Genomic DNA, 115,343 nt, shown 5'->3' on the forward strand with positions numbered 1-115,343 from the left:
GCAGCCACAGCCGTGAGCGGGCTCCCCGGGAACTCATGATGATGGCGATCATATCACCCCCGGGGGGTATACAACAGACACAACTCGCCATCTTGAGCGAACATTTCTGCGGCGCATTGGATCCAACTGGGCGCTAATCCGACGCGCAAATCAGGCCATCGGGTCGTCACACCCTGAACTCAGCTACCCCACCAGGTGTGCCATACGCTGCGCATCGACCACTCCGATTCGACGTCGGCGGTCGCTAGCTAGGACCGGTTACGCCGGATCGACGTCGATGGGAAGTTTCTCGCCTAACCGTCAGACCGGGCCCACAGAATGGTTTCGCGCAGGGCGATCTTGCTGGCGGGCGGTTTCCGCGGAGCGTCAGCGGTCGGGCTAGTTGCGACAGGGACCACCGGCTCATGGCGGGGTGGCGACGCGGGCTGCGGCTCTGTGAGGTGTGCTTGGCCGCTGGGGGGCGGCGTGGAAATCAAAAGAGCGCTGGTGGCGAGCACTGCGGCCAGCAATCCAGTCTCGACACGTATAATGTTGCCTAGCAACGAGATTCGCATATTTTCACGGTGAATGAGCCGACCCGCCAGAGCCGTCAACGATGCGGCCGCCACGAGGGTCAATTTGATCAGTAACACCCGCCCGTAGGTCGTCGATATCAGCTGAGGTAGTGAGACGACGGCTAACGCCGTGAGGATCCCGGTGGCGACGACAAGTAGATAGGACCACAGGGCTATTCGGACGTAGCACGTCATCACCGAGCGCGCCGCTACCCTTTGGTGTCGCCACGCCAGGACGGCTCGAGTGGTGTGTAGCAGCGCACCCACCCACACCGTGACGGCGGCCAGATGCACGCTTACGAGTACCGCTCCCCAGAGCCCGTGATTAATGGTGGCGTGCGAACGGATGCCCTCCGCCGCAATGACAATAGCTAGCGGCGCAAGAGCCCAGCGGCCAAATTTGGCAAAAGCGGCCGCGGTCACGAGACCTGCTCCTTGCACCAGCAAAACGGCCCCAGCGCGGCCCTGCCATACCGCAGCGAAGGCGCCAGCATCGCTAACGCGCTGTATCAACAGACCGATCACCGCCACCATTGCCAAGGCCACGCCCGCAGGCACCCACGAGGGCAGCCGGGGGAGTGCGGGCTGCTCCTGGCGGACGGCGTCGGTGGCGCGCTGTGCGACCAGGCTGCCCACGGCGATGGCTAACCCGGTGAGCAGCAGCCACCGAAGCAGGCCTGTATCCCAGTCCGGACCGGTGTTCGCGCGCCGGCCCAGACCCGGGGTCCCGGTGACTCCGACCGCGAAACTGAATTCCTCTTCGGTCTCATCTCCGTCGCTGCCGGTCACTCGCCACCGCACGGTATAGACGCCCGGCACAAGAGGCCGCTGGGGCTTTGTCGTCATTGCAGTACCGTCGCGCTCGCTGCGCGCCGCTCCTACCGGCACCTGCCGTCCCGAGCCGTCGAGCAGGGTGATCGCGTCGGGCGCGCAAGTCACGGCCTCGTTGAAAAATAAGGTGATCGACGCGGGCGAGACACTCACAGTGGATTGGCTTGCCGGGTCAGCCGACACCAAAGTTGGGTGCGCCCACGCAACGCCCGCGCCTACGCCGGCCACCGCCAGCGCGGCGGCGACGCCAGCACCGGCTATCAGGCGGCGCAGCCAGGTGGTCACAGCACCGGTCTGGCGCCGCGACACACCCTGTGCAGGTGAATGTTTGACCCAGACATTGAATCGCAACGCTCCAATCTGGCCGATAACTTGCTCGATATACCTGAGCACGTTGCCTAGTCCGCCCACCTCATCAGCACTGCGTGAGCGCGCCGGCTTCGAACGCGGCTCCCCGTGACTGCCGGTCGCCACCATGGCCCGAGCCGCGGCAGCCGCGGGCCGGGGGAGCGGGTATGACGACCGGTTCTGCGGCAAGACCCGAGGTGTCTTTCCGGCCCCGCCGACACACTTTCGCGACCATCGCAGATCGAACATTCGCTTGACTGCAGTCCAGGGGCCTCAGCAGGTTCCCGCGCCGGCATGACCAAAGACACTGGCGCACCGCCTCGTTCATGCATTTCGTAGGATTTAGCGACTGTCCACCGCTACTACTATAGGGGGGTAGGCTATGTAGTGCGAGGAAATACGTGCTGTGTTTACACTAGTCATTCTCGGATCGCGGGTTGACGGCCCGGCGGTGCGGCGACTGCGAGACTGTACGCGTCCAAGTCGCAGTTCGAGGACACTAAAGCGTCAAACGGTTGAAGGTGAAGGATTTAACACCTCGTCGAGAAGGGCGCGGGCGAGCGTACGTATTATTCGGCTGATTGTGGCTTTCGCACGTAGCTCGCATAGCTTGCTCCAGATGACGCGCCCGCGGCTACGACACTACTACCGTGCCGGAGTATTGCCAGTCGACATGAAGGGCGCCCGATCCCCGGCACATCCCGCGTGGTCACAAAATGCTAATCAGCGGAAGTTATCGTTGTCGGCTTCTGCCTCTGGACCCCAACACCGATCAGGAACCAACCTCAGCCTTGGCGCCTATTTGGATAGGACTTAGGTCCCGCAGCTCGCCGGGCGCCCGCCTGCTCACGCCCCACGGTGGGATCGAGGTTGACCCACCCAACGGATCCGGGCCCGACCGGCTCGGTCACCGGACGCCGTCAAGATCGGAGTCCGGCGCCGACCAGCTGTCGGCTTCATCGCGCCAGCCGCGCAGCGAGTCCTCGTCGGCGCTGCTCAGTGCCGTTGCAAAGGCCGCCAGGCGCCGGCTGCGGTCGTGTTCGTCCATCACATGCTCCACGAAGCTCTGCAAGGTTTGGTGTCGCTGCGCAGTCGCGGCGGTAATGCGATCACGCAGTGGCTTGGTGACTTTGATGGTGGTGACATCGGCCGTCCACAGGCGCCGCAGTTAGTAAGAAGCATGAATCTGTAGTGGTGTATCCCGTGATGACCGCAGTACTCGGAGGGGGTTGCGCCGGAACCCTCGAATTGAGGACGGGCCCAGCGGCCAGCCGTGCCGCCACACCTTGACCGCTGAGAACAGCAATAGCAACGCCAGCAACGGAATCAGGACCGCGCTGGGGATCGCTCCGAGCAACAACCCACCCACGATGGTGCCCAGGATCGACCCCACCGACATCACCACCACGAACCGAGCATTGAACCGAAGCACGCTAGAGCTCTGATCCCGGCTGTAGCGGGCGAAAGCCACCACCATCGTCGGTATGGACACGGCCAACGACAAGCTGCCGGCAGGCTTGATGTCTATGGCGTAGAGCAACGCGATCGTCGGGATGAGCAACTCGCCACCAGCCACCCCCATCAGTGACGCGACGACGCCGATCCCATACCCGGCAATCACACCAGCAACAGTGCGGGTTACAGAATCCAGTTGCAGGGATCCGAGATGCCTGAAGTGGTTGACTGACAACACAATTGCGATCAATACCAGCAGTGCCAAAGTTTTGTGCAGCGTTTCCGAACGCATCTTGGTCGCCCAGGTGGCGCCCACCAACGCGCCGATGGCAGCATCTGGGTGCTGTCAGTTTGGCACCGAACCCTCGTGGTCGCCGACCACATCGACAGCCCGCTGCCAAATTGGGCACCGGGGTGTACGTACTGACCGTTACGAATTTCGGGGATACCTGCTACGGGCCGGGAGTACACCGTCTCGGTCTGCGACAGCTACGAGGCTGCGCGTGCGGCCGCCGGCGGGACTGCCGGCCGTGGACGATCTGATGGTTGACACGCGGCATTGGTCTCGGGTGGACGCGGATGTGGTTGCCGCTCGCGGCGTGTTCGTCGACGCTGATGGGGTGGCTCTGTTTGGGTTCCTCACATCACCCGTGAATTCTGATCGCGCGACGCAGCGAGGCCCCCGCGTGCGCGGCGATCGCATCCCCGAGTGAGTCCAGCACGACGGCTCGGACGTGGGACATGCGACCAGCCTGACCGCCGGGTGCTGTGGAGACGCTGAGAACGCCGTCGACAGCTTCGGCGGACTCTGCTGTACTGGGGGTCATCGAAGCGACCGGCCGGGGAGGGGGTGTCGTGCGAGTCTTGCTCGTCGAGGACGAGACCAGACTGGCCGAGACATTGCGTCGCGGTCTGGTCGCCGAGGGATTCGTCGTCGACGTCGAACACGATGGCCACGACGGATTGGCCGCAGCCGCGGCGGGTGAGTTCGATGTTTTGGTGCTCGACATCACGCTTCCCAGTCTCAGCGGCTATCAGGTCCTGCGGGAGCTACGGGCGAGGCAGGTGTGGACACCGGTGCTGATGCTGTCGGCCAAGGATGGCGAATACGATCTGGCCGATGCGTTCGATAGCGGCGCCGACGACTACCTGGCTAAACCGTTCTCCTTCGTGGTCCTGCTGGTGCGACTGCGCGCCCTGCTACGACCCGGCGGACCCGAACGCCCGACCGTGCTGACCGCGGGAACGCTGTCACTGGATCCGGCCCACCGCAGAGTGACCCGCGGCCAGACGGTGCTCACCTTGACTCCACGTGAGTACAGGGTGCTGGAGTTTTTATTGCGCCACAAGGGCGATGTGGTCACCGAGTCCGAAATCCTGCGGTCGGTGTGGGATTCCAACTATGAGGGCGACTACAACGTCGTCGAGATTTACATCGGCTATCTGCGGGACAAGATCGACATACCGTTCGGGGTGACCACCATCGAAACCGTGCGCGGCGCCGGCTACCGACTCGTCTGCGATGCCGAGCCCTGACCTGTGCAGGCCGAACCTTGTTGTTGCGGCGGTCGTGTCAGCAAAAACACCAAGCCACCCCAACCGCGAGGCCCGTCAACGGCAGTCTCGCCTCTTGTCGGCGCCAGCGGCGGCTTCCTCCACATTGTTTGAGGTGTGGAGGCAACCATGAGGACCTCACAAGAGCCGACGGTCTCGCTCGCGCGGTATCAGGCCAACCGCTGGCTACTTCTCGGTAATCGTCCACACGACTGATGATCACGAATGGGCATTTCGGCCCCAGCGCCCTATTGACCGGTCCCGCAGCCGATCTTGTCCGTTGGCTGGCCGGCCCGCGCTGATTTGCCCCGCTCATCGTCGAGGTTGAGGCGGCAGTCGCTGGAGAGCTCCGTGCATCCGTTGGGAAGATCTGACTGTCGCTTCCGGCCCCGCAGTCAGAGCTGTTTGCGCCCTTGTGCAGCGCCCGATGGTTCGTCGGATGCACACCGGGCCGCCTAACTGCATCGCCTCGGGCCGTACCGCCAGGACGACACCGATCGCCGATTCGTCTGATGAATCAACGGGCAGACATCCGGATACTGGCGCGGCCGAGTCGAATATGGTTGCGCGAGTGCGCAAGAGCGACGACCGCCAATTGTCGATATGCAGTGTAAATCTGAAATGCACTGCGGGCCAACGACACTCGTCCCATAATGGAAACGGTATCATCAAGTGATCTATTCGCAGAATATGTGAATACCCAACTTACTACTGATCACCCTCGATATTTGATCTCGTCGCATTCCTCTGTAGGGGCGCAGGTCCTGTTCGGTGTTGGTCGGCTCGGAATTTGTCAACCTGAATGAGGCACCGTTGAGGGGTATTTACTGAGTGGCCTCCTCGGTGTCGTCTGGTTTGTTGATCCACGAACCGTTGGGCAGTTTCGGTGGTTTGGGAGGCTTGCGCACGAACCGTTCTGGGTGTGCGGCGTAGGCGGTGTCGAGCACGCCGGCGCGCTTCTCGCGGACGATGACGGCGGTGCCGTAATGCACGTCGGCGGGAACGTGTAAGCCCAGCCCGGTATGGCGATGTTCATCGTTGTACCAGCCGAAGAAGATCTGGCAGTGCCGACGGGCGGCCTCGATCGAGTCGAACCAATCAGGGAAGTCGGGCCGATACTTCAGTGTCTTGAATTGCGCCTCGCTGAACGGGTTGTCGTCGGAGACGTGCGGGCGTGAGTGCGACTGGGTGACGCCCAGGTCGGCGAGCAGGAACGCCACCGGCTTGGAGGTCATCGACGAGCCACGGTCGGCGTGGATGGTCAACTGGTCGCGGCCGATACCCTGCTTGGCGCATGTCTGGCGGATCAACACCTCGGCCAGCGCCGCAGACTCCCGGTGCGCGACCATCCATCCGACCGCGTAGCGGGAGAAGATGTCCAAGATCACGTAGAGGTAGTAGTACGTCCACTTTGCCGGGCCGCGCAGCTTGGTGATGTCCCATGACCAGACTGAATTTGGCTGGCGTGCAACTAATTCCGGCTTCACCGTCGCGGGGTGGGCGGCTTGGCGGCGCCGCTCCTTGCTTTCACCGGCTTGGCGCAGCAGCCGGTAGAAGGTCGAGATCGAGCCCAGATAGCGGCCTTCGTCGAGCAGTGTGGCCCACACCTCGGTCGGCGAGGTGTCGACGAAGCGCTCGCTGTGCAACTCAGCCAGGATCGCGGCCCGCTCAGTCTCAGACAACGCGCGAGGCTGCGGTCGGTCCTTGTGGCCGATCGGCGCCGGCCGCTGCGGTGGCGGGCTGTGCCGGTGTCGGCGGTAGTAGCTGGCTTGGGCGACACCGACGACATCGCAGGCGTTGCGTACGCCGATCTTGGGCGCCAGCTCAGCGATCGCTGCGTCGCTCACTTCATCGACCCGTTCTCGGGCTCCGCGCTCTCGGAGAGCGTCTCCAAGAGCGCGTGCAGTTTTGCCTGCACATCCACCACGAAGCGGGTCTTGGCCAGCTCCTGCTCCAGTTGGCGCTTCTCGGCCTCCAGCCGGGTGATCCGCTCGGCCTGTGGGTCGCGCCGCTTACGTCCGCGCGGAACGGCCAAGCCAGCCAGCGCGCCAGCGTCGCGGGCCTGCCGCCACTGCACAATGTGGCTGGAATACAAGCCCTCCCGGCGCAACAGCGCACCCTTCTCACCTTCGGGAGCAGCGTCGTAAGCGGCCAGCATCTCCAGCTTGTACTTCGCGGTGAACCTCCGGCGCCGGGCACGCTCGGGCACCTCAGGGTCAGGACGTTCCATCCCAGCGTCATTCATCCGACCAGGATCTTCGATCCCGGTCGCTCGGACCAATGCGGTCACCTTGTTCGTCATCTCGGGGAAGCTCTCCATCCCCGCCCTCGGGTCACTAATTGTCAGGGGGCAGGTGCCTCAACTCAGGTTGGCAGAGAGGGGCTGACGCTGGAGGCGGGCGGTGAGAATCTAGGGACAAGGGAGTGGATGTTAATGCTGGAATGACACCAGCGGTTCGACGTCTATCGGCCTGGCGGCCCCGGGGTCTGCCGCCGGCGCTCGACATCACCCAGACCGTGCACGCCAGCCACGCCACGGCGAACGCCCACCCGCCGAAAACATCAGTGGGCCAATGTATCCCAAGGTAGACCCGGCTTGCCCCCACCGCCGCCGCGTAGCCGATGACGAGCGCGAAGAGCAGCGGCCGCCCAGCACCGCGTCGGCCCAGCCGGGCGGCGACGAGCCATCTGACGATCCCGGCGGCTACGGCAGCGTCAGTCGAGTGCCCGGATAGGAAGGAGAATCCTGACGCGTGATACCCCGGCTCCGGCGCTGCTCCCTTGTTGTGTCCAAAATGCCGCTCGCAGATGTTGGCGGTGTCGCGGTTCGGGGTGGAGATCGACCAGTCTCCCATCTTCTCCCGGACTGCCGCGTGCGGGTTCGGTGACCTCGTTTCGTCACAGTGACGGAACGGGCAGCCGGAAGGGGGGTGGGCTCGTGACCACGGTTATCGGCGGTAGACGTGCGCACGGTGCTCGATGCGTCCGACATAGAGCACGTTATCGTCGGAGAGGATCCGGAAGGTCACCCGATAGTCGCCTCGCCGCGCCACCCGCCAGCCCTCGAACTGGAAGCGAAGTGGTTTGGACATCCGCAGGGGATCGGCGGGCAGTGCGACCGTGATGAATTCGGCAATTGCCGCAGCAACTTTGTGCGGTAGCCGCTCGAGAGCTCGCGCCGCCGCAGGTGAGACTTGAACTGACCACGCGTCGTCGTTTTCGGTCACTGCAGACCGTAGCGACGACGAATGTCGTTGCCGCTGACCGTGTTGCCGGCGGCGTAATCAGCGTCGGCCTGGGCTAGTTCGTCGGCGAGACCGGGGGTTCCAAGCGCATGAAGCGTCTCGTTGAGAGAGTCCAAGTCGTCAGCGGACATGATCACCGCGGCGACGCGACCGTGTCGGGTGATCTGAATGATCTCGTGCGTCGTGTCGGCCTCGTCGACCAGTGCCGACAGTTTGTCCTTGGCCTCTGAAAGAGGTACCTGCTTCATATCGCTATTATAGCCTGTATTATAGCCCGTGGATAGCCAGAGTATTAGCCGATAAGCTATCTTATGTCAGGTAATCGCCGGCGCGGCGACGTTACCCGTTGTGCTGCAACGGTATTCACGATTTGCGGATTTGCCGATAACTCTCAGTCGTTGTCTACGATAGATCGGCGGCCGCCGGCTTGTCCCCCGCGCTGCTAGTCCCTAGTTGTCAGTAGTCGACTGATTGACACAGAGGGTGAGGTGCTCCGACCAGTGCCATTTGACGGCTCCTCCCCCAGCGGGGGACTGGCGCGCATATCGTCAAAGGCAGCAACTTACACCCGGAAGATCTACTCCGGCCATCGAGTCGCCCACACAGCAGATATCGCAATAACCGACGTTGTGTCAGCTACTTGGGTCTTCCGTTGTTCCGCAACGTATTTCAGATTCAAATATTGCTAATAATTTGAGTATGCTCGCGCCATATCCCCGCGCAAGCAGATTCGCCTGGTTTTGCGGGTATCTGGATGCGGCCTGAGGAAATGCCATTCGTTCGTGGAGTTGGCGGTTGTCGCACTGAACCTGGCGGGTGGCGGGTCGCCCGCTGATTCTCGATGAACCTGGCGAGCGGTTCATCTCGTTGTCGGCGATCTTCGGCTCCGAGCCGGCATCCTATCGAGAGCACAATGAACTGCGGAATCGGCTTCTGTAGGACCCTTTGGGATCTGACAGCGACGCGTTCGGGAGCGGCAACTACCGGCTCAACTCTTGCCCTGAACGGACCGTAGGCTCACGTGGCGTGAGCCTCACTCTTGTTGATCTCCGCCGCGGCGGTGTGGACAGACACTCGTGGACACCACCGTTCGACTCGTCGATCACCTATGAGAACGAGCACTGGTGGGACGGCGTCCGCTACTTCGTGGACGACCCATGGTTTGTGCAGCTTCTGGAAGATGGCGTCGAAGTTGCGCGGGTCGAGTTGGACGACCCCGGCGGCATCAACCCAGATTGCGCAGACGTCCCCAATCTCGGCGACGAACGCCTGGAGATCCAGTTCGTCGAGGTGGCATCCGCTGCGCACGCCCGCGGCGTCGGCACCCGGGTAGTGCGGGCGCTCGAGGATCGGCACCCGGGCCGCCGACTATTCGCGTACAGCGAAGATGCCGACCACTTCTGGGTGTCCGTCGGCTGGGAGCCGTTCTACCGTCTCTGCCGCCCGCCTGCGCGCACCCTGTTCGTTCAACCGGCACGGTAGGACGACAACCGCAGGCAGCTCCACTCCCCCGTCGTCTCGGGCCGGCAGGTCCCATCTCACAGGCACCTCGCCGAAGCGTGTTCTCGATGCACTACCTGTTGATGCGGTAGCCAAGCCATGGCCGGGCTCGTTCGACACTGGAGCTGTACCGTGCCGGCACGGTGACGAGTCGATCGTCGATCACCGCAGGTTCAACGAGATGGGCGTCAATCAACGCGTCGACGAAGTTGCGGTCCTTTTCCCGGAATGCGCAGAGCTTCGCGACGCAGAGATCTTCCTTATCAAGGCACCAGCCGATGTACTGAGGTTGGCCGCTGGGATGTGCGGTATTTTCGTTCTGCACCTTGACAAGTCGCGCCCTCCATCCATCAGGTAGTGCCGACGTTGTGAGGTCGACACCGTCGATGCTAAAGCCGTGTGTCTGCTGGAATGGGGACAGCTCACCGGCGATCGACACGATGAGGTCGGCGAGCTCGATGGTGACGTTGTTGTCGTCGGTGATCGGCAGGATATCGATTTCGAGTGAGCGGGTCGCCAGAGTAGGTAGCTCGTACTCGGGGTACGTTCCCAGGATCGCCTGGGAGCCGACCACGATCACCTCTGTGCTGCCGGTGATTTGGCACGCGGCTCGGATAGCGTGCTCGAGTTGATCGCGCCTCACGAGGCTAGCCGTTTCAGCACATCGGTACGTTCTTGTTCCGATAGCAGCCCGCCCATGGGGCTAACTTCCCGCATCTCGATGTGCTCGCGGCCAAGACCGGTGAGGGCGCGACGCAAGCCGCTGACATCCCTGCTCTTGATTAGCTTTGCCCAGCGGTCGATGTTGTCGGTGTGCGGTTGTCCAGTGACCCCGTGGCGCAAGCGCCGGAGGTTTTCTTCGATCGTGTCACTCCACTGCTCGACGGTCAGCCGGGTTAGATGAGTCGCCAACTGGCGGTGCAACATCCACGACCGGCGCTCGGCGCGGGTTAGCTCAACCGCGACCGCTGAGCGTGACACCTCCACGCGATATCCCATGCACGACAGAAGACGGTCAAGTTGGTCATCGCTCAGATCGACTTTGCCCGACAGGAATTGACTGATACTGGGCTGATGGACGCCACTAAAGCGCGCCAACTGAGTCTGCGTCGTACCCGTCTCCAGGATGACTTGCTGTAGTAGCTGGCCGCGATCGCCCACACCCAACTATAGCACTAATTACTATAGGTTCTGAACATGCTCATCTTCTCGCTGTACTCGGAACAATGCGCCGAAACCCGTGAAACGCGTCCGCGACCTCCGGTTCAAAGGAGTGATCCATCGCCAGAAGGCTTTTGACCTTGCCGGGCACTCGTTTTCTTAACCTCACGCTGCTGCAAAAACTCAGGAGGCCCGTTGAGCGCGTATGCGATTTTCACTCGGATAAAGACCACCAACACCGAATCGTTGAAGCAATACGCCGACCGAGTCGGATCCGTTCTCGACGGGCACGCGGTGAAAATCCTTGCCTTGTTTGGAGATTGCGAAGTACCGTGATCCTCGAGTTCCCGACAATGGACGCCGCCAGAGCCTGGTACCACAGCGAGGCCTACGCAGAGATCCTTCCTCTGCGACTCAACGGCGCCGACTATTCCGGGATCCTGGTGGAGGGGATCTGAACGTCGCCGAGGAGCCACGGCTCAGAAAAGCCCCTCCGACCGGCCATCGTGATCGGGTTCCCTCAGCCGGGCTCAGGCTCGACTCTACGGAACTGGTCGGGGGTGCGGACGTGCTCGGGGCGAAAGCCTCGGCCGAAGGCAATGAGTGGGAGGAATTGCAGCGGGCCGCGACCCACGATCGCCGGGATAGACAGCGGGGATAGGTCACCGTCCAAATTCGGCGCGACCGCCCTGTCCTGGGCGAACACTTGACCGCACCGTGCGAGCGGAGTCAGGCGACTAGTTGACGAAAGATCACATGCGGCACGCAACACTGGCCGGTGCGATGTGCTGCCCCGACTATCGTGCAGTTGGCGTGCTAGAGCCAACGTAGTAGATCTTGCTCAGGATCAGTTGAGTCCTGCCTGGCGCTGATATCGGTGGAGGTCATCCCGGACCAGTGCCGCCAGGTCCCGCTGGCCAGATGTGTCGAAATAGTTGATGGCTATTTCAAGGTTTCGGAAGCCTTCGGCATACCGTCCGAGGAGACATTGCGACTGCCCCAGGTTGTTCGCTACTTCTGCCTGACCTGATTGATTACCGCGTGCTCCAAAGATCTTGAATGCCACTTCGAGTAGGGCGCAAGCCTCCTCAAGGAGCACGAAGCGCGTTTGCCCATTTTTAAGAAGCGCTAGCCGCGACAGGGCAGCGCCGAGATTGAGCGACGTGTCCGCGATGCCAGGCTGGTCGTCGAGTCTGCGCCGGATCGTCAGCGACTGACGAAGAGGCGCGACAGCCTCCTCGAACCGCTCGCGCTTCGCGAGGGCCGCACCGATGTTGTTGAGGGTGCCAGCCTCGTTGGAGAGATGAGGAGGCTCCGATTCCCGGGAGATTCGCACGTCCTGCCAATAGACTTCGAACGCATCGTCGACACGTCCTTGGTCGAAGTAAACGTTGGCGATGTTGCATCGGGACAAACTTAGGGCAGCGACGTCTCCACGCGCCTGATTAATTTCGATTGCTTGCTCGTAGACGCGGACCGCGCCATCAAAGTCTCCCAGCATGCGTAATGCGCTGCCATAGTTGTTCAGCGCACACGACGCAATCCACGGGTTTTGCTCTCGCACCTTCGGAGCAAGTGAGGCAGTGAGCGCTGCAACATCGTGGAACTCTTGAACCCAATGTTTTTGCTGCCTGAGCAATTCACCGAGCACAACTCCCATGCCGATCGCGTACGCGCGGAAATCTTCACGCGCAACGATCCTCGTCAGGATCGAAGTCGCCGTTGCACGTTCTGCCTGGAACCACGCGGCCGCATCCTCGGCGGATGGGAAAAGGATTTTCGACTTGTCGGAAACTACCGCGGTGAGCCACTCGGCCGAGCCTGCCAGTGCTACGTAGTACCGGCCGACGAGTCGCTGGAACGCCGTTTCGGCATCGCCGGCCTGGGATGCACACTCCTCGGTGGAATACAGCCGGACCAAGTCGTGCATACTCCATCGGTTGGGAACATGCTGCTCAACTAGGTGGCTGCGGACCAGGGCCATGAGCTGCTGCCGCGCCGCCGGACCCGACGACGCTCGGATCAATATGGCTGCGGCGTCCAAACCAACATCTCCACCGGGAACGACCGACAACAGCCGAAATAGCCGTCGCAGTTCCTCTGGTAACCGGTTGTAGGACAGAGCCAGAGCTGCCCTGACGGACAGATCGCCGCTGTAGTGCAGGCCGCCGAGGCGATCCTCCTCGCGTGCGAGTTCAACCACGAGCTCTTCGATCGGTCGGTCGGGCTCGTCGGCGAGCAGCGCCGCAACTATTTGAAGCGCGAGAGGTAGACGATCACACAGGACGGCTAATCGCTCGACCTGGTCGACGCTATCGAATCGGTGGTCGTCTGGATTGCGGTCCCGAGCAGACGTCGTGATCACCGTGACCGCCTCATCGAGAGGCATCCGTTTGACCTCGACGACTTGCCGGCTAGGTATGTGGCCAAACGTCTCCCTCGTCGTTATCGTCACCTTGTGCACAGGGTTGGCGGGTCGCAAGGAATCAAACTGATCTCGTTCACTGACGTTGTCCAACCACAGCAATACGGACTTGCCTTCAGCGGCAAATTGATTCATCACTTCCTGATACTTTCGTGCCTGGTCGGCCGGATCTTGTGGAATGTCATCGTCATCGAGGCCGAAGCTGCTAAGTAGGGGATGAAACACCGCATCGGCATGCACTCTATTTGCAGGATCTTCTTCATAACCCCGCATGTCGACGAAAAGCACATATTGGAATAAGTCGGCGGCTTGAGCGGCGGCCACCGCTTGCCTGAGCAGTGTGGTCTTCCCGACGCCAGGCGGGCCACTGACAGCAACAAGGCTTCGCCGTGGATCGCCAGCCGCGTTTAGGTTGGCGGCCACGTCTTGCAGTTGGAGCTCACGGCCTACGAAGGGCGGACTATCGGCTACCATCGCGTCGATAGGCAGGACTCGCGCTGACGCCTTGATGTCGCGGGGGCTCTGTCCGACTGCCGTTGCGTTGGCCTCATGCGCTCGTTTCAGCGCCCGCAACCTGGCCACAGTCCAGGCCTCGGCATCGTTATCGATGACCGTATGGTCGGTCCCGCACATTAGAAGCAAGTTGTCGTAGCCGCGACGTTGCTCATTCGTCATATCGGGGTTGAACCGGGCCGACGTGGGCAACGCTCCTTCAATATGTGCGATCTCACCGACCATCACGCCGTCGGCGGTCATCAAGACTTGCGCGCACCCTGGATATGCACACCGGTTCCCGGAAGCCAAATACAGCCGGCGAGTCACGGTTCGAACCGGCTCTAGCCGGCGGGGCGTTTCCACGAATTGACCCTGGCACATTGAGAAGCGCCAGCCCAGTACCGCCGACTAACGCCGCGCCAACGGGCCGAACGCCGACGCCACAGCGACCTAGGTCGAATGTCGCTGCTGCGGCGCGATTTGCAATGATGGAGTAGGCGATATCGCTTCCTCGGGGGGAGGTTCACGTGAGTGCGGTACAGAGCCTGCCGAATGCGCCAGTTCTGCTGTACGACGGTGTGTGCGGGGTCTGCAACAGCGCGGTGCGCACCCTTCTTCGGTTCGACCGTCATGGAACGCTGCGATTCTCCTCTCTGGACAGTGACTTCGCTCGCGACATCAGGTCCCGCCACCATCAGCTGGAGGGCGTGGATTCCGCCGTCTGCGTCCGCAACGCGGGACAGCCTGACGAGACGGTGGATATCCGGTCTGCAGCGCTGCTGCAGGTCGCTGCCTACCTCGCAGGGTGGTGGAAATTGGCGCTGGCGGCATACGTGATTCCGCCGGCGGTGCGCGATTGGCCTTATGAGCGCTTCGCGGCTTTCCGTTACCGCATCGGCGGCCAGCATCACACCTGTCCGATTCCGACAGCCGAGGCGCGCACTCGTTTCTTCGACGCGACTTACCAGCTGGAAGCGCTGATCGGCACTAGCACAGTTCTCTCTGACCATCGTGGCAAGCTCGGTTAGGTATCTCGATGCGCCTGCCCGCCTTGCCCTTACCGCTTTGGGTCGCGCGCGCCGCCCTCGGTGCTCGACGCCGTGTCTTCGATCTCGCTGATGCCGCGGTGCCCGAAGAATTCGCGCTGTTCTTCGACGTGACGATGGGGCTGCACAAACTGAAGATCGCGGGCGTGCTGGTCTCCTCCGGGCTCGCCGATGCCCTCGGCAAGGATTCGCGTGATCCCGTCGACCTCGCACACCAACTGGACCTGGACCCTGGCGTAACGGTCAGAATCATCAACGCCGCGATCGGCTCGCGGCTGATGCAACTGAACCGTCAGGGACGTGTGCGCCTGACGAGTCTCGGCGCCCCGCTGCGCCGAGAACACCCCAAATCGATCGCCTCCTGGGCTACCTACTTCGCGCACCCTGACACCGCAGCCGCATATGCTCACCTCGACGACCAGCTGCGCGAGGGAGCCCAAACCTCTGGATATCAAAAGGCATTCGGCAAGTCGCTGTGGGATTACTTAGACGATCGCCCCGATATGAGAGCCACATTCGCCGACGCAATGCGCCAGCTGTCCGAGTTCGACCTCGCCGGAATAGTGCGGACGTATCCATGGCCAAGACGCGGAACCATCTGCGACATCGGCGGCGGGGTCGGGCACATGCTTGCAGCTATCCTCGATCATCGGCCTGACGCTCGCGGCATCTTGCTCGACTCAGCCGAGGTCATCGAACACGCAGACGCATTCCTGCGCGAGCGAGGATTGACCGACCGGATCGAGCGCCGCGCCGGCGACCTCTTCGGTCAGCTCGACGCCCACGCTGACGTCTACACGATGAAATGGATCCTGCACGACTGGGACGATGATGCCTGTCGCGAAATCCTCAAGCGCGTCCGCGCCACCATGCCGCCAGGTTCGAGGTTGGTCACGATCGATATGCACCACGGATCAGGCCAGCTGAACACCGTGTCAGCGATGAGCGATCTGCTGATGCTTGTTTCCTGCCAAGGCGGACGGGAACGCTCGCCGCAGCAAGTTCACGCCCTGATGCGCGACGTCGGGCTTATACCCGGACGAGTCCGCCACTACGGGCCGACGATGCTGGTCGAAGCCCTCGCTCCATGACGGATAGCGCCGGCCCGGCGCAGCATCAACGCAGTGGCCGCATGATCTTGGTCGTAGTCCTGCCCGCAGCCATCACAGTGCACCGTCGCGGCCTGGTACCGCGCATCAGCGGGGTTCTCGTAGCCGCAGCCGTCCCCGTGGATGCGGGAGAGCCCAAAGCGACCGACCTCCCTGACGGCGCAGCCCTCGCGCAACGCCGCGGTGGTCACGAGCGTACGTAGCCGTCCGGGTGCCACCACGCTTCGCGCGGCCGCGATGCCTTTGTGAGCAGCACGTGGTCGCGGGACGGATGCGGCGGTGAGTTCAGGCAGCAACAAATCATCCAGCACAAGGGTTTTGGCCTGGCTGGCGAGCATGGCGGCGAACCGGCGATAGAGATCGTCGCGGGCAGCGATGGCATGACGCCTCTGGCCGAGGTCCGGGCCGCGCCGCAGTTTGAGATCGCGGCGCTGCCAGCGTAGAAGTAGAGCCGCGATCGACTTGGCATCCGCCGGCGGGGCGATTTCCCAAGCGCGAGCCAATGCGTGGAATTTCGCTACGCCGCGCCAATGTTCGACGGTCGCGGCATCGAGGACACCGCCGGGCGTGCGCGGATCGTCGATCGGCCCGTGTTCGGCCAGCCAGGTCACAAGGGATAGCTGCAGTGCGCGAGTAGCTTGCCCGCGCTGGGCCCGGATTTGATCCGCACGGGCGAACCCATCGATGAGTGTCGCGGGCACGATCAGCCGCCCGGTACGCGTGGTCTCGGCGACTACGACGGCGCAAAATTCCTCTGGAATATTCAGTGCCCGAGTCGATCTCCACGTGGCCGCGATGATCCCGTCGGCGCCGCGGCGCCAACCCAGATGCACTGCCACCGCCGGGCCGGTGCGCCGGGGGTCGGGATCGGGCACAGTGGCTGAGACATTGAGAGTGGCGCGCGGCCCGGCCGGCGTGTGGCGGATGGTCAGTCGCGCACCTGTGATGTCGGCGTCAGCGGGCAGTTGGCGATGCTGCTGGACGGGCAGCTCCACCAGCAGCATCGGCCCGTCCGCGCTGCGGCCGTAACGGAACCGGGCGACGACTCGCCCGGCACGCCGTTGTTGGCTCGCGGACATCTGGTTCCACACCTCGGGATCGATCCACGGAAGCTGAAAGTAGTTGTGGTACTTGCCATCCAAGGCTGCGACTACCGCTGGGGACCGTGGTGGATCGTCGCGGCGGCGAATCAGTTGAACCGCAATCGTTCCCGAGCCGTCAAAGGGGTGGTGGCGTAGTGTGGCGTCGGGGCGGGTGATGCGTTGCTGACGAAGGCGTTTCACCGCACCGGCGTGTTGGGCCACCACATCGTTAAAGGTGCACCAGAACAGCCCCCGCTCTTGGACGTAGGGTCGGTAGAGGGCTCGTTGCGCGGCGTTGAACGCCGCAGTTCGCACCGCGCGCGGGCCTGCGGCTTGGGCGCGAACCTCGGTGATCGCTGCGCGGCGCTGCTGGCGTGCCTCACGAAGTGCCGACATCGCTGAAGTTTCGGCGGGACTGCGCCGGACACCGCGTTCCGACTGCCCCCGTGAGGCTTTCGCGCTTTCCAACGCCGCGGTCCACGCCGCCTGGGCGTGAGCGATGCGCTCTTCGGCCGCGGCCACTGCGGGAAAACTAGACCAGATTGCTTGAAGATCGGCTTCGTAGGCCAACCGAATAACCACCAGCTCTTCGCGCAGCTCATGCGCGAGACGCAATTGCTCGCGAATCGGCTCGGACAGACGCCAGGTGTAGTGCACACTCAAGGTCACACCACTGAACGCCACAAACCGAACTGTAAGCGACGACAACGGTGGTATGGATAACAGTCGACGCAAGTACGACGCCCTCGCGCTGGCGTTGCCAAACTCCGCTCAGTATGGCACAGGCTAGCCGCGCTCAGACCGCCACGACGTCGACCAGTTGGCCCAACCCGCCAAAGTCAGCGGCGTTGCGGGTATAAAGGCGCGCAGCGTGAGCATGAGCGGTGGCCGCGATCAGCAAGTCCATCGACCGGGCCCGCGGCTGGCGCCCCGAATCCACCACAGCCGCAGCGATTTGGCCGTAGCTCGCCGCCACGGCGTCATCCACGGGCAGCGCGTCGAACTTACGCTCAACGACCAGCAACCGCCGCAGCCTCTCGGCCCGCACCTGCTGATCTTTGGCGACCAGGACCCCGAAGTGCAGTTCTGCCAACGTGATTGCGCTAACAGCCAACTCTCCGACCAGGGGTTCGACATCGGACGCGATCACCACGCTGGTGTCGAGGATCGCCCTCATTGCTTGGCCCACGGATCATGTATCTCGTGGTCGATGGCCTCACGGTCGGCGTTCCAGGCGGGATCAGGTGGCCCAGCGAACAGGTCGGCCACGTCCGTCCACCGCCGCCAGGTACGAGGCGCCGCAGGAACGAGCCGGGCCCCCGGGCGACCCGCCACGGTGATCGTGATCTCCTCGCCCTCCTCGGCCCGGCGGACGAGTTCGGACGCGTTCTGCCGCAGCTCACGCAAGCCAACTACTTCCACACAATCTACTGTAGCACATGTGCTACACCGGTGGCATGTCGGAGACGAGGAGCCCGCGGTCAGCACGGCCTACTTCTAAGTTGTGGTCGAGTTCTAGGGCACTAGGTTCAGTAAGCGGTCGATATCGTTGCGGTGCAGCGTTAGTGGAGCATTCAGGTCGATGAACGTGTCGCGCAGTGGGCAGGGTTCTTCCCAGTCGTCGGTGAAGGCGAATTGGTCGTTACCGGAAAGGAGTGTGTTGATGTCGGCGCAGAGCTCTCGGACCGCGATGGCCATGCCTCTCGCGCCCGATCCGTCGTATCCCAGCGGGTAAGGTTCAGCCTTGCCATGGGGCGTGGGCATGATCCACGATGTGCTGTTTTCGTCCGCAACGAAAGCCGGGTAGCTGTCCTTGAATTGACCTGGTGTCACACCGATTTCGATGCTTTTCAGCCGTCCGGTTGCGTGCCGAAGTTGGGAACCAGTAGTCGCATAGATCCTTGTCGGGGTTTCGACGATCCAGGAATCGGGCTGCAGGGGGTCGTGCAAGCACTGGCGAGGGCTGTATCTATCGGGGCCTTGATCGATTGTCGAGTAGATCGAGGTGAAGCCGAGTTCGTCGGTTCGCCGCAGGGCGGTCAGCGGACGGAGGCGCTCATGCCATCGTTGGGCTAGGGGCCCGAGTTGGTTGCGATCGATGGTGGTCACGCAACCCAAGATGGGCTGCCACAGCCCCCAGTACCCCCAGGATCCATCGCCGAGCGATCCGATAAACAGTGCCGATTCTGCGTAGCGAGGGTTGGCGGGCAGATGTAGGAGTTCGGCGCGCTCCTCGTCGGTTAGCGGGTCGGGGGCGACTGGGTCGATATCGGGCACGCCGGCCACCAACAGGCCGGTTTCACTGGTCATGGTGGTCACAGACAGTGGAGTCAGCTGCAGGTTTTGAGCGGTCGCGTAATTGATGATGCGGCACGCGCGGCCGAGGAGCCGCAGCAGAACGGAATCGTCTTTACAGGCATCGACGAGGGCTGCGGAAAAATTCTTGATCTGGTACTGCGTCTGGTAGCGGGGGGCGATTTTTCGGACCTCGCCGGGCCGCCAGGCGGCCATGGCGTCCATGTCGAGGAGCCCGGACGGCCAGTACGGCACGTCGGTGCGCAGAAGGTAGGCGAGATCCGACCACGAGAAGTATTCTCGCCCAACGCTCTCCGGGCCGTCGCCAGATTGTCCGAGGCTGTCCCAGACCCCGATGCCTCGATGGCTCCGTGGGTCGTTTCGGTCGGGGTGTTCGGGGTCGGGTGTGCGGCTTTCGCTGTCGGTGACCACGACGACCGTGGAGACGTCCGTGTGCTGGCCTGCGATTAACGCAGCGAGGTCGCGGGCGACATCGACGCTCCAGGTCTGGTCTGGGTAGGCGACGATGACACGACCACGGTCGTCGGCGGGTTGCCAGAAGTGCAAGACGCCCTGGTTGCACCAGGTACCTTTTCCTACTTCGAAGGGCTCGGCCCCGAGGAACGCGGCCGGCGCGTGACGAAACGATGACGGCAGCGGATAGAGCCGTGGTATCCGTGTCCGAAAGTGAGGACGCGAGGCGTCGATGAAGTCGTAGAGGGTGGCAGGTCGCCAGTAGTTCTTGCGATCAAGTTCCAGATCTGGGGCTGGAAAGCCTTCTGCACCGCCTGCGGCGACGTCTTGCCGAATCGATTGGGGTGTGGCGTCTAGACGATCGCTTACGTAGTCTACCGACAGGCGCATGTTGTACCAGGAGGTCCTCTGCCGCACGCGATCCCACGTCATGGGCCGGACTATATGTGGCGGATATATTTGCGTCTACCACGCAGGGCATATTGGGCGAAGGAAGTCATTCCTGCTGATGGGGCCGTCCAGAGGTGTGCCGCCAGATTGCGTGGTCGAGCCCGTACACATCGCAGCCGATCGCCTCGGCCGCCGCCTTGACGAGGCTTCCTGCCTTGCGGTTGGCCAGCTGGTGTTCGTGCACGCCGATAGCACGTGCGACGAAGCGTTTGACCATCCGATCGGGTTTTACCCCGACAACCACGTCCGAGTAGCGGTCAGCGAGCTCTGCGGACGCGCCGAGGTGCTGATGCGGGCGGGCGAGAATGGAGACGTAACTCCAGAGATACCCGAGCCCTGCCCGGTCACGGCCAGCCAGTCGCGCGCGAGGAGGTCCAGACGATTCTCGACGGCAGCGGCATGTAGATCGGCGACGTGCCACACGCGGTGGTTGGCAAGCACGTGGGCTTCTTGACGGACCGCCTCGGACTTGAGGATGCCGCTTCGTGTTGAAGTGCGCCAATGATTTTCGACCTTATCCGCCCAGCCCTAGGGGCCGTTGGACCACTCAAAGGTTCCCAGTAGTTCGATCACACCATCGGTATCAGCGTCGCCGTTCTGTTCGGCACGGTGGCGTCGATATTGGGTGATGACGTTCGCGACGCCGCCGTAAGTTGCGTTGATGGAGAACACTGCGTCAATGATGCACAGCGCCAAGCTGTTTGGGTATCCTGGCGGTGCGATCCAGTCTGCTGAGGACCCGAGGTCCTGTTTGCACACCGCGACCAGTTGTTCCAACTCTTGTGCGCGGAAGTCAGTGACCACGCATATCTCCTTTGGGGCGATCCGGGGTTTGCGGTCGGTGCCACGTTATCCTCCGGCGCGGCATTTATCGGTGCGGCGGCCGGACGTCGTTGTCATCGCCAACGAGTGGCGCCCAGCCGACCCAGCAACCTCTGCAGCCGATTCGCGTACCGCCAGCTTCATCTGGCCCGCGGCTTATCCTCTAATGATGCTTGGGATTATGGGTGGGAGCCCTGAGTGCCCGCCGGTGGCGGTGCCGTTGGTGAACGTGAATTGACCGCCGCAGCCGTCGGGGATGTAGTACTGCACCGTGGGATTAGCAGCTGATAGTGAGGCGATCTGTGGAAGCGTGATCGGGCGCCACGGACCAATACTCGGTGGAGGGTTAATCCCAGCGAGCCCACCGGTCTTGATGCCGCCGAGTTCTCCCGTAATTTCGTTCGGGCCCTGTGGCGCCCAAATCGATCCGCCAATCGGGATTTGCGTAAACCGTTGAGCCTCATAGGTGTATTGGACCCATTGCTCTTGATGCCCGTCGACCACACGTGTATAGGGCGTGTAGTCCGCACCATTGATACGGACTCGGTACTGCTCCTCGACATGCGCGAACGGTGGTGCATTGTCGTCGGCCCACGTCTTACCGCCGAGCGGGTAGAAACCTGTTGGGCCGCCGGTATCCAACGGGGGCTGCAGCGGACGGTGACCAGTCCATAGCGGTGGCGGATCGTGTCCAACATAGGGTGGCGGGACGACGTTCTGCCGGCATTATGTACGGACGTCAAGTTGTCTCAACGAATCGACCGCAGGAACGCGCAGTGTTTGGTGATACGAGGTCCGGTTGCCACGGCACGCACCCGGCCGCAACCCACGTTCAATATGCTGCCGGATAGGTTCGGTGGCCTTCGGTGACCTGGTCGCTTTTGAAATTCAACACTTGCTGTGGACGGCTTCGTCTTGATTCCGGTCCGTTGATCATTGCCCGGGCGCGTTCTGGTCTTCCACGACGGTCAACTTGATCTGCTGGTCCATCTGGACCTTCGTCCCTGCCGGTGGTGACTGAGTCGCGATCTTCCACCACCCGAACGGGATAGGGGCTTTGATGGTGTCGTTCATGACGTCGTGACCATCAGGCGCAATGGCCGAGATGTTGGTGAAGCACGAGGTAGTCGAGTCCGTCATGGTGTACTCCATTGACCAGCCTGTCAATGCTGGCATCGGGATGGGCCAATTGTACGTAGTCCTGCACGCCTCCTCGGCGGTAATGGCATTCGACACCGGCACACACCAAATCGTCGTAGCCATCATCGCCGCCGCGATAAACTCGATTTTCATTCCCCTCCTTCCCGGCTGCCCTAGTCGTACAACTCATAATTTTATGTCGGCTGTCTGACGGTGAGATAGCCAATTCCTCAGTCGCACTTGATGGTTGAGCATGTAAAGGAACGGACTGGTTGATGCGGGCCGTCTAGCCGAATCTGGTCACCGGAACACCCGCCTGATCAAGTATTTCGTAGAGGTCGGCGATGTTGCGTCGGCCACCGCGTGTATCGCACTGAGTGAAGACCACTCGTTGCGCAGCACGCGATAGCCCTACGAAGAATGTGGCGATGGACGCTTCGAGATCTCGTTGGTGCGCCCACCACTGGTCATCATCTAAACCCAAGAAAAATACAGTGTGGTATTCGAGTCCTTTGCTTCGATGAATTGTTAAGAGTGGAACTGCATCTCGTGCTTCATAAGCGGTCACAGCAGCACGCCAGGAACCAGCGTCGGCACATGCTGTCTTAAGCCGCATGCGAAAAGCATCTTGTCGGACCTGAAAATCGTCCGCTGTGTCGGCGAGGTTGTAAATCCGACCGTCGGTGATGACAGAAATCATTTCTGTTACCAGGTCGACTACCGCGTCCACTGCGTCTTGGTTGCATGCATGGTCGCGCATCCACTGACGCACAATGCGGAGGCGTGCTGCAAGTTCATCATCGGTCCTGACCGAGCCGAAAACGCTCTGGTCGTCGCCACTCCGCAGATTGGCTATCGAGGAGGAGACTCCGGCCCAAGCCTGGGGGCTACCCTCTTCACCGCGCGAAGTCGCGGCGAGCTTGAGAACTCCGAGTAGTAGCTGAGCCAAGTTGTCCTTCAGTAGGTCCTGAAGCTTCATCTTTCCGACTGAGGCGTCATCATTTCGGACCACGATGTCGTACTCGCTTAGAGCGTCACGGAACTCGGGCTCGAAATCAGCCACTCTTTGACGCGCGATGAGTGCGTAGTCTGCGGGTGATCGGCCCGTCGATTCAGTATCGGCGGCAATGTAAGCGGCTATCGTGCGGGCCTCTAACCGTGCAGTACCGAACGACCACATCGTTGCAGCTTCGCCGTCTATGTCCGAGATCGCTTGCGCTGCTGCAGTAGTCGCGTTTGAATCCAGGAGTCGAGCGAACCGGTGCTGAAGATTAACGAGCGCCTCCGTCGAGCGGAAGTTCCACCGCAAGGCGTAGGGAGCGGCCGCAAAGTCACGCTGAAACTCTGAGAAGGCGTCAGTCAGCGCGCCAGCCCAACCCATGATGCGTTGCTTGCGGTCACCCACGGCCGTGACGGTGGCAGTTCGGCGAAATAGTGACCTTAGGAAGGTGTATTGCGCGAAAGTTGTGTCCTGAAATTCGTCCACGAATACATATGGGTATGTGAGGTTAATCGCCCGTTGTAGCTGTGGGCTGGTCCGTATAATCAACTCTGCCAATCGATTCAACATGACAAACTCCACGACGGGGGTTGGCAGCTCCAGATAGCTTCTGCGCCACCACTCTTCGACGGCGTAGTCGACTGCTTTGGGCGGGCTGACCGGCTTAATCGGGAGAGCGTATGTGCCCAGGATCGACGTCATGAAGGTGCCGCGCGGAATGGCGTCGATTGCCGTTTTCAGTCCTGCGGGAGCGTTGGCCGATGCTTCCGTCAACACATCTTCGACTTGCCTATCGCTACTGAACTGGATCTTGTAGTCACCAGCCATTTTCCAGCGTCCGGGCAGCAGGGTGCCGAACCGGTCCACGATGTGCTTTGTAAACGCGTCAAACGTCATCGACGTAAAGCGGTGGGCATGTTCAGGCGCCCTAAGTCCTACTCTACGTTCGAGGTTGGAGGCTGCGTCGCGTTTGAATGATATGGCGAGTATGCGCCGCGGCGCTGGACATAGACCGGTTAGTAACAGGTAACTTGCTCGCTGAGCAAGGAACTCGCTTTTGCCGGCGCCTGGTCCAGCCGTCACGCATGTTGATCTGTCGTCCCTTAGAGCTTGCCACGCCGCGGGCTCAAGATCATCAATCCCGCTGGGGCGCCAGCTATCTGGTGCTACTAAGCTCATCCTAGCCCTACTTCCTTTTCGATTGTGTCGATAAGGTCGGCCAGTACGGTAGGCGGCTGGGCAAGCTTGTCCGTTGGAACTGTGGTCAGAGCTCTGAGATGACTTGCTGGCTTAGACTTGTTGGCAAAGAGGTACCGATACCACGAGAGATACTGCTTGCGCTCCGGCGCTTTCCAGTAGTCGATAACGGGATCGGCACGTCCTAACACCGCGGGCGTAGGATCGGAATCGAAGTCTGGCCCCTTCGCCCCCTCGTCCAAATCTGCCGAGTAATAATCGAAATACGTCTCAAGCAGGGACATATCCAGGTCGAGCGGTTCGGAGAAGAAGACGTTGAAGCGGCGCAGGTGCTCTGTCCACGCGATGAGTTCGTTGTAGTCGAGATCAGCTTCAAGATCTTCGATCTGTGCGTAGCCTTGTATGTCAGCGAAAGGATCCTCGCCTAGCTTGAGGAGCTCTTGGCATACGGTCTTGATCCTTCCGACACCACCGCCATCGCGTCCCCAGTCCAGATCGAGGAGCGTGGCATACGGCACGTTGAGGCTGGACAAGAGCTGCCAAAAGTAGTTGGTATGACGTCCGCCCAGCGGAACGACTGCGACGAACGAACGGTCAATCGGCACGCCCCTGGCTTGCGCAAGGAGCGGGATAACCAGTTCCTCGGAGTCACCCTCGCACAACACAACATAGCGCGAGAAGTAGAGTTCGGGGTGCGCGCGCACCGCCTCGCGGATGTACTTGCTGGCTTCAGTGACGTCGGCAGGCAACTCAATTGGGGTAATGGAACTCGTTGCGGTCACGCGGTCATGACAGATGTGACGCACTTGGTCCGGCTCGACCCGCGCCAACGCGCTCGCCGAATGGCTCGCCAAAATCGATTGAGTCGGCGTCTGTTCCGCAAGCTCGGTCAGCTGGGCAACTACCCGCGACAAGAAAAATGGCGAGAGGTGATTCTCGGGCTCTTCGAGAGCCAAGAGTGTCAAAGCCGGCAAGCTCGATAGCGAGAGCTCGAACTGGTCCGATAGCTTCCCGGCAACAAAGTCGCTCTCGAGATCCAGCGTGGCCGCGGACAGCGCGAGGTGGAGGAGGGAACGTTGACCGTCACTCAATGCTGTGGCAGCCCGCTTCCGCCCGGTCGGTGACGGCTCAAATAGCAGCGCAACGTTGCGAAATAGTTCGCCGACGTTTCTCTGAAGCGGCTCGAACGATGGCCGAGCCTCGGTATCGGCGTGGTGCAATTGTTGCCACCGCTTGCTGAGGGCTTGTGAAATCGCGGTCACCACACTTTCGGACTGAAACTTCTCAAGTAAGTCATCGGCGGCACCTGCGAGGTGCTCGCTGAGGTCGCTTGACCAACGGCTAGCTCGCCACAGGCGTCCGCGCATAAACGCAGCCAACTGGCGAGCGCCGTCGCGCGCTGCGGGAAGGTAGAGCATCTGAATGCGATTTCGGTCGACCTCACGAAACGATGACCAACGATCGCCGTAGTCCTCGTCGAACGTGTGGACGACACGGCGCTCTTCTCCGATATTTCCATCAACTGACCCGTCATCGATCCAGGTCGCCCTAAGCACAAATCGGCACTTAAGGTGGCCATCTTCTGTTGCCGCCATCTGCTGAAAGAACTCTGGCACGCTATCGGCTGCAGCTAGAGATTCCGGGTCGTCTTCGTCGACGTTCTCCAGCTCGGGAAAAGCCAGTATCACTTCCACCTGAAGCGATCGGGCCGAGGGCGGCTCCGTTTCTGCACTGGATACATGAAAATCATCGAGTTGCACGCGGCGCTGCTCTTGAGTGCCGAACATCCGAAGAAGCGCTTCGCATACCGCGGTCTTGCCCGCGCCATTTCCGCCAATGAGAGCAGTCAGTCGCGGATCCAAATTGACCGCTGCACCCGCGGGACCGAAGCAGCGAAAATTACTAAGCTGCAGCCGCTCGATATACATAGGCCCTCCGAGCAGGCAGCCTACCCAGCACGAGGTCACTTGAGGCCACAGTTGACGCACGACTGCGCTCGCCGGCCCGCCTTGTCCGTACGGTCCGATCTCGCCCGCGAGCGATACGAGCGGTGGGAACCGAGGCAACCATCGCGTGGGCAGATCAGAAGCTGGAAACGGTCTTCGAGTCGTTACCGCAACGCGGCCTGGGTGACACGCAGCAGCTGCTTCGCACGATCGGGTCGCGCAGCACGGTAGATGGCCCGTTAGCGCGGCAACGCGATGGTGCCGCGCCCGTTGGATCCCGCCGCTCATCGATTCGCCCGGGAGTACGCCGTGAGGAAGGGGCGTTGCTCGACCTCGATCAGCAAGCTCGAGTCACGTGGGTCTTCCCATCGGGCGGGTTTGGTCTGCTCGGGATTGACGGGCCTGCCAAGGCGGCGCTCGGCGCGATCGGCGGCGTCGAAGACCTGCTGCCGACTGGCGTCGCCGATGACTAAAACGTCGATGTCGTCGGGCGGGGGTCCGGGCTGGCCGGCGTAGCGGGCTGCCCAGGATCCGAAGATGATGACCTGCTCGGCGCCGGGGAGGTCGGCGAATTCGTCGGCGATGATCTCGTGAGGTCCGAAGCTGAGCAATGCGACAGTCAAGATAACGCGAATATGTGTCCATGAAGTGCATACGATTTGGAGGGCCGTTCTGGCCACCCCGGACGGCCAGATTCACCACCTCGGCATCGTCGAGGTCGCACCAGCGCGATCACAACCACCGTCACAGCAGGGAATCTCGTTGAAATTCAAACGCCGCAATACGCTCGATCTGGCCGACCTCATCTGCGGCAACACCGGCGCCGATGTGCCCGGCCCAGACGAGCAGCCCAAGTACTTCCCCTATCGGTCGAGTTACTACATCACCGAATTCTTCGCCGACATGGACACCGAGTGGACTCACGACGGTAAGACCACCCGCAACTGGTGGGTCGCCGATGTCCTCGAGTCGATGCTCAACGAACCCCACGAAGGTCCCCCACATCCACCGGAAGTGTTCTGTCGTCTCATCGATCACCTGATGGACCCGCGCGAGGCCCTCAACGAAGGCGCCGAACGACCGGGCGCCCTTGCCCAACTCAACAGCGTGCTCACCCGCGAAGGGTTCGAGGCGTTCTACGGCGAGGACCGGCACTGCTATTTGCGTCATCTTGGCAGCGACACAGTCACAGTGCTGCAGGTCAACCCGCACCGCCCCCTAACCCCGGCCGAAACCGAGCGGCGTACCAATCTGGCCGCCTACCTCGACACCTGCAGCGAGGACCAACTGATCGAAGAGGTGCTGCTGCCGCTGTTCCGGCAGTTGGGATTTCATCGCATCACTGCCGCCGGCCACAAGGACAAGGCACTCGAATACGGCAAAGACATTTGGATGCGGTACACCTTGCCCACCCAGCACCAGCTCTACTTCGGCATCCAAGCCAAGAAAGGCAAACTCGATGCTTCGGGTGTCACAAAGACCGGCAACGCCAATATCGCCGAGATCCACAACCAGGTGCTGATGATGCTGGCCCACGAGATCTTTGATCCCGAACACAACAAGCGAGTTCTGGTCGACCACGCGTTCATCGTCGCTGGTGGCGAGATCACCAAAGCCGCACGCGCCTGGATCGGTAACGCGCTGGACGCATCCAAACGCAGCCAACTCATGTTCATCGACCGCGACGACATCCTTAACCTCTACGTCGTCGCCAACCTGCCCCTGCCGGCGGCAGCAGTCCCGCCGACAATCAATCCGTGGACGACCACCGATGAGCCACCTTTCTGATGATCGGCAACCAACGACTGTAATCGCTTGCCGCACAGTTGCTTAGACGGCCACAGGTCCTCACTGTTGAGTGCGCGCATCGATCGCGTGGACGGCCTCGATAGCGTCGCGGCCAAGTTCTGGGTCGTGAACGTAGTGGTGGCGCAACAGGTCTGCGGTGGTGGTCGTACCCACCACTCCGAGCATCCGCACGGCGTAACCGCTGGTGCCGCCCATGGGATGCCACTTCTCTCGCCCTCCTGGTAGGTCGTCGCGGTGGGTCAGGGCCCACTGCAGCAGTTCGCGAATCTGGTCGGGATAGGCGGCCACCAGCGCGCGGTGCGGATTGACCGTGGAATTCTGGTCGCCGCTGAGCAGTTCGCTGTTAGCGCGATAGAGGTCGCGGAGGATGGTGACGGTCGAGCCGGGCGTTTCGTGTGAGAGCCGGTGCCAGATACCTGCTGCCTGTTCGACCATGTCGCCACGGAACAGGTGCAGTAACAGTTCATCGACCAGTCTCCATGCGACTGCGACCTCGTCGGCCGATTCGTCTACAGGTGGCAACGTGGCGGAAATCTTGGCCCAGCCGGATAGACCATTGAGGTGTGCAGCCACCGCCTCGGAGTGACTGAAGGTCTCGCGAGGTAGTGGTCCGGCGTAACGAGCCAATGCGCGTACTACGAGGTCGTCGGCGCCGTCGGCGCCCTCGGCGAGTTGTTTTACCGCCCAAGGGGTTCCGAAGCTGCAGTCGGAGGGCATCACCGACATCGCGTACAGGGTCAGCCGCTGGTTGTCGGGCAATGAGTCAATAGCTTCGCTGTAGGGGCCGAGCACGCGTTCGTCTTCGAACATGCTGGCCACGATTCCCTGGGCCAGTGTCTGGTGATCGGGATGGTCGACGTCGCTTAGAGCGTCGGCGATCTCGCGTTGGATTCCTTCCAGCGACGTCACGGGGGTGATCTGGTCGTAGCTGGCGAGTGCGTCGATTAGCGTCGAGCTGGTACCCCAGTCGCCTAGGTCGTTGTCGTAGCCGCTCAGCACGTCGACCATGCGTTGGCGCGTATCGGATTTCAGCACACTACTGCCGTACATGGCAGACTCCAATAACTTCAGCCGAAGGTGATAGCCGCCGACCGCCAGGCCGGTCTTGACGAGGTCAGGCAGATGCTGCGCGTCGATGTCGTGGCGGATCGGATGACTGAGCAGTGCTGCCAAATAGAGCCGGCCGAGGCATCGCGGGTTGGGTGTCCACGTCGGGGTGGCAGTAGGTATGGTCGTGGCCGCGCGGTCGCCGAAATTACGGGCGTCTTGGGCGCCCTGAGTCACCAGTCCGGCCGCGGGGGTGCTCTTCTGACCGAACGGGCCGAACGTACATGCAACGACGGTGCTGATCGCCATCCGGCTGCCCGCCCCGTGAAGGTCGCGCATCGCAGTGCGCATCACGGTGTCGGTCGCGTCCATCAATGCGCCGATCTCGGGCAGAAACATGCCGTGGTAGGCACACCGTCCCGCGGCGAGCAGCAACGACTCCTCGATCGGCGTCCATTGCCGCAGGTGATGCCAGGTGCCATCGAGCGATGCGGCTTGCGGATCTTTGGCCGTGAACGTGGAATGTGGTGCGGCAGCGGCCGCCTGGACGAGCAATTCGGTGATGTCTGCCTGGGCCTGCTTGGCGGTGGGGATTCCGAACGATCCCATTGCGGCGGAGGCGATCAGCGTGGGGTCGGCGAGCTGGCGGATGGTGTCGTAGCGGCGGACGGGGTCGCTCTCCAGCATGAGTGCGTGGTCGCGAAGATCCCGGTGCGCCGGCTGGGTGAGCAGCTGGGCCAGCTCGGCGCCGTCGTGGGCGGTCAACACCAGATGCTCGGCGGTGAGGAAGCGCGCCAGCTTCTCATGGTCAAAGCGCAGCCGAGCTTGGTAGACCCGGATCAGCGGCGAAGCCAGGGTGTCGTCGATTGCCGACGGGGTGGTGGCGAGTGCTTCGCAGCGGCGCAGCGTGGTCATCACCTCCGCGATCGGAAGTGCGGTGCGCACGCCGGCGTTCATGGCCTGGGCAAGGCATCGCAGCCCGGCTCGGACGGCTTCGCTGGGGGTGCGCCGACGGATGTAGTCATCGAGGACCTCGGTGTTGCTGTCCCGGCCAGCGGGCAGATCTGCGATGACTTGTGCCGCCAGGGTGATGTCGTAGCGGGTCCTGTACTCCTCGGATTCGGCCACGCGGTCGGATGTTCCATAGGTGGTGGCGATGCGCCCACGTTCGACGCCGGTCGGCGCCTGCAAATGCACGTTGCATGTGGCGGCGAGTTGGGGCATAGAAGCGTTGGTGGTGGTGACCAAAAGCGCTGCGGGATATTGGTTTTGGAGCGCGTGGAGCTGTTCGAGCAGCTTTTCACGGTGGGGGCATTTCTCCAATGCGTCGATGACGAAGGTGATCCCGGATCCGCCTTCAGCGGCTTTCGCCAGCAGTGAGTGGGCCTCGTGTGTGCTGAACGGGCTGACCGCGCGACGTAACGACTGGATGAGGTGGCCTTTCCTGTAATCGTCGGCATCGATCCAGACCACCATCTGGCCGCGATCGGTCAGAGTCAGCGCGGCGTGTTTGGCCAGATGCGTTTTGCCCTGGCCGCTTTCGGCTGCCAGCTGGATCCGGTGCTGCCGGCCGACAAGGTGATCCGCCATGGTGTCGGCGTTCACAGTGACTGGCGCTGAGTCGATTAGCGCGGCGGCCGCAACGAGCGGTGGAAGGTTCGCTGCGGTGAACTCCCGGAACCTGCGCCGGTAGTCCTCGACAGCTGCAGCGTCGGCGCGGCGACGCAACGCCTCCGTCGTGTCCTCGCCCTCGGGGTAGAGGCCGAGATGGCGGATTACCTCGTCCCAGTGTCGGCGGTCCCAGTGTGGGAGTCCCGGCCCGGGCTGGGCGAGTCGGTCGACGAGGGTATCGAGTCCGACGACGCTGACGTAGGCGTGTCGGTTCAGCGTCGAGCCCGCGGGAATGTGCGGGTCGCAGCACACCACGGTGTCGATGTGCCTGGCGAAACCTTTACCAGTTGGACCGGGGACCACGCCTTTGCGGTTGAGATCAGCCAGGACGTCGGCGACACCGTAGGTTTCCTGGAGAGCCTGCTCGTAGTAGCCGTGATCGGCCACCATGCGCTCTGCGCCCTCAGGGAGGCGCTGGCGCCACGGGCCGTTGGGAGTGGCAATCAGCGGCAAGGTGGGGTCGACGTGCTTGAGTTCGACATTCATGCACCGCTGGTCGGAGACGATCAGCAGATCAATCTGGCGGGCTCCGCGAGCGACCGCGAAGTTGACGAGCAGGGTGGCCGGCATGTTGCGGCGAGCAAGTTCGTTCCGCACCACGTTGATAGCTCGACGCTCATGGGCGTGGGCGGGCTGGTCTCCGTAGAAAACGGTGATCTGTGTGTTGTTGTTTTTATTCACCTGTCGCCACCTTGGTGGGTGGCACTGTCGCTCAGACTACCTGAACGGTGCGACAGACCGACGACAGCCAGCGCATGGCCTCCACCACGGTCACGGTAGCCAATATCGCTGGAACCGGATTGGGTGGATGACCGTCCATACCCATATGGACGACATCGAACGCATCGCATTGCGCGAAGAAGGTCTGGATCCCGACGATCCGGCGGTGATCACCGCCATCGATTTGGTGCGCTGGGAACTTGCTCTTCTCAGCGATGGCCACAGTGACCGGCGCGGCGGAACGCGAGGTCAGCGACGCGACGCGCGGTGGTGATCTGGTCGGAGTGTGTCGAGGCTTCTGAGAGGATAAGAGCGGTTTTCCGTTCGATGCCGACAGCGAGGTCTCGTGACGATCAGCGCACAGGCGCGCAAGCTGCTGTGGGGTCGTGCCCACAACCTGTGCTCGTTCGCGACGTGCTGGCAGTCATTAACGGCCGATGAAGTGGACGCGCGAACCGGTGACGGGTTCGCGGTCGTCGTCGGCGAGGAGGCACATATCCGGTCCGGGAGCTCTGGGGGCCCACGCTATGACCCCGATTATCCCCGCGCTGACATCGATAAGTACGAGAACTTGATGTTGTTGTGTCCGACGCATCACAGCTTGATCGACGCCCACGACGGCGACGCCTACGACGCTGAGACCTTGGTCACGATGAAGCGCCGGCATGAGGAACACCAAGGACGCAAGGACCGCATCACTTCGACCGTTCGACTCTACGTCGGCAACCAGTACGAGATCGACGACCGGGTGCTGTTTGAGCAGGTCGACCTGCACGGTCCCAGTGTTGATGCAATGTTCGTCGACGTTCCGTTCGCCTGTTCACCGGACACGGCCATCGCCGAGGTCATCGAGCGAATCGCCGCTGAGCATCCCGGCGACGCGGAGGCACTAGCGGGGGCCGGCGGGAAGGTTGTGGCCGGAGCTGCTCAGGCGCTGCTGCATCCCGACTGGCGCGGCAACGCGCTGCTGGTCGGCGGGCCTGGCCAAGGAAAGTCCACGTTGCTGCAGTACGTCTGCCAATTCCATCGATCTCGCATGCTGAACAAGAGCTCCTACGCCGGCGATGACCAGCAGCTCGCGCAGGTGACACGCACGCCCCGGGTGGCAATCCGACTGGATCTGCGACGCTACGCCCAATGGGCGATCGCCAAGGCGCCCGTCGCCAAGAACAAGAAAGGCAAACCCGCGGCCAGCCCAGCCTGGCGCAGCATCGAGCAATACATCGTGGCCGAGGTGAAGAAGGGCAGCGGCGGGCACGAGTTCTCCCTGGAGGATCTGGCCACCTTGGTGTCGACCGAGCCCGTGCTGATCGCCCTCGACGGACTCGACGAGGTCGCCAACATCGACCAACGCTTGCACGTCGGCGACCAGATCGTCGAGATGTACGCGCGCCAGAAAGTTGACGCGCGTGATCTGGTCGTCATTGTCGCCACGCGGCCGGGGGCGACCACGTCGCGGCTGTGGTCCTCGCGCGACTTCCCGCGGTTCACTTTGCAGCGGCTCTCCCAGGGTCTGCGTATTCAGTACCTGAGGAAGTGGTCGGCCGTCGCCGGACTGAATGAGGAGGCCACCGACAAACTGCAGGCGACCTTCATGGACAACCAGCATGTACCGCACATCCGCGAATTGGCCTCCTACCCAATGCAACTGGCCATCCTTTTGCACCTTCTGCATCGCCGCCAGTTGCTTCCCCAGCAGCGCACGGAGCTTTACGCGGAGTATCTGAAGACCTTCCTGGATCGCGAGCAGACAGCCGAGAAGGAACCCTTGCTCGCTGATCAGCGCGACACCATCGTCAGTGTCCATGCCTACCTGGGCTGGTATCTGCAGACCAGGGCCGAAGAGGGCACCGGCGCGGGCTCGATCTCACGCAGCGAGCTCCGCACGGTGCTGCGCGAGCATCTTGAAGGCCAAGAGTACGGCCAGCAGTTCGCCGACCGACTGTTCTCGGCCATCTCCACTCGAGTGCTGTGTCTGGTCGAACGAGAAACCGATCGCTTCCAGTTCGAGGTTCAGTCGCTGCGCGAATACTTCACTGCGCTCTACATTTTCCAGAACGCCCCTCCGAAGGGGGTCGGTAATTCGCGCGACGACTGCCTGGATGCGCTGCTGCAACGCCCCTACTGGTCCAACGTCTGCCGGTTTTTCGTGGGGATGTTCTCCAAGGTCGAAGTGCGTGGGATCCGCCAGAACTTGCGCCAGTTAAGCACAGCGACAGGCGATCTCGCGCTGCATCCCATGCTGCGTTCGATGGCCGCGCAGTTCCTCGATGACCGAACCTACGTCGGGCAAGCCGATGAACCGATGCAAGAAGTGGTGAATTTCGTGTTGGAGGGCCCCGGGGTGATCCTGGCCGCAGATGGCCTGCTCGATGCGAACGGCCCGCACCTACAGTTCTCCGAACGAGCCGGACAATCCCAGGCCGTGCGACACCTCAAAGCACGCCTTGGCCAGGAGGCATCGCTGGAGATGAGATCGGCCATCGCCGCGCTGCTGCGCCGACACGGCACCACCGACGACCTTCATCAGTGGTGGTGGGCGCAGACCGCGCCCACGCTTGCGTGGTTACAGACCGCCGCCGAGTTGGGCGTTCTCCGGGAACTGAGCGATCCGGAAAACGACACGCTCGCAGCGACATTGATAGCGCTGAGCCCTGAGACGGTGTGGCTGGCCACGCTGCTACACCAAGGGGGCTACAACGGACGTCACGGCGAGATCATCTCGCTCTGCAAGACCGACATCAACGACGGCGCCGCAGATGCCATCACCCCGAGTCCGCTGACCTCAGTCGCGCCTTTGGTGCAGTGCGCGGCCAAAGCACAACTGCGACCACACACCGACGCCGCACAGCAGCGGGCACGCCGAACACGGATTCGGCAGCGAGGCCACACCGGTGATGCGTTGCTCGGCGAGATTACCGAGTTATCGAACTACCTGTCGGAGAAACCACTCTCCGACGCCACCGCCACCGACTGGTTTAACCGGCTGAAGAGAATCGCGCAGACCTGGGGTGACGGCTGGGTATTGCGACAAGCGATCGCTACCGTTCCCGCCGACCTGGACCTGCAAAGGTTGGCCGATCGCGCAGGAGCCGATGAACCGACGCTGGCGAGCGCGGCCTTATGGGAACATGACGCGCGATCGCACACCAAGGACGCACAGTGGTGGCAGCAGTCGCTCTCGTCGTGCGAGTCCGACCTGGATCGACGGCACTGGGTATTTTCGGTGTTGAGCATCGCACGTCCGCAAGCCGTACTTGATGTGACACCACGTCTCAACGAGGTGGTATCAGCACTCTCGCCTAAACACTATGCCGCAGTGAGATATTCGCTTGGATGGTTCACGAAGTCTTCGGTGGCCCGCGAACTCGTCTTTGCCGAGCCGCTGCGGCTCAAACAAGTCGAGGTGAGCCCGCGGCTGCTCTGGCTGATCCACGTGGTGGGGACCGAAGCGACCATCGAGTGGGCCGATCGGCGGCTGGAAACGGGCTTCGAGTCGTTACTGCAACCCGGATTGGGTGACATGCGGCCATTGCTGCGCACGGTCGGGTCGCGCACCACGGTGAAAGCCAAGCAGCTCAAACACAGTCGCTCACTACTCCCTCTGGGCGGGTGGGCCAGCGATATCAAACTCGGTGCGCTCAGCTTTGAGCTGGCCCGCGAGATCCTTCGCGACCCTGATCAGTGGCCGGGCGATCTCGCACAGCGAGCCGCCGAGAAGATCGGAACCAGGCTCGCATCGAAAGCCTCAACGCTGGCCGCCACCGCGCACGCCGACGCGTGGTTCACCTAAAACAGTCAGCATCGCCGTCACGATCCAGGCTCACCCGCGTGCACTCATGCGGCGGTACTCCTCGGCCGGGGCGAGCACCGCGACTTCGCGCCCGCGCCGGGTGATGACAAAGGTCTGTCCCTGGGCCACTTCACCGATGATCCGGCCGAAATGGCGGCGTAGTTCGGTCATGCTGACCCGCGGCAGCGAGGGATCAATCATCAGCCGCTGCAGCCGGTGGGATCTAAGACCGCACACAACGCGGCCAGTGCGTCGCGGTGGGCCAGCTCAACGACGTTCATGTCGCGCCGAAGAGGCCAGTTGCACAGCGGGTGCTGATCATGCTGTTGATTTCCCGATCTATCTAGTCAGTGCGCGCAATCACTGGAGTGTGCATAGTTCCAGGCAGCCCCGTCAAAATGCGGGTTCACCGATTCCGCCCAGCATGCCGGCGAACTGGTCGTGGTCGCGACAGCTGGAATCGTTGGGGGGCAAACGCTTTAGTGTCTTTGGCTGATTGCTGAACGCCGTGCCATCAGCCTGGCTGACAGGGTGAATAGTAGGACCATCACGATGAGTGTCAGTGCACCGGCCCAGGCCCGGGCCTGCGCGGCTTTGAAACCGGTGATGGCGTTGCCGAAGATCTGCAGTGACAGCGTGGACATACGTTTGTCGGGGTTGAGTTCGGTGAACAGGTCATTGCCTAGCGCGGTGAGCAACAGCGGCGCGGTTTCTCCCATAGCCCGGGCGACGGCGAGCATGATGCCGGTGATGATTCCCGCGCTGGCTGTGGGCAAGACCACCGAGATGACGGTGCGGGCTCGGGTGACCCCGAGTGCAAGTGACGCTTCGCGTAGTTCGTTCGGGACCAGGCGCAGCATTTCTTCGACTGATCGGATGATCAGCGGAAGCATGATGAGCGCCAGGGCGATTCCGCCGGCGATGCCGGAGAATCCGAAGTGCACCACCCAGATTGCGTAAATGAATGCGCCGGTGACGATGGTGGGGATGCCGACCATCACGTCGGTGACGAAGCGGGCAAATCGCGCGAGCCGACCGCCGTATTCGACGAAGTAGATGGCAGCGGCGACGCCCACGGGAATGGACAGGGCGGTGGCGATGCCCACGATGATCAGGCTGCCGATAATGCCGTTGGCGAATCCGCCGCCGGGCTGAGCGGGATTGCCTGGCGGTGTCTGAGTGAGGAATTCGGGGCCCAGAAATTTCAGGCCCTCGGCGGCGACATAGCCCAGCACCCACACCAGTACGGCGATGGTGGCAGCCATGGTGGCCGTCAGGACGCCGGTCATGGCCGAGTTGGTGAGTTTGCGCCGCTGCCTGATGGACGTGGTGTTGATACTGCGTGCTCGTGTCGCAAGCGTCATGCGATGTGTTCCCCTGCGCGGCTGACGACCCGCTTGCCAATGACGTTGACCAGCAATGAAACAACGAGCAGCGCGGCCGCGACGACGAACAGCGCATCGAGATGGTAGGGCTGGTTGGCTTCGGTGAATTCGTTGGCGATGACGCTGGGCATGGTGGCGCCTTGCGAGAAGATGCTTGTGGCGATCGATAAAACGTTGTTACCGATCAACATCGTCACCGCGATGGTCTCACCGAACGCGCGGCCCAGGCCCAGGATGGCGGCGCCGGTGATGCCGGCGCGTGATCTCGGTAGGACTGCGAGTCTCAGCATTTCCCAGCGGGTGGCCCCGAGTGCGAGCGCGGCTTCTTTTTCGGCCGCTGGGGCGGTGGCGAAGACCTCGCGGCAGATGGCGGTCACGATCGGTAGCACCATGATCGCCAGCACCACGCTGGCCGAGAACACCGAGTAGCCGAAAAACGGTCCGCGGAACACGCCGCCGAGCAGCGGGATCACCGATAGCCGCGTCAGAGCGTTACCGAGGGGGGTGATCGCGGGTAGCAACGCGAACACGCCCCAGAAGCCGTAAACGACGCTGGGGATGGCCGCCAGCAGATCAACCAGTGATGACAGTGCTCGGCGCAGTCGCTGTGGCGCCACATCGGTGATGTAGAGGGCTAGTGCCACGGAGATGGGGACGGCGATGAGCAGCGCGATCGCTGAGGTGATCAGCGTTCCGATGATGAACTGCAGGATGCCGTAGGGGTTGGGGTGAGTGGATGCGGCGGTGGCCTCCGAGGGGGCCCACCGGTCTGAGGTGAGAAAACTCCCCAGACCGTAGTGACTCAGCGCCGGCCACGCGCGAAGGAGTAGGTAGAGGGCGGTGCCCGCGAGCGTGAGCACGATAAAGACGGCGGCGCAGGCCGTCAGCGATCGAAACATCGCATCGCCGCGATGTCGAGCAAAGAAATGGAATGGGCGTTTGACCGGAGCGCCCGGCGAGAAGGCCCGGGGCATGGCCACCGCCGCACCGTTGTCGGTGGTGCGCGCTCGCATTACTAGCCTACCGGTGCACCCGCAATGGTGATCTTCTTGAGCTGGCCAGCGGCCTTCTGCTGCAAGTCTTTTCCGAGCGGGGCGTAGTTGACGGCGGCTACTTCATCTTGGCCACTGGATAACACCCAGGCGAAGAAGTTGACCAGTGCTTTGCCTTTGGCGGCATCGGTCTGGTTGGCATAGACCAACCCATAAGTGGTTCCCGTGATCGGGTAGGCGTTCGGGTCGGTGCCGTCAGTAAGACTGACGCGCAGATCGTCGGGGTAGGTGATGCCGTCGGTGCCCTTGGTGATGGTGGCGGTGCAGGCCTGGATGAAGTTGCCGGCCTTGTTTTTCACCTGGCCGTATTTGAGGTTTTGCTGGATGGCGTAGGCCAGCTCGACGTAGCCGAGGCCGCCCTCGGTCTGATTGACCACGCCTGACACGCCTTCGTTGCCCTTACCGCCGATGCCCACGGGCCAGGCGACCTCCTTGCCGAAGCTCTTAGCCGGTCCACCCAAAGTGTCTGCCCACGTGGGGCTTTCCTTGGTCAGGTAGTCAGTCCAGACCGCCGTGGTGCCCGACCCGTCGGAGCGGTGCGCCACCGCGATCGGCTCGTCGGGCAGATTGGTTCCAGGGTTGAGGGTCTTGAGGGCGTCGTCGTTCCATTTGGTGATCTTGCCGGCGTAGATCTTGCCCAGGGTCTCGCCGTCGAACTTCACACCGCTGTCGATGCCCTTGATGTTGTATGCCGGGACGACCGCGCCGAGCACCAGCGGGATGTGCAGGATCGGTCCCCCTTTCGCTAGGGCGAGTTCGCTGTCTTTCATCGGGGTGTCGGATGCGCCGAAATCGACTGTCGCCGCGCTGATCTGCTGTACTCCTCCGCCGGATCCGATGGACTGGTAGGCGACCTGTACGCCGTCGGAGGTGCTGTAGTCCTTTGTCCAAATTGACATCACGGGCGCCACAAAGGTGGATCCGGCGCCCGACAGCGTGTTGGCGCCGCCGTCGAGTTTGTTGATGGGACGGGGGTAGCCGGGCTTGCCCGCGGAGCTTTGACCGCAGATTTGGCCGGCTTGCACGGCCTGGGTGCTGTTTTGCCCGACATTGCTGGTGCTTCCGCAGCCGGCGAGTGCGCCGACGAGCAGCAAGGCGCTTGCGCGAACGAAGGTTTTGGTGATCATCGATCCTCCACTGTGAGGGCATCGCGCTGAATTTGGGCGGCGGGTTGATGTCGGAGCACCCATGTTTGAGCCGCCATTTGGGTGGCGTCCCAGGGTGATCCGAGCGGTGGGGTGTAGGACAGGTCAAGCTCACTGAGATGCTCGACGGTCATGTCGTGAAAGAGCGCGGTGGCGTAGGTGTCGACGCGTTTGGCGATTTCGGCGCTGCGGTGCCCGACCAGCTGGGCGCCGAGAAGCTGCCCGCTGTGGTGGTCGCCGGTGATGCGGATGTGGATGGGGGTGGCGCCCGGATAGTACGCCTTATGGTCGTCGGGACTCGATTGGCTGGTGACGGGAGTCCAGCCCTTGTCGGCGGCCACGGCTTCGTGTTCACGCAGGCCGGTGCGGGCGGCGACGAGGTCGAAGACCTTGACGACCTGGGTGCCCAGGCTGCCCGCGAAGTGGGCGTGTCCGCCGAGCGCGTTTTCGCCGGCCACGCGGCCTTGCTTGTGGGCGGTGGTGCCCAAAGGTATCCAGGTGATCCCAAGCAATCGGTGGTGGGTGTGCACGCAGTCACCGGCGGCGAAGACATCGGGCAGGTTGGTGCGCATCGTATCGTCGACCACGATGGCGCCCTTGACGCCGAGTTCGGCACCGGCATCGGCGGCGAGTTCGGTGTCGGGCCGCACTCCCACGACGACGAGGACGAAATCAACAGTCCGCGAGATGGTTTCGGTGCCGTGGGTGGCGGTGACAGTCAGGGCGCCGGTGTCGGTGCGGGTGATGGCGGAAACGGCGGTGCTGGTGAGGACCTCGACACCGTTGCGTTGGAGTTCGGTATGCACGAGGGCGCCCAACTCGGGGTCGACGGTCGGCAGCACCTCGGGCAGCGCTTCGATCTGGGTGACCTGGATGCCGCGGGTGGTGAGGGCTTCGGCCATTTCCAGGCCGATGTAGCCGGCACCGACGATGATCGCGGTGGCGGGGTCGCGGTGTTGCAGGGAGTTCATGACGGCGAAGGTGTCGCCCATGGAGTGCAGCAGGTGCACCCCGTCGGCCGGGCCGAGTGCGCCGGGGCCGGCAAGACCGGTGATGGGTGGGCGGGTGCTGAGGGCGCCGGTGCCCACGATCAGCGCGTCGTAGGACAGCTGCTGCGGGGTGCCGGTCGAGTCGAGGATGTCGAGGGTGTGTTGTGCGACATTGATGGCGGTGGCGCGGGTGTCGGTGAGCACCCGCATGCCGGTGGCGGCCAGGTCGGCTGCGCTGCGATGGGCGAGGTTGGTCCAGTGGGTGACTTCCCCGGATACGTAATAGGGGATGCCGCAGATGGAGAAGTTGGGGTAGGCGTCGGCCACGACCACGGTGACCTCGGTGGTGGGGTCGAGTTCACGGGCGCGTAGTGCCGCGCTGATGCCGGCATCGCTGCCGCCGATAGCGACGATATGGCGAGCTGTCATGCGGGGGTTGGCTCCTGATGTGGTCTGGGTGTTGCGTTGGTGGTGCGGCGCTGCGCCACTGGATCTGGGGTGAGGGTGGCGGTTTAGCTGATGGCGTTGACGGCGCTGAGCACTTTGGACTGGAACTGGTTGGGCAACGGGAAGTATCCGTAGTCGTCGAGGTCGGCCTGGCCGGGCCCGAGGGTGGACTGCAGGAACGCTCGTACTGCCGGGGCCGTTTGTGGGTCAGCGTATTTCGAGCAGACCAGTTCGTAGGTGGCCAGCATGATCGGGTAGATGCCGGGCTGGGTGGGCTTGTAGACCGCCGACATGTTCAGTACCAGGTCGTTGCCTTGGCCTGTGATGGTGGTGCCGGCGATCGCCTTAGCGACGGTGTCGTTGTTGATGGCGACTGGGTCCGGACCGGCCGAGGTCACGATCCTGGCGCCGAACAGCCGCTGGGCTTGGGCGAACGAATACTCGTTATAGCTGACCGCGCCCTCGGTGTCTTTGACCATGGCTGAGGTGCCCTCGTTGCCCGGGGCGCCCTGGCCCACCCCGCCGTTGAAGACCTTGCCGGTGCCCTTGCCCCAGGCAGCGCCCGCGGCGGCGTCGAGGTAGCGCTGGAAATTGTCGGTGGTGCCCGAGGCGTCGCTGCGGTACACCACGTGGATGGGTTCGGGCGGCATCTCCTCGCCGTTGAGCGCCTTGATCGCCGGGTCGTCCCAGCGGGTGATCTGGCCGTTGAAGATTTTGGCCACGGTCGGGGCGTCCAGCACGAGCCTGTCCACCACGTTGAGGTTGTATGTGATCGCCAAGGGGCCGAACACCACCGGCAGATTCCAGGCATCCGAGCCGCACCGCTGCTTGGCCGTGGCGTACTCGTCTCCGGCCAGCGGGGAGTCAGAACCACCCAGATCGGTTTGGCCGGACAAGAATTCACGCACCCCGGCACCTGAGCCGTTGGAGGTGTAGGCCAGTGTCTGCCCGGGGCAAGCCTTTTCGTAGGCTTTGATGAATCGGGTCATGGCATTGGCCTGGGCGCTCGAGCCACTGGCCTTCAACGTCTGCTTGCCGCCGCATTGCACTTTCACCGCGGTGGCGTAGCTGGGAGCGACCTTATCCTTGGCGCATGCCGAAGACGTCAGCGCCGTGACCGTCAGCACGCTCAGGGCCACCGCAGTCAGCCTGAATGGAGTCCGCATCGTTGGTACCTCCGGTCGTGGGTGCAGGGAGCCGTACGCGAATGAGGTTGGGACAGAGCTGGTGTGGCGTGCGGTTGCTAGTGGGGGTCGTGCAGGGTGGGGGCCAGGTGATCGATGCGTATGGTCAACTCATCGAGGACGCGGTCGAAGTCGCCGGCGCGGCCGCTGCGCACGGGGTCAGGGATCGACCAGTGCAGGCGCTTGCCGTCGGGGGGTAGTTCTTCGTGGGCGTTGTCGCAGACGGCGATGACCACGTCAGTCGGCTTGACCACATCGTCGAGGTGGCGCGGGGCGTCTGGCTTCATGGGCAGCTTGCGGCGCGCTGCTGCGGCCAGGGCTTTCGGGTGTACTGCAGCGGCGGGATGCGTCCCGGCCGAGGTCGCCGGTAGCGCGCTGCGTCGATTCCACACCGCGACCGCCAACTGGCTGCGCGCCGAATTCTGGGTGCACACAAACACCACCCGGGCTGCATCTGCTGCCTTCGAGGGCACCAGCAGATTTAGCGAGGCGGGGATCAACTGCAGATAGCTACGCCGGCGATCTCCTTCGGAACGGACGCGGCGCACGATGCCCGCTCCTTCGAGGACCCCCAGGTGGTGGGCGATCAAACTTGACGACATCGACAGCGCGGCTTGCAGCTCCGACGGCGAGGCATCGGCGAGCATCAACCGGTCGACGATCACCAGCCGACCAGGATCAGCCAGGGCCGCATGGACCTGCACCCGCCGCGCCGCATCCGCAGATAACTCAATATTCATTGACTCAATTAGTACTGAGCTATCTATGCCGGGTCAAGTCCTGACCCGAGAATGGTTGGTCGCGTCGGTTGTCGTTCACCGGCAGGACGGTGGTCGTTCAGCGAGCCACGCGGCTAACCCGGCATTTTCTTGTTAGATGTCGCGCCGCAAGACGAACGGTGCGAAATCAGCTGCAGCAGTTGGGATCGAGCACCGCACACAAGGCGAGCAGGGCATCCCGATGGGGGCGGTGATAGACACTCATGCCTCGGCGATCCGATTCAATCAGTCCCGCCTTGCGAAGTTGACCCAGGTGGTGACTGACGGTCGACTCCGAAAGCCCCAACACCGCAGCGAGCTCGCCGGTGTTCTCCTCGCCGGCAGATGAGTTGAACAACAACGACATGATCTTGACTCGCGCGGGGTCGGCCAGCGCCTTGAGGCGTAGAGCAACCCGCAGGGCGTCGTCATCGCTCATGGGCCCCGCGGCCAGCGGTGGGCAGCATGCCGGCGCGCTGATATCGACCACGGGCAGTGTTCTCGGCACTCAACCATTCTGCCACAGTGGTTTGACATATATCACAAAGGTGGGCATGCTCAGGGTGTCCGACTATTTCGATATATGTCTTACAGGTATGGAGGTCTGTTCTGATGTCCCGTGTCCAACTTGCCCTCAACGTCGACAACCTCGAGGAGGCCATCACGTTCTACTCCACGCTGTTCAACACCGAGCCGGCCAAACGCAAGCCCGGCTACGCCAATTTCGCCGTCGCCGAACCCCCGCTCAAGCTGGTGCTGTTGGAGAATCCCGGCAAGGGCGGCACGCTCAACCACCTGGGGGTGGAAGTTCAGTCAAGCGAGACGGTGCATCAGGAGATTGCCCGCTTGCAGGGCGAGGGCATGTTCACCGACGAGGAGATCGGAACGACGTGCTGCTTTGCCACCCAAGACAAGGTCTGGGTGACCGGACCGGGCGGGGAGAAGTGGGAGGTCTACACGGTGTTGACCGATTCCGACACCTTCGGGACCAGTCCCCAGCATGCGGAAGGCGGCACCGCCGAAGGTGGCGTCTGCTGCGCCGGTGCGGCCTCCGACGCGGCGGACTCGGCCACCACCCGCGCGACATCGTGCTGCTGATCAAATAGATTGCGCGCTCGAACGGTTGCGTATCCATCAGTGCCGATGCGCAACCGTCGAACACCGTCGAATCGACCCGGCGTGGTCAGGCCGTGGCGGCCCCGTCGGCGCACGGCGCTATGGCCAGCCAAAGAGGAGCGCAGTCCATGGGACCGAGTGAACGCGGACTGCGTTGGGCGCTCGTCACACTGTGCCTGACGCAGATAACGAGCTGGGGCGTCTTGTACTACGCCTTTTCGGTGTTGTCGGTGCGGATCGCTGACCAAACTGGATGGTCACGGCCAGCCGTTACCGCCGCTTTTTCCGGCGCGTTAGTCACCTCGGCGCTGGTGGGCATCATGGTGGGCCGGTGGTTGGATCGACACGGCCCGCATGGCGTCATGACGGTCGGCGCGGTGATCGGCCCATTGGCCGTTGGGGGTGTTGCGCTGGCCCCGACGTTTGCGTGGTTTGTGGCCGCGTGGGTTGCAGCGGGATTGGCTATGGGCGCAGTCCTGTATCCGCCCGCATTCGCGGCGCTGACGCGCTGGTTCGGCGCACGCCACATGGGCGCCTTGACCATTCTCACGCTTGCCGCTGGACTGTCGAGCACCGTGTTTGCGCCGCTCACTGCCACCCTGGCCGCGCGGTTCGATTGGCGCACAACCTATCTCGTGCTTGCAGGACTGTTGGCAATCGTCACCATCCCGGCGCACTTCTTTGGCCTGCGCCAGCCATGGCCTCCCCCGTCCGGTGTACACATCACCGACCCGCCTAGCCGAATTGCGCAGAGCCGCTCGTTTTTTGCCCTGGCGGTCGCGCTCACGTTGGGTGCCTGCGCCTCCTATGCGGTCATCGTCAATCTGGTGCCGTTGATGGGTGAGCGTGGCATCGACGCGCGAGGGGCAGCTGCTGCGCTCAGCATGGGTGGCATCGGCCAAGTCCTCGGCCGACTGGGCTACCGGACGCTGGTCGCCCGCGTCGGGGTACGAGCACGCATCGCGGTGATTCTCGCCGGCGTGGCGTCGACAACCGCGCTGCTCGGAGTTTTCCGTTCGGTGGCAGCGCTGATCATCGTGGCGGTTCTCGCTGGCTTCGCCCGCGGCATCATGACACTCCTGCAAGCGACCGCCATCACCGAACGTTGGGGTCCGGCCCATTACGGACACCTCAACGGGCTGCTGTCCGCACCCATCACCGTGGCCACCGCGATCAGCCCGTGGATCGGTTCCGCCCTAGCCAGCGAGCTCGGCGGATACGCCCCGATGTTCCTGGCACTCGGCGCCTTCGGTGCTGCGGCAGTCGTCATCAGCGTGACCAGCGTTCCCGCCCGGCCTCCAGCCAACGACCCGCTGCACCTGTCGACGATTGCACACACCAAGTGAGACGGCGCGCCCGCGACCCCAACAGGTCCGCCGCGCAATGATCCACCGGCCGAGGTTGCATTTGATATCGATATATATCAATATTGATGAGTGTCTAAATCGAGTCAGGCGCTCACGGACGTGTCCCCGTGCGCATACGCACCTGTTGTTGTTGAACCCCTCTCGGCGGAGGCGGCCACCGACATCGCCGCCAAGCTCAAGGCGTTGGCAGATCCGGTCCGACTGCGACTATTCAGCATGGTGGCCAGCCGCGCGGGCGGCGAGGCATGCGTTTGCGACATTTCCGAAGGCTTCGATGTCACCCAACCGACCATCTCGCATCACCTCAAGGTCCTCAAGGACGCGGGCTTATTGACCTCCCAGCGCCGCGCCTCCTGGGTGTACTACTCGGTAGTGCCAGAGGCGTTAGCGACCTTGTCGACAGTACTCAGAGCAGTCGACGCTTCCACCGCGGAGGCATCGGCATGACCGCCACCCAGCCAGACGCCCACCCCGCCGTTGTCGAAAAGCTTTCGCTGCTCGATAGATTCCTGCCCGTCTGGATTGGCATCGCGATGGCCGCGGGCCTGCTGCTAGGCCGGCAAATACCCGGCCTCAATACCGCGCTCGAGCGCGTGCAGGTCGATGGCATCTCCCTGCCCATCGCACTTGGCCTGTTGGTCATGATGTATCCGGTACTGGCCAAAGTCCGCTACGACCGACTGGACTCGGTGACGGGCGATCGGCGGCTACTGCTCAGCTCCCTGGTGTTGAACTGGATACTCGGTCCCGCCGTGATGTTCGCGCTGGCCTGGCTGCTGCTACCCGATCTGCCCGAATACCGGACCGGGCTGATCATCGTCGGTCTAGCGAGATGCATTGCGATGGTTATCATCTGGAACGACCTCGCCTGCGGTGACCGCGAAGCCGCCGCCGTCCTGGTTGCGTTGAACTCGGTATTCCAAGTCGCGATGTTCGCGGTGCTGGGTTGGTTCTATCTGTCAGTGCTGCCGGGTTGGCTGGGCCTGCCACAGAGTGCAATCAGCACCTCGCCGTGGCAGATCGCCAAGTCGGTGCTGATATTTCTGGGAATCCCCCTGCTGGCCGGGTATCTGTCGCGGCGCTTCGGAGAAAAGGCCCGGGGCCGAACCTGGTACGAGAGCAAGTTTCTACCCGTGGTTGGTCCTTGGGCGCTGTACGGATTGCTCTTCACCATCGTGATCCTCTTCGCCTTACAAGGCGACCAAATCACCAACCGGCCATTCGATGTCGCCAGAATCGCGCTGCCGCTGCTGGCCTATTTCGCCATCATGTGGGGCGGCGGATACCTGTTGGGCGCGACACTCAGACTGGGCTATCAACGCACAACCACACTGGCTTTTACCGCTGCTGGCAACAACTTTGAACTCGCGATCGCAGTCGCCATCGCGACTTATGGAGCTACCTCCGGGCAAGCTCTCGCCGGGGTGGTCGGCCCGCTCATCGAAGTACCAGTCCTTGTCGCCCTGGTTTACGTCTCGCTAGCACTGCGACGCTACTTCGCCTCAGATACCAGGAAATCTGCGACGGCCATGAGGACACCATGACCGGCCGCCGCCTGTCACCGATCGCGCTGTGCGCTCACAGGTGTATCGGACCCATTGCCCCCTGCTGCTGTCCGTCGACCACGCGTCCGCGCTCAGTCTCCGCAACACTCGCAAGCATGTTGGGAGGCAGCGACCTTCGCATTGACGGGTGCTGGGCAGCAGGTTTCGCCTTTCCAGGCGTTGATGCCTTCTTTGGTGGCGATGACGGCGATGACCAGTGCGGCGATGGGGTCGGCCCAGGACCAGCCGAAGATGCCGTTGAGAAGAAGCCCGACCAGTAGGACTGCGGATAGGTAGGTGCACAGCAGGGTTTGCTTCGAGTCGGCGACAGCGGAGAGCGACCCGAGTTCTCGTCCGGCGCGGCGCTGCGCCCACGACAGGGTGGGCATGACAGCCAGGCTGACCGCGGCCAGGGTGATCCCGACCGCGGAGTGCTGCGCTTCGCCGATCCCCAGCAGTGACCTGGCGGCGTCGATGGTGACGTAAAGGGCCAGACCGAAGAAGGAGAACGCAATGATCCGCAGTGCGACCCTTTCGCGGGATTCGGGGTCCTTCCCGGCGAACTGCCAGGCGACCGCCGCCGCGGACGACACCTCGATGACAGAGTCCAAGCCGAAGCCGATCAACGCGCTAGACGACACCCGTGCACCTTCGGTGAGCGCGATGACGGCTTCGAGGACGTTGTAGGTGATGGTGGCGGCGACGAAGAACTGAATCCTGCGCGACAGGAGTCGGCGACGTTCCGCGGTCAGCGTCGGCCGAAGTCCGGGGAAGCCGAGTTCGGAGGCCATCAGGGCGTGCACCCGTGCTTGGCGCAGCAATTGGGATCGACGGCCAGTACCAACCCGAGAAGGTCATCGAGGGCATGGCCGATGCGCGGATCGGCCAATTCATAACGTGCCCGGCGCCCCTCGGGCACGGCGACGACGAGGCCGCAGCCCCGCAGGCAGGCGAGGTGATTGGACACGATTTGGCGGGAGACACCGATGTCGTCGGCCAACTCCGATGGATACCGGGGTGCCGTCCGCAGGTTGAGCAGGATCTGTGTCCGGGTCGCGTCGGACAGGGCGTAGCCGAAGCGGGTAAGAGCATCGGTGTGGACCAGAGTCTCCATGCCGATAAGATACAGCATATTCTGTATCCAGAACCACCTGAACTGACCCCTGGCCGATGACGGCAGCCAACCGAAAGTGACTGTCATGCGTATCGAGCTGCTCACCTCGCCCGGATGTCCCCATGCCGAGAGCGCCAGAAAGATTCTCGCCGACTGCCTGAGCAGCCTCGGCATCGACGAGCCAATCATCGACCGGATCGGCCCCTACCCCTCACCGACGGTGCTCATCGACGGCGTCGACGTGATGCGCCCAGCGGCCAGGGCGGCCACCGGTGATGCGTGCCGACTCGACTTGCCCACTGCGCAACACATTCTCGACGCGCTGCACGTGTCTAGGTCCAATTCTCCTGACAGTCGAAAGATCAATTGACGCCCGACCAGTCGGTCGCCGCCTTCGTCGACCAAGCCGCTGGCCGCAATCCAAGAACCCCACCGAGCCCAGTCACGCGCCAAGCATGTCCACCATGCGGACGATTCGATCAGGCGGCCCAAAGCACTCGAAACGTCGAAAGCTGCTCTGGCGCAGCGGAAGCAGGCGGCTAGCTTAATGCCTGCGTGACGTATATGAGGGCGGTGGCGATGGCGAGCACGCCCAAGACGAGCCGGAGCGCACTTTCACGTAGGAACGGTTGTAGGTGCGCGCCTAAGTAGCCGCCGCACAAGCCGCCGAGGCCACACACAATCCCGATTGTCCAGTCCGGCGCGATGTCGTGGCCCGCGGTAAAGATTGCCAGCAACAGGTAGGTGATCGCTCCGGCGACTGACGTGACGAATGTAGAGGTGAGCGCAGCCGGGGCCACCGTGTTCACCGGGACACCGCGACCGACCAGGATCGGGCTCAGTAGCGACCCCCCACCGATGCCGTAGATGCCGCCGACGACCCCCGCGGCGAGCGCGATCGCGACGATGAAGCGGTTGGACGGCGGAGCCGGAGTGGGCCGAGATGCCCTGCGGTATGTACGCAGGCAAAGCCAGAGCCCCAATGGCAGCAACAGGGTTGCCACGAACAACCGGAACATCTGCGGCCCCGGAATGATGAGCACCCGTATGACCGCCCCGGCGACCACGCCCGGCAAGGTTCCGGCGAGCAGCACTCTCGTCAACGGGCTGCGAAGCGGTGCACGCTGACGGTAGCGAGCCAACGCGCCCGGAATGGAGACGACGTTGAACAGCAGGTTGGTGGGCGTTACCGCGGGATTGGGTACTTCCAGCACAGAAAGCTGTACGGGCAGTAGAAACACCGCGCCCGACACTCCGACCGGTGCCGTTACCACCGACACGACCACACCGGCGATGAAGCTGAGCAACACCACAGTCGCGACGCTCACGCCTGCACTATCCCTTGCCACCGTTTGGCTTGCACAGATCCCCTCACCAAAGGCAGCCTCCCCGCGCTTCCGCGCGGATCGCCCTATCGAAATAGATTCGTGCTCAGGTCCGATCGCCAGCCGATATTGACACACGATGTCGGCTCTCCGGAATCTTGTCGGTCACAGCAGGAGCGACAGAGTCGGCTCTACTATCATTTACCGATATCGGCAAGCGTTTTGGCTTGCCGCCCGTTTCCATACCCCCATCAATTCATCATCAGTCATCGCCATTTCCTCAAGTCCGGTGCGTAGGCGACATGCCTGTCGGCGTTCTCCGCGTGGGCCGATGTCGCGTACAAGGCGGTCTCGAGAGCAAACCTTTCGCCCCGTGCTTTGGGCCCCGTTGTGCTGGTTGTCGCCATCGCGCTATTCCATGCCTTAGGGATTGCTGCCGAACGCTTCGGCTGACATCGGAGTCGGCGCTGGCGGTCCTGGGCCCTAGCATCGCGACGGCGCGCGAGATTTCAACGAAATTAACCGAACCGGTAGCGAGCCCCTAGCGGTCGTTGCGCGGTGGGATCGAGGTGTAGTGGAGCTTTTCAGCACATGACGCGCAGAGCGTTTTGCGCCAGTGGCCGCGCCGTTGCGCCACACCGGGTTCACCGCATCGTTCGCACGTAACGGCGGACATGCGTTCGGCTTCGCCGATGATGTCGCAGAACGCCTCCCGCAGTTCGGTGCTCGGCTCGCTGGGTGCGCAGTAGTAGCGCAGGGTGCCGAATTTCTCTTTGACTTGGTGTGCGACGTAGTCGGGGTCGATCGCGGTGAGGCGGTCGTCGAGAGTGGCCACGATCGGATACCAGCCCGCGTCGTGGCTGATCCAACGCCCCCAGCCGTCGGGGATTCTGCGTAGGATCCGGTCCAGCGCTGCGGCATACGGGCCAGCGTCGGGCGGCATGTGCAGGGAGTTGAGCAGCGTGTCCTGGTCGATGTCATCCGGTCGCAGGTGCGTGAGCGCGCAGTGTGTGTCTTCCCGTGTCGCGCTGTCGTCGCGCACGCGGGCGGATATTTCGCTCAGGTCGGATGTCTCGGGCTGCCCAGGTGTCTTCTGCGTGTGGGTGAGTTCGGGGATGTCGTTGTCCTTGCTCATCTAGAGGTACATCCCTTCCGGAATCGTTGGGCGGTAGCGTCCGCTGCCTACCTCGGCCAGAAGCGTTGCCGTAGTGACGTGTCCGCCGTCACCGCCGTCGCCAGCCAGGACGGCGCGGCGCACGATTTCGCGGATGTCGCTGCCGCTGGTGTTCGCAGGCAGGGCGGCCGTCACCGCCGCGGTGTCCACCGTCTGGCTACCGGGCAGGTCGTGGATCAGTGCTGCCAGGATGCGGGCAGCGTCGGTCTGGTTGGGGTAGCTGACTTCGACGATGGAGTCAAAGCGCCCGGTGCGGATGGCGGCCTTGTCCAGGGTGGCGGCGTCGTTGGTGGAGGCCAGTGTCAGGATGCGGGCATCCGGTCCGATGTCCATGGCCCCCAACAACTCCGACAACCCTGCATCGCCGGTGCTGCGGTCCCGGCACCACAGGTCGACGTCCTCAAGGATGAGCAGGATCGGGCCGCCGAGGTGCTGGGCTTCCTCCACGACGGCGCCCAGCAGTTGGGTGCCGGCTTTGGCCTCGACGTAGATGACGGTGAATTCCCCGACGACCTCGCGGGCCACGACCGCGCACACGGCTGACTTGCCGGTACCGGGCGGACCGCAGAGCAGCACACCACGCCGGGCACCGAGGCTGTGGGTGTTGAGCAGGTCGTGGCGGTCGCGCACGGCGCTGACACTCAGATCCACTTCGGCCCACACCTGGTCGGCGACGATGACGTTGTCCCGCGTTGCGGTCGAGGGCAAATCGATGACGGTCAAGGTGAGCCCGGCGGTGTGGGTGGCGCGCACCGCGCGGCCTCGGTACGGGTTGAGTTTGTTGGCGCGGTCGGCGAGGCGGTCGAGCACCGCGCGGGCGCGGTCCTGGTGCTCCGGCGTCACGTAGGCGCTCACTTCGGCCGATTGCAGGATGCTTTGGCGCCCCTGGAGGGCGATGACACAGCCGGTGTCGGCTAGCAGCGTTCCGGCGGGAAAGTGCACCCGCACACTGAGCGGGTGGCGGTAGCGTTGGTCGCCGATCTCGGTTTGGGTCCACTTGGGCGGGCTGGTGTCCTCGCCCGGACCGATCTCGCAAGCGTGGGTGTGCTCCTGGATCCATTCGGCCAGCGCCAGCGCGAAGGTGAACCGCGACACCGGGTTAAGGTCGCGTTCCTCATCGACCAGGTGCCCGCAGTCCGCCACCCCCAGGCAGCGGGCGGTGAACCGCTCGGCGCTCTCGGCCGGCTCGGCGCGGTCGCGTTCGGTGACGCCGAGGAGCAGCTCACCCAGGGCGCGCAGCGCGGGCCGCGCACTATACTCAAGGCCGTCGAGCCACCCGTGGACGTCGGTGATGGGTCGGCGATGGGCGTCAGCGCCGTCGGCCTGCTCGGTGGTCACATCGGTCAGTTCGTCGTTCGTTAGGTTCATCGCCTCATTCGTCATTTCCGGGAAAAGGGCAGCCGAACAGAATCGCACCCCGCCGGGCTCATAGTCAACTTGGTTTTCCCACGTCCGCTGATTGGCCTTGCCGCGCAACCAGATCAGCACTTCCCACTCGGGCCCTACGCGAGAGTTCCCTGACGCACCCACGTCGCCTGCTGCATAAAATTCGTGCGACACGACACCGCGCTCATGACATCCTCGACGGCATGGATCAGGAACCCGAGGAGCTCTATGTCACCGACTTCTCCACCACTCCCGGGGCCGCCGAGTACCGGGAGCAGCTCGAGCGTGCCCGCACCGAGGCGCGGCGGCGCTACCGCGACCACCTGGCGACGGTGTTCGACCTGCAGGGCGCCCCTGAACCCGAGGTGCTCGCCGACGTGGCCCTTGATGCGCTCACCGTCTGGCGCTACGTCGACAGCGGCGAGCGCTGCCGGTGCGGGTGTCACCCACGGCTACCCGAAACCGATCTGCACGACTACGGATTCGCCTGCACCTGTGCCCGCACCCGCCAGGATCGACGCCGCACCTGGGAGCAATGGCGCAACAACATCCAAGCCTTTTGGGAATCCCCTGAGGGCCAACAGATCACGGCCGACGAACGGGCCGCTGAAGCTGGCCTGCAGACCTGGCTAGCGGGGCAACAGGGGGTCACCGTGGGTAGCCATGGCGGCTTGTTCCCGGAGCAGTGGGACGGAGATGTGGACGGGCACAACTTCTACTTCCGCGAGCGCCACGGCGAGTGGCGCATCGAACTCGACGTTCGGCCCAGCGGCCGCTTCGTCCGCACGCTCGCCGGCACCCATAGCGACGGCACACCCCAATACGGGCAAAAAGAACTCGAACAGGGCGACATCATCGCTCACGGCACCATTGATGACGACGGCTACGGCGCCACACCTGTTGAGCGGGCACAGTTCATCATTGACACCATCCGGATCCATCTGGCCCGCCAGATATGCACGCTGCATCACGACGATTTGTCCTCCATCGAAGCGTTGCTCGGAAGCCCGATCACCTGGTGCCCTTCTTGCGGAACCCGGCTGCCGACATGAGGCAAGTAACGGTTCAGTCCTAAGCCGACGAACACCGCTCCACGGGCACGCTCTCGACGGGTCACCTTTCCCACACGAAATACCGCACGAGCAAGCGAGTTCGCCGTGAACGTACTACACCGCGATCGAGGGCAGCCGGCACTGCACGTTTAGCCAGATCAACGCGCTGACCACAGGCAGCGCATGCTCCCACGCAAGGTCGACTAGCAGTTAGCTGGGGGTCAACCGCCCGACCAGCGCTCGCCCCCCTATCCGTCACCATGGCCCCCTCCCGGCCGCACACCGCGCACTCCACATGCCACCAGCTATGCCATTTCTGTTCGAGGGGGGAATCCACCAAGCTCTTTGGCGTACAAGGCACTTCGCCGGTTCAGTAGCAGTGCGATCCCCCGTGCGTTCCTGTTTCGGATATCGACGAAAAGTCCTCAACATAGTTATCGGTGCGGTCGTTGATCCCGCTGCCTGGCGATTGCGACAACGCGATCGGCGCCGCGCCCGTCGCGATCCTCTAACTGTCGGTACAGTTCTGCGACGACCAGCGCGAGCCCCTGGGCGACGCGTTCTGCGTCGGTGCGCCTGTCTCTTTCGTCAGCGAGTTGTCGTGTCAGCCGCGCAACGGCTGCTTCGCTGGACGTCGGCAGCTCGTGAGCATCTGCTTGTGCGACTTTGCGGGTCCACTCCGCGATGAGATCAGGTTGGCGGTACAGGGTGGCGCGGCCGATGCCGGCTTCTAGCGCGAGGTTCGTCCGTGTCAGCCGTCCATCCGTGAATTGAGGTGCTCCCGAGAGCAGCCGTTCCATGGCTGAGCGGATGTTGTCGCGGCTACTCATCGCTGTTCACGGTCAGCATCAACATTCGCACTGTGGAGGACCTGCTCGACCTCAGCGAGCCGTTCGGAAAGTGATTGCAGCCGTGGGGGGCTGAGCCGATTGTCGGCGATTGTGGACTTCAGCATTTGAAGTTCGCCGATCCAGACAGGCAGGTGTTCGGGGCCGACAACCGAGTTCGGGCAGCGCGTGGGCTGGCACAAGCCCAGTAGTGGCCCTTGGGTGTCGCGCGCGGCGGTGCGTCGGCACAGTGCAGTCTCCTCGTCGTACAGACATGCGTTAGCGGGTCCGAACCGGATTACGGGAGCGATTTTCTTCAGCAGGACCGCGAGCTGCGAGTCGGAGATTAGTAGCTCTGGGCTACTCGATGCCGCGGTGGACGTGGATTCGTCGACGATGGCGTCGGTGAGGCGTGCACCGCCGCGCCCGGCCAGCGGATGGTTGCTTTGCCGCGCTTGCTTGATCATGTCGATCATATGTGCGTGATTCTCTTCAGACCTGTTGGTATCAAGCAGGTTTGACCACGCCGGGTCGGGTGCCATGTAGTCGGCGGTGACGTTGGAGTAGCCGTAGCTGATGACATGCTTGAGTTGCTGACTCATAGCGAGTTCGTTACCGCCGAGTTCGCGGCCGATGCACGCGGTGGTGCGCCGCAACGCCCGTGACGTGATCGGCGAGCCATGCGGGATCGGCGCCAGTCCGCTGCGCTCTCCGGTGGCCGCGAAGTGCTCCAGCAGGAACTCGAGTTCATGAGCGGGTCGGATGCCGGGTTCGGCATCTTCGTGAGGCCCGTTAACGAACTTCGCGAATAGGTATTCTGGATGGGCGCTGAGTCGTTCGAGCACGCGGATCGCCGTTGCGGCCTCCTCGACAATCCACCAGTGCGCCGTCGTTTCGGCTCGCCGACCCTTGTAGGTGCTGGATTTGATCGCTTGCACGCCGTAGTGCGTCGTGATCGATCCGCGCTTGATGGCTTGAAGTTCGCTATCGCGCATCATCGTCATCGCGGCGATGAAGACGTAGCAGGCCGCTCGGAGCGCGCGAAGCTCGCACCGGGCTTCGTAGTCAGACATCGATTCGCGCCACGGCACGTGGCGGCCATCGGGTTGCTCTACCAAGGCGAAGTCGACGCAGTCTCGCAGGGTACTCATCGCTCCGTGATCCGCGAGGAAGGTGCGGCCCGATTGCGCGGCCGTAAGGATCAGATTTCGACGGCGATAGCCTCGTTTCCAGGGCCCCAACGTGTAATGCTTGCTCGTCTTGTTGCCGTACAGCAGGTATTCCATCATCGACCAGTTGATGTCGTCGGCGGTGATTTCCTGACCTGTGCGACCGTCGCCGCCCGCGCGAAGGGCGACCAGGTTCTGGGGATCGTCGATCCAGGTTTGCAGGATCCTGTCAGCTTCGCAGGCCCTCGGCCCGCCCGCGGTGCATCGGATCCCGGCCAACTCAGAGGCCCGTCTTTTCAGGAGCGCGCCCAAGGCAGCGCCGTTTATCCGCTCGGCTCGCACGTCCCCGTCGGCGATCGCGTCACGAACAGTCTGTCGCCGAATCTGGCCTATCGAGCCTTGGCCAAGCTGAAAAACTCGCGTTATGTGATCGCCGGTCACCAGGCGGGACAACTGTTCCCAATTGGGTTCGAGGTCTCCATGCCACTTCTTCATGGGTATGACGGCCTCCGGCGACTCCAGATATCCCTCAATCAGGTTGTCGTATGTGTGGCGTCGTCGCCAGTGTCCCCGCACCCGCTCTTGCAGCGCGCAGCGATGGCTGTCCCGCAAGCCCACGATGTCATCGGCGAAGACACTGATGTAGGTCCAGCAGGCGCCGATCAGCGGGATCCACCGGTCGGGTGTCATCACTTCGGTGGCACCTTCACGGGCCTGCTTGGCGATCACATGCGCAGGACGGCCGTTCCATGGGTCGGATGCGATGCCGCCGCCGGTCAGAATCGGCGACAGCACAACCAAGTCTCTGACGGCGTTGATCAGGTTGCGCACCGTTCCGCGCTTGGCTCCCTTGGCCATTTCGGCGTTCACCATGGAGATCCAGTCTTTGCGGCTCCACGCGGTGATGTCGTCAGGCAGGCCCTTCTGGATCTGCCATGCGGCGGCCGTTTTGTACGACACGACGCGGCCTTGAGCATGAAAGATGGCGAACGTGCGACTTCCAAACGACACCGAGCGAGCCAACAGTCGGGGGTCCGCGGGATTCAACAGGGCCATCGCGACCTCACGACTTCTCAGCGACCACGCCGGATGGCTGGGGAACGTGATGCATGCCGCGCCGCGCCGAACATTGGGCCGCCGCGGAATAACACCGTCGGGGTTCCACACCTGATCTCCGAAAGTCGCAGACCGCACTCCCTCAAGCCGATCCGGCCTCGACAGAAACACTTCTTCAGTGTCCGAGTACAACTCGGAGACAAGGCGGTTCGCACCCGAATTGCCGTCTATGCCCCGCGCGCCATTCGCGGCGGTAGCGGAAGTCATTCGGCGCCTCGCTGCAACCATGAGGGAAGGTCGGTACGAGCCTGAGCCATCCGCTGACGCGCGGCTTCGCGGACACTTTCGGGCAGCGACTCGATCAGCGCCACGGCCGCGTCGTACTGAGCGCCCCAAATAGCTATCCACTCTTCGGGATTCATTGATCTCCGGATGTTGTCCATCGCTTCGACCAGCGCCAAAACGTTGGGAAGATGGTCGGTAAAAACCACGGCGTTCTCGCACACCAAACATGACAGCGGCGCTGACCCACACAACTTGCCTCGGACGGTGAACGGCGAGTCAAACGGATCGCGACAGTCAACCACGCCCATATCAAACTCACCCGATCTCAAGCTGCGGGCGTGCGATAGTTCAATCGGCAGCGCCTCAGTGAGGGCAGTCAAAGGAACCTCCGCACGCGGCTTCAGAAAGGCCGTGAAACCAGATGTGACCGCATCGGCGAGGGACCGCTGAAATCGTGAAACCACCGAGGCCGAATACACTTTCAACGACGTGGTGTGCGCGTAGTGGGTGTAAAAAACCCGCGTCGTGTGCTCGTCTCCGGCAATGTCGGCGAACATTCCTTGCAGGCCGATCGCGCGCTCGCTGAGCTTCGCCTTTCGGATTCTCCGTAGATCATGCGGCAGGGAAACTTCACCGACTTCATGCACCCCGCCCACTCGTTGGAGCCAATATCCCAAGCTGGTCGTCGCCGACGCCTGACGTAATTGTCTTGGGAGATAACGGCATTCAGCATCGGGGCGCTGCCAGTTAACCGATAGCCATAACTCGCCGCTGATCTGCCCTGACGCCAGAGCACGGGCAGTTCTCGTATGCTCCAGCAGCGACTCCAACACGCCAGAAACGCTCCACCCGCCGCCTTGCGAGACCGGGAAGAACCGCCCCTTCGAGCGCCCGGCGCGCGGTTTATTCGTCTGCAGCCTGACACCATCAGCTTGCCACTCGATATCGGAGATCCGCAGTGACGAAATCTCATCTGCAGCAATGCCTGTCGTGGCCAGAAGCAGCACGCGAAATGGTGTCAGATCAACGGTGGCCGGCATGACCGCTCGCACACACCACCCCTTCGCCGACGGCCCCGAGTTCGCAAGAGCACTTGGCGGCCGATATAGCGACCACGCCTCTGCCGGAAAGTGCGCGAGCATCTCGGTGTTGTCCAGTGCCCCCGAGACAACAACGGGACTGCCCGATGTAGCCATGGCCAGCATCTCGGCAACAGTTCGCTGCGCCATGTCGGTGATACCGTCGTGCTCATTGGCTTCGATCAATTTCGCAGCCCAGTCCCTGATGGCTCTTAACGCCCGAATATGCGCACGGGCCGCCAGAACCATTCGCTGCAGCTCGGCTTTGCCGAACTCATCAAGCGGCCGGTCCACCGGCCGCTTGATCAGCGCCGGCCCGAGCGCCAACGCGCACAGCACACCATCCGTTACGACACCATCGGAGACCGCCGAAGCCAACTGTGCTTGGACAATGTTCGTCAGCCGATACGGGACCTTCGACGTTGCACCGTACTTGCCTAACAAGGATTTCGACCACGCAGACAACGTCGTCACGACTGCCTCCGGGGTTTCGTTCAGGCTGACGTGTGAATATCCCTGTGCCACAACAAAATTTAAGTAGCGGTCCGAAGCTTGCCAGTGGGCGTATACCGCTGATCGCGACAATCCGGTTGCCATATGTGCCCACTGATCAGCCAGCTGAGCAGCCAGCCGCTTGCAGCGATAGTTGTCGGGATTAATCTCGCACAGGCTTGCTTGACCAAACTTATCAAGCACCACGACGCGGCGAATACCGACCGCGGGCACCCGCGCATCCGCTATCGACTGTGCTCGATGCGCGCCGAATCGGTCCAGCGCCCGACGCTCATTTCGCCGCGGCACGGTCGTCGTTCGCGTCGACGGCAGAATCAGGCGCCGCGGCGGCAACAGCTATGTCGATATCCTCGACATAGCGCAGATACCTCAGCGTTTGAGCCGATGTTGCGTGCCCCAACAGTTCTTGCAGGTCGATTAAGGGATCACGCAACGGCGGTCCATCGCCAAAAGTGGACTGCCCCTGCGCCTTTGCACGCGCCTGATGCGCAGCCCGAAGGTAATTGATAGCAAAGGTGTGTCGCAGGTCGTGTGGCGTCACCTTGCGCACCTGTCTGTCGGCTGGGTACCGGCGAAGAAGCTGTTCACTTGTTGCGGTGAAGACGCCTTCCCACCCTGAACGGGTCATCCCCAGCCCGCGGCTGTCGCTAAGGAAAAGGCACAAGGGCTCGACGATTCGGTCTGCACTGACGATCACTGCCTTGAGCCGCATCTCCACCGGAACTTGGTGCAGTAGGTATTGGCGGCGCCGTCCTCGCCACAGCCCCCAGACGCGCCGGGTGCCGGGATCGAAATACTCCACCATAAAGCAGCCGTCGAGTTGCCCGGCTAGGGAGCGCTGATGCCTCAGCACTACATTTGGACGCTCGAGTTTGCGATACTTGCGAATCGCCGTCAACGCATAATTTGGGATAATTGCGTTTCTATTAATTTCATACTTAGTAATAGACTCCATCTCGACAACCATCGCATGCTTGAGCAGTTGGCCGTTATCGATATCCAATGTGAGTAAGCTCGCTAATTCTTGTATCCGCAGACCCGTCGACACTAGCGTCTTGAAGGCAGCGATATTTCGTTCTCGCGCTGACCGAACAGATGCGCCGGCTGACCGGCAGCCCGCCTCTTCAAGCCACTTGTCGTACAGATAACCGTCGACGTGTCGAACTTTCGAATGACGAATCCGATTCGTGGACAGATTGTCTCGCCCAACTTTGGAGAACTTTTTTACCGGGCTCTGCCGCAAGCGGCCAGATTCGACCGCCCAGCTATAGAACTGCCGCAACGCAGTCGCCTCCACGCGAAACGCGTACTGAGAAATTGGCTGTGCAGCGGTTTGCGTACGATAAACGCGATAAGCGGACAAATCTTTCTGCGTCGCATCGAGCAGTGACCTAGCGCCCCGAAACTCTAAAAAATCGCACAATCGCGCAAACACGCGCGCATACTGGGCCGAAGTGCTCCTAGCCGAATAACTCCTCGCGACGAAGAATCCAAGGATCTCTTCCACAGGAAACCCGTCCTGGTCGACCACAACGGGAAAGCCATCAGCCACCCGCTGCTCAGAGTCCGACACTAAGCGAGTGCTGCGTGGAAAGCGCGTCTCAGCATCAACGAGGCCTGCAGAAGATCCCCACACGACGAAATAAGCCCGATCGCCCAAAGCCGATCAACTTTCTGAAGAGACAATGTCTTGAGCCAACATAACCAGTAACCAAACCGCTGGTCACCAATAAATGTGTTTCTGGGATCAATGGCGACCTGCGGTTGATCGGCATAGTCCGATGTGCCCTTTGAATCCACAAGTCGGACATGATTATCCAGCTCATCGGCGCCCCCGCGGTCCTTGTCGCCGTCGGTGCCCGGCCCATCGGCGGGCGCACTGGGGACGCCGTCGCGCCGATAGCCGCCCGAACCGTTCTTGATCGACACTGCCAGCTCGTGGCTGTCTTGCTGCGAAGTCTGCAACACCGCTTTGGCCCGCGCGACCTGCTCCTGCAGGTAAGCGGCCAGCTCTTGCCGGCCTGCCGGACTGTTCTCGCTACGGGCGATCATCGCCACCCCTGCGCGGGTCTCGGCGATAAGGTTGTCCATGCTCGTGGCCCCGCTGGCAGCAACGTGGCTCACGTTGGTCAGGGCCGGGACCGTCCGGTCATCGGCGACAACGGTATTGCCCAGCGCACGAACCTCGCTCGCATTGCGTCGCCCATAGGTTGAGGCCGCCACACCGACCCAACCGGCAGCGGCAGCGCCGCCCACTGCCAGCACACCCTGGCGGCCAGCGACCAACGCCGGCGCCGATGACCATCCACCGGCATTAACTGGCGACACCCCAAACAGTCTCCGGCCATCACTTAGCGCACGTCCAGCCGCAGCCACCAGCTCATCCAACGAGGTCATGGCAGGCAGTATCACCTAAACCCGCCCCAGGCGGCTATCACCACCGCCAACTTCGCTACTCAGACCGGTTTGCTGTACACGCGCCTAACGGCCACTGGGACACAGTATCTGGGCCTCAGCTAGTTGGCTCCCGGACTCGGGTGGCCGGCGCGAATGTGAGTCCGACGCGCCTCAACATTGCCCAGATCCGGGCTGCGCGCCGCCTCATCGACCCAGTCTTTCTCGATCTTCCCCCGTATCGCTGCGAGGCGGCGCCACGGCATGCGACGGCAACCACAGGTTCATCGTCAGCTTGGACTGTTGGTTAGCGCTCGTCGCCGTCATTTCGACCGCGGCGACCCATCCCCCATCCGATCGGCGGAGCCAGGCGATCTGCCGGGCGGGCATCAAAGGCTCGAGTAACAGCCCGCACGCTTTCACCCACAAAGGCAATTTGTCTTTACGGATGCCGCTCACCGGAAATATCCGACCCACGTCGACCTGCACCGCTCGGTCCACTGCAAATAGTGTCGGGAACTCCGCCGATCGTTCCCAGGAGTCGAACATACGTGCGATCTTGCCAGACTGTGCACCCGACGTCCAACGGGTTAGCTGGCTCTGCGGGAGCCGGCCATTATGTCCTGGACCTCCGCCAGTCTGTCGTCGACAGCTTGCACGAGAAGCCCTGCCAGGAATGGGCTGTCGTGGTGAGAATTCGCCAAGATCGTGTCACGCATGCTCGTTAGGTCGTTGATGATCGTGGTGAGTCGACTGGTGTCGATAGCGTCGGTTTTGACGCTATCCATTGCGATCCCAGTCAATTGGATCGCATGATTCAGTAACCGCTCCACGGTGAGCGCCTTTCCAGCGCTTGCTTTTCTACTTACATTAAGGCCTTGCTTGCGCTTAGGCGCTGGTCGTGTGACACCGATTTCGATGGGTTTGCAGCCGCGCCGGTCGCGTGCCGAAGTTGGAGCCGTTGGCCGCATAGACCCTCGTCCGGGTTTCGACGGCGCTGAACAAACACACCGTGCCATAGGCCTTTTCGTCGCGCTGCAGAAAAGCCCGTGCTCCGTTAGTGGCCACCTTGCGGCAAGGTGGGCGGCCCAAGAGGGCCATACGGCCTATACGGTTCAGGAGTTAAGTCGCCGTGCCACATGTAAATCCCCGAGCCGGGAACGTACTCGTCGTAACCGTACGGCGGCAGATCACCAGCCCACCCCGGCGGATAGAACTTCGCGCCCGGAAAAGACGACTGCGGCACCCACACCCCCGAATTCGGCCCCAGCTCGACATAGGAATCGGGATTGCCGTGCTCATCGGCCACCGTGGCGGGCCCCAGCGCCCCCGGCGGAAGCGTTTTGTAGCCGGGAATCTCATCAGACCTCACGAAATAGTGCGGAACCTGATCCGGATCCTTCGTCCTGTCAAAAACATCCACCCACGGCGGCGAATCAGGAAAGTTCGGCGGACCCAACCCACCCTTGCCGGCGCCGTACGGCATATGGTGCTTATCGCCGGGCTTCCACTTCTGCGAATCCAGCGGTACCGCAGGCGGAGCATCCTTAGCGTGACCGCCACCAGTCCCATAGCCAGCGCTTTGGATGGCGCCGGCAATTTCACCACCTCGCTGCTGGAAGTTCTGCACCAGCCCCTTGGCTCGGTCCAGCTGGCCCTGCAAGTAACTGGCCAGCTGTTGCTTTCCTGCGGTGCTTCGCGTGCTCGGGGCCAGGGCAGTAACCCCGGCACGAGTCTGAGCGATCAGAGCGTCCATGCGGTGGGCCCCCTCGGCCGCGCTGCGCCCCGCTTCGCCGAGCGCTGGACTTACCCGACCATCGGCGGCCAGTGTGGTGTTGAATGCCTGCACCTGGTCGGCGTTGGTGGTCATGTAGGTCCCTGCTGCCCCACCATGCCAGCCAGCTGCCGCGGCCTGGCCAACTTGAGCTACCCCCTGCCGACCAACCACCAACTGCTGCATCGAGGGCAACGATCCCCCGACAGGCGCGGACCCGAACAGCCCGCGCGCAGCACTGAGTGCCCGGCTTGTTTCGGCCACCAGCGCATCGAGCGACGACATAGCCGCCAGTATCGCGTACTCACGGCTGGCTGCGCCAACATCACCAACGACTTCACTCGCTGGTGTGCGCTCAAAGTGACCAGGACAGCGGAGGCCCGACCGGCAGCCGTCAGATGTCGCGGGTCAGAGAACTGACGGTTGTGCCCATCGCATAAGCAACTTTGGCCAGGAAGACGACAGTGGGGCTACGCAGGCCCTGTTCGACGCGGGCCATAAAAGAGCGGTCGACCTTGGCCGCCGCAGCCAGGTCACGTTGACTCAACCCCAATTCGGTGCGCCGCTCAAGAATGCGGCCACCGACAGATGCAAGCACCTTTGCTTCGTCCACTTCTGACACTTGCCGCCCCTCCCGTGGTGGCCTATAGCCTACAGCCTGGGCCGCGGGAGCAGCTACCAGATGATCAACGCCGATGGCTCTGCGCGTGGGCGCAGCCGACGCTGCTGAGCCGATTGACCCGCTCGCGCACCTCGCGGTCACGGACGACGTCGGGCAGACCGCCGGGACAATTCCAGGATGCATCAAATCCGTTGTGGCGGTGGAGGACACCGGAGCTCTCGTCAATTCGATGGCTGCCTATAGCCCACCGATTATGGTAGTCTATAGACAACCATAGATGCAGAAAGGGCTCACCACACATGGCTAAACCCCTTACCGCTGAGCAACGGTGGCTGATGTTCGCCATCGGTGGGTGGACGATGCGCGAGTGCCTCCTTGGCCCTGCCGGAACCGACTACCTGATGCAGTCCTGCTACAGCCATTGGGGTTTCAGCGGACCCGACGGTGGACCCGACTGGCTCACCGGTTGGAACACCGTTCGGGGAAAAATCACCGCGCCACAAAGCGGAGTCGTACGGGTGAGCCTGACAAAAGCCCAGATTAACTCTTACGCAGCCACATTGCCCGCCGACATCCGCCGTGAACTCACGGAATGCCGTGATGCCGCCCACGCCGAGCAACGACGCATCGCCGACTGGTGCCACTGTCCCCAGCAGGACCAAGCGACCAATGCCCGCACCGTACCCTGCGGCCGATACCACCCCACCGACGAGGAGGACGACGACCACTGGGCCCGGACCCGCGCCATCGACACCTGGCAGACCCGGCTACTTCGCCGCGCGCTGCAATTGCAATCCGCCGGTGAACAACTCGACCTCTTCAGTGGCCTAGCCTGAGCCAGCTCCGACGACAGGGACCTTACCGAAGAGCGCGGCCGCCGCCCGGGCGTTATACCTTGCCGACTCCGCCGCAGCGACCAGTTGTGGTTCGAAGGCCGTCGTCTTTACCACTGCCTCCCGCCTCTGATGGCTTGTTGTCGCCAGTTCTTCGCGGCGACAACCTGATTCGACGCGCGTTCTCTCACATCGTGGTTCCATGGCGGTTGTCTATAGGCCACCATTGGCGGTAGACTATAGACAACCAACAGATAAGGAATGGCCCCATGACCAGCTCGACCACATCCCGCTCGGCGAAACTGCACGCCCCCGAGCTATCCGCCGAACACCTCGCTGAAATCGAAGAGGCTCTGGCATCCACACACAGCGACTGGCAACCCAGCGGACTGCCTACCGGGATTACCTATACCGACATCTTCTGCGGATTCGGCGGTTCCAGTATCGGCCTCGAAAATGCCGGGATGACTCTAGCTTTGGGTGCCAACCACTGGCCGAAAGCGATCGAAACCCACGCGCTGAACTTCCCCAACGCCGATCACCTAATCGCCGATGTGTCCAACTACGACATGCGCAGGCTGCCTGACACGGATGTGCTCTGGGCATCGCCGATCTGCACCGAGCTCTCCCCCGCGGGCGGCACCCGCCGCCCCAGCGCCCAGCTGTCGCTGCTTGAGCCGGAAGGCCACGTACCCACGGCCGCGCTGGACCGCACACGCGCAACGTTCTGGGATGTGGTGCGCGCCACCGAGGTACACCGCTATCGAATTATCCTGATCGAGAACGTGATCGAGGCGGCCTCTTGGGAATTATTCGACATCTGGTGTACCGCAATGGATAAACTGGGTTACAATCACCAGTTCATCTCGGTGTCTTCGGCTCACATCGGCGACGACGCAAATCCTCACGCCCCCCAGTGGCGCGATCGCCTCTACATCGTCTTCACAGCAGTGTCGTTGCCGACCATCGACATCAGGCCGCGCCCGCTGACCTGGTGCCCCCAGTGCGACGAGATCAACCACGCGGTTCAGTCCTGGAAGCGTCTGGACCGCCGCCGCATCGGAAAGTACCGCCAGCAGTACGTGTATCGCTGCCCCAATGCCCGGTGCAGGCACAGTGTTGTCGAACCGTTTGTGCGGCCCGCTGCTGTGGCCATCGATTGGAGCGACCTAGGCCAGCGCATCGGCGACCGCAGCAAGCCGCTGGCGGCCGCGACCATGCGCCGCATCCGTGCCGGGATCGCCCAGTTCGCCGAACCCACCGTGATCGCTACCAATCACGGCCGACTCGGTGAAGACCGCGCCTACCCGGCGGCCGGTGCCCCGATGCCTACTCGCTCCACCAAAATCGGCGACGGTGTCATATGCCCGCCGTCTGTGCTTGACCGCCGAGCCTATAACGACGGGGACGCGCGCCGCATTAAGCCCATCAGCGACCCGGTCGGGGCCATCACCGCCAACGGCCGCCCGCACACTCTCGTGACACCGCAGATGGTGGTGCCGGCCGGAGGTTCCTGGAACACCGAAGCGATCAGCGCCGCCGACCCGCTGCGGACCCGCATGACTCGCGACACCGATGGCCTGTTCACTCCCCAGCCATGGATCACCGTGTTACGCAACCACGCCGACGTGAGCTCGATCGAGGACCCGCTGGCCGCGGTGGCTACGGGGGGCGGAACCGGCGGAGGCCACCAGGGACTGACCGTCCCGCCGGGCGCTTTCATCCAGAAGCACCACGGCGGCGTGGATTATGCGGGCATCGCTCACATGACCAAGAGCGTCAACGACCCGGTGCCCTCGGTTGTGGCGCGCCCCAACCTCTCTCTGGTGATCCCCTACCGCAAGGGCAAGGCCAAGACGACCGACGAGCCACTGCACACGGTAGCGACTCGAGATTCGGCGGCCCTGGTGGCGGCCTCCGCGATCGACATCGACGATTGCCGCTTCAGGATGCTCAGCCCCCGTGAACATGCTCGGGCACAACGTTTCCCTGACGACTATCGGGTCACCGGCAATCGTTCCGAGCAGACCATGGGGTTTGGGAATGCGGTGTCCAGCAACGTCGCTCAATGGCTCGGCGGCTTCGTTGTCCGCCTTCTTGCAAGCGGCCAATAATTGCGGATCCACGAGCTTGGTATCGGTCACGAATAAGCGATTGATACCAAGCTCGTGGCGAAACTAGCGCCACGATTCGCAGGCACGCTATACGCATACAAGGGCCTATAAATGACAATTTAGATGCACTCATTCAGCCATTCAAAGACAACGAGCACAATTCGTAGAAATAACGCTAGAATGGTTGTACCACAACATCTTAACGGTTAGAATAGAGAATATCAAATAGCCATTCTGCCGACATTAGGAGAGGTTCAAATGGATATCACGGTCTACACCAAACCGGCCTGCGTTCAATGCACAGCCACGCGTAAAGCATTGGACAAAAATAACGTCAAATACAGTCTCGTCGACATCACCGACGACCACGGGGCCCGCGACTACGTGATGAGTCTTGGATACCTGCAGGCACCAGTTGTCGTCGCCGGGTCCGAACACTGGAGCGGTTTCCGGCCCGGCAGGATTCGCGAACTAGCGTGCCTGGCTGCCGCCGTCTGAAACCCAAGGAGCACAACGATGTACGACCTCGTAATCGAGCACCACAGCCAAGGGTTGTCTCTCAGCGTCCACCCCGACCGGCGCGACGCCGGCGCAGCGCTGGACTCCTACCACCGCCACGTCGACTGCACGCGCCGCCCGATCCAACTCACCGAACCCTTTACCAGCTACGAACTCGTTGACCTATGCGACGGCCAGACGATCGCGATCGCCACCATCGAGCGTCGTCGCACAGACCCGATCACCGACCAACAATTCACGGCCGCAAAGGCCGCAGTCGATGAGTCCCTAGCCCTAGCGAGCGCCGCCGAACGCCACGATATCCAAATCGCCTGGGATCAGATCACCGGCGCCATCAACCACACCACGCACCACTCGCCCCCAGACCATCAGAGACGACAACCATGAACACCAACGACTTTCACATCGGCCAGCTCGTCGACGCCGCCAACACCGCAGCGGTGAGCCGCGCGTGCGCCACCTGCACCTGCAAGACCACCCACGGTTTAATCGTTGCGATCGATGGCCGGCAAGTCACCGTCGAATGGATCGACTCCTGGGGGCCTCAGCACGAAACCTATCCGCTCGACCCCGAGCTCCTGCGCGCCGCGACACTCGCCGCTGCTGCCCGATCGCACGCGTCGCGACAACCTGACGTTGGCGACTAAGCCAACTCCCCACTCACAGACCCGGCGTCCACCGAGCCCTCTATTGAGATCCGAGAACTCAAGATCTGGGCGACCGGAATACGCGAGGGGCCAACAGGCCTGCGATTCCACACCGTCGCCGCCGCCGCACAAGCAATCCCGCCGACATCTGGGCCCGACCAGCCAGCGTGATACCCGGGGCCCACATCGTTGCCGTCTACTGGGCGATGCACACCGTTGTCTACCGTCTCGACCACATCCACGCTGATTCCCGACGTCGTGCAACACGATCGGCCGTCCTGGCCGGCTAATCACCGACCGTGCTCAAGCTCCTCACCATAACGTCGGCATATCGCCGAGTCGCGCAGACTCTACTGCGGCCCGATCCCAGCCCCGTTCCCGCAACACCGTGCGCAACGCCACCGAGCGTTCCCGGCGAGCCCATAACCCATCACTGGGAACCGGCCTACGGCCTCCTCCACGCCGCATCCGAGCCATCCGCCGCATATTTTCACTCTGTGTCCCGACCACCACATGCTGGCGGGGCGCCTCAGCTGCACAGACTTTCACGCACAGCGGGCTATCACACTCATGCAAACCCAGCTCGTCTGGCTGAAGGAGCACACCGAGCCGACGCGCCAACGCGTACCGATGCGGCCGCACGCAAATCCCTTTACCCCTACGGTAAATGAAGAACCGACCATATCCGTCTTTACCGATCGCGCCCGTGAAAAAATCACAGTCGTCAGCGTCAGGTCCCTGGACTATGTAGGAGTCGAAGCGCCGACACTCGTCGGCATGCACAACAGGATCGACCCACAGCGGAATCCCCGGATCTATACGCACGCACCCACGCTAAGCCCGGCCACCGACATCTTCGGCATGCAGCGCAGCGCCGTCCGTATCTCGTGCTTCCACCGCCTCGCCATCGGCTTGCGCCGCAACGTCGTTCGAACCTAGTGCTTGCGCCGTCGCGCCAGGATCTTCGCCTGGTGCACCCGCCGCCGCGTCATCGGTTTGCGCCGTAACGCCATTCGAACCTAGTGCTCGCGCTACCGGCGCGCCGTTGGCCGCACCTAGTGCATCCCGCGCCGCCACGGTAGGTGCGCTCGTCGCCTTCACGACCGCGCGAACGTCACCGACTTTGACCCCAGCCAATTCCGCTATCGCCGAGAGTGTCTCACCACGACCCTGCATTCGAGCCACCGCCGCGGCACCAGCCTGGCGGTGCTCATGGCGCCGCCGCTCCGCCTCCGCCCCAATCTCAAGGATGCGGGTCTCCTCCCACTCATCCACGGCCGCCAGACGACCCAGCTCGACGAGAAACGACGCCGCGTCATCAACGTTTTGACGCTCGCGCTCCACGCGGGCCTCGTTCGCCCTCAGCTGCGCCTCGCGAACCCGTTTACGCGCCGCCGATTTCGAGTTGATATTCACCATTGCCGCACCCTACGACGAAGCCGTCGACCCGCTCTACCACACCGACCAACATCAGTATGTCCACATTTGTCCCCCACCCATGTCTCCTAAACCCACTGTCCCGCAACCTAAGCCGATCACACCCCAAACCACCACACACCAATGCCCACCAGCACCAACCCTTCTCAACCACCCCATACACCACACACCTCTTGCATTAAGGGGTAAGGGTTTCTTAAGAACTGCCCTAACTGTGTAGGACAGATCGTCGCTCGGGTCTCTAACGTGCGCCTCGAAGGGGACAACTGCGGTGACGATGACGATGCACAAGCTCACTGCCGGCGACGGGTATCAGTACCTCATCCGGCAAGTGGCTGCTGTGGACTCCACTGCCCGTGGACGGGCACCGCTGATCGATTACTACTCGTCGAAAGGTGAATGCCCGGGCCGTTGGGTGGGATCAGGGCTGGCGTCATTGCGATCAGCCCTACCCCGCGGAATACCGGCCAGCGATGTATCCGAAATATGGGCGGTCCCAGAGGGTTCCGAGGTCACTGAAGCCCAAATGAAAGCGTTGTTCGGCGAAGGTTTACACCCCAACGCCGATGCGATCACAGCCTATGCGACCGCACGTGGAGTGCGCGGTGCCGCGGCGATCGACGCCGCCAAACTGGGCCGTAAGTTCTATATCCGCGACGGCGAAACCACCTTTGCTCGCGCCCTGGCAGTCGCCTATCGCGACCACAACGAAGAAGCCGGACTGCACTGGAACGCGCCGATCGACGCGCCCACACGCGCCGCGATCCGCACCGTTGTCGCGCACAGAAGGTTCGCCGAGCAGTACGGCCGCGCGCCCGCCGACGATCGTGAACTCAGTGGGTTTATCGCGCGGGAAACCCGCGCGGCCACCACCGCGGTCGCCGGCTACGACTTGACGTTTTCGCCTGTGAAGTCAGTGTCTACGCTGTGGGCGATCGCGCCCCTCGACGTCGCAAAAGTAGTGGAGGAATGTCACGACGCGGCGGTGGCAGATGCGCTGGCGTGGTTAGAAACTCACGCCGCGTTCACCCGTTCAGGTAAGGACGGTGTCGCCCAGGTCGACACCACCGGATTGCTCGCGGCGGCGTTCACCCACCGCGATTCACGTGCCGGCGACCCTGATCTGCACACCCATGTCGCGATCTCCAACAAGGTCGCCACCGTGGGCGCCGACGGTGTGCTGCGCTGGCTGGCGCTGGACGGGCAACCTGTGCACCAGTTCACCGTGGCCGCCTCCGAGCTGTACAACACGCGCCTGGAAGCCCACCTTGGGCAGCGACTGGCGCTGCGGTTCGCCGACGTTGTTGGCGAGGGCCGCGGCAAGAGGCCAGTGCGTGAAATCGTGGGAATGTCAGTCGAGCTGATGGCCGCGTGGTCGTCGCGGCGGCTGGCGATCGAAGCGCGCACCGCCGATCTGGCCAAACAGTTTCAAGCCACCCACGGCCGCGAGCCCACCCACGTGGAAACCATCGCGTTGGCTCAACAAGCGACCCTGGAGACCCGCGAAGCCAAACACGAATCCCGCTCATTAGCCGAGCAGCGCCAGACGTGGCGCGGCCAAGCGATCGAGGTGCTCGGCGATGTGCGGGAGCTGACCGCGATGTTGGGCACGGTGTTGGCGGTGCCGGCACCCCAGATCGAGGCCGTCGATGACGAGTGGATCGCCTCGCACGCTGCCCAAGTCATCGCCACGGTGGCCCAATCGCGGGCAACCTGGCAACGACACCACGTGTTCGCCGAAGCGCAGCGCCGCGTTCGCGGCAGCGGGCATGCCGCCGACCAGACGCTGGCCGACAAGATCACCGAGACTGCCTTAGCCGAGCCGCTGTCGATGGCCCATATCGACATCGACGACGGAGAAATGGGAGAACCTGCGCAGCTGCGCCGCCGCGATGGAACCAGCGTGCATAGCCGCCACGGCAGCGCTACCTACACCTCGCACGAGCTGCTGGCCGCGGAGCGACGCATCGTTGCGGCCGCCCTGCAACGCGACGGGCGCACGGTCGAGGACATCGATATCGAGCTGGCGCTGACCGACTCGGCCGCACGCGGCAAACAACTCAACGAGGGACAGGTCGCCCTGGTCCGCGAAATGGCAAGCAGTGGGCGACGAGTGGCGTTAGCGCTAGCACCTGCCGGCACCGGTAAGACCACAGCGATGGCCGCCCTGTCGCATGCATGGCGGTCCTCGGGTGGCACCATCATCGGCTTAGCCCCCACCGCGGCGGCAGCCATCGAACTCGGCGAGGATCTATCGGCCCCGACCGACACCATCGCCAAATACGTGTGGTCGGCCGACCCGGCCAACGCATCGAGTCGTTCGGCCCCACCACCATGGTTCACCACGGTCGGACCCGACACCCTGATCATCATCGACGAGGCCGGCAAAGCCGGAACGCTCGAACTTGATGCGGTGATCACCCACGCCTTAGCCCGCGGCGCCAACATCCGCCTCGTGGGCGATGACCGCCAACTCGCATCAATCTCAGCCGGCGGCGTCCTGCGCGACATCGCCCACGAGACCGGCGCCCTGACGCTTTCTCAACTGGTGCGCTTTGCCTCCACCGCCGAAAGCGCAGCCACCCTGGCAATCCGCGAAGGCGACCCCGCCGGGCTCGGGTTTTACATCGACCAACAGCGTGTGCACGTCGGCGCCGATGCGACCGCAGCCGACATGGCCTACACCGCGTGGGCCGCCGACCTCGACGCCGGCCGCGACGGGATCCTGTTGGCCCCCACCAACGAAATCGTCGATAGACTCAACGCCCGAGCCCGTCTTGATCGCCTCGCCGCCGCCGATCCGGCCACCCTGCACGGCCACGAAATCACCCTTTCTGATCGGCTTGCCGCCTCCCCCGGCGACCTTATCCGCACCCGCCGCAACGCCCGTTGGCTGCGCCTAAGCCCCACCGATTACGTGCGCAACGGCTACCGCTTCCAAATCCTGGAAACCCACAAAAACGGCAGCATCAAAGCCCGCCACCTCGGCAGCGGCAAAACAGTGCACCTGCCCGCCCGCTACGTCAAAAAGCACGTCACCCTCGGCTACGCGGCCACCATCGACTCCGCACAAGGACTCACCGCCGGACACGCCTGCCACATCGTCGGCGCCGGCCATCTCACCCGCCAACTCCTCTACGTGGCATTAACTCGCGGCCGCATCGAAAACCACATCTACCTATCAACAGCGGAATCCGACCCGCACCGAGTGCTGTCCCCCAAAGCAACACACCCCGAAACAGCCGTCGATGTCTTGACCAAAACACTGGCCCGCGACGGCGCACAAGTCTCGGCCACCAGCGCCGCACGCCAAGCCCGCGACGCCTTCGTGCGGCTCGGCCCGGCCGCGGCGATGTACTACAACGCCTTGGGCGAGGCAGCCCAAGCCCTGGCTTCCCCGGCTCTGCTGGCCCAACTGCACGTCACCGCCGATCAGCTCTATCCAGGTTTGACCCGCGCCGAAGCATGGCCAGTGCTCTGCAAACACTTGGCTCTCGTCGCCGCCGATGGGCGCGACCCGTTCGCCACCTTGACCGAGGCCGCCGGCGTTGGCGAGCTGTTCAGCGCCCACGATCCCGCCGCAGTGATCGACTGGCGCATCGACCCCACCGGCGGACACTCCGCCGGTATCGGGGCGCTGCGCTGGCTGCCCGCCACCCCCGCGCTGCTGGCCAACGATCGCGTATGGCAGAACTGCCTGGACGGGCGCGCCACGCTGGTTACCGAGCTGGCAGACCAGATCCGCGAAACCGTCACCCGCCAATGGACACCGGCGACCGCACCGGCATGGGCCAAACCCGTTCTCGCCGCCAACCCCCAACTCGCAGCCGAGATCGCCGTCTTCCGCGCCGCCCACAACGTGGTTCCCGAAGACACCCGACTGCTCGGCCCACCCCAATACGCCGTGCGCGCCCGCACCGTCCAAAACTTGCTCGAAAACCGCGCCCAAGCGGTGGTACGCACCCAGAGCCCACACGCGCGCCGCTTTGAGCAGCTGATCGACTCCATCGATCCCCGCATCCGCGCCGACGGGTACTGGCCCCAACTGGCCGCCCACCTCGCTCAAGCCGCCACCAGCCGACCCGACCTGCCTGCCCTCGTCCGCGCGGCAGCCACCCAACGACCGCTACCCGACGAGCTGCCCGCCGCCGCGCTGTGGTGGCGTCTTGCCGCCGAACTGACCTCCACGGCCACCCTCGACACCCCCCATACCGGCCTGTGCCCGGCCTGGATCACCGACTTGCACAACGTCTTTGGGTCAGCAGCTGCTGAATCCATCATCGCCGATCCGGCCTGGCCCGGCCTCGTTTCGGTTATCAACGCCGCCGACCCCACCCGCTGGACCCCCGCCGACCTGCTCCACGTCGCCGCCGAACACCTCGCCGACGTCGACCCCGACCACACCATCCCCGCCTACCACTACGCCCGCGCCGTCACCTACACCGTTGACCTGATCGGCGGCCACCACGACCACACCGACCACCCGCCACCCGAACAACCCCCACTGCACCCCGACGAAGAAGAACAACTTCCCCCCGACCCCCACACCCCCAGGATCGACATGCCCGCAATCGACGCTTCCGAGCAACCGTGGCACCTCGAACTCGTTGAGCCCGACCCGATCAACACCCCGCTCGAGACTGCCGACGAACTCGCCGGCCTGGACTTCGACGACCTCCCTCGCCACCGCGTGGCACCCCCGCCACTGCCGGCCGCTCTCCTCGACCTCACCACCTTGCGCACCCAGTACCAGCAGGCGCTAGCCGACCATCAGGCCCTGCATGCCCGCGCCGCAATCGGTGACGGACTCGTAATGCGCCAAGCCGCCCCGCACATCCGCGACCTGCGCCAGCGCGCCGATGCCGACCGCCCCTACTTGATCGCCGTCCACGACGTCACTGCCGAATGGGCCGACGCCGAAACCGAATACGAGGCAGCGCTACGCGATGTCGACTGGGCACGCGACCAGCTCAACGAGCTGCAGTCGCAAACCGACGTCGACCCACTCGACCTCGCCTCAGCCAAACTCGATATCCAACTGCGCCTCATGGCACTCCCCGACACCACGCCCGCCGAGCGCTATCAGACTGCGCTTCACGAAGCACTCGCGGCGCGCGCGCAAGCCGCCGGCGGCGTGGACCGCATCATCAGCGGTGACGACGTCGACAAGATCATCGCCGAAGCACGATCCCAAGATGATCGCGCCGTGCTCGCCGCCCGCCGCTACTGCACCCAGCTGCGCGGAGACCTCGACCGCGCAGAACTAGCCGCCGCCGCCGCATTCGCAGCCGCCGAAACCCGCTCAGCCGACCACATCACCGCCCAACTCGACCAACTGGCCACCGAGCTCCGCGTGCTCGACGCCGCCAGCCGCTTCCAACCGCACCGACCCCTCAGCCTCACCATCAGCGCCACCGCCGACCTCTCCCCCGCCACAGCCGCAGCCATCACCAGCACCGCAAGGCTGCCCTTCGCCGTCACGGTCGTGCACGCCCAACCCTCGCCCGAACGCCGAACCGCCCTACACACCCTGCACAGCGCGGCCGCAGCCTCCGAACGAAAGATCCTGTGGTGCAGCCCCACCCGCGAACAAGCCGAGCACGCCATCACCGACGAGCTCGCCGACACCGCCGCCACCATCACCGAAACCCACGCCACCATCACCAGCAACCAGTCGCAATCGCCGTTACCCCCCGGCAGTCTCATCATCATCGACGACGCCGCCACCGCAGACCCCGCAGTGATCGCCGACCTCGCCGAGCACGCCGCAGCCAATCAGTCCGGACTCATCCTGCTCGACACCACCGGCCAAACGTGGCCACCCAAACCTGCCCAGCGGCTCCTGCGGCTCCTCGACACCGAATTGCCTTGGACCACAACCATCGGCGCACCCCCAACACCGACTGTCATCAACCGCGTCACCCAGCCCGACCTCGACCCCGCACTCACCCAAACGCGGCGCCTGCACCCAGCCATCCTCAATGAACAGCTGCGCGACAGCCTGAAACGCGCAGACCAGCTACACACCACCATCCACGCCGCCTACCAACGCCACATCGAGGCCACCTGGCTCCGCGAACGCAGCCGCCACGCCAAGCACCAAACCCCAGAACTCGGCATCACCGACGACTAAGCGATTTGCCTCGCTCGATGGCGCAGGCGTACTGACAAGCAGGTGACGCACCCTTCCAGCTTCTCGAATTCACTGATGTCGACGATTTAGGGATCAAAGCGAGACCGACGTCAACATTCGCGAACAAACGGCGCCAAGATCTGCTTTCAAAACCAATTGGGTCAGGATCAACGGTCGCCCGTCGTGCTTTTGAAGCGCAGCACATAAAGCGGCATGCGCCAGCGGGCAGGAATCAGCCGCCCTTGGTAAATTGCGCGCAGCAGCCAACCCTGAAGGCCCCGGCCCGGCGGCATCCGCACGGCCTGAGACGAGGCGACACCATCGATGTGGGTGGCGAGGGCTGCGGCGTCTTTAGCGGATATGCCAGACTGTATGGGCGGAGCTATGTATCGCTCTTTGGTCAACACGTCTCGCCTGGCGCCGACGGTCTTGACCTTCATACGCGCAAACCAGTCCGGTGCGGCATCGAAAACTAAGGTGCCGCCGGGGAATTGACGGGCGCAGTCGCTGATGAGCTTATAGACGGTGGTCTCGTCGAAATACATGAACAGTCCTTCGGCCACGATGATGGGGCTCGACTCGGAAGGCACCAAGTTCATCCAGCTTCGGTCGAACGCCGATCCCGCGAACTTGATGATGTGCTGCTCGCCTGGGAGCAGCTGCTCTCGCAACGCAACAATCGGCGCCAGGTCCACCGTGATCCACGTTGCCGCCGGCCTCCCCAACCGCCAGTAGCTGGTTTGCAGGCCCTCGCCGAGAGCGACCACGGTGGCCTTCGGGTGCGATTCGAGGAAGGTGCGTACGACGCTGTCAAACGCGTGAGCGCGCATCGAAACGACCTGTGATGCAACACCGAAACGTTGCCGGTAGGGATAGTCGATGTGCTCGATCAGCTCTACTGCGAGAGGATCGTCGACTGTCCTATCGGGACGCAGTGCCTCACTACCTCGGTTCCACAGTGTCCACAAGGCGGTTTCACTGATACCGGTGAGGTGTTTCGGTTCGATCTTGTCCATCAGTGCGCCCCGAGGGGACTGGCGGCTTTAGCCGTCGGGGTCACCGGCTGGTGGCTGCTGGTGCTAGGCGATCCAGCTGGTGGCTGGTGTCGGTCGACTGCATCTCGAGTATCAATGTGGCCCACGACGATCCGCATTTCAGTAGCCACGGTGTTGGCTCACGGCGTGACAAGCTCAAGGGCCGCCAGGACGTCAGTGAGGGCAGCGTCCATGTCTGGCAGCGTAATCGTGCTAATGCTGCTCAGATCGGCGGTGAGCAAGTCCACCGTCGGATCGGCTGCGATGCGGGCCTTGGCTTTGCGCAATGCTTGTTCGATGACGGTCCGCGCGAACCGGCCGTTGGCGGCGACATCGATGAGCATGTGCGGATCACCGGGACGTGTACTTGGCGTGTTGCATAGCCATTCAGCGGTGCTGCTGAACCGCGAAAGAGCAGTAGATTCGACGGCCACATGGAACCGTGCTGCGAACAGCTCAGCGATGCGTACCAGGTCGTCGGTGTCGCAGGAGGTGAATTCGAGCTGGAACGGAAATCGTGACCGCAGACCGGGGTTGGCGCTCAAAAGCCGGTTCATTGGGCTGGCATAGCCGGCCATGGCGATCATGGTGTCGTGGCGATGGTCCTCGGCGAATTTCATGATGACGTCAACGGCGATGTGGCCGAAATCGCGCTCGTTATCCGGTTTGTAGAGCTCGGGTGCCTCGTCGATGAACAGTGCACAGCCCCTGGCAGCTTCCAGGATCGCCGATGTCCTCTTCTCAGTGCCACCGATGTGCTCGTCGACAAGATCCTTGCGTGAGACTTCGATGAATTCTGGCGATTCCAGGATGCCCAGGCCGAAATACATCTCGCAAATAAGCCGTGCTATAGACGTTTTCGCGGTTCCCGGCGGGCCGACCAAAGTCATGTGCAAGGTGTCGCGCTCCCCGATCTGGACACCACGCTCGATCATCTTCTGGTCATACACCTTGACGAATTTGAGTTCCTTGACATGCTCTTTGACGCGGCGGAGCCCGATGAATTCGTCGAGTTCACGTTCGGCGCGCTGCAGCACACGTACGGCTTCTTTGCGTTGCTCGGCTCTGCGCAGGTCGGCCACGCTGGGTCCGGAGTCGGGGTCCCACCGATTGGACCGGGCTGCAATCACGTCTGGGGTCGTGACGGTGACGCCGTAGCCGGTGTCATCGAGCGCGGCGGCGGCGTCTGGGCGCAGTTGACCGTCTACGCTGGCTGCGCTGAATTCTTTGCGGGCGGCGGCCTCGTCCCCCAACGCGCGGTGGCACAAGCCGCGGTATAGGGCCGCCTCGGCCAGCAGGTGCGAGGTATCGATCCCGCTCTGGTCGAGTTTGGACCGTTCGGCTTGGGTCACGACGGACGCCAGCGTGGCCAGCGCCGCCTCGAACTGTCCCAGCCCGGTTTGGGCGATGCCTTTGAGCAGTCGTGTGGCGGCCTCCACGATCCCACCGCTGCCCGACGATGGCTGCGAGGTCCACGTCAACAAGTCGGGCCAGCGGCGCGTCAGGAAAAACATTGCGGCCCCGACGAATCGGTGTATCTGCGCCTGACTGGGCTCGACGGTGAGGTCGACCTCGTCGAGAATTTTCTCCGCCCGGTCGTAGTCGCCTTGGCTAACTAGTGTCGCCGCGTAGGCCAGGGTGATCCCGGTCGGGGTGTGTGGGTAAAGATCAATGAGGAAGGGCGTAGACACTGTTGGCGCCAATGCCGAATCTGTGAGGCCAATCCGACGCGTTTCGCGGTGCAGAGTCGAGAGTGCATCATAGGCGCCGCGCAGGGTGTTAAGGCTGACGTCACCCGCGACAGCCAGCCCCATCCATGCGTCGCACATGCCGGGATCCATGTCGGTGGCCTGCGTGAAGGCTTCTCGCGCTCCCGCGTGATCGGTCCCGGCCCCACCGAGGCCCAGGCGGCTAATTCCCATGTCGAAATAGTCACGGGCACTCACTGATGATCATCCCTTGCTCGTGGTCGAGGCGGTGACGGAAATTCTACGGCCGACTCAGACCTCTCGATCGGTTGCTGCTGCTCAGATGATGTATCCAGTGGAAGGTCAGGATCCTCATCAGGGGTTGCGGGCTGGGGCGCCTGATGGCGCCCCACACCCAGGGCGGGTCGGCGCTGATGGCTCGGCAGCGCTGGCAGCCCATCTGAAGCTGCCATCGGCGGCTCGTCACCTTGGTCAGGTCTGAATGGCTGGCCGTCGCTGTTCGCGTCGCCTTGTTGAGCGCCGGTGTCTGAGCCGTCGCGGTGGTGATGTCGGCGGATGTGCTGGACGGTCTTTTCGGTGACGACGGCGGGAATCACGATCTCTGGCGCGGCGGCCGCGGCGGCGCCTTCTGCTGCTGTCGCGCCGGCGCCTTCTGCTGCTGCCGCCGCGGCATGTTCACCGGCGCTCGCCGCCGCCTCGCTTGCCCCTGCCTTTTCTGCTGCCATCCGGCTGGTGGTGGCCCGCGTGCGGGTCGCCATGGTCTCCTCCTCGTCGCGCACCCGGCTGGGCCGAGGCTTGATCGCATCAAAACCCGGCGCCGTGGTGTCGGCATCTGCCTCGGAACTATCGTCGTCGCCGGCGCTGTCGCTATCGCCGCGGCGCGCAACCCCGCGAAACAGCCCGCGCGCTTTGCGTCCCGCCTCAGCGTAGTCGTTGTATTCGTCGCGCACAGCACCGCTTGTGGAGTGCCACGCCCCACTGATGTGGTGGGCGATCGTGCCCAAACTGTCTGTGTAGAAATGCTTGTCGATGTAGTGGAACAAAAAGATGCCCACGACCGAACCCAGGCTCACCAATAACAGTCGCGGCACCACCGTGGCGCCGCCATGCCCGAGTTGCGGGGTGGTCAGCGCCCAGCCCATCCCGACTGCACTCAACGCCAAAAAGACGGTGAAGATCATCATCTCGACGCCATGCAAGAGCACCTGCGACACGCAGCGCATCGCGAATTTTTTGCCGCGGTGCCAACCGCTCATGCCGACCATCGCCGCGGGCACCACAACGATGCAGTAATAGGTGGCTTTGGCACCGACCAGCAACGTGCTCACGCCGACATACCAGATGAAAAGGCCGATCCAAAACGCGGCGAACAGGAACACCAGTCCCAGCACGAAGTCGTTGGCGCCCAATTGTTGGGCGTGGGCCAACGCTTGGGGTGCACCACATCCGGCCATCGCGTGCGCAGGTCCAGGTCCTTGGCTGTGCGCGGCCAAGATGGCCTGCGTCCAGGCCTGGCGACAGGTGCCCACATCGTCGACGACCATGCCGAAGTTTTGTAGCTGGAGAGCGGGGCGCGCCGTCGATGACACCAGCTGCGCCAGCAGGGCATCGAGCTGGGTATCCAGTGACTGGCCCGGAGCATACGAGCTCTGGCGGGCGTCCTGGGCGATCTGAAAGCCTGTGGCTCGCCCCATCCCCAAAAGGCCGTGATCGCTGACTAGATCGTCGATGGGGTCACGAAAGACCGTCCACACCAGTGCGGATAGCACTGCGGCGGTGCCCAGCAGGTTGCGCGCCTGGGCCGGCTGGCCGCGCTGGTGGTGATACCCCGCCAACACCACACAAACCGCGACTGCCAACGGCCCCAGCCACATCTGATTGACGAGCGTGTTCACCGTGGCGAAAACGGGCCGCCCGATTTGGACAAGAGCGACTAGCCACGAGCTCGACATTGCAAATCGCAACAGCCACAACGCGATCCCGATCGAGAACACCACAAGGGCAGCTTCATTGGTCAACCACCACGCCGCGGTGCTATGTGAGATCGCGGTTTGGGTGGCTGTGACGATCCAGGATCCCCACGATTCGGGATCGAACGCGCTGACGTGTTGGCCGTTGTTGAATGTGGCTTCGGTGGTGTCGACCATCGAGAGGAAGTAGTCAGCGATCGGCACGTTATCCAAGTCATGCAGCCCCGTCCACCCCAGCGCAGCGGCACCCACTGCTGCCGAGGCTTTGGGTGCGGCCACCACGGCCCACAGACACAGGACGTAGACACCGGTCATCGCGCCGATTACCCGGCGCAACCGCGGATGCTCCAGCAGCCAGACTGCCAGGGAATCGCTGGCGTTCATGCCATCACTGCCGCGGTGCTGTCGAATGCGCGTGCCTGCTCTTCGGTTGGCGCGCCGAAGAATTGAACGCGTGCTGGACGTCCGAGCTCGTCGACCAAGAATCCTTCCCCGAGTCGGGCACGATCGACCGCCCCGGCTTCGGTGACATAGCCGCCCCACTCCCCGCGATCAGAGAACATGTCTTCATCCGCGGTGGAGCCAGGACTGGTGTCCTCGCTTAGTGCGCTGACAAACTCGGGATACATGTCTGGGTCGATGCGCGCCCACTTCAGTGTTGCGTAGGCCAGTTGGGGGTCTTGCACGCGAAAGATCCATTTTTGCGTGACAAACTCATCCCCCATGCGGGCAAGGTCTCTGAAATCTTGTGTGATAAACCAGATTCCGCTTGCGTGCTTGCGGCCCCGGCGAGTGAACTTGTGCGCAATGCGTGCCGTGGTGGGAAACGCAAGCAGTTCGGCGCACTCCTCGAAGATCATGACGTCGAATACGTCGAGACGATCGAACATGTATCGCTGCTCTAGTTCAATGAGCAGGCCATAGATTGCCATGCCGGCGCGCTGGGTCCCCGAGAGTTTCGCGTAAAGATCGGCATTGGTGAGATCCTCGGTACTAGGCAGGCCCAGGTTGCCGGTCAGGTAGACCGTCGCCGGGGAGTCTTCCGGGCGGTAAGGCGGCAAGTGGTCGTCGAAAAGCCCGGGAAAATCCTCCTGAGCTGTCTCCAAGCGCAACAGCAGCTCGTCGTTGTCGGCGTCAGGCTGCGAGCGCAGATAGTCCAGCAGCGCGCGGTGGCTCGAAATCCCGTTACTGGCACGGTTTTCCGGCCGCACCAATCGTCGGTACCGCTTGGCGAGCAGGCTGTCGTACGAGAGCCCAATCCAGGGCAAAATATGGGCGGCCGCGATGCGCCCGGCGAGGTGAGCGGGGAAGATCACCAGCGGGTCATACAGGTACTGCGGCGTGGTCGGGTCGATGAAGCGCACACCCTCGATCGGTGTGAGGGCCCGCTTCCATTCGGCGATCGTGTCAGGCTCGAACACCACAACACGCCCGCCACGCAGGATCAGTTCATGCGCCGACAGTTTGGTGCGGTTAGATTTCCCGCCGCCGGGATCCCCGACGACGGCCAGCCCGGTGTTCTTGTTTCGACGCGCAGTTCCCTCGGGATCGTGCAGGATGATCGCCGGCCGCATCGAAGTTTGGTCGATGGCCAGCGCACTGCCTTTAACGTTGCCCACCCGCCCTGAAATCAGTGGCAAAAACAGCGACCACTTGTGTGCGCTGGTGGGATTGCGAAATTCGTCGAGCGGGCAGGTGTTTTCACTTCCGGTGTTGAATGCCTTCCACAGCAACGCCTGAGCGCCGCGATGGCGTTTGACAGCGATACCGACTGTGTCGAGCTCTTGGCGGACCTGCTTGACCGCATCCTCGAGGATCTGTGGTGAGTCGGCCCCGACCGCGATCACCACCGTATGGTCGAGCTCGCGTTCGGCGGGATTACCGTTGAGATGCGATGTGTAGGCCCGCGTGCGCGCCAGTTTCCGTGGCAATTCGTCATTTTCAGCGCCGCGATGACCTCGCTGACGCATCTGGTCTTTGATGTTTTTGGTGTGGCGGAAATTTCGGGCTTGCGCATCTTGAGGTGTGCGGATGTAAATATGCTGGGTCCACTCGATACTGGCCTGAGTGTTCACATTGAGCAGTGCATTCAGATACGACGCGCGCGGAAACGCCAGCCCCGTCTCGGGGAAGTGCTCGACGGTCAAAAACGACTGGTAGCTCGATCCGCGGCCGGGGTCGTGGGGATCGTAGACGCGAACCAAGGCTTTGAAACTGGGTCGCCACCATGGCCGCTCGGCGTTGTCGCCCTCGTCGAACGCGATGCGCGGAAAATCACGAGCATCCAGTGAGGACGGTCCAGTATTGGTCGGCGGCATCGGCTCATGGATGACGCCGAGCATGGCGCGATGCCGCCGATACCAAAGGATTTGCGCGGGGCTAGCCGCGCGAATGTGGAACTCATCAGGTAAGGAGCCACAGATCTGGCGGGCAACGCTGGCGTAGTGGTGAATCGATGTGCTCGAGTCTTTGTCACGCCCGCTGACCCAATCCCAGGCCCGCTTGCCCTGTCCGAGCGGTGTGCGTCCCGCAGTGCCCGCGTCGACAGGCACCGTTAGCCAAAACCGTGGGCGCACGGGCCCGCGGTATCCCTTGGTGATCCACTTGTTCGCTTTGGCGATGATTGGCACCCAATGCTTGCACTGGCCAATCCATGTCGACTTGTTGGTGTGCGCACCTACCATGGCCCGCAAGATGGCGTTTTGGTCCTCGGCAACCAGTAGTCCACGTACGTGCGATCCCGAGGGCAGGTAGCGCCCCAAGTTGCGGGTCAGTCTGGCGGCTCGCCGGTGGACGTCAAGTGAGCGCATATTGACCGACAAGCCATCGATCAAGAACTCGGCGTAAACACCCCCGGAAGTGAAGACCAGATTTCCCTCGACACGTTCGGGAGGGTCAAAACTGGAGTCGACACGCAACTGCCTCTCCGAACCACGAGCCTGCGAGGTGCAAAGATGTGGTGGACGAATACTGTTGCGGGCAAACACCAGACGCGCCGAAAGAGAAGGACGGCCTTTGGGCAACAGCAACCGCATCAACCCAACGGTCACCACACAAAGCACCACCCCGACGGCGAGGACCGGAAGGGTGGTTCCGGCGGGCTGGCTGTCAACCCACAGCAGCGTGGGTCCCCCGATCGCGGCAATGGCCACCCATTCCACCCCGCGGTAGGGGCCGCCGGGCCATTCTTGGCCGGGAGCAGCTTCCCCGATCTGGATGTCGATGTCACGGATGCCCGACCACGCTTCGGCCTTTTCGACCGGCCGTGGTGGGGCGACCGGGGCTGTGGTCACCATCCGCGGGTATTGGAGTGGCCAACGCTGCCGGGCAGGTGCTCAAATTCTTGATTACCGCGCTGATAGAGCCCCACGATGTGGACCACGACGACCGCAAGAGCCACGCCGCCGGCGATCGCCGACATCGCGGCGCCCGTGCCGCGCTTGTGATGGTCTCTCATACCGCGCACAATGCCGCTGCCCAGAAAGTATGTGCCGCCGACTGCGATGATGATGTAGAGCACTTCGTGACTCATGTTGATCACGCCGGCCCCGGCAGCCACGTTCGTGGTGTGGGTAGCCAATGCCTGCGACGATAACTGGCCAATCATGATGAATCCCTCTTTCTCCCAATGTGATCGATGAGTTAGTGCGGTCCGACCGCCGTCGTGGGGACCGGTGTGGGCGTCGCGCCGCCCAATACAGGAAGTGCGTCGATCTGGGCGACAAACCAGGTTCCGCCCACCGACCGCAACGTCAACGAGTACGACAGCGATACGAGGGTGTAATCGGATCTGCGCGCCGAAACATCGATGTGCGTGGCTAATTCGTTGTTATCGGAGGGGGCATCGGGTGGAAGGTTGTCGGCCTCAGCGGCAGTCACCGTGGCCGAGGAGTAGGACCCTACGGCCGTGATGCCCGAGTCGGTGGTGATAAACCGTTCCAGTCCACCCGAGGTGGTCAAAAACGACGTCGCAAACCCAGACAGCATCGTGAAAAGCGGGCTGTTGGCAGCGATAGGTGCTGAATATCCCAGCGGCACATAGGCTCCCGGAGGGGGCATATCGACTCTGCTGATCCGATCGAGTGCCTGTATACCCTTATCTCGGTATACCGCCACCGGCAGCTGGTAGAACGCCGTCGTCGGCGGCGCCGACGGGTAGGGCTGCTCGTCGATTTGAACCTTCACGCTGTAGAGCACGATGTCATTAGAGGAGGTCTTGCGCTTAGATGCCCACGCCGCTGGGTTCGACACTGTCATCGACGATGTTTTCGGCAGTTCGTACTTTTGGCCGCCGGGAAAGCAGCGCGTCAAATTCGAAGCGCCCGAGGCGGTTCCGACAAGTAGCCCTTTGACACAGCTCACGGCGAAAGCCTTCACGGGATCGGTCTCGTTGATCACGTCGCGGACCACCGCCGCCACGGGTGGCGGTTCGGGCGGAAAGATAAACCGCCACAGCAAGGCGATACCGTTGATGGACGAACTGGCCACAAGAATCGCAAGAGCGACACGGCCGGCGCTGTGACCCAGCACCGTGAGGCGCTTCTTCCATACGTTGCTGATTCTCACCACATCGTCCTTATGTCGCCTTGTGCCCAATGATTTTGATGCTCGACACCGCGAACGTCCCATCACTGGGATCGGTGTCGTGTCCTGACCCAAAGCCGGTCGGGTCAGGGCCGCTGGTCGGTTGGGGGCCGCCGGTCGTCGGGGCGGGCCCACCCAAGATCCCGCCGAACGGTCCGCCGTCTGGCGCCGACGCGCTGGGCTGAGGAGCCGCGACCGGCCGGCTGGTTTGACGAATAATCACAGTGATTTTCGAGGCGCTCACCCCGGAAATCGGTTTGACCGCTTCACCGTGAACATTTCCTGTGTCCTGGTCGACAACCGTGTGCGCCGTGTCATTGAACTGCCATTGCAGCAACGTGACCACACGATGCTGTAGCCATGGATCACCACCGGACCCTTGGGCCGCGGCCGTATCCCCAGGCACGATGCTGACCGCAGTGATCACATACGCACGCTCGATTCCAGCGGGCCCGAGCGTGATGTAGAGCGGTTGGCCGTCCGTGTGCCGCACGCAAATCCACGGCGATGGCTTGTCGGGATCGGCAATAGATTTCGCCGATGTTGAGGCGCCCGCGGGGCAGTCGGAGGACGCCGTAAATGGCAGTGGGTGATCGCCGCCGTCAGCTGGCGCCGGTGCTGGCGCTATCGCCATAGTTGGTGCGACGCTCGACTTGATGGGATGCTGGCGTGGACTCGGAGAAGCATCATCAGGACCCGACAGTGAGACCCCCAGCGTGGTAATGACCGTCGCCAACATCACCACCGCAGCAAACGCCCCCAGCACCCACGGCGTGTATCTGCGCGTGCGCTGCCCCGTCGCCTCCAAATCGGCATCCACACAGGGGCTTTCGTCATCTGTCGGCTCGACGCTGTCGCCATCATCGTCGAAAGCACCCGCAGGCTCGTCGGCACTGTCGTCCTCGCCGACGGGTGGGGCGCCGTTGTCGCTGCTCGCGCCGTCGTCATCGGAGGTTTCATCGACTGCCTCGTCGACCGAGACGCACTCGTCGTCGTGGTCGTGTGCTGCATCGGCGTCTAGATCCACCCCAATTTGACGCAGCCATTGCTGATCAGAAACCGAGCTCATGGCCGCCGCCGACCCGAACGGTGCCCCGTCGCCCGACGCGGCGTGAATTTGCGCCGGTGATGGTACGCGGCCGGCAACCGCTGCACACGCGGCAATGCCGCCGCCGAAACATGGACATAGCCGTCATCGCGATCAGAAGCCAAGCCGGTGTCCTCACCGCGCACCACATACATCCGTTCGCGATGAGCAATCACCGGCGGCAGCAATGCCGATAGCGCCGCCTGCGGTGAGGCTTGGGGAACGGGCCGGCTCCACGCCTGCATGAGACGCTCATCGTCAGCGGCCTGGCGAGCGCGGTGTGCGCGTATCAACGCGACCGCGCCCCACACGCATCCCGCCACTACCAGCAACGGTATGAGTTTGATCAACAGTTCGACGATCGCCAACATGATCGCGGCGATGACGGTCATCAGCGCTGCGCCCGCCGCCACAAGCCCCTTCATCGCAATGCCCCTTCGTCGTTCTCGGCGCCGCTAGATCGGTGGGCGCCTATGCACGCAACCGTAAGCTGAAATAGGCGAGTCTGTCCACACTGTTAGACGACAATGGTTGCGTTTAGGTAGTTTCGTGGGCGTGAATGCACCTAATGATGGGCCAGCGCGCCTCGACCACTTCGTCGCCGAACGGTTGGCGGTCCTGCACATGTCCCGTGTCGAACTGGCCCGCCGCGGCGGACCCAACCGCTCGACACTGCACAAATCCAGCAACGGCTCACGCACCATGTCGGTAGCCACGCTGGTCCGCCTCGATGAGGCCCTGGGCTGGGCCCACGGGTCCTCAAAGGCGATCCTTGCCGGCGGGGTCCCAGCCACACCGCCACCCCAAGACACCCACGTACGCACCGTCTTGCAGGCCGTCGAAGGCCTCGTCGAGCAATGCCACTCAATCCTGGCCGACGCCCGTCAGTTGCTCAACGAACTCCTAGCAAGCCGGGACCCCGCCGAGCATGCCCGCTGACATCTTCGACGACCAACGCCGAGCCTGGATAGCTGCACACGCCGGGATATTCGTCTTCCAAAAGCGTCGCGCCGAACTACTCGCCAAGAAAATTCGCGCCCGCACACGCAGCGATGTCGGTGCCCGACCCGACCCACACGACGACGTCGTCGCCCTCCCGTTCCCGATGCGCTCCCCCACCTCGGCCAGCGGATCATTCGAAGCCGCACTGGTATTAACCTGTGCGACCATCGCGCCGCTGGGCTGGCTGGCAGGCAAACTCACTTACCTACTAATCGTCACGCTCATCCCCGAGCGGCTGCGCGCTTACCCGATCCCGGCACTACTCTGGGGCGCCGCGCTGGCAGCACTGCCGCTGCCGTTCTATAACCCTTCCCCGAGTCTCTGGGGCCAGCTGATCATCCCGTGGCTTCTGGTCCAACTGCCCGCGACCCTGCTCACCGCAGCCGTCTACGGCGTCCTCGAAGGCTGGTTGGCCGTGGAAGGATCCAGCGACTGGTGGCCACTGACACCCGAAGCTGTCGACGTTGACGATGACCTCATTCTCGGGCCGACGCTACCAATGACCACGGTCTTAGACCCGCCACCCGAACCTGGCCCATCACGGCGCATCCCGCCATCCCTGCACGCACGCCGACGAACCCCACCACCTATCCGCTGGGCCCCCATCCTCAGCGGAGCCGCGATCATCGCGGCGATCGCCAGTTGGTGTCTAATATGCGCAATCAGCGCCCTGCTGGGCTCCACCAACCAACACTTCGAACCGGTCAACTCAGAGGCGGTCTCGCAAAATTCGACGAATGAGCAGGAGACAGTCGCGTCGCGGGGGGTAGTTGGTGCGTAGCCTAAACCTTGTGCCCGACACCGTGAATGACAAAGACCGCGATCTCGGCGCCGTGCTCGAGCTGCTACACCGCGGCGAGGATGCATTCACAACGGTTCGAGCAACCTATCGGATCTGGCGCCACGACGAGCGGTTAGCGGCGGCGTTTCACGCCGACATCGAAGAGCAGAAGAGCCGCGGCGCATCGATTGCGACGGTCTCGTCGCGGCGAAGCGGCCCACCCGCCCCGGCCGAGCACGAGGAGATCCTTCGGATCTGGTGTCACGGAGATCGCATCCGCCAGGAACACGAAAGCGGCGACTGGCGCGACGGTGCCTACGGAGTCCGCCGCGGCGACCTATGGTGGTCCTGGAACTCCCACCTGGGAACTTTGAGCAATCAGGACGATCCGAAGCTTGGCAGCGGTATCGGCAAGGAAGTCTCTGTCATGCTCGATCCCACTCCACTGCTGAGTGCCATGAACTTCGCAGCCATTGGCCGCTCGACAATCGCGGGGCGCGCCACACTCACAGCCGACGCAACAGCGCGCCCGCCGGATTCACGTACCGGATTGCGATCCTTGGGGCTTCACCAACTCGGCACCGGTGCGGACCACTACACGCTTGAAATCGACCTCGAATGAGGAGTTCTCCTTGAATCCGTCGCTTCCGTGAAGCCAAGCCTTTCAAGCGGATCACGACCGTCGAAATCGTGTTCGATCATCCAATCGCCGACGAGCGCTTCCAGTTTGAGCCTCCGGCGTAGATCCAATCGATCGGCGGGCTACCACGCCCGCTGCGACTCACTTCCCGAAGCCCAGCAGCGCCTCAGGATCGAATCAAAACCTGACGTACCCATGTTGGAAATGACTGCGACACTGCGTCGTTCGGAGGACTCATATCCCCGCCCTCAAGCTTGTGACGGTCGCAGCGATCCGAAACTATCACTGGGCCTTTTTGATTCGGCGCTGAACCGCCTGGTCGAAGAAAGGCAGGAATTCGCTCCAGTCCGGGATAACGACTCGTTCGCCGGCTGTGCCGCGTTGCAAAAGCTGGGCTTCTTCCCGGGTTTGGGGTAGCAGTTCCTGCCAACCGATCGCCTGGCCGAATTGCGAGGATTGGCCTCGACTCCCGCCTGTGGGTTCATAGGATTCGGTGCGCCGGGTTGTCTCACCCAACCAATGCGAGGCCTGCTCAAGCAGATAGCGCTCGTGAGCTCCATACATGATCAGAGTGCCCGGAAACATATCCCGCAGCGCGTCAGCGTATTTGGGCCCAAACACCACGTCGAAGTGCGACGATGCCTGCACGGTCGCCAAGATGTTGACACCTAGTCCCGCTGACTCCCCCACATAGGTCAACAGATCCGGCAACGGACACGCGTTACATACCTCGTCAAGCTCCAGCAGTAGCCGATGAGTCAGTTGATGGTTGGCCATCTTACGGCGGAAATGGCGCACGATCGAATCGATGAGAGCCACCGCAGCGCCAGCGACCGAGCCGGTGTTCGGGGCGATCACAAACAACGTGGCGTCTGGCTCATCTAGCATGCGGACATCGAATGACTCCACAGCGATACGGTCGACCGCACTCAAATATGGTGCTCCCTCGTCGGCGCTCAAACCCAAACGCAGCCACGGTGTTACGGCCTTTGACACCGTGATCTTGATGCTGTCACGCAGCCGGGAGTCCATCCCGGCGATAACGGCATACAGCGGGGCCGCGAGTTTCGGTTGTTCGCACAGCCCGTAAGCTGTCAGCCACGACGGCCTCCCAATCTCGGGGATCTGCTGGTCTCCCTCGAGCTCGTCGATACCGAAATCTTGCACGGCATCGAGCACCCAGGGCATTCCCAAACCGTTTCCCAACGGGCTGGCCGCGTAGAGCAGACATGCCAACGGAGGCGCGGCCTGACTTTCCCAAAGCCCGCCCGCAGCAACAGCGTTGCCACCAGCTCCACTAAAACCCACGCCCGACGTCGCGAGCATGGTCTCAGCCACCGTCAACGCTTCATGGGCGCTGGTGATCATGCGGGTCGGGTCAGTGACCATCCGCCTAACCCCCGCTGGCCAGACCTCAGTGTGCTCGGGACGCAGATCGATCACACCCGTGATGCCAACATTGCGCCGCCTTAAAACAAGCTCTGCCAGGTCAGGTTTCGACGACACCAATACCTCGGGCCCGGGATGCATGAGCGCCGCCGGGGCCAATATTCTGCGCGTCTTACCTGTGCGTGTTGGTGCGCTCACCAGGATGTGAGGTGCTGTCGCAGCGCGCACGGCAACGTTTTCCCGATTGTAGGTCAGCCCGCAGTACGGGGTGTACGGTTCGTTGCCCACCGCGTCATCATGGCCGCGGCTGGCGTCAAACGTCTACCAAAGCAGCAACATTCGCCAACCATCAGTTCTAGACTGCTGTCGCAGAGTGCAGCGCCGTGGCCAGAATTCGGTTCACCGTCGTGTGGTGCAACTTCAGGCCCTCGGAAATCTCACCGGGCCGTTGCCCGTCAGCGTGGCGGCGCAGCACCGCGTCAATGACTTCTGGCGGCTGCTTGGTCTTTTTGGATGCCATCACTGTGCGTACGGCGCGGTCATGGCGCTCTCGGGTGGGCACAACAGGATCTGCTCTCGGAACCGACGATAGCGATTGCGCCGCGTCGACTCGCCCCGTGGTGCTATCCCGGTCTCCTGCTGAGGCCTCACCGAGTGGCAGATCTGTCGCCGACAGCCACACTTCCGTCTCTTCGTCGAGGGCCGCCGGCGCCTGCACCCGGCTGTGTTGGAGGCGGGTCAGGGCCACCAGGGCGACGGTCGCCTGGGCGGTCGTGACGTCAATGATCAATGGCCACAACCAGGCTAAGGTCGGGCGGATACCACAGCGGATGGCCAAGCTGCACAACGCATCAAATGACAGGCGAAAGGCACCCGCACCCAGTAACAGCGTCATGATGAGCGCCGCCCAAAACGTCAGAGTCGGGCGACGGTGCACCTTGATCAGAAGCGAAAGCCCTTCGGTGGACCCCAGCAACACCAAAGGTGGGGCCGTGGCTACCGCGGCCGCCAGCACCGGAGCGACGTGTTCGGCCTGCACGATCGCGTGTAACGCGTTGCCGGCGATCGAGGCCGCGCTTGCACCTATCAACACCACCCAAAAGAAACGCACTGCGCGACGCTGGGTTTGCAGATCGATGTCGGCAAGATCATCACGAGCGCTGTCGCAAGCCATACCCGCAATCGTGCACTCCCATCCCGATATTCGTCCACCAAGACCACCCACATCGGGCTGATCATTTACCGCAGATACGCATCTTCGTTACGGAAGGTCACAGGCCTCAGCGTGGTACGAAAGCGCTGTGTTTTCAGGGTGATTCGCTCGCCACGTTGTTCGATACGGATATCGGGTGCAGCACTAGCGGGCACATCACCGACTGTGATCGATGTGCGCGCCGGAGGGTAGCTGTTGGCGCCGCCGTTGTGTATCACCATCGTTGGAGGGCGAGGCGGCTGGGCCGTCATGTCACGTGTCGTCCAAATCCGCGGGGACGCCGACGTCATCGTCCAACGCCCAGTGGGGTCGTAGACAGCGACCTGTTCGCCTGCTGCGGCCGCCCGGCGAATCAGCCGCTTAACCACCTGGTCATCATCGACCCGCAAAACAATTCGGGTTGGGGCCGCAGGATCTGACATCGGCATCAGCAGCATAGCCTCACGCAGCTCACCCAGCAGCACACCGGATGCGCCGGCGACGACCGCTGTGTTGAGTTCGGCAGACACCGGCGTAGACGGCAAGCTCAGCCGCCTGCGCCCAGGCACAGTCAACGCCAACGCTTCCCACTGTCGGCCCGCCATCGGGTTAAGCACTAACCGCGGTGAGCTGGCAAGCGGTTGCACGGTGGTCAGCCGAACCAGGGCCGAAGCCCGCACCCCGCTAGGCTCGGCGCGCAACGCGATCACCAGGGTCGTGTGGTCGCTCTGGTAGGCCCACACGTCGTCGAGTTCAGCAGAGCGCACGTCCTCGGCGCTGAAGAAATACGCTGTGACATAGGCTTTCCCGCCGCGCTGCAGATTCGTCCATCGGTCCTGGTAGGACGCTGCCGCGTTCTCGGCCCCGCCCAGGCTCGCCGCCACCGCATCGTTGATCTGCTCTGCGGTCAAAAGCCGTGCACGACAGTTTGTTTGGCACAGCGCCCTGGTGATCCGCTGGGAAGCGGCCACCGCCGCGGCGATCGTGTCCCGCCGCCACAACAGTCCAGGCACAACACGGTCATTGCGCGTATCGAAACGGACCACCAACGTCACGCTGCGCTGACCAGCCGCCGGCAGCCCCCGCAGCGCCGCCTCATACAGCTCGGCATAGTTGTCTCGGGCCGTGCGGCTGCCCTCGCAGATGATGTCGACATCAACGCTCAATCCGCAGCGCTGCATCTCCTGCGCTATCACGCTAATCGGCACCGTATTAGGCGTTTTGGCGTGATCGGCATGCAACAGGGTAGGAATGTAGGGCTTGCCCAGCACCGAGATCATCGTGCACACGGTGTGCCCGTCGACCACGACACCAACCGTCTGCTCGTTGAGGGTGACATCGACCGGTTGAGGCAGGCCGAGTTTACGCACCCGGTGGCGAGTCCAGGACATGACGCGCCACACCCACTGCCACACGGTGCGCCGACGGAAGGTCACCATACAGATCACCAGTCCTAGTGCGGCGCCCGTGGCCACCGCGATCGGCCACGAATCCAACACGGCGTTCAGCGCCAGCGCAACCAAGCCTGCGACCACTTCGCCGCCGACCAGGGCGCGGGACCCGATACGGGCCGCAACAAATCGCTGCTTCATCAGATTTGCTCCCGGCGACGCGAGACCGTCAGGCCCACAGCAAGTCCCACTAAACTGACGACCGCGAGACCGGTAATGGAAATAGCGACCCAGCCCGGGCGCGCGTCGCGTGCCGGAGGCGGACCCGGCACCTTTAACGGGGCGCGCTGTACCCTGGGGGCGAACGTGTCTCCCGGCGGCACATCCCAGGTCAGCGCCGCAACCGGGTCCACGGTCCCATAACCGACGACATCGTCACGCCCACCGGCAGGAGGGTGGGCGGTGGCCTCTAACCGGTGAATCACTTGATGCGCTGTCAGATTCGGAAATTTGGCACGCACTAAAGCCGCCACTCCGGCGACGAACGCTGAGCTAAAGGAGCTGCCAGCGATCGGGTGCAGCTTGTCGTCATCGACTGAACCGTTGATCACCTGCCCGCTGGTCGACAGCCCCACGATGTCGGCTCCCGGCGCGGCCAGGCCGACCCAGGGGCCGTGCAATGAGGCGGCATCGCCGCTGGCGGGAACGCCGGTCGAATCGGTGGCCGACACCGCCACCACGTAGTCGCCAAACCAGGCCGGTGTGGCGATGGTTTTGACCGACGCCCATCCCCGAGTCGGATCACCCGGCAGCGGGTCCGGGTTTTGCCCATTGCAGCCCTGGGCATGAACGTTGCCCGCGGCTGCCACGATGACCACATCGCGGTCGAGCGCGGCATAGCGGACCGCATCGGCCAAGGCGCTTTGATCCTGCAGCTTGGCTGTCGAGATACACGACACCACACTGATGTTGATCACTTTGACGCCCAGATTGGCCGCATGCACGATTGCGCGTGCCAACGAATTGATGTCACCGGCGCGGCGAACGTCCTCGGGGTTGTCGGACACGCCGGGATCAACAAGGCCGAAGGTTTGTGCGGTCTGGCGAATCGAGACCAGCACTGCGTCCGGGGCGATGCCGACCAGGGCATCTGGACCACCACCTGGCGGTGGCTGCAGCGGCGCCGGACCGCGACCGTCACCAAGGGTAGCCGGAGACGGCGGGGCCCCCGCCCATGCTGGCTGGTCGGGCTCAGGCGGTGGCGGTGGCGGGGCCACCGTTTGGGTGACCGTGACGGTCGGCGGAGGTGGTGGCGGAGGGATCTGTCGCGGCAGCGGAGCCCCGGCTGGCGGGGCCGCAGGCACTGCCCATGTCGGCTTAGGGACCAGCGCGAGACCGGAGGGGGCCGCCCCAATCAGTGAGGCCACTACTGTGCCGTGCCCGTCGCAATCCGCTAAGCCGTCACCGAACGGGCCCATGACATAGTCCCCGCCAGAGACCAGGTGCGGGAGCCGAGGTTGTGCGGCAACGCCGGTATCGATGATCCCGACGACCACGCCAACTCCGGTGGATTCTTTCCACGCTTCTGGCATGTTCATCAGTTGCAGCGCCGCGGGTAACTCGCGCAAATCCGTGCCCGGCAACACACCGGTTGTGGTGCACGCTGCGATCTGGCGCATCGGCTGATCGGGCCCGGGCGCGGGGTCAGGCGGGGGCGGCCCAGGTGGCACCACCGGGGGATCAATCGCGCCAGCCACGCCGCCCGATACGGCCACCAGCGCTGCGGCGAGCCCAATAGCGCACAGCGTGCTCGCGGCTTTGATCATGATCCGTGCACCGCGTTTCGTACCACCCACAGCAGGTTCAGCAACCAGATCGCCCATGGCACAACGAAAATCAGCAGAATGTACTCGCTGACCTCGACAGCGCGGTTCACCGGGGCGCTGATGTGTGCTTTGGGCACCACCAGTGTTCCAAGCAGGCCCAGGGCGGCCAAAAGTAGCGCTGCGGCAACGCATATCAGTGTCACGACCGGCGAGACCGGATTGGGGGCGCTTGCGTATCGGCCGATCACCACCGCTACCGCGGCGACCGCGCCCACGGCCAGTGCCACCGATTGATTGCGATCGACGAACGAGCGGGACCGGAGCACAAAGATAGCGCAAATTCCCAAAGTGAACGCCAAAAACCGCCAGCCGCCACCGGTTTCGGGCATCACTGCATACCGCGCGGCCACGACCAACACCACAGCGGCGCCGCACAGCAGTCCCGTCACGATCGCGGTGCCGCGCCGCGCCCACGTCGCGATCTGCTCAACGGTGTCAGTGCCCGGGCGCTCCACCGGCGACACGGTGTTTAGAGCAGCGCCTTCTCGAGTCTCAAAGACCCCGCGGTTGGTGACCGAAGGAAACCACGGTCCGGGCACCCCGGCCCCCAAGATGCCGATGCTGGTCGCAAACGTCACCAACACCAAATCCGCCAACAAGAAGACCACCGCCAGATGCGCTGGCAGCACCCGCCAACCGCTGGCGTGGATTGCAGCTACCGCGGCCGCAGATAACCCGATGACGGCCATCCCCGCAAACACACCCAGATAGCGTCCGGTCAGCATCGTCCATGCCGCAACCCCGGCCAACACGGTGGCCGTCGCGGCCACCACATGCCAGCCCCCGGGTGGTCCCGGCACCGACATCGCCGCGCCTGCACCGGCACACATCAGCGCCGACCACACCAGGAAGTCCGCGGATAGGCGCCGCTGCTCATCGCGTGCCCGGGTCGCCGCCCTGGCCGATAGCAAGAAAACAACGGCCAATCCCCACGACACTGCGGGGGCCAGCCAGCCATGCTGTTGCCACCACAGCTGCGCCAACATCACCTCCGACCACGCCACCAGCGCCGCGAACAGCCCCCCGGCCACGCGACGTCCGACCGTGAGATCGACCGTGGCGAACTGTTGGCGCGCTGAACGAGCCAGCGCCGTCGATACCTCCTCGATCACAGGTGCGAACCGTTCGGTGGCCTCAGAAGGCAACAGGCACAACAAGTCCCCGTCATAGACGCGGCTGTCATCAAGGGACCGCTGCGCATCGAGCGGAGTAGCGTCCGCGCGGCACAGGTGATAGGTCAACGTGTCATCAAGTAGCGCCCGGTCACGATCTTTGAGAATCGTGTTGACCCGCGGGATGAGGTCCTCGATCACCGCAATCAACGCCACCCCGGCGGGCAGCACGTAATCGATGAGCCTGTCATCACCGACCAGCAAATGAACCTTGCACAGCCGAGGGACCTCCGGTGCCTGTTGCGCGGGATGGGCTGTGGTCATCGCGCATCGGCCGCCGTGGAAAATCCTGTCGCCAATGCGGCGGCAGTTTTCAGTACCGCGCGGGCGGTCTTCGGGCTGACCCGTCGAAGGTCTATCTCGCCCGCCGAGGCGATGTGGGGGTCAAACGGCACCTCGATAATGCGATCGTTTTTGACCCAGTTCCCGAAATGCTCCCTGAGTGTGGCGACAAGTTTGGCCGTCTCCTTGCGATCCTTTCGATTGCGCGGCGGGCGAATGTGGTTGATCACCAACACCGTTCGCGACAAGAGCTGGTGATAGCCTTCGTCGCGCAACCACTCGAAATTTGTGCTCGCGCCTTCGGCGCCGTCCGCCACGGCCGAGGCCACCATCAGCACCGCATCAGCGCGTTCGAACACCCCCTTCATTATCTCGTGTTCGAGATCGACGCCGCAGTCAACGAAAAGCACACTGTAGAAACGCTGTAGGCGCGTATGGCCTTTGACGAACTCGAGCGAAGTCAACCCCTCCCCGCGTGCGCCTCCATGGCGCGGGGAAGCCACCACGTCTAAACCAGCTTTGTTGTGACCGGTCAGGGCCCCCACATCGGCGTAGCCATGAAGGTTCAGGTCTTCGTTGATCGCGCGCAGCGATGACGCTTTGGGATCGACACGGGCAGCCAAATTTGCGGCCTGGGCCGGATCGGCATCGACGGCGACCACTTGGTCGTGACGGGTGCGAGCAAATTCGCTGGCGGCGGCCACGGTCATCGCGGTTTTCCCCGACCCGCCCTTGCCCCCGAGTACCACGACGGTGTACGTACCCCGCAGATTGGCCCCGATCGCAGTCTTGAGGCCGCGCACTGTGCGCTCGTCGCTGGACTCACCGACGTTGATGAGCCCACCAGAAACTTTGAGCAGCGCCAGGCGCCATCCCTTGGATGGCTCCTCCTTGTCAGGGGTGATCAAGTCCGTGGCGCGCAGGTGCTCTCGCAGTGCGTCCGAGGAGCGCGGTGTGCCCGCGGCGCGTGCAGACGGTTGCGGTGTTGGCTCGCGCCACCCGCGTTCTTGTGCCGGCGGGAGCGGACGCGGCACCTGCCGGGGATCGGGGTGAATGGCTGGCTCCGTTGCGCCGCGACGCCCACCGGGCGCTTCCTCCGGCGCGGCCTGCGGGTGGCCGAATTGATTTGAGGCACCATAGTTTTCAACGGGCGCCGGCTTCGGATGGGGTTCGGCTTGCTGCGCTGAGGGCGGTGGTGGCGTCGTGTCCGGGGTAGGGGGCCCGAAAGTGCCCTCAGGTGGTGCAAACCGCGGCCGCCCATCATCTCTGGCCGGTCCGTCGCTGTCGCTGGGATGGCGGGGTTCTGCTGCCGGTGGTGCGGGCCGCGTCTCTGGCGGCGGACTCGCCGCCAGGTCGTTGAAAAAGTCGCGTTCCTCGCGCTCATGTGGGCTTGTCATGCCGTGTCCCCTCGTCACCAGACCGTATCCGAATTTCGCTTGGTGCCACGTAAATTGGCCACAGCGCGACAGTAACAACCACGATTTTCATCCGTCTACAACGGACGCCATATTCGCGCGTTTCGAAATTTTAGGTCCGCTGATGAGTAGCCCAGCGGCGGCCAGAGGGCAAAGTTTCAAGCAGCTCGAGCACAGCTGTGTGGATCGCGTGGTCGGCGCCGGGCAGCAACGTGGTCCATTGCCTGCCGTCAGGACCGATGCTGTTACTAACCACGACGCGGCCGACCAAGGTGTCGGCCACGGTCACCGCCATTGGCGCCCGCGCCGGCCCACTGATAGAGAATTCGGCCGCGGCGATGACCGCGCGGGTCGTGCCCCGATCGGCGACCGCTTCGACTAGCCGCGCCTGGGGAACTGAAAGGCCAACCTCTACCAGGCCGGCGATGACGTCGATCGCGGGGTTGGCCTGCCAGGCGCCCAGAACTGTATTGAGTACGGTCGCTTCGCTATTGATGCCGTGGAATTGGGCCGGCTCGGCCGGCCCGAGCGTGTCGACGACGACATGCGCGATCTCCCTCTTACCCAGCGGGCTGACGACAACCTCATCGCTAGTGTCTTGGCCCGGTCGCCATAGCCGCGCGGCAGCCACCCACGCATTGTCGCGCCGACACAACGTGACAACACGCTGGGCAGGCCGCGCGGCGTACCACTGCGCCAGCGCCTCGGCGGCCTCAATGGGGTCCTCCGGGGCGGCGAAGACCACTGGGGGGCCTTCAAGGCGATCCGGGCGCGTCTCCGGTCGGGTAATCGTCACGTCGATCTCGACGTCGGGACGCCCTAGTGTCCTCACCCACGAGGACACGCTCGGGTCAACCTCGCCGCCCCGAAGTATTCCCGCCTCCTTGAGCACCTCCATGCCGGGGTGATCGGCGATCGTGGCCTGCACCGCCCCGATGGGCCGGATCTTGAGGGCGGGCGGCAATTGCGCCACACCGCAAAGCGCGGCTGCCAACCACAAGCCTTCCGACGTGGTCGACAGCCGCGCTGTAACTGCGGTGCCGGTCTCGGTCACAAGCCCCGGAAACCGGCCTGGACCGCGTGATCGGTGCCCAGCGCGTTCGTCGACGCTTGCCCCACCTTGCGCCCATGGTCCTCGATAGTGTGAAACACCGCCTGGAACGCCTGATCGATCTCGTGCATGGCGACCTGGGCAGCGTCAGAACCGTGCTGCGTCCAGACTGAGGCAACCTGGTTGATCGTCCCCATAGCGCGGCTGCGCAGGTCGTTCATGTGGGCGACCAACTGTGCCTGCGCCGAAACGTGATCGGCCATCATCGCGTGGTCGTAACGCATTGAATCCATAATCAATTCTCCTCTAAAAGTCGTTGCCTGAAATGTCGGCGCGGTTAGGTCGAAACGACGGAGCCCAACGCCGCGCGGTTTTGCTCGTTGACCTGCTGGTACTGGTGCGCCGAGCTCTTCATCATGTCGATGACGCTCTGAAACCGCTGGCTGACCTGCTGGCCGGTCCGGTTGATGTCTTCGGTGGTGGCCATGGACGCCAGCGCCGCATCACCGCTAAACCCAGTACCGGTGAGGTTCTGGTTCATTGTGACGTAACGGCCCAACGCCGTTAGCACCTCTTGTTGAATGTTCGTCATTTGACTTGCGCCCGTAAGCATCTGGGCGACATCGGCGTTCAACGCCATGATGGTGTATCTCCTTCGCTAGCAAAGTGGTTACTGCTGGTTCGATCAATTCAGCAATGACCCGGTCCCCTGCCGGGATCTAGCCTCCCTGCCCGACATGGACCACGCCCTCAGACGTGAGCACCGGCGCTACATGCGCAGAGGCCGGTAGCGTGATCGTCTTATCCTGCTCGCCGACAGCGGCATATTCACTGCCGCGCCCGGAGCGCCCCGTTGCTGCCATCGGCCCATACATTCCGGGAGCCATGGCTCCTCTGCCCGCTGCCGCGCCGCTTCGCAGTCCCGCGGCAGGTTGTTCGCCAACGTCAGCGCCGTCAGGCACGTTGGCCCACCAGCCGCCCGGCACACCCACCGGGCCGCCCAGCCCGCCAGCAGAGGGCTTGGTTAGCGCCGCGGCCACCGGTGAGCCGCCTCCGGCGAACCCGCCGTTGGCGCCACTAAGTCCCGACCACGGTGCACTGGCGGCGCTGAGCCCCGGTGCTCCCCCGCCCGGGGGGCCACCCAAACCGCCCGACATTCCACCCGTCAACGCAGACAACGGGCCCATCAGCCCGCTTAGCTGCCCAGCGGCACTCGACGGGAGTTGCCCCACAGATTCCAGAGGAGAGCTCAGCGAACTCATCATCTCCGTTGGGGCCTGGGTGAGCTGGCCCAACAAGGACTGTCCGGACTCGCCCAAGGGAGGCTGCCCGCCTTGACCCGCCTGCAGCAGTGGAGCTTTGCCTTGCGGGGCAGTGCTCGTGACACCCTGTCCGAGGCTTGTCGCCGCGGGCAGGCCCTGCCCCGCGGTTGTGCCGGCGGTAGCTGGCTGCGGTGCCGGAGTTTGTCCTCCAGTGGGCGAACCCGCGGCCTGCACACCTGCTCCCGTGCCGTTGAACACGCCGCTCGAGATCCCAGTAGCCACGCCTGTGCCGATCCCGCTGCCCGCCGACACCATTCCTCCACCGGCGCTCACGCCCGCGCCCAAGGCCTGCACGCCAGCACCAACCCCTTCGCCGGCCAGCCCTGCCAAGCCGGCCGCCGGCCCCAGCGGATTGCTCATATCCGGTAACGCCGGCAACGGGACGGCGAGCGCGCTCACCACGGGGGCCATCGCGCCCATGTAGCCGACCATGGCCCCGGCGTTCTGCGCCCAATATTCGCCGTATTCGGCGTTCGCTTCGCCGATCGCTGGGGTGTTGATCCCCAGTATGTTCGTCGCCTCCAAGGTGGCCTCGCGGATCCGGTTGGCCACCACCACTTCATGAGGAATGGTCGCCGAGACGGCCGCACCGTAGGCGCTCAACCCGGCCTGGATGGTGGCCGCCGCGGTCTCCGCGTGCACCGCCGCGGCCTGCTGCCAGGCCGCCATCGGTGTGGCACTGTCGAGCATCCCCATTCCGCCAAAGCCCTGAAAAACCGGCGCGGTCACCGTCGCGGTCACCTGCTGCTGCACGCCTTGCTCAAAATGGGTGACCGCAGCAGCCGTGTACGCGGTGATCTGTGGGACGTGCGCCATCGGACCTGCGCCCATCCTGGTCAACCGAAAAGCATTGATTTCCGGTGGAATACCCCAATACATGAGTGCACCGCCGCGTTAGAGCGACAGCAGCGCCTTGCCGACGGTGTCCATGGCGGTGTAGGTGGCGGCCGATGTAGCCACGGTGGCGGCGAACGCCTCGCGCTGGGCTACGCCCACAGCACCTACCGCCAAGAACTGCGCGCCGTGCGCGGCGATGGCTTGAGCGAACATGACCGACACTTCCTCGCCGCCCATCGGCAGCACAGCACCCATAGCTGGTGCCGAACCGGCAAGAGTAGCCGCCGTGGTCGCCCCGCCCGTACCCTCGGATGCCGCCTGCGCCGCCAGCGCAGGTGCTTCAACAAACATCATTGCAATCCAACCCCCGTCCGAATACCCTGTTCGCCCCGTGTGCAGTAGAGCTCGTTGATGCGACGATAACTTGCCGCCAAAGACACCGGCAACCAAAGTTGTCACATTCGACAAAAGGCAACACCCCATGTTTCCCGCTGTCGTCTACCATGCCGCTCACCTGGCGACATACCATCTCGCGTCACCGACGCGCAAAGGCCACGCCGCACATCAAATCGGTTCAGATCTGAGCCTCATCAGCTACTGAACCGCCGAGCACAAACTGCGCAGCCGCCCGCGCCCGCTCTTCGATGGTTTTCAGTCGAAGAACCGACTGCTCGGCAGCCCCGGCAGCCGTGCGCGCCTCGTCGGCGATCTCGAACAGCCGCTGGGCAACAAGCTTGGCCGAGCGGGAAGCCGGCGAGCGCGGACCTGGTAGGGGCTGCCCGGCCAACAACGCCGCACACGTGCCAGCCTCCCAACCCAGCGCCGCCCCGATCCTGTCCAGCGTGGCCGCACGAGACGGAACCTTGCCGTGATTGATCAGCAGCGAGATCGTCGGCCGCGCCACGCGGGCCACACGCGCCAAGTCATGTTTGGACAACCCCTGTTCCAAGCGGGCTTGGTCCACGGCATGGGCTAGCACTAACGCGGGGTCAAGCTCACTCAATGCGTGCTCGCCGGGAACGCGATCTGCACCGGCGCCACCACCCGGTCAGTGACGTAGAGACCACGGCCGGGGTCAGCTGGCATCGCTTTCGTATGGCCAACAATCGGCCCTTCATCAGCATCCCCGTCCATCACCACCGTCGGCGCTTTGGCCTTGAGCAACTCCCCGATTATCGGATTGGTCTGCGTACGGCCCCACTGAGCGATGCGCCGCGACACAACCAAGTGCAAGCCGACCTCTTTACCCCGCGCAATAAACCGCGTCAGCGGTCCCAACGGGTACCCGGTACCCGGCACGAAGCCACCACTGTCCCAACTGGCAAGGGTCTCTTCACGGTCGATGAAGACAAAGATCTCGGGCCCGCTCCAGCGCCGCGTCCCCGCGGCCAACTCCTGCTGGCTTTGATCGATCAGCGGCATCCGTTCAGTCATCAAAGCCCCCAGACTGTCCCCCAATGCGCGCACTTGGTCTTCTCGGAAAGCGTAGGCGCCCAAATGATCACCTTCGACCACGCGCAGCAACTCATTGTGAGGGTCGACGACATAGATCTGGGCCTGCTCGGGCCCGTACACCCTCATCACAGCTTGGGCCACCGTCGCCAACCCGCTCGACAGTCCGCATTCAGGCCGCCCGGTAAACAGCAAATGCGGTGTCGCAGCGAAATTCGCGACCGCCGGCTCCAAACCGATTTCAGAAATCCCGAACGGCACCACACCCGCGCGGTTGGCGCCGCCCGGCCCATGTTCACGCTGCTCCCATTGCGCGAAAACCTCGTCGATACCAACCGTTTTGGGCAACATACGTACCCGCGCGGCCGCGCTGTCGGGTCCAGCGATCCCGTGAATCATCTCAACGGCCGCGGCGACGTCGACGCGCCGCCCTTGCACCGTTATCTCCGGTAACCCGGCCTGAAAATGGTACCCGTCCATCGTCGTGCCGCGTCCCCTGATTTTGACCACGTCGACCTGCTCGACCTCGCCGCCGGTGTCGTCTTCGTTATCGAGGAACACCTTCCTCTCCCCGAAGGGAACATCGCGCGCCACTTTCCCATTGTTGACCGTGGTGTCGTCGTTGTCGCCCAGCTTGAGCTCCACGTTGCTGGTGAACAGCTTGGTCATTCCTGACGGGAATTTGTTGGCCACCCAACCGCTGGTCGACACGATCGCGTGCACCCCAACGTCAGGTCCTTTGGCCAAGATTCGTTCCACATCAGGGATCAACAGCTCCCAGTTCTTCACGAACGTCGGCCAGCCATCGATGACCAAAAACACATCGCCGAATGGGTCCTGAGGCACCTCACCGGGCACGCCGCCAAATTTGCGTTCACGCAGCTTGGTTAGCGTCAACCCCAGCTTGGTGAACGCCTGCTCGCGTTGATCAATCAGCGCCAGCATCTCGGCGATGATTCGTTTGACCTGCTCGGGGTCGACCTCGCGGGCGAAACCACCGACGTGAGGCAAACCTGCCACCACGTTGAGATCCGGGCCGCTGAGCGCGATGACATACAACTGAAGGCGCCGAGGGTGATACAGCAACGCGGCACCCGAGATCATCGTGGCGATGGCCACCGTCTTGCCTGATTGCCCCATACCAACGACCGCGCAGTTACCTTCGGCCAGGTTGGGCGCATACACAAGCTGGCGGTGATCGCGCGGCCTGTCTTCGATTCCGACCGGAAACATCAGCCTCGACAGCTCGTCTTGGGACGAGCCATAATCGACATCCCACGGTTGGCCCCGCAGTCGCCGCACCAGCTCATCGGCAGGCAACGGCTGCAGCGGCGGCAGCCACATCGGTTGCAGTGCAGGAAGATTCAGCCCGTTCAGGTAATCCACCGTGGCCTGTACCTGTTTGACGGTACGGCCGTCGGCGCCAATGATGGCGCGCGGTTCGGGAACTTTGGTCTGCTCACCGTCTGCCACGCGGGCCAACTGCAGAGCAGGCATACCAACCGCCTGAAACTCTTGTGGCTCAAGGTAACCGGCTTCCTGCCTGGCCGCGTCCGCTGCCGCCCGCTGGGGCGGTACGTAGCTCTTGAGCACGAACGCCGTCTGAAACCGCGTCAAGGTTTTGTTCGCGCCTACCTTCAAAAGCCCCGCGCCAGCGGGCTTTTTGGGCAGATGATTGGCCTCGTCGCTCCCCAACAACTCGTGGGAATCGGTGTCGCCGACAGTGCGCAGCGCTACCCGCACCGGGATGTTACTCATGATGCCGCCCTGCATTTGATGGCCCAGCCGCTGTGACCCCATCACGAGACGAAGCCCCTGCGAGCGTCCTTGACGGCCGACCTCGTCCATGACCGCTTTGGCGCCATCATGTTCGGCGAACATCTGCGTGAACTCATCGACAACTAGCAGCAGGTGCGGCATGGGCCGCAACTTCTCTTTTTTGTGAATCCGCAAATACTCGTACTCAGCGATGTCACTGACGCCAGCCCGGTCAAGCCAGGACTTGCGGCGCTCCATCTCGCCGAGCAGGACATCTTCCATCCGCACGATCCACAGGCGATCGTTACGCAAGTTGCTCATCGCCGCCACGGTGTGCGGAAACCCTGCCACCAAATGGGCCAGTGCGCTTCCCTTGAAGTCAAACACCGCCACCTTCAGCGAATCTGGTGAATGCGTCAAACACGCCGAGGTGATCAACGCCGTCAAAAACACCGACTTACCACTACCGGTGGTGCCGACCACGACGACGTGATGGCCCATCCCTTCGAACTCGTGGGTTTCCTTCAAATCCAGTGCCACAGGCTGCCCGTTACGGGGATCAATACCGATCGGGAACCGCATCCACTCGCGGCCCCACCGCAACTCGCCCTCGTCGTCTTGCAGCGGCGGGCCAAGTCGGGTCGCCGCCCAGGCCTCCTCCACATCGATATTGCCCGGATCGGGGTGGCCGAGAATCTCATACAAATCAACGACTTTCGACGCGGCGGCAGTTGAGCTTTGCGTAACTCGCGAATCCGCATGGTAGCGGGCCATTTTGCGTGCAAACGCGACCGCGGACGCTGTGTCCAACGTGTCGGGAACCGCGAAAAACCCCTCCTCGTCGTAGGCCCCGTCGCGCTTGACGTGCAATGTGAACTCAGTTGTCATCCGCCGCACCCTCCTTGACCACTACACGCACAAAGGTCACGCCCGCGACGCCCCCAACGCCCTTGCGATTCAACGTGTCCCATTCGCTATCCACACGGAGTTGGTCGTTGATCACCAGCCAATGTGGGCGTGTTTCTCCTGCGGTCGGGTCGCCGTAATTCTTACGGGCGCCGTGCAATTCGGGACCCACCGCCGCATCCATGGCCGTCGGCGAAGTCCACACCATTCGCAACGGGCCGCCACTGTCAAAAAGCTTGTCATGTAGGCAATGCGGCAGCCACTTCAGCCAATCCCATCGCGCTGGTTCGTCGGTGACGACCATGACCTTCAGATCCTGGGGTGAATGAAAGCAGGCTGCCTGGCAAATCATCGCCCGCACCACATCAAGGGCTGTGTCCAGACCATCCTCACCCACCAATGTCATCAACGGAATCGCCTTAAGGGACAGTGGTTTGGCGATCCCACTGATCTTGGATTGTTCCAACACAAACTTGCGTAACGCGTCGTAACAGACTGGTTCATAATCGGCCGACTCACCTAACCGTGGCTTCGCCAGCTTCTTCGCCAAATCCGATGTGCCAGTTCCGAAACGGACAAAACCAAAGTGCATCGACAAGTCCTCGGCAGAACCGGAGCGCTCCCACATCCGCGGCGAACCGACCAAGCCGCGCAGCATCGACGGCTCAGGATGCAAGAACTGATAGTTCGCGAATTGACGCTCGGCGTCAGTTTGAATGACGTCACGCGTCTGGTCGAGCTCGTTCATGTAGACACGGCGCTCTTCTTCCAATGCCTGCGGAGACAAGGCCTTATCGCCGCCACCGAAACGGCCCTGCATAAACACCCCGGCGAACGACGCAATCATCATCACCGGCACGAACAACGAGAACAAACTCATCGGTCCCGAGCGCAGCCCCGGCTGGGTCACGATCATGGCCATCATGCCCAAGAACGCCGCGCCCATCACCGCAGGCAAAATGATCTGCGCCTTCGTCATCGGCAACCGGCGCGGCGCGATCGGAGAATCGCGCACCGACTGCACGCCGCCATCAACTTTGGGCGCCCTCAGCCGCCGAGACGGACTGAAACGTATCGTCGACAAACCCTCGCCCCCTTTTATCCGCCGGCTCGCACATTGGTTTTCGTCGGCAACACGGCCACCGCATCAGACGGACTGTGCACCGTCAACGCGGCCGCCCGCGACAGCTCCGGGCCCGCAGGCCATACCTGCAGCATCGACCACGGCGCCGGACGAACCTGAGACAACACCAGACCCAACGCCTGCACGCTATTGCCGTCAAACGGCACACCGTATCGCGACCCGGTGAAGCTAATCAGCCACATCGTTTCGCGCGCAGGCGAATCCAACGCCTGACCAGTGGTGCTAACAAACGTTGATGCACTATCACCGACTAAGACTTGATTCGCTTGCACCCCGCCATTGCCGGCGCCCACCAACGGCACCAGCTTCGCCCGTTGATCCGCGCGGATCGGCAACCCCCGTCCGGAGATCACCGCCAGCCGCGCCTGGCGCTCGCTTACACTCCACTGCCACGCCACACACGACACCGGCCGACTGCCCGGATCAACCAGGCGCACCGGCGAACGCGGATAATAATCCACGTCAAGAGCATGACGCAGCGGAACATGCGACAGATGATCTGGTGATACCTGCGGCGGCGTGGCTAAACCAAACGAATCATGTTGGCGCAGTATCGAAGCCACCACCGGCGAGACTTCTTGAACGCCATCTGCCAGCACTACATAGAAGCGATCCGATTGTGCAGCCACGTCCCGGCTGGCCACGACCGCACCGATAACGACCCCTGCACCCAAATCCACCTGAGCGGGCCCGCCGGCGCCAGGCACAGCAGGAACGACCAGCGGACCTCCCGCCGGCAGCGCGTCATACAACGCCCGCGACATCCCCGTCAGCTGCGCCCCGGGCGTAATGCCCAGCGGCGCGGCGATCGCCGACTGAGACAGATCAATCGGCATCCGAACACCATTGGTCACCAGGTATACCTGTGGCCCATAAGACAACAACAACGCCTCACCGCCAGCCAGCTCCCCGGCCCCCTCCCCCAGCGACAGTTGCCCATCAATACCCGTCACCAGCGGCGAACCACCAACCGTAGTCGGCGCCGTGTCGCACACAGCCCAGCGAGACACCTGGGGCGACAACACCGTTGGCGTCTCCACCGGGGCGCCCTGGATCCCCACCGTCGGCCCTTTCGGCCACTTCGCGATCTCCCCTGGCGCCACAAACGTCGGCCGATCCGGCTCACCAGCAATCAGCTGCGCCGACACCAAATTCAACGCCGGATACAGCCGCTTGTCGACCACCACAAACAACGCACCCGACGAACGATCAGCAACGATCTTCGACGAGTCATCGATCACCCCCGCCGGGCGAAACCACCCGTACACGAACGCGCCCACCACGAGCACCACACCCAACACCGCTGACAGCATCAACAGCGTGCGATGCCAGCGAACCGGATTAATCTCCATGCTCACCGAACGGCGCAACAAGGCAAATGACAAGCGTCGCCGAACAAAGAAATGACCCGAAACCTGCGTCTTAGACGCCAACTTCAACGGCACACCGGCACCATAACGCCCGTCGCTACACCCCCGCTACCAGCGCGTCCACATTGAATGAAAACCCAGACCAACGACCCCACCTCGACAGCACCGGAAGCGGCCATGACGCATGTTCGGGCGGCGGGCGCGGCGTTCGTCGACCCCAGCGGTGAGCTCAACGAAGCAGCGGAATGCTATCATGATATCATCGGTTTATGGCGCAGATTATTATCCGTCAACTTGAGGACGACACCAAGGCCAAATTGCAGCGACTCGCCCGCCGCCACGGCCGCAGCACCGAGGAAGAAGCGCGCGAAATCTTAAGGAACGCAGTCCGAAACGTCGATGATCGGCCCCGGCGGCTGGGGTCTCGTATCGCGTCACGCTTCAAGGGGGTGGGCCTGACCGAGGACATACCCGAACTGCGGGGACAGCCCGTCCAGCCGGCACAGTTCAACGAATCATGATCCTGCTCGACACCAATGTGCTCTCCGCGTTGATGCGGGACACACCCGATCCGGCCGTCGTGGAATGGCTCGATAATCAGCCCACCGAATCAATCTGGACGACGTCGGTCACAGTATTCGAGATACGCACTGGCATTGAGCTTTTGACGCCAAGCCGCCGGCGCAAGCGGCTAGACGAGACCTTCTCTCAGCTCCTCGACGAAGACCTCGAGGGTCGTGTGCAATCCTTCGACCTGACGGCCGCGATTGCCGCGGGGACCATCGCCGCCACCCAACAACGAGTCGGGCGTGCGGTGGAGATTCGCGATGTGCAGATCGCCGGCATCGCGGCATCCCGGCACGCAACTGTGGCTACCCGCAATACCCGCCACTTTGACGAAACAGGCGTCGACCTGGTCAACCCCTGGGACTGACGCGTCGTGCACCAGACTTGGGTAGAAGAGGCGCGCACCTCGCCAGCGGCGACCACGCCCGGACCACCACCGGGCTTTCGTCACGTGACAGCCGGGGCCGCGATCTTGTACTGGCTACGGGCAGGCTTCTTCGAGCTTGAGGTTGCTGGACTGGCCCTACACGCCGCAACCGCAGCGTAGAAAGAAGCCGACCGCTTACAGCCGTCGGAGAATTCATCATGACCCGGAGTTGCCCGGTCCCTCCGTGCGGCCGATGAGGCCGTTGTCGAGAACGATGACGTCTGGGGCGACCGCGCGTATGTTGCGGGCCAGCGTGGCGATCGCCGGGTGACCATTTGGAAAATGCGTGTGGAAGATGTGCAGCGCACGCTCGTACAGCTTGAAGGCCTCGGCTGGCTCCCCCAGCGCGCGCCACGCGTTGCCCAGATTGGTGGTGATGATTGCGACCTGGGGGTGCCCGGGGCCGAACTTCGCCGCAGTGATGCGCAGCGCACTCTCGTACAGCTCGCGGGCCTTAGCCGGCTCTCTCAGCTCATTCCACGCGCCCCCCAGATTGTTGAGGGTTGCGGCGACGTCGGGATGGTCAGGGCCGAACTCGCGCTTGTAGATGGGGAGCGCACGCTCGTACAGCTTCAAGGCCTCGGCCGGCTCCCCCAACCCGCGCCACGCGTTGCCCAGATTGGTGAGGGTGCGTGCGACCTGGAGGTGCTCAGGGCCGAACTTCCGCTCATTGATGCCCAGCGCACGCTCGTAGAGCTCGCGCGCCTTGGCCGGCTCGCCCAGCTCACTCCACGCGTTGCCCAGATTCACGAGTATGAGCGCGACCTGTTGTTCGTCGTCGGGGCCGAACTCGCGCTCGCTGATGGGCAGCGCACGCTCGTAGAGCTCGCGCGCCTTGGCCGGCTGCCCGAGGTTAAACCACGCGCTCCCCAGATCGGTGAGGATGCGTGCGACTGCGGGATGGTCGGGGCCGAACTTCCGCTCGTTGATCGACAGCGCACGCTCGCAGAGCTCGCGGGCCTTGCCCGGCTGCCCCAGCTCACGCCACGCATTGCCCAAATTGGTGAGCATGCGAGCGACTTCGGGATGGTCGGGGCCGAACTTCCGCTCGTTGATCGACAGCGCACGCTCGAACAGCTCGCGGGCATTGGTGGGCTGCCCCAGCTCAATCCACGCGCTCCCCAGATTCATGAGTATGAGCGCGACCTGTTGTTCGTCGTCGGGGCCGAACTCCCGCTCGCCGATGGGCAGCGCACGCTCATAGAGCTCGCGCGCCTTGGCCGGCTGCCCGAGGATAAACCATGCGTTCCCCAGATTGGTGAGCATGCGTGCGACTTCGGGGTGGTCGGGACCGTAGGCGGCTTCGGTGAGCTCCAATAGCCGTTTTCGGGGGGGGAATTTCTGCGTTGGGGTCCCTATGCGCGTGGCTGAACGCCACTGCTTGCCTAAGTGATTCTGCGGCCGGGTCGTCGATGGCGGTGATCATCGCCCACGCCCGTGCAGCGGCGCTCACGTTGCCCTCAGTGTGGGCACGAAATCCGATGCGCCCAACGGCCTCTGAATCGTCGGCGATGCCGGCGGCCTCAAGAGCCGCTGTCCACACCGCCTCGGCCGGCCCGTTCCCCTCAGCACGGTGGATCTCCACGATCGCAGCGTGAGCAGCAACGACCTGTTTGCCTTGGCAATCGGTTTCCTTGGATATCAGCGAAGCTCCACCGACAACCCGGGTGGCCGCCCACTCCAGGGCACCGTGCAAATGTCTAGGTTCGATCTTCTGATGCCCGGTCGGTCGTTGTTGCGCCAGGCCAGCTAGCCGGTCCTCCGGCAACGGACGACGAATGTCCGTCGAGGCCCACTCGAGGGCGATTTCAACGACCGCCCGCGCGAGAGCACAGCGATCCCCGGCTGGCTCAAATTGGCAACTATGGTCGCCACCCTTTAGCCGTGTCATCAGCGTCGCAGTAGTCGTGAAAGCTGGCGCGATACCTTCGCTGAAGTCCACTGTGGGATAGGCCGCCTCGGCGCGCCCCAGTTCCTTGACCGACGGTAACCGCTCAAGCCCGACCGATTTACCGAATGCTTCGGCAACAGCACGATTTTCGGCTGCCCAGACTACATATTGATTCGAGGAGATCGTAGCCACGACCCGTAACCCCGGTGACCGATCGCCGTAGCGACGCAACGTTGCTGCTGTCAGCCCAGCATTCGTGAACGTGTCGACCCGATCGAGCCACAACAACAGCGGTGCCCCGGGCGGGACCCGGGACAGTACATCGAGATCGGCCAGGGCGGTCGAGAGGCCATGCGACGCAATTGGAACGAGGACCAGCGGCGAGGTCGGTACGGTCAATGCGAGTTCGTACGCGGTGCGTGTGACCCCGCTGGCCGGATCGCCGACGAGCAGCACAAAGCCACTGGATTGAAGACGCTGGCGGGCCGTCTGGTCTATATCGCGATCGACGTATGGAGGGAAGCGTTCTCCGTCCGCGATGTAGCGCTCCGCAAGCTGCGATTTGGCCACCCCGAGGTCTTGGAAGGGGTCGACGTCACGAATCTGCGGGAGAGGCCAGAGCAAGCAGTCCTGGATCGCGTGCAGCCATTTGGCCTCTGCCGCCTCAACCTCCCGCCGCTTCTGCTCTTCAGCTTCTTTTTTGGCGCGCCAGTCGGTCCGCAGCTTTTCCACCACAACAGCTACTCCGACCACCGCGATAACGATAATTACGAGCAGGCGCGACCATAACGGGGCCTGCAGTGCGGCCAAAACGGAACTAACTGCGGTGGCAACGGCACCACCGACACCCAGAACCGCAACCACGACCAAACCAGCCGGAAGGGCTCGCAACCCAACACGAAGGGCCCGCAGCCGGGCGACCCAACTCGAAACATCCATAGTTCTACTCGCTACGCGGCATGCACATCATGTGAGTCTGGCCGCGGGCATGGTCACGCACAAGGGGCCGGCAGAGAGTCGGCTCACCGAGCGTGCCGCTCCGCCCGCTTCCGTGCGTTGAAATCGAAGGGAGTCGCCTCGCCACTGTGTTCGCCGGCAATCAGCGCCTGGCGTAAGGCATCCAGACGCGTTTCGCGATCCTCGAGGAGTCGAAGTGCTGCGCGCACAACGTCACTGGACGAACCATATCGACCAGAGGCGACCTCCGCCTCGATGAAAGCGCTGAAATGGTTATCCAGGCTGAACGACGTGTTCTTACCCATACACCGCACCGTAACTGCGACGCAGCGATTCACGTCGCCCATAGGGACAACCCAACCCACTGGAATTTCGTCACGTGACAGATCGGGCGCGATCTCTACCGCACTACGGACAGGCGGCCTCGAGTTCGAGGTTGCGGAGCGCGAGTTGGATCTTGCCCACAATGTCGTCTTCCTGACACGTGATTCCCGCGTAGATCATGTCCGCCAGGTCCGCCGTCGACAGGGGCTGCTTCGACCAACCTCCCACCAGTTCCATCGCACGCCCGGTAGTCCACTGCGCGTAATACCGCTGACGGTCACCAGTTGCCGACCCTGGCAGTGGCCTATTCGCGCTCAGGTTCACGTAATAGACGGATGCGGCAATCTGGTACTGCTTCCACGCCTCTTCCGCGATGCCGTCACCGGTGCCCAGCGCATCCCACATCTGCCGCAACTCCGGTGTCATCTGGCCCGACATCTTCACCGTCTCGATCAACTGCACAGCCAGCGGCACCACGACCTTATTTTCAATCAACCGAGCTTCAATCTCGGCCGAAGTCATCTGCTGAAGCCGGGCATACAACTCCAGGTGCAACGCTTCGAGACGATGCATGTGCATGTCGTCAAGCGTGGGCCGGATGTAGACACCGTCCTCAAACTCCCGTTGGCAGACAGCGTATTCCACACCAGGCGCTCGACCGAAAGAACTGTCCGCAGTCACCGCCATGGCAACAAGATGCGTCCCGCCGCGACCTCGCAGCCGCGCATATTCGGCCAGTACCTCAGCGGGATCGGGCGAACCGAACCAACGTTCCCGAAACTGGTTGTCCACCAACTTATCTGACACCAACAAGCGTGCAGTACGCGGTAAGAACACTCCCCGCGGAATATAACCGAACCCTTCGTTGGACATCACCACACACTCGGTCGCCCCACCGGCCTCACGCCGAAACACACCCACAGCCCACTCGATGCAGGCGTAATTAACGATGTCACTGTCACGACGGAGCTTGCGCGCCAAAGCTTTTGCAGTTGCCAGCTCCGCTGACTCCGGGCGTCCACGCCCTCGGGCACCGGCCCCGGCACCGACAACACTTGCCGGAACCACCACCGCCCCACCCGATCCGGTTACTGAGCCAGCAGCCGGACCTGTAGACGGCGCCGAACCACCCGGTGTGCCTGTGTTGCTGGCAGGCGCGACCGGCGCCGCAGCACTCGCCCCCCCGGCAGCCACAGGGGCCGCCGGCGCACCCATCCCAGGCGGCGGAAGCATCATCGCCGCCGGTGCACCACCGGCCGTCCCGGCCGAGTTGGCGAGCGCCGCCCCCGCCGGGCTGGCCGACGCCGGAGTCACACCTGCCGCCGCCACCCCGGCCGAGGGAACACCCGCGCCCGACGTTAACCCCGCCGCCGGCGCCGCCGCGGCCTGCCCTGCAGCCGGTGTTCCAGTCCCCGTCGCAGGCGGCAGCGACCCCAACGCCGAACCTGTCGAAAGTCCTTGAGAGAAAGCCGGTCCCAACTGTTCCCCACCGCCAGCCGCCGGGGCAGCGCTAGCGGGCAGATTTCCCAACCCGGCCGCCTGGGCACCGGGCAGCTGTCCCATACCCCCGGGGAGCCCGCCTAAGCCTCCACCCGATCCAAGGCCCCCCATGCCGCCCCCGCCTGGCATCGAGCCAAGTCCTCCAGTCATAGACGTCAACCCCGGCGGAAAACCAACAGACTCAATGCCACCACCCCCACCACCAGGCATCTGCCCGGCGCCGGGATAAGGGCCCCCGACCACTGGGGCGGATCCCGGTCCTGTCATAGCCGGGTCTCCGTCCTCGCCTTTCGCGGCCCCATGGTGGTGCGGCGTGTGTCCGTTACCGGCGCCGACACCCTGCGGATTGTCAAGGCCGTTGGGGTTTCCGGGGTCTCCGTTCTGTGGTGGGTTGTCATCACCTAGTCCAGATCCCTCTTTGCCTGTTGGTACGGCTATTCCGCCGCCGCTGTGGGGCAAGACGGGGTCTTGAGGTGCCGGACCGCCCAGGTGCGAGGTTAGCGCCTTGATATCCCCGCCTGCAGTTCGCTGGAAAACCCCGGCCCTCGCGGTAGCGGCTCCTAGCAGGCTGGTGGTCAGGGAACGTGCGTGCGTGTGCCAGCGAGCCACGATCTCGTGTTGTTGTATCGGGTTTTTCGCCTGCGCCAGTTCAACGTTGGCTCTCACGACAACGTTCTGTTGGGCGGCTTGCGCGTCACGGTAAACACCCGCCACTCCATTGAAGTAATCCGCTGCAGCGCTGTAGATCCCCGCCATGCGCCCATAATCGGCAGCCAATTGGCGATTTACTTCGTGGCCCGCTTCCCAACCAGGCGATTGTGCAGCCTCTTCCCGCATCGCGTTAGCAACTTTGAGCCGCCGCTGCAGCTCACCGACTCTCTCCGCCAACGCCATGTAGTGGGCGGCGTGAATCTCTAACGGCTCCGCTGCCGGCGGCACCATATCCGGAGTGATGATGACGTTCCCAGCGATACTGGTTGCGGGCACGTCCGCCACAGCTCCCGTTGCAAGCAAGTGAGTCACGCGACTTGCACCCCGTCTCGGGGTTGTTCGGCAGCCTTGCGGCTGCGTCCCTTCCGTGCTTCACAGCCACCGGCCGGGCGAGGCCCGGTCTTACGGTCGGCTCCACGCTTGACGGCGGCCCCAACTGGGCCGACGACGCTAAGTGTTTCCTCGTAGCGTGCGAGGTTAATCGCGGCGTTGTCATCACGCTGGTGGATGACCGAACAGTCGTCGCATTGCCACTTTTCGTCCCACCCGATGTCCTGCACATGCCCGCAAGCGTGGCAGGTTTTCGACGACGGGAACCAGCGGTCAGCGACCACCAGCTGCGACCCGTACCAGACCGTCTTGTAGGACAAGTGCCGGCGCGGTGCGCCCAGCGCGGCATCCGACAGTCCGCGCCGTCTGGCGCGGGCACCCGGCAACCCTTTTTGCCGCAGCATCCCCGCCGCGTCCAAACCTTCAACAACGATCCGGCCGTGGGTTTGAGCCAAACGCGTTGTCAGACAGTGGAGGTGGTGGGTGCGGACATCGTTGACCCGGCGATGCAGCCGGGAAATCTCGATGGTGCGCTCACGGTAGCGCCGCGAGCCTTTCGTGCAGCGCGAGCGGGCACGGCTAACGCGCCGCAACTCTTTGAGCGCCACCTCGAGTGGCCGTGGATTAGGCACCTGGTCGAGCACTGCGCCGTCCTCGTCGGCGACCGTCGCCAGCCGGCGCACCCCGACATCGACACCAACCCGCGAACCAGGTGACCTGACGCTGGGTTGTTGCGGGCGTTGAATCAGCACGCGCACACTCGCATCCAGGCGGGTGCCGTTGCGGCGCACCGAGATCGCGAGCACCCGCGCCCGCCCGGCACGAATCAGGCGTTCAATCCGGCGGGTGTTCTCATGCGTGCGAACCATGCCGATCACCGGCAGCGTGACGTGCCTACGGTCTGGCTCGACCCGCATCGCACCGGTGGTGAAGCACATCCGATCAGCATCGCGGCCCTTGCGTTTGAAACGCGGGAACCCAACCCTTTTACCGGCCCGTTTACCCGACCTGGATTGTTGCCAGTTCCAGTACCCGTCCACCGCGGCCGCGATGCCGTCGGCGTAGGCCTCCTTCGAGCACTCCGGCCACCACACTGCGTCGGTCTCAGCGTTGACACACACGTCGTTCTTGACCGTGTTCCAGCGCTTCCGTAGCACCCGCAGCGACGGTTTCGCTGTCTCGATCCTGGTGGCGTGCCAGGCCTCGATATCGGCCTTCAGAGCCGCGACCGTCCAGTTGTAGGCCTTACGCCGCGCACCGAAATGCCGTGCCAACGCCACGGATTGCTCGGCGGTCGGGTCAAGGGTGAACCGGAACGCCTGCACCGACCACTCCTCGGGCACCTCGAACCGACCCATCACAACCAGTCCTCGCCATCCTCGCCGCACGCCGCGCACTCGCCGTCGTTACATGCGTCGCAAAGCCCACCGGAATCGATGGTGAAAAGGAACTCCGCACCGCAGCAAAAGCACGAAAACGACGTGTTCAGCACGCCCATCCTCATACCCATTACCGCCATGCCTCCGTTCCTACAGGACACCACCGACAACTAACGACCACTCAACCCGCAACAGCTGGCACCCCCTCCTCATTGCTACCGGCAAGCGGCGTTGACCTTGTCCTCTGCGGTATTTGCACGACCGATCGCCGCATTTCGCAAGCTGCCCTTGCGATGCGTGGTGGCGTCTTCCATATCCGAGCTGGCCGCAAGGTAATCGTCGATCCCTGAGCGGATCGCCGCCGGCGTACCGGCCGGGAGTTCGCGCCGCAGATACGCGCTTTCCACCAAGATCACCCGCGCCTCATTGGCCAAAGCCTCCTGAGTGACAGGATCATTCCAATCAGCTGGAGCATGGGCCACCGCGTTGGTGGCGTCGTCCATGGTCGTAGCCGCGTTCCCCCACAATTCGCATGCCCTTGTGCGTGCGGCCGTCACCTGATCGGCACTTGGTGCAGGTGGCGACCACGGCAGCACGACTGTGGTGCTGGGAGCCTTAGACGGGGTCATGAACGCCACTACCGCAAGCGCCGCGGCCGCGACCGACAGGGCCAACACCGCCGCCGAACCACCCAGAACGCCGCGACCCGGCCCTGCCGGCGGTGGTGGCGGAGGTGGAACCTGTGGCATACCGGGCGGTGCCGGTGTTCCCGCTTGGGGCGGGTGAAGAGTGGCGGTCATATGCTCACCACCGGATGCGGCGTCAAATCCTCTGCGTTCTGATTGTCGGTCTCCACGTCCGCGGTCAACGATCGATCGTTGCGCTGAGCAACCTTGCCACCACGCGGTCCCAGCGCTGCGCCGGCGCCGCCCACTTGCTGGTCCACCCCTGCGCTTGCTGCCACGCTCGGAGCCCACATCGATGCCACATGAGCGCCTCCGACTGCCGCGACCGCCGCGCCATGGGCTGCCTGCTCGACCACGGCCGCAGGGAACTCCACGGCTGCCGAACCAGTCAGCGTGTTCGCCGACTCCGCCGCGGCCGGCATGACCTGCAGAACGTCATCAGTTTGCATCACTCACACACCTTGTCGAGTTGATCTCCCGCATTTCTAACCGCGAGCACGAACGGCTGGGCGTCGTGGTCGGAAAGCTCGCGGGTATTGGCGTCGACCAACGCGATCACAGCGGTGATGTAATTGTTGATCGCATCTAGGACGTTCTTAGGGGTAGCGGGGGGAAGATGCTGTTGCATGTACTGCGTTTCCAGCATCGCAACCAGTTGGAAATTGCCTAGGGCAGGATGGTACTGAGGCGATTGCCGGTCCCGCGCTGCGTCGAAAAAATTCCGTTGAGCAGCGAGCATTGATTGGTCTGCGGTATCGCTTGCGCCGCAGGCTTCCTTTTTGGCCGCAGCGACTTGGTCTGGGCTGTAGCTCGGCGGTGGTGGGGGCGGCGCGGTGATCGTGGTGGTTGTCGCGGCTGGGGTTGATTGGCTCAACTTCACCGCACTCATCACTGTTGCGCTCAGCGCCAACAGCAGCGCCAGAGCCAGCATTACCGATACCGCGAGCCAGCCCGGGCGGCGCCTCGGGTACGCAGGAGGCGGTACAAGGGGTTGCGGGGGCGGCAGGTAGCTCGGTGGCGGCGGCATCACCGCGGCACCGGTCGGCATGCCGGCACTACTGGTTGAGATGGGCGGGCCGCCGGATACAGCTGGATAGCCCGGCTGCCCAACTGCCTGCGGATTCATGCAAATCAGAGTACTGGCGTGCGGCGACATCGGGCTACCATTGCGCGCGAATCTGAGACGAAACAGGTGTTCAAGTGGCGGTCCAGATTTCGCTCTGAGGATCGATGAACGCTTGCACAGCGGCGTCGAGCGCCTCCTGGTCTTGGCCGCCTCCCACGCTCGCTGTTTCCTCGGCCGCGGCGCTGACTGCCTCGTCGATGGTGGTGTTGATCAGCTCAGCCAACGCCCCGTGTGAGTAGCGGGTGGTGCAACCCTGTGCCAGTGACAGCGACGTGAGTTGTCCGTGCGAGTTAACCGACAACACGACGTCACCATCGCCGCCGATGGCTTCCAGATCGATGCCATCCATCTCCTCGAGCAGCTTGGAAAGCATCGTCGACACCCGTTCCATGCGCGCAATGACGTTGGCGGCTAGATTCTTGTCTGCCTCATAGCCGCCGTATTCATAGACGGTCAACGGAC

At 63.2% G+C, this 115,343-nt stretch carries 99 protein-coding genes and 4 pseudogenes (1 of these 103 only partly in view); 26 read left to right on the plus strand and 77 right to left on the minus strand.

What is annotated here, in order from left to right:
- From lpqS to MJO58_RS27750, 4 genes and pseudogenes are all read right to left on the minus strand, one after another.
- On the minus strand, positions 1-91 hold the beginning of the coding sequence (lpqS, locus tag MJO58_RS29045; protein WP_491562438.1) for a putative copper homeostasis (lipo)protein LpqS. It extends 380 nt beyond the left edge of the window; 91 of the gene's 471 nt are visible here — the first part of the coding sequence; its start codon is at positions 89-91; its stop codon lies beyond the left edge, outside the window.
- A 202-nt stretch (positions 92-293) separates the two neighbouring features.
- The gene (locus MJO58_RS27740) at positions 294-1,670 is read right to left on the minus strand and encodes a copper resistance CopC/CopD family protein (protein ID WP_239723504.1); all 1,377 of its coding nucleotides are present in this window, start codon (positions 1,668-1,670) and stop codon (positions 294-296) included.
- A 970-nt stretch (positions 1,671-2,640) separates the two neighbouring features.
- Positions 2,641-2,781, minus strand: coding sequence for a hypothetical protein (locus MJO58_RS27745; protein ID WP_175364745.1), 141 nt, complete (start codon positions 2,779-2,781; stop codon positions 2,641-2,643).
- A gap of 225 nt (positions 2,782-3,006) precedes the next feature.
- Positions 3,007-3,516: pseudogene (locus MJO58_RS27750) on the minus strand (TSUP family transporter); the annotation flags it as partial.
- Positions 3,517-4,043: 527 nt separating this feature from the next.
- Between MJO58_RS27750 and MJO58_RS27755 the strand changes: the two are divergent.
- On the plus strand, positions 4,044-4,724 hold the full coding sequence (locus MJO58_RS27755; RefSeq protein ID WP_061559513.1) for a response regulator transcription factor: 681 nt from the start codon (positions 4,044-4,046) through the stop codon (positions 4,722-4,724).
- 842 nt (positions 4,725-5,566) lie between these two features.
- Here the strand turns inward: MJO58_RS27755 and MJO58_RS27760 are convergent.
- The 4 genes from MJO58_RS27760 to MJO58_RS27775 form a co-directional block, all read right to left on the minus strand.
- A protein-coding gene (locus MJO58_RS27760) for an IS3 family transposase (RefSeq protein ID WP_434086394.1) occupies positions 5,567-6,987 on the minus strand; the annotation gives its coding sequence in 2 pieces (ribosomal slippage) (positions 5,567-6,654 and positions 6,654-6,987; 1,422 coding nt in all).
- A gap of 91 nt (positions 6,988-7,078) precedes the next feature.
- Positions 7,079-7,597: a phosphatase PAP2 family protein gene (locus MJO58_RS28865; RefSeq protein ID WP_350355928.1), complete on the minus strand. Its 519-nt coding sequence runs from the start codon at positions 7,595-7,597 to the stop codon at positions 7,079-7,081.
- 93 nt (positions 7,598-7,690) lie between these two features.
- Entirely contained in the window at positions 7,691-7,969 is a 279-nt protein-coding gene (locus MJO58_RS27770; RefSeq protein ID WP_084954129.1) for a type II toxin-antitoxin system RelE family toxin, read from the minus strand.
- On the minus strand, positions 7,966-8,235 hold the full coding sequence (locus MJO58_RS27775; protein WP_061559515.1) for a type II toxin-antitoxin system Phd/YefM family antitoxin: 270 nt from the start codon (positions 8,233-8,235) through the stop codon (positions 7,966-7,968). The genes MJO58_RS27770 and MJO58_RS27775 overlap by 4 nt, the downstream gene beginning before the upstream one ends.
- Positions 8,236-9,013: 778 nt before the next feature.
- On the opposite strand from MJO58_RS27775, the gene MJO58_RS27780 reads away from it, so the two are divergent.
- The gene (locus MJO58_RS27780) at positions 9,014-9,469 is read left to right on the plus strand and encodes a GNAT family N-acetyltransferase (protein WP_061559516.1); all 456 of its coding nucleotides are present in this window, start codon (positions 9,014-9,016) and stop codon (positions 9,467-9,469) included.
- A 91-nt stretch (positions 9,470-9,560) separates the two neighbouring features.
- Here MJO58_RS27780 and MJO58_RS27785 read toward each other — a convergent pair whose 3' ends face one another.
- Both MJO58_RS27785 and MJO58_RS27790 read right to left on the minus strand, forming a co-directional pair.
- Positions 9,561-10,130, minus strand: coding sequence for a DUF6036 family nucleotidyltransferase (locus tag MJO58_RS27785; RefSeq protein ID WP_061559517.1), 570 nt, complete (start codon positions 10,128-10,130; stop codon positions 9,561-9,563).
- The gene (locus tag MJO58_RS27790; RefSeq protein ID WP_239723506.1) at positions 10,127-10,648 is read right to left on the minus strand and encodes a helix-turn-helix domain-containing protein; all 522 of its coding nucleotides are present in this window, start codon (positions 10,646-10,648) and stop codon (positions 10,127-10,129) included. The genes MJO58_RS27785 and MJO58_RS27790 overlap by 4 nt, the downstream gene beginning before the upstream one ends.
- A gap of 320 nt (positions 10,649-10,968) precedes the next feature.
- Between MJO58_RS27790 and MJO58_RS27795 the strand changes: the two genes are divergently transcribed.
- The gene (locus MJO58_RS27795) at positions 10,969-11,106 is read left to right on the plus strand and encodes a DUF1330 domain-containing protein (protein ID WP_254902502.1); all 138 of its coding nucleotides are present in this window, start codon (positions 10,969-10,971) and stop codon (positions 11,104-11,106) included.
- 62 nt (positions 11,107-11,168) lie between these two features.
- On the opposite strand, the pseudogene MJO58_RS27800 reads toward MJO58_RS27795, so the two are convergent.
- Positions 11,169-11,357, minus strand: a pseudogene (locus MJO58_RS27800) (FAD-dependent oxidoreductase); the annotation flags it as partial.
- A gap of 138 nt (positions 11,358-11,495) precedes the next feature.
- Positions 11,496-13,829 carry a tetratricopeptide repeat protein gene (locus MJO58_RS27805; protein WP_061559519.1) on the minus strand — a complete coding sequence of 778 codons (2,334 nt, stop codon included), beginning with the start codon at positions 13,827-13,829 and terminating at the stop codon, positions 11,496-11,498.
- Between the two features lie 266 nt (positions 13,830-14,095).
- Between MJO58_RS27805 and MJO58_RS27810 the strand changes: the two genes are divergently transcribed.
- Both MJO58_RS27810 and MJO58_RS27815 read left to right on the plus strand, forming a co-directional pair.
- Positions 14,096-14,596 carry a thiol-disulfide oxidoreductase DCC family protein gene (locus tag MJO58_RS27810; RefSeq protein ID WP_239723507.1) on the plus strand — a complete coding sequence of 167 codons (501 nt, stop codon included), beginning with the start codon at positions 14,096-14,098 and terminating at the stop codon, positions 14,594-14,596.
- An 8-nt stretch (positions 14,597-14,604) separates the two neighbouring features.
- Positions 14,605-15,705, plus strand: coding sequence for a methyltransferase (locus MJO58_RS27815; RefSeq protein WP_061559520.1), 1,101 nt, complete (start codon positions 14,605-14,607; stop codon positions 15,703-15,705).
- On the opposite strand, the gene MJO58_RS27820 is transcribed toward MJO58_RS27815, so the two are convergent.
- The 10 genes and pseudogenes from MJO58_RS27820 to MJO58_RS27870 form a co-directional block, all read right to left on the minus strand.
- Positions 15,666-17,489, minus strand: a complete 1,824-nt coding sequence (locus MJO58_RS27820; RefSeq protein ID WP_061559521.1) for a hypothetical protein — start codon at positions 17,487-17,489, stop codon at positions 15,666-15,668. The genes MJO58_RS27815 and MJO58_RS27820 overlap by 40 nt on opposite strands.
- Positions 17,490-17,601: 112 nt before the next feature.
- Entirely contained in the window at positions 17,602-17,982 is a 381-nt protein-coding gene (locus MJO58_RS27825) for a type II toxin-antitoxin system VapC family toxin (protein WP_061559522.1), read from the minus strand.
- Positions 17,979-18,227 (minus strand): type II toxin-antitoxin system Phd/YefM family antitoxin, encoded by a 249-nt coding sequence (locus MJO58_RS27830; RefSeq protein ID WP_061559523.1) that lies wholly within the window; start codon positions 18,225-18,227, stop codon positions 17,979-17,981. Before MJO58_RS27830 ends, MJO58_RS27825 begins: the two co-directional genes overlap by 4 nt.
- A 93-nt stretch (positions 18,228-18,320) precedes the next feature.
- Positions 18,321-20,006 (minus strand): hypothetical protein, encoded by a 1,686-nt coding sequence (locus MJO58_RS27835; protein ID WP_084954112.1) that lies wholly within the window; start codon positions 20,004-20,006, stop codon positions 18,321-18,323.
- 64 nt (positions 20,007-20,070) lie between these two features.
- Entirely contained in the window at positions 20,071-20,241 is a 171-nt protein-coding gene (locus MJO58_RS27840) for a DUF8548 family protein (RefSeq protein ID WP_175364744.1), read from the minus strand.
- Between the two features lie 11 nt (positions 20,242-20,252).
- Positions 20,253-20,828, minus strand: a pseudogene (locus tag MJO58_RS29050) (DUF8548 family protein).
- A 951-nt stretch (positions 20,829-21,779) separates the two neighbouring features.
- Complete coding sequence (locus tag MJO58_RS27855; protein ID WP_036474287.1) at positions 21,780-22,139, minus strand: PASTA domain-containing protein; 360 nt, start codon at positions 22,137-22,139, stop codon at positions 21,780-21,782.
- Between the two features lie 133 nt (positions 22,140-22,272).
- Complete coding sequence (locus MJO58_RS27860) at positions 22,273-24,165, minus strand: UvrD-helicase domain-containing protein (RefSeq protein ID WP_036474285.1); 1,893 nt, start codon at positions 24,163-24,165, stop codon at positions 22,273-22,275.
- Positions 24,162-26,111, minus strand: a complete 1,950-nt coding sequence (locus MJO58_RS27865) for an ATP-dependent nuclease (protein ID WP_036474283.1) — start codon at positions 26,109-26,111, stop codon at positions 24,162-24,164. The genes MJO58_RS27860 and MJO58_RS27865 overlap by 4 nt, the downstream gene beginning before the upstream one ends.
- Positions 26,112-26,413: 302 nt before the next feature.
- Positions 26,414-26,752 (minus strand): nucleotidyltransferase domain-containing protein, encoded by a 339-nt coding sequence (locus MJO58_RS27870; protein WP_051641743.1) that lies wholly within the window; start codon positions 26,750-26,752, stop codon positions 26,414-26,416.
- 139 nt (positions 26,753-26,891) lie between these two features.
- Here MJO58_RS27870 and MJO58_RS27875 point away from each other — a divergent pair, with 139 nt between their 5' ends.
- On the plus strand, positions 26,892-27,917 hold the full coding sequence (locus tag MJO58_RS27875; RefSeq protein WP_036474310.1) for a PDDEXK family nuclease: 1,026 nt from the start codon (positions 26,892-26,894) through the stop codon (positions 27,915-27,917).
- Positions 27,918-27,977: 60 nt separating this feature from the next.
- Here the strand turns inward: MJO58_RS27875 and MJO58_RS27880 are convergent, their stop codons facing one another.
- Complete coding sequence (locus MJO58_RS27880) at positions 27,978-31,337, minus strand: NACHT domain-containing protein (RefSeq protein ID WP_036474281.1); 3,360 nt, start codon at positions 31,335-31,337, stop codon at positions 27,978-27,980.
- Between the two features lie 127 nt (positions 31,338-31,464).
- Here MJO58_RS27880 and MJO58_RS27885 point away from each other — a divergent pair, with 127 nt between their 5' ends.
- Positions 31,465-31,650 (plus strand): hypothetical protein, encoded by a 186-nt coding sequence (locus MJO58_RS27885; protein WP_139043417.1) that lies wholly within the window; start codon positions 31,465-31,467, stop codon positions 31,648-31,650.
- Between the two features lie 72 nt (positions 31,651-31,722).
- Positions 31,723-35,169 (plus strand): HNH endonuclease, encoded by a 3,447-nt coding sequence (locus MJO58_RS27890; protein ID WP_051641742.1) that lies wholly within the window; start codon positions 31,723-31,725, stop codon positions 35,167-35,169.
- 30 nt (positions 35,170-35,199) lie between these two features.
- Here the strand turns inward: MJO58_RS27890 and MJO58_RS27895 are convergent, their stop codons facing one another.
- The 8 genes from MJO58_RS27895 to MJO58_RS27930 all read right to left on the minus strand — a co-directional run bounded on the left by MJO58_RS27895 (position 35,200) and on the right by MJO58_RS27930 (position 42,637).
- On the minus strand, positions 35,200-35,370 hold the full coding sequence (locus MJO58_RS27895) for a type II toxin-antitoxin system Phd/YefM family antitoxin (protein WP_082811611.1): 171 nt from the start codon (positions 35,368-35,370) through the stop codon (positions 35,200-35,202).
- A 278-nt stretch (positions 35,371-35,648) separates the two neighbouring features.
- On the minus strand, positions 35,649-36,533 hold the full coding sequence (gene pstA, locus MJO58_RS27900; RefSeq protein WP_051641741.1) for a phosphate ABC transporter permease PstA: 885 nt from the start codon (positions 36,531-36,533) through the stop codon (positions 35,649-35,651).
- On the minus strand, positions 36,530-37,567 hold the full coding sequence (gene pstC / locus MJO58_RS27905) for a phosphate ABC transporter permease subunit PstC (protein WP_051641740.1): 1,038 nt from the start codon (positions 37,565-37,567) through the stop codon (positions 36,530-36,532). The genes pstA and pstC overlap by 4 nt, the downstream gene beginning before the upstream one ends.
- A 2-nt stretch (positions 37,568-37,569) precedes the next feature.
- Entirely contained in the window at positions 37,570-38,733 is a 1,164-nt protein-coding gene (pstS, locus tag MJO58_RS27910) for a phosphate ABC transporter substrate-binding protein PstS (RefSeq protein WP_036474279.1), read from the minus strand.
- Positions 38,730-40,169 carry an FAD-dependent oxidoreductase gene (locus tag MJO58_RS27915; protein ID WP_061559527.1) on the minus strand — a complete coding sequence of 480 codons (1,440 nt, stop codon included), beginning with the start codon at positions 40,167-40,169 and terminating at the stop codon, positions 38,730-38,732. The genes pstS (MJO58_RS27910) and MJO58_RS27915 overlap by 4 nt, the downstream gene beginning before the upstream one ends.
- A gap of 83 nt (positions 40,170-40,252) precedes the next feature.
- Positions 40,253-41,353, minus strand: coding sequence for a phosphate ABC transporter substrate-binding protein PstS (gene pstS, locus MJO58_RS27920; RefSeq protein WP_036474275.1), 1,101 nt, complete (start codon positions 41,351-41,353; stop codon positions 40,253-40,255).
- A gap of 77 nt (positions 41,354-41,430) precedes the next feature.
- Positions 41,431-42,111: an arsenate reductase/protein-tyrosine-phosphatase family protein gene (locus MJO58_RS27925; RefSeq protein ID WP_036474273.1), complete on the minus strand. Its 681-nt coding sequence runs from the start codon at positions 42,109-42,111 to the stop codon at positions 41,431-41,433.
- A 166-nt stretch (positions 42,112-42,277) separates the two neighbouring features.
- A complete protein-coding gene (locus MJO58_RS27930) occupies positions 42,278-42,637 on the minus strand; it encodes an Rv2640c family ArsR-like transcriptional regulator (RefSeq protein WP_036474271.1) in 360 nt (119 codons plus the stop codon).
- 104 nt (positions 42,638-42,741) lie between these two features.
- Here MJO58_RS27930 and MJO58_RS27935 point away from each other — a divergent pair, with 104 nt between their 5' ends.
- The 4 genes and pseudogenes from MJO58_RS27935 to arsB all read left to right on the plus strand — a co-directional run.
- Positions 42,742-43,227, plus strand: a complete 486-nt coding sequence (locus MJO58_RS27935) for an ArsI/CadI family heavy metal resistance metalloenzyme (protein ID WP_036474266.1) — start codon at positions 42,742-42,744, stop codon at positions 43,225-43,227.
- Between the two features lie 146 nt (positions 43,228-43,373).
- Positions 43,374-44,591: an MFS transporter gene (locus tag MJO58_RS27940; RefSeq protein ID WP_232232273.1), complete on the plus strand. Its 1,218-nt coding sequence runs from the start codon at positions 43,374-43,376 to the stop codon at positions 44,589-44,591.
- Between the two features lie 90 nt (positions 44,592-44,681).
- Positions 44,682-45,059: an ArsR/SmtB family transcription factor gene (locus MJO58_RS27945; RefSeq protein ID WP_036474265.1), complete on the plus strand. Its 378-nt coding sequence runs from the start codon at positions 44,682-44,684 to the stop codon at positions 45,057-45,059.
- Positions 45,056-46,114 (plus strand): annotated as a pseudogene (gene arsB / locus MJO58_RS27950) (ACR3 family arsenite efflux transporter); the annotation flags it as partial. The gene MJO58_RS27945 and the pseudogene arsB, both read left to right, overlap by 4 nt.
- A 134-nt stretch (positions 46,115-46,248) precedes the next feature.
- Here the strand turns inward: arsB and MJO58_RS27955 are convergent.
- Together MJO58_RS27955 and MJO58_RS27960 are read right to left on the minus strand one after the other, a co-directional pair.
- Complete coding sequence (locus MJO58_RS27955; RefSeq protein ID WP_036474299.1) at positions 46,249-46,947, minus strand: cation efflux transmembrane domain-containing protein; 699 nt, start codon at positions 46,945-46,947, stop codon at positions 46,249-46,251.
- Positions 46,947-47,270 (minus strand): ArsR/SmtB family transcription factor, encoded by a 324-nt coding sequence (locus tag MJO58_RS27960; protein WP_036474297.1) that lies wholly within the window; start codon positions 47,268-47,270, stop codon positions 46,947-46,949. The genes MJO58_RS27955 and MJO58_RS27960 overlap by 1 nt, the downstream gene beginning before the upstream one ends.
- 85 nt (positions 47,271-47,355) lie before the next feature.
- On the opposite strand from MJO58_RS27960, the gene MJO58_RS27965 reads away from it, so the two are divergent.
- Positions 47,356-47,640: a hypothetical protein gene (locus MJO58_RS27965; RefSeq protein ID WP_036474263.1), complete on the plus strand. Its 285-nt coding sequence runs from the start codon at positions 47,356-47,358 to the stop codon at positions 47,638-47,640.
- Between the two features lie 169 nt (positions 47,641-47,809).
- On the opposite strand, the gene MJO58_RS27970 is transcribed toward MJO58_RS27965, so the two are convergent.
- The 3 genes from MJO58_RS27970 to MJO58_RS27980 form a co-directional block, all read right to left on the minus strand.
- The gene (locus tag MJO58_RS27970) at positions 47,810-48,598 is read right to left on the minus strand and encodes a sulfite exporter TauE/SafE family protein (RefSeq protein ID WP_198049009.1); all 789 of its coding nucleotides are present in this window, start codon (positions 48,596-48,598) and stop codon (positions 47,810-47,812) included.
- A 538-nt stretch (positions 48,599-49,136) separates the two neighbouring features.
- The gene (locus MJO58_RS27975; RefSeq protein WP_051641739.1) at positions 49,137-49,730 is read right to left on the minus strand and encodes a hypothetical protein; all 594 of its coding nucleotides are present in this window, start codon (positions 49,728-49,730) and stop codon (positions 49,137-49,139) included.
- Positions 49,731-51,137, minus strand: coding sequence for an AAA family ATPase (locus tag MJO58_RS27980; RefSeq protein ID WP_036474292.1), 1,407 nt, complete (start codon positions 51,135-51,137; stop codon positions 49,731-49,733).
- A 221-nt stretch (positions 51,138-51,358) separates the two neighbouring features.
- Here MJO58_RS27980 and MJO58_RS27985 point away from each other — a divergent pair, with 221 nt between their 5' ends.
- Entirely contained in the window at positions 51,359-52,207 is an 849-nt protein-coding gene (locus MJO58_RS27985) for a hypothetical protein (RefSeq protein WP_036474260.1), read from the plus strand.
- A 434-nt stretch (positions 52,208-52,641) separates the two neighbouring features.
- Here MJO58_RS27985 and MJO58_RS27990 read toward each other — a convergent pair whose 3' ends face one another.
- The 8 genes from MJO58_RS27990 to MJO58_RS28025 all read right to left on the minus strand — a co-directional run bounded on the left by MJO58_RS27990 (position 52,642) and on the right by MJO58_RS28025 (position 61,926).
- Positions 52,642-53,037 (minus strand): hypothetical protein, encoded by a 396-nt coding sequence (locus MJO58_RS27990; RefSeq protein WP_036474258.1) that lies wholly within the window; start codon positions 53,035-53,037, stop codon positions 52,642-52,644.
- Positions 53,034-55,547 carry an integrase gene (locus tag MJO58_RS27995; RefSeq protein WP_239723510.1) on the minus strand — a complete coding sequence of 838 codons (2,514 nt, stop codon included), beginning with the start codon at positions 55,545-55,547 and terminating at the stop codon, positions 53,034-53,036. Before MJO58_RS27995 ends, MJO58_RS27990 begins: the two co-directional genes overlap by 4 nt.
- Entirely contained in the window at positions 55,523-57,349 is a 1,827-nt protein-coding gene (locus MJO58_RS28000) for a site-specific integrase (RefSeq protein ID WP_232232271.1), read from the minus strand. The genes MJO58_RS27995 and MJO58_RS28000 overlap by 25 nt, the downstream gene beginning before the upstream one ends.
- A 58-nt stretch (positions 57,350-57,407) precedes the next feature.
- Positions 57,408-58,709 carry a tyrosine-type recombinase/integrase gene (locus tag MJO58_RS28005; protein WP_239723508.1) on the minus strand — a complete coding sequence of 434 codons (1,302 nt, stop codon included), beginning with the start codon at positions 58,707-58,709 and terminating at the stop codon, positions 57,408-57,410.
- A complete protein-coding gene (locus MJO58_RS28010; RefSeq protein WP_082811612.1) occupies positions 58,709-59,533 on the minus strand; it encodes a DUF4226 domain-containing protein in 825 nt (274 codons plus the stop codon). Before MJO58_RS28010 ends, MJO58_RS28005 begins: the two co-directional genes overlap by 1 nt.
- Before the next feature lie 204 nt (positions 59,534-59,737).
- Positions 59,738-60,079: a hypothetical protein gene (locus MJO58_RS28015; protein ID WP_061559529.1), complete on the minus strand. Its 342-nt coding sequence runs from the start codon at positions 60,077-60,079 to the stop codon at positions 59,738-59,740.
- A 508-nt stretch (positions 60,080-60,587) separates the two neighbouring features.
- The gene (locus MJO58_RS28020) at positions 60,588-61,589 is read right to left on the minus strand and encodes a DUF4226 domain-containing protein (RefSeq protein WP_061559532.1); all 1,002 of its coding nucleotides are present in this window, start codon (positions 61,587-61,589) and stop codon (positions 60,588-60,590) included.
- A gap of 109 nt (positions 61,590-61,698) precedes the next feature.
- Positions 61,699-61,926 (minus strand): helix-turn-helix domain-containing protein, encoded by a 228-nt coding sequence (locus MJO58_RS28025; RefSeq protein WP_061559533.1) that lies wholly within the window; start codon positions 61,924-61,926, stop codon positions 61,699-61,701.
- Between the two features lie 299 nt (positions 61,927-62,225).
- Here MJO58_RS28025 and MJO58_RS28030 point away from each other — a divergent pair, with 299 nt between their 5' ends.
- From MJO58_RS28030 to MJO58_RS28050, 5 genes are all read left to right on the plus strand, one after another.
- Positions 62,226-62,762, plus strand: coding sequence for a hypothetical protein (locus MJO58_RS28030; protein ID WP_139043416.1), 537 nt, complete (start codon positions 62,226-62,228; stop codon positions 62,760-62,762).
- Between the two features lie 266 nt (positions 62,763-63,028).
- Positions 63,029-64,873, plus strand: a complete 1,845-nt coding sequence (locus tag MJO58_RS28035; protein WP_061559536.1) for a DNA cytosine methyltransferase — start codon at positions 63,029-63,031, stop codon at positions 64,871-64,873.
- Positions 64,874-65,131: 258 nt separating this feature from the next.
- Positions 65,132-65,371 carry a glutaredoxin-like protein NrdH gene (gene nrdH / locus MJO58_RS28040; protein ID WP_061559537.1) on the plus strand — a complete coding sequence of 80 codons (240 nt, stop codon included), beginning with the start codon at positions 65,132-65,134 and terminating at the stop codon, positions 65,369-65,371.
- Positions 65,372-65,389: 18 nt separating this feature from the next.
- A complete protein-coding gene (locus tag MJO58_RS28045; protein ID WP_061559538.1) occupies positions 65,390-65,779 on the plus strand; it encodes a hypothetical protein in 390 nt (129 codons plus the stop codon).
- A complete protein-coding gene (locus MJO58_RS28050; protein WP_061559539.1) occupies positions 65,776-66,039 on the plus strand; it encodes a hypothetical protein in 264 nt (87 codons plus the stop codon). The genes MJO58_RS28045 and MJO58_RS28050 overlap by 4 nt, the downstream gene beginning before the upstream one ends.
- Positions 66,040-66,873: 834 nt before the next feature.
- Here the strand turns inward: MJO58_RS28050 and MJO58_RS28060 are convergent.
- Entirely contained in the window at positions 66,874-67,458 is a 585-nt protein-coding gene (locus MJO58_RS28060) for a hypothetical protein (RefSeq protein ID WP_061559577.1), read from the minus strand.
- Positions 67,459-67,753: 295 nt separating this feature from the next.
- On the opposite strand from MJO58_RS28060, the gene mobF reads away from it, so the two are divergent.
- Positions 67,754-73,609 (plus strand): MobF family relaxase, encoded by a 5,856-nt coding sequence (gene mobF, locus MJO58_RS28065; protein ID WP_239723511.1) that lies wholly within the window; start codon positions 67,754-67,756, stop codon positions 73,607-73,609.
- Between the two features lie 167 nt (positions 73,610-73,776).
- Here the strand turns inward: mobF and MJO58_RS28070 are convergent, their stop codons facing one another.
- The 8 genes from MJO58_RS28070 to MJO58_RS28105 form a co-directional block, all read right to left on the minus strand.
- A complete protein-coding gene (locus MJO58_RS28070; protein ID WP_061559465.1) occupies positions 73,777-74,625 on the minus strand; it encodes a class I SAM-dependent methyltransferase in 849 nt (282 codons plus the stop codon).
- Positions 74,626-74,783: 158 nt separating this feature from the next.
- Positions 74,784-76,589, minus strand: coding sequence for an AAA family ATPase (locus tag MJO58_RS28075; protein ID WP_061559466.1), 1,806 nt, complete (start codon positions 76,587-76,589; stop codon positions 74,784-74,786).
- A complete protein-coding gene (locus MJO58_RS28080; RefSeq protein WP_061559467.1) occupies positions 76,586-78,706 on the minus strand; it encodes a hypothetical protein in 2,121 nt (706 codons plus the stop codon). The genes MJO58_RS28075 and MJO58_RS28080 overlap by 4 nt, the downstream gene beginning before the upstream one ends.
- On the minus strand, positions 78,703-81,474 hold the full coding sequence (locus MJO58_RS28085; protein WP_239723509.1) for an ATP-binding protein: 2,772 nt from the start codon (positions 81,472-81,474) through the stop codon (positions 78,703-78,705). The genes MJO58_RS28080 and MJO58_RS28085 overlap by 4 nt, the downstream gene beginning before the upstream one ends.
- A gap of 137 nt (positions 81,475-81,611) precedes the next feature.
- Positions 81,612-81,929: a hypothetical protein gene (locus MJO58_RS28090; RefSeq protein WP_082811600.1), complete on the minus strand. Its 318-nt coding sequence runs from the start codon at positions 81,927-81,929 to the stop codon at positions 81,612-81,614.
- A 35-nt stretch (positions 81,930-81,964) separates the two neighbouring features.
- The gene (locus MJO58_RS28095; RefSeq protein ID WP_175364743.1) at positions 81,965-82,888 is read right to left on the minus strand and encodes a conjugal transfer protein; all 924 of its coding nucleotides are present in this window, start codon (positions 82,886-82,888) and stop codon (positions 81,965-81,967) included.
- A 10-nt stretch (positions 82,889-82,898) separates the two neighbouring features.
- A complete protein-coding gene (locus MJO58_RS28100) occupies positions 82,899-83,975 on the minus strand; it encodes a hypothetical protein (protein ID WP_061559469.1) in 1,077 nt (358 codons plus the stop codon).
- On the minus strand, positions 83,972-84,418 hold the full coding sequence (locus tag MJO58_RS28105; RefSeq protein WP_061559470.1) for a hypothetical protein: 447 nt from the start codon (positions 84,416-84,418) through the stop codon (positions 83,972-83,974). The genes MJO58_RS28100 and MJO58_RS28105 overlap by 4 nt, the downstream gene beginning before the upstream one ends.
- Before the next feature lie 130 nt (positions 84,419-84,548).
- Between MJO58_RS28105 and MJO58_RS28110 the strand changes: the two genes are divergently transcribed.
- From MJO58_RS28110 to MJO58_RS28120, 3 genes are read left to right on the plus strand one after another with little or no spacing between them, the layout of a single operon-like run.
- Positions 84,549-84,932 (plus strand): helix-turn-helix domain-containing protein, encoded by a 384-nt coding sequence (locus MJO58_RS28110; RefSeq protein WP_139043415.1) that lies wholly within the window; start codon positions 84,549-84,551, stop codon positions 84,930-84,932.
- On the plus strand, positions 84,922-85,776 hold the full coding sequence (locus tag MJO58_RS28115; protein ID WP_061559472.1) for a hypothetical protein: 855 nt from the start codon (positions 84,922-84,924) through the stop codon (positions 85,774-85,776). The genes MJO58_RS28110 and MJO58_RS28115 overlap by 11 nt, the downstream gene beginning before the upstream one ends.
- Before the next feature lie 10 nt (positions 85,777-85,786).
- Positions 85,787-86,398, plus strand: coding sequence for a hypothetical protein (locus MJO58_RS28120; protein ID WP_061559473.1), 612 nt, complete (start codon positions 85,787-85,789; stop codon positions 86,396-86,398).
- 300 nt (positions 86,399-86,698) lie between these two features.
- Here the strand turns inward: MJO58_RS28120 and MJO58_RS28125 are convergent, their stop codons facing one another.
- The 15 genes from MJO58_RS28125 to eccB all read right to left on the minus strand — a co-directional run bounded on the left by MJO58_RS28125 (position 86,699) and on the right by eccB (position 105,058).
- Positions 86,699-88,093 (minus strand): type IV secretory system conjugative DNA transfer family protein, encoded by a 1,395-nt coding sequence (locus tag MJO58_RS28125; RefSeq protein WP_239723492.1) that lies wholly within the window; start codon positions 88,091-88,093, stop codon positions 86,699-86,701.
- Between the two features lie 67 nt (positions 88,094-88,160).
- Positions 88,161-88,979 (minus strand): DUF2637 domain-containing protein, encoded by an 819-nt coding sequence (locus MJO58_RS28130; protein WP_061559475.1) that lies wholly within the window; start codon positions 88,977-88,979, stop codon positions 88,161-88,163.
- 65 nt (positions 88,980-89,044) lie between these two features.
- Positions 89,045-90,589: a type VII secretion protein EccE gene (eccE, locus tag MJO58_RS28135; protein WP_061559476.1), complete on the minus strand. Its 1,545-nt coding sequence runs from the start codon at positions 90,587-90,589 to the stop codon at positions 89,045-89,047.
- Positions 90,589-92,214, minus strand: coding sequence for a S8 family serine peptidase (locus MJO58_RS28140; protein ID WP_061559477.1), 1,626 nt, complete (start codon positions 92,212-92,214; stop codon positions 90,589-90,591). Before MJO58_RS28140 ends, eccE begins: the two co-directional genes overlap by 1 nt.
- Entirely contained in the window at positions 92,211-93,710 is a 1,500-nt protein-coding gene (gene eccD, locus MJO58_RS28150) for a type VII secretion integral membrane protein EccD (RefSeq protein ID WP_061559478.1), read from the minus strand. Before eccD ends, MJO58_RS28140 begins: the two co-directional genes overlap by 4 nt.
- Complete coding sequence (locus MJO58_RS28155; RefSeq protein WP_175364742.1) at positions 93,707-94,636, minus strand: MinD/ParA family ATP-binding protein; 930 nt, start codon at positions 94,634-94,636, stop codon at positions 93,707-93,709. Before MJO58_RS28155 ends, eccD begins: the two co-directional genes overlap by 4 nt.
- 619 nt (positions 94,637-95,255) lie before the next feature.
- The gene (locus MJO58_RS28160; protein WP_239723493.1) at positions 95,256-96,137 is read right to left on the minus strand and encodes an ESX secretion-associated protein EspG; all 882 of its coding nucleotides are present in this window, start codon (positions 96,135-96,137) and stop codon (positions 95,256-95,258) included.
- Positions 96,138-96,193: 56 nt separating this feature from the next.
- Entirely contained in the window at positions 96,194-96,487 is a 294-nt protein-coding gene (locus MJO58_RS28165) for a WXG100 family type VII secretion target (protein WP_061559481.1), read from the minus strand.
- 44 nt (positions 96,488-96,531) lie between these two features.
- Positions 96,532-96,828: a hypothetical protein gene (locus MJO58_RS28170; RefSeq protein ID WP_239723494.1), complete on the minus strand. Its 297-nt coding sequence runs from the start codon at positions 96,826-96,828 to the stop codon at positions 96,532-96,534.
- Between the two features lie 85 nt (positions 96,829-96,913).
- Positions 96,914-98,395 (minus strand): PPE domain-containing protein, encoded by a 1,482-nt coding sequence (locus MJO58_RS28175; RefSeq protein WP_082811603.1) that lies wholly within the window; start codon positions 98,393-98,395, stop codon positions 96,914-96,916.
- A gap of 15 nt (positions 98,396-98,410) precedes the next feature.
- Entirely contained in the window at positions 98,411-98,707 is a 297-nt protein-coding gene (locus tag MJO58_RS28180; protein WP_061559484.1) for a PE domain-containing protein, read from the minus strand.
- A 220-nt stretch (positions 98,708-98,927) separates the two neighbouring features.
- Entirely contained in the window at positions 98,928-99,356 is a 429-nt protein-coding gene (locus MJO58_RS28185; protein WP_139043413.1) for a helix-turn-helix domain-containing protein, read from the minus strand.
- Complete coding sequence (gene eccCb, locus MJO58_RS28190) at positions 99,353-102,433, minus strand: type VII secretion protein EccCb (RefSeq protein WP_175364740.1); 3,081 nt, start codon at positions 102,431-102,433, stop codon at positions 99,353-99,355. The genes MJO58_RS28185 and eccCb overlap by 4 nt, the downstream gene beginning before the upstream one ends.
- A 7-nt stretch (positions 102,434-102,440) precedes the next feature.
- Entirely contained in the window at positions 102,441-103,493 is a 1,053-nt protein-coding gene (locus tag MJO58_RS28195) for a hypothetical protein (protein WP_061559487.1), read from the minus strand.
- Positions 103,494-103,567: 74 nt separating this feature from the next.
- On the minus strand, positions 103,568-105,058 hold the full coding sequence (eccB, locus tag MJO58_RS28200; RefSeq protein WP_061559488.1) for a type VII secretion protein EccB: 1,491 nt from the start codon (positions 105,056-105,058) through the stop codon (positions 103,568-103,570).
- A 194-nt stretch (positions 105,059-105,252) separates the two neighbouring features.
- On the opposite strand from eccB, the gene MJO58_RS28205 reads away from it, so the two are divergent.
- Entirely contained in the window at positions 105,253-105,504 is a 252-nt protein-coding gene (locus tag MJO58_RS28205) for a FitA-like ribbon-helix-helix domain-containing protein (protein ID WP_061559489.1), read from the plus strand.
- Entirely contained in the window at positions 105,501-105,917 is a 417-nt protein-coding gene (locus tag MJO58_RS28210) for a type II toxin-antitoxin system VapC family toxin (RefSeq protein ID WP_061559490.1), read from the plus strand. The genes MJO58_RS28205 and MJO58_RS28210 overlap by 4 nt, the downstream gene beginning before the upstream one ends.
- Positions 105,918-106,133: 216 nt before the next feature.
- Here MJO58_RS28210 and MJO58_RS28215 read toward each other — a convergent pair whose 3' ends face one another.
- The 4 genes from MJO58_RS28215 to MJO58_RS28230 form a co-directional block, all read right to left on the minus strand.
- Positions 106,134-107,243: a tetratricopeptide repeat protein gene (locus MJO58_RS28215; protein WP_139043412.1), complete on the minus strand. Its 1,110-nt coding sequence runs from the start codon at positions 107,241-107,243 to the stop codon at positions 106,134-106,136.
- Positions 107,176-108,603: a hypothetical protein gene (locus MJO58_RS28220; RefSeq protein ID WP_239723495.1), complete on the minus strand. Its 1,428-nt coding sequence runs from the start codon at positions 108,601-108,603 to the stop codon at positions 107,176-107,178. Before MJO58_RS28220 ends, MJO58_RS28215 begins: the two co-directional genes overlap by 68 nt.
- Before the next feature lie 287 nt (positions 108,604-108,890).
- The gene (locus MJO58_RS28225) at positions 108,891-109,130 is read right to left on the minus strand and encodes a type II toxin-antitoxin system ParD family antitoxin (protein ID WP_061559494.1); all 240 of its coding nucleotides are present in this window, start codon (positions 109,128-109,130) and stop codon (positions 108,891-108,893) included.
- Between the two features lie 103 nt (positions 109,131-109,233).
- The gene (locus MJO58_RS28230; RefSeq protein WP_491562440.1) at positions 109,234-110,385 is read right to left on the minus strand and encodes an EspK C-terminal domain-containing protein; all 1,152 of its coding nucleotides are present in this window, start codon (positions 110,383-110,385) and stop codon (positions 109,234-109,236) included.
- Here MJO58_RS28230 and MJO58_RS28235 point away from each other — a divergent pair.
- A complete protein-coding gene (locus MJO58_RS28235; RefSeq protein ID WP_175364738.1) occupies positions 110,285-110,611 on the plus strand; it encodes a hypothetical protein in 327 nt (108 codons plus the stop codon). The two genes, MJO58_RS28230 and MJO58_RS28235, sit on opposite strands and share 101 nt — an antisense overlap.
- A 1,057-nt stretch (positions 110,612-111,668) precedes the next feature.
- On the opposite strand, the gene tnpB is transcribed toward MJO58_RS28235, so the two are convergent.
- The 5 genes from tnpB to MJO58_RS28260 all read right to left on the minus strand — a co-directional run bounded on the left by tnpB (position 111,669) and on the right by MJO58_RS28260 (position 115,338).
- Positions 111,669-113,048 (minus strand): IS607 family element RNA-guided endonuclease TnpB, encoded by a 1,380-nt coding sequence (tnpB, locus tag MJO58_RS28240; protein WP_061559595.1) that lies wholly within the window; start codon positions 113,046-113,048, stop codon positions 111,669-111,671.
- Positions 113,049-113,284: 236 nt separating this feature from the next.
- Positions 113,285-113,572 (minus strand): hypothetical protein, encoded by a 288-nt coding sequence (locus MJO58_RS28245; RefSeq protein ID WP_061559594.1) that lies wholly within the window; start codon positions 113,570-113,572, stop codon positions 113,285-113,287.
- A gap of 293 nt (positions 113,573-113,865) precedes the next feature.
- A complete protein-coding gene (locus tag MJO58_RS28250) occupies positions 113,866-114,204 on the minus strand; it encodes a hypothetical protein (RefSeq protein WP_061559593.1) in 339 nt (112 codons plus the stop codon).
- Positions 114,204-114,686: a hypothetical protein gene (locus MJO58_RS28255; RefSeq protein ID WP_061559592.1), complete on the minus strand. Its 483-nt coding sequence runs from the start codon at positions 114,684-114,686 to the stop codon at positions 114,204-114,206. Before MJO58_RS28255 ends, MJO58_RS28250 begins: the two co-directional genes overlap by 1 nt.
- Positions 114,687-114,951: 265 nt before the next feature.
- Entirely contained in the window at positions 114,952-115,338 is a 387-nt protein-coding gene (locus tag MJO58_RS28260; RefSeq protein WP_061559591.1) for a YbaB/EbfC family nucleoid-associated protein, read from the minus strand.
- Between the last annotated feature and the right edge of the window lie 5 nt (positions 115,339-115,343).

Origin of the sequence: Mycobacterium lentiflavum, assembly GCF_022374895.2 — a bacterium.
Lineage (GTDB): Bacteria > Actinomycetota > Actinomycetes > Mycobacteriales > Mycobacteriaceae > Mycobacterium > Mycobacterium lentiflavum.

What these genes read in the sequence shown, in the direction of transcription:
- MJO58_RS27745 (WP_175364745.1), bottom strand. Translation starts at nt 2,781, where the DNA reads ATGGACGAACACGACCGCAGCCGGCGCCTGGCGGCCTTTGCAACGGCA.
- MJO58_RS28865 (WP_350355928.1), bottom strand. Translation starts at nt 7,597, where the DNA reads ATGGGAGACTGGTCGATCTCCACCCCGAACCGCGACACCGCCAACATC.
- MJO58_RS27775 (WP_061559515.1), bottom strand. Translation starts at nt 8,235, where the DNA reads ATGAAGCAGGTACCTCTTTCAGAGGCCAAGGACAAACTGTCGGCACTG.
- MJO58_RS27805 (WP_061559519.1), bottom strand. Translation starts at nt 13,829, where the DNA reads ATGACCGCCGACGGCGTGATGGTCGGTGAGATCGCACATATTGAAGGA.
- MJO58_RS27815 (WP_061559520.1), top strand. Translation starts at nt 14,605, where the DNA reads ATGCGCCTGCCCGCCTTGCCCTTACCGCTTTGGGTCGCGCGCGCCGCC.
- MJO58_RS27825 (WP_061559522.1), bottom strand. Translation starts at nt 17,982, where the DNA reads ATGAGGGCGATCCTCGACACCAGCGTGGTGATCGCGTCCGATGTCGAA.
- MJO58_RS27835 (WP_084954112.1), bottom strand. Translation starts at nt 20,006, where the DNA reads ATGACGTGGGATCGCGTGCGGCAGAGGACCTCCTGGTACAACATGCGC.
- MJO58_RS27840 (WP_175364744.1), bottom strand. Translation starts at nt 20,241, where the DNA reads ATGGTCAAACGCTTCGTCGCACGTGCTATCGGCGTGCACGAACACCAG.
- MJO58_RS27855 (WP_036474287.1), bottom strand. Translation starts at nt 22,139, where the DNA reads ATGAAAATCGAGTTTATCGCGGCGGCGATGATGGCTACGACGATTTGG.
- MJO58_RS27860 (WP_036474285.1), bottom strand. Translation starts at nt 24,165, where the DNA reads ATGAGCTTAGTAGCACCAGATAGCTGGCGCCCCAGCGGGATTGATGAT.
- MJO58_RS27865 (WP_036474283.1), bottom strand. Translation starts at nt 26,111, where the DNA reads ATGTATATCGAGCGGCTGCAGCTTAGTAATTTTCGCTGCTTCGGTCCC.
- MJO58_RS27885 (WP_139043417.1), top strand. Translation starts at nt 31,465, where the DNA reads ATGACCGTCCATACCCATATGGACGACATCGAACGCATCGCATTGCGC.
- MJO58_RS27895 (WP_082811611.1), bottom strand. Translation starts at nt 35,370, where the DNA reads ATGATTGATCCCTCGCTGCCGCGGGTCAGCATGACCGAACTACGCCGC.
- pstA (WP_051641741.1), bottom strand. Translation starts at nt 36,533, where the DNA reads ATGACGCTTGCGACACGAGCACGCAGTATCAACACCACGTCCATCAGG.
- pstC (WP_051641740.1), bottom strand. Translation starts at nt 37,567, where the DNA reads ATGCGAGCGCGCACCACCGACAACGGTGCGGCGGTGGCCATGCCCCGG.
- pstS (WP_036474279.1), bottom strand. Translation starts at nt 38,733, where the DNA reads ATGATCACCAAAACCTTCGTTCGCGCAAGCGCCTTGCTGCTCGTCGGC.
- MJO58_RS27915 (WP_061559527.1), bottom strand. Translation starts at nt 40,169, where the DNA reads ATGACAGCTCGCCATATCGTCGCTATCGGCGGCAGCGATGCCGGCATC.
- pstS (WP_036474275.1), bottom strand. Translation starts at nt 41,353, where the DNA reads ATGCGGACTCCATTCAGGCTGACTGCGGTGGCCCTGAGCGTGCTGACG.
- MJO58_RS27925 (WP_036474273.1), bottom strand. Translation starts at nt 42,111, where the DNA reads ATGAATATTGAGTTATCTGCGGATGCGGCGCGGCGGGTGCAGGTCCAT.
- MJO58_RS27935 (WP_036474266.1), top strand. Translation starts at nt 42,742, where the DNA reads ATGTCCCGTGTCCAACTTGCCCTCAACGTCGACAACCTCGAGGAGGCC.
- MJO58_RS27940 (WP_232232273.1), top strand. Translation starts at nt 43,374, where the DNA reads ATGGGACCGAGTGAACGCGGACTGCGTTGGGCGCTCGTCACACTGTGC.
- MJO58_RS27955 (WP_036474299.1), bottom strand. Translation starts at nt 46,947, where the DNA reads ATGGCCTCCGAACTCGGCTTCCCCGGACTTCGGCCGACGCTGACCGCG.
- MJO58_RS27960 (WP_036474297.1), bottom strand. Translation starts at nt 47,270, where the DNA reads ATGGAGACTCTGGTCCACACCGATGCTCTTACCCGCTTCGGCTACGCC.
- MJO58_RS27965 (WP_036474263.1), top strand. Translation starts at nt 47,356, where the DNA reads ATGCGTATCGAGCTGCTCACCTCGCCCGGATGTCCCCATGCCGAGAGC.
- MJO58_RS27975 (WP_051641739.1), bottom strand. Translation starts at nt 49,730, where the DNA reads ATGAGCAAGGACAACGACATCCCCGAACTCACCCACACGCAGAAGACA.
- MJO58_RS27980 (WP_036474292.1), bottom strand. Translation starts at nt 51,137, where the DNA reads ATGAACCTAACGAACGACGAACTGACCGATGTGACCACCGAGCAGGCC.
- MJO58_RS27985 (WP_036474260.1), top strand. Translation starts at nt 51,359, where the DNA reads ATGGATCAGGAACCCGAGGAGCTCTATGTCACCGACTTCTCCACCACT.
- MJO58_RS27990 (WP_036474258.1), bottom strand. Translation starts at nt 53,037, where the DNA reads ATGAGTAGCCGCGACAACATCCGCTCAGCCATGGAACGGCTGCTCTCG.
- MJO58_RS27995 (WP_239723510.1), bottom strand. Translation starts at nt 55,547, where the DNA reads ATGGTTGCAGCGAGGCGCCGAATGACTTCCGCTACCGCCGCGAATGGC.
- MJO58_RS28010 (WP_082811612.1), bottom strand. Translation starts at nt 59,533, where the DNA reads ATGACCTCGTTGGATGAGCTGGTGGCTGCGGCTGGACGTGCGCTAAGT.
- MJO58_RS28015 (WP_061559529.1), bottom strand. Translation starts at nt 60,079, where the DNA reads ATGTTCGACTCCTGGGAACGATCGGCGGAGTTCCCGACACTATTTGCA.
- MJO58_RS28020 (WP_061559532.1), bottom strand. Translation starts at nt 61,589, where the DNA reads ATGTCGTCGCTCGATGCGCTGGTGGCCGAAACAAGCCGGGCACTCAGT.
- MJO58_RS28030 (WP_139043416.1), top strand. Translation starts at nt 62,226, where the DNA reads ATGGCTAAACCCCTTACCGCTGAGCAACGGTGGCTGATGTTCGCCATC.
- MJO58_RS28035 (WP_061559536.1), top strand. Translation starts at nt 63,029, where the DNA reads ATGACCAGCTCGACCACATCCCGCTCGGCGAAACTGCACGCCCCCGAG.
- nrdH (WP_061559537.1), top strand. Translation starts at nt 65,132, where the DNA reads ATGGATATCACGGTCTACACCAAACCGGCCTGCGTTCAATGCACAGCC.
- MJO58_RS28045 (WP_061559538.1), top strand. Translation starts at nt 65,390, where the DNA reads ATGTACGACCTCGTAATCGAGCACCACAGCCAAGGGTTGTCTCTCAGC.
- MJO58_RS28050 (WP_061559539.1), top strand. Translation starts at nt 65,776, where the DNA reads ATGAACACCAACGACTTTCACATCGGCCAGCTCGTCGACGCCGCCAAC.
- MJO58_RS28060 (WP_061559577.1), bottom strand. Translation starts at nt 67,458, where the DNA reads ATGGTGAATATCAACTCGAAATCGGCGGCGCGTAAACGGGTTCGCGAG.
- mobF (WP_239723511.1), top strand. Translation starts at nt 67,754, where the DNA reads ATGACGATGCACAAGCTCACTGCCGGCGACGGGTATCAGTACCTCATC.
- MJO58_RS28070 (WP_061559465.1), bottom strand. Translation starts at nt 74,625, where the DNA reads ATGGACAAGATCGAACCGAAACACCTCACCGGTATCAGTGAAACCGCC.
- MJO58_RS28080 (WP_061559467.1), bottom strand. Translation starts at nt 78,706, where the DNA reads ATGAACGCCAGCGATTCCCTGGCAGTCTGGCTGCTGGAGCATCCGCGG.
- MJO58_RS28090 (WP_082811600.1), bottom strand. Translation starts at nt 81,929, where the DNA reads ATGATTGGCCAGTTATCGTCGCAGGCATTGGCTACCCACACCACGAAC.
- MJO58_RS28100 (WP_061559469.1), bottom strand. Translation starts at nt 83,975, where the DNA reads ATGAGCTCGGTTTCTGATCAGCAATGGCTGCGTCAAATTGGGGTGGAT.
- MJO58_RS28105 (WP_061559470.1), bottom strand. Translation starts at nt 84,418, where the DNA reads ATGAAGGGGCTTGTGGCGGCGGGCGCAGCGCTGATGACCGTCATCGCC.
- MJO58_RS28115 (WP_061559472.1), top strand. Translation starts at nt 84,922, where the DNA reads ATGCCCGCTGACATCTTCGACGACCAACGCCGAGCCTGGATAGCTGCA.
- MJO58_RS28130 (WP_061559475.1), bottom strand. Translation starts at nt 88,979, where the DNA reads ATGGCTTGCGACAGCGCTCGTGATGATCTTGCCGACATCGATCTGCAA.
- eccE (WP_061559476.1), bottom strand. Translation starts at nt 90,589, where the DNA reads ATGAAGCAGCGATTTGTTGCGGCCCGTATCGGGTCCCGCGCCCTGGTC.
- MJO58_RS28140 (WP_061559477.1), bottom strand. Translation starts at nt 92,214, where the DNA reads ATGATCAAAGCCGCGAGCACGCTGTGCGCTATTGGGCTCGCCGCAGCG.
- eccD (WP_061559478.1), bottom strand. Translation starts at nt 93,710, where the DNA reads ATGACCACAGCCCATCCCGCGCAACAGGCACCGGAGGTCCCTCGGCTG.
- MJO58_RS28165 (WP_061559481.1), bottom strand. Translation starts at nt 96,487, where the DNA reads ATGGATTCAATGCGTTACGACCACGCGATGATGGCCGATCACGTTTCG.
- MJO58_RS28175 (WP_082811603.1), bottom strand. Translation starts at nt 98,395, where the DNA reads ATGTATTGGGGTATTCCACCGGAAATCAATGCTTTTCGGTTGACCAGG.
- MJO58_RS28180 (WP_061559484.1), bottom strand. Translation starts at nt 98,707, where the DNA reads ATGATGTTTGTTGAAGCACCTGCGCTGGCGGCGCAGGCGGCATCCGAG.
- MJO58_RS28205 (WP_061559489.1), top strand. Translation starts at nt 105,253, where the DNA reads ATGGCGCAGATTATTATCCGTCAACTTGAGGACGACACCAAGGCCAAA.
- MJO58_RS28210 (WP_061559490.1), top strand. Translation starts at nt 105,501, where the DNA reads ATGATCCTGCTCGACACCAATGTGCTCTCCGCGTTGATGCGGGACACA.
- MJO58_RS28215 (WP_139043412.1), bottom strand. Translation starts at nt 107,243, where the DNA reads ATGCTCACCAATCTGGGGAACGCATGGTTTATCCTCGGGCAGCCGGCC.
- MJO58_RS28225 (WP_061559494.1), bottom strand. Translation starts at nt 109,130, where the DNA reads ATGGGTAAGAACACGTCGTTCAGCCTGGATAACCATTTCAGCGCTTTC.
- MJO58_RS28230 (WP_491562440.1), bottom strand. Translation starts at nt 110,385, where the DNA reads ATGATGCTTCCGCCGCCTGGGATGGGTGCGCCGGCGGCCCCTGTGGCT.
- tnpB (WP_061559595.1), bottom strand. Translation starts at nt 113,048, where the DNA reads ATGGGTCGGTTCGAGGTGCCCGAGGAGTGGTCGGTGCAGGCGTTCCGG.
- MJO58_RS28245 (WP_061559594.1), bottom strand. Translation starts at nt 113,572, where the DNA reads ATGGACGACGCCACCAACGCGGTGGCCCATGCTCCAGCTGATTGGAAT.
- MJO58_RS28250 (WP_061559593.1), bottom strand. Translation starts at nt 114,204, where the DNA reads ATGCAAACTGATGACGTTCTGCAGGTCATGCCGGCCGCGGCGGAGTCG.
- MJO58_RS28255 (WP_061559592.1), bottom strand. Translation starts at nt 114,686, where the DNA reads ATGCTGGCTCTGGCGCTGCTGTTGGCGCTGAGCGCAACAGTGATGAGT.